General features: G+C 64.1%; 97 protein-coding genes, 1 tRNA gene and 2 pseudogenes (2 of these 100 cut by a window edge). 49 read left to right on the top strand and 51 right to left on the bottom strand.

The genetic code is table 11. The features are described 5' to 3' along the window. Window positions 1-1,324, bottom strand: the 5' portion of a protein-coding gene (gene glgB, locus BSY239_RS17555; protein WP_069047930.1) for a 1,4-alpha-glucan branching protein GlgB. The gene continues 602 nt to the left of window position 1, outside the view; the window shows 1,324 of its 1,926 coding nt (coding positions 1-1,324); its start codon is at window positions 1,322-1,324; its stop codon lies off the left edge, out of view. Between the two features lie 93 nt (window positions 1,325-1,417). On the opposite strand from glgB, the gene BSY239_RS17550 reads away from it, so the two are divergent. Together BSY239_RS17550 and dtd are read left to right on the top strand one after the other, a co-directional pair. Further along, window positions 1,418-2,347, top strand: a complete 930-nt coding sequence (locus BSY239_RS17550; RefSeq protein ID WP_069047929.1) for a cation diffusion facilitator family transporter — start codon at window positions 1,418-1,420, stop codon at window positions 2,345-2,347. Further along, window positions 2,344-2,793, top strand: coding sequence for a D-aminoacyl-tRNA deacylase (gene dtd / locus BSY239_RS17545; protein ID WP_069047928.1), 450 nt, complete (start codon window positions 2,344-2,346; stop codon window positions 2,791-2,793). Before BSY239_RS17550 ends, dtd begins: the two co-directional genes overlap by 4 nt. On the opposite strand, the gene ybeY is transcribed toward dtd, so the two are convergent. The 3 genes from ybeY to BSY239_RS17530 are packed head-to-tail and all read right to left on the bottom strand — an operon-like array spanning window position 2,784 to window position 4,637. Next, window positions 2,784-3,239, bottom strand: coding sequence for an rRNA maturation RNase YbeY (ybeY, locus tag BSY239_RS17540; protein ID WP_069047927.1), 456 nt, complete (start codon window positions 3,237-3,239; stop codon window positions 2,784-2,786). The genes dtd and ybeY overlap by 10 nt on opposite strands. Then, window positions 3,239-3,646 (bottom strand): MliC family protein, encoded by a 408-nt coding sequence (locus tag BSY239_RS17535; protein ID WP_069049070.1) that lies wholly within the window; start codon window positions 3,644-3,646, stop codon window positions 3,239-3,241. Before BSY239_RS17535 ends, ybeY begins: the two co-directional genes overlap by 1 nt. Window positions 3,647-3,656: 10 nt before the next feature. After that, window positions 3,657-4,637, bottom strand: a complete 981-nt coding sequence (locus BSY239_RS17530) for a PhoH family protein (RefSeq protein WP_069047926.1) — start codon at window positions 4,635-4,637, stop codon at window positions 3,657-3,659. Between the two features lie 106 nt (window positions 4,638-4,743). Here BSY239_RS17530 and ruvA point away from each other — a divergent pair, with 106 nt between their 5' ends. The 5 genes from ruvA to BSY239_RS17505 are packed head-to-tail and all read left to right on the top strand — an operon-like array spanning window position 4,744 to window position 9,666. Further along, entirely contained in the window at window positions 4,744-5,322 is a 579-nt protein-coding gene (gene ruvA / locus BSY239_RS17525) for a Holliday junction branch migration protein RuvA (RefSeq protein ID WP_069047925.1), read from the top strand. Between the two features lie 8 nt (window positions 5,323-5,330). Next, window positions 5,331-6,389, top strand: a complete 1,059-nt coding sequence (ruvB, locus tag BSY239_RS17520) for a Holliday junction branch migration DNA helicase RuvB (RefSeq protein WP_069047924.1) — start codon at window positions 5,331-5,333, stop codon at window positions 6,387-6,389. Between the two features lie 13 nt (window positions 6,390-6,402). After that, the gene (locus BSY239_RS17515; protein WP_069047923.1) at window positions 6,403-7,695 is read left to right on the top strand and encodes an efflux RND transporter periplasmic adaptor subunit; all 1,293 of its coding nucleotides are present in this window, start codon (window positions 6,403-6,405) and stop codon (window positions 7,693-7,695) included. 17 nt (window positions 7,696-7,712) lie between these two features. Then, window positions 7,713-8,939, top strand: coding sequence for an ABC transporter permease (locus BSY239_RS17510; RefSeq protein WP_069047922.1), 1,227 nt, complete (start codon window positions 7,713-7,715; stop codon window positions 8,937-8,939). 4 nt (window positions 8,940-8,943) lie between these two features. After that, complete coding sequence (locus tag BSY239_RS17505) at window positions 8,944-9,666, top strand: ABC transporter ATP-binding protein (protein WP_216637486.1); 723 nt, start codon at window positions 8,944-8,946, stop codon at window positions 9,664-9,666. A 15-nt stretch (window positions 9,667-9,681) separates the two neighbouring features. Here BSY239_RS17505 and BSY239_RS17500 read toward each other — a convergent pair whose 3' ends face one another. After that, window positions 9,682-11,409, bottom strand: coding sequence for a lysoplasmalogenase family protein (locus tag BSY239_RS17500; protein ID WP_069047921.1), 1,728 nt, complete (start codon window positions 11,407-11,409; stop codon window positions 9,682-9,684). 97 nt (window positions 11,410-11,506) lie between these two features. Between BSY239_RS17500 and BSY239_RS17495 the strand changes: the two genes are divergently transcribed. The 3 genes from BSY239_RS17495 (at window position 11,507) to BSY239_RS17485 (ending at window position 14,287) form a co-directional block, all read left to right on the top strand. After that, window positions 11,507-12,550 (top strand): SPOR domain-containing protein, encoded by a 1,044-nt coding sequence (locus BSY239_RS17495; protein WP_083240217.1) that lies wholly within the window; start codon window positions 11,507-11,509, stop codon window positions 12,548-12,550. Between the two features lie 209 nt (window positions 12,551-12,759). Further along, entirely contained in the window at window positions 12,760-13,893 is a 1,134-nt protein-coding gene (locus BSY239_RS17490; protein ID WP_069047919.1) for a 3-deoxy-7-phosphoheptulonate synthase, read from the top strand. A gap of 73 nt (window positions 13,894-13,966) precedes the next feature. After that, window positions 13,967-14,287 carry a hypothetical protein gene (locus tag BSY239_RS17485; protein ID WP_069047918.1) on the top strand — a complete coding sequence of 107 codons (321 nt, stop codon included), beginning with the start codon at window positions 13,967-13,969 and terminating at the stop codon, window positions 14,285-14,287. A gap of 71 nt (window positions 14,288-14,358) precedes the next feature. Here BSY239_RS17485 and mpl read toward each other — a convergent pair whose 3' ends face one another. Beyond that, window positions 14,359-15,834, bottom strand: a complete 1,476-nt coding sequence (gene mpl / locus BSY239_RS17480) for a UDP-N-acetylmuramate:L-alanyl-gamma-D-glutamyl-meso-diaminopimelate ligase (protein WP_069047917.1) — start codon at window positions 15,832-15,834, stop codon at window positions 14,359-14,361. A gap of 89 nt (window positions 15,835-15,923) precedes the next feature. On the opposite strand from mpl, the gene BSY239_RS17475 reads away from it, so the two are divergent. From BSY239_RS17475 to BSY239_RS17445, 7 genes and pseudogenes are all read left to right on the top strand, one after another. After that, a complete protein-coding gene (locus tag BSY239_RS17475; RefSeq protein ID WP_069047916.1) occupies window positions 15,924-16,556 on the top strand; it encodes a hypothetical protein in 633 nt (210 codons plus the stop codon). Next, complete coding sequence (locus BSY239_RS17470) at window positions 16,553-17,080, top strand: TlpA family protein disulfide reductase (protein WP_083240051.1); 528 nt, start codon at window positions 16,553-16,555, stop codon at window positions 17,078-17,080. Before BSY239_RS17475 ends, BSY239_RS17470 begins: the two co-directional genes overlap by 4 nt. Window positions 17,081-17,330: 250 nt before the next feature. After that, window positions 17,331-17,789, top strand: coding sequence for an acetyl-CoA carboxylase biotin carboxyl carrier protein (gene accB, locus BSY239_RS17465; RefSeq protein ID WP_069047914.1), 459 nt, complete (start codon window positions 17,331-17,333; stop codon window positions 17,787-17,789). A 16-nt stretch (window positions 17,790-17,805) separates the two neighbouring features. Next, window positions 17,806-19,155 carry an acetyl-CoA carboxylase biotin carboxylase subunit gene (accC, locus tag BSY239_RS17460; RefSeq protein ID WP_069047913.1) on the top strand — a complete coding sequence of 450 codons (1,350 nt, stop codon included), beginning with the start codon at window positions 17,806-17,808 and terminating at the stop codon, window positions 19,153-19,155. A gap of 34 nt (window positions 19,156-19,189) precedes the next feature. Next, on the top strand, window positions 19,190-20,074 hold the full coding sequence (gene prmA, locus BSY239_RS17455; RefSeq protein ID WP_069049068.1) for a 50S ribosomal protein L11 methyltransferase: 885 nt from the start codon (window positions 19,190-19,192) through the stop codon (window positions 20,072-20,074). A 31-nt stretch (window positions 20,075-20,105) separates the two neighbouring features. Then, window positions 20,106-21,092, top strand: a complete 987-nt coding sequence (locus BSY239_RS17450; protein ID WP_083240050.1) for a DUF3426 domain-containing protein — start codon at window positions 20,106-20,108, stop codon at window positions 21,090-21,092. Between the two features lie 30 nt (window positions 21,093-21,122). After that, window positions 21,123-22,002 (top strand): annotated as a pseudogene (locus BSY239_RS17445) (carbohydrate kinase family protein). Between the two features lie 60 nt (window positions 22,003-22,062). Here BSY239_RS17445 and BSY239_RS22230 read toward each other — a convergent pair. From BSY239_RS22230 to BSY239_RS17405, 8 genes are all read right to left on the bottom strand, one after another. Then, the gene (locus BSY239_RS22230; RefSeq protein ID WP_083240216.1) at window positions 22,063-22,617 is read right to left on the bottom strand and encodes a histone H1-like DNA-binding protein; all 555 of its coding nucleotides are present in this window, start codon (window positions 22,615-22,617) and stop codon (window positions 22,063-22,065) included. 225 nt (window positions 22,618-22,842) lie between these two features. After that, the gene (locus BSY239_RS17435) at window positions 22,843-24,042 is read right to left on the bottom strand and encodes a ribonucleotide-diphosphate reductase subunit beta (RefSeq protein ID WP_069047911.1); all 1,200 of its coding nucleotides are present in this window, start codon (window positions 24,040-24,042) and stop codon (window positions 22,843-22,845) included. A gap of 141 nt (window positions 24,043-24,183) precedes the next feature. After that, the gene (locus tag BSY239_RS17430; RefSeq protein ID WP_236944098.1) at window positions 24,184-27,063 is read right to left on the bottom strand and encodes a ribonucleoside-diphosphate reductase subunit alpha; all 2,880 of its coding nucleotides are present in this window, start codon (window positions 27,061-27,063) and stop codon (window positions 24,184-24,186) included. 500 nt (window positions 27,064-27,563) lie between these two features. Then, window positions 27,564-28,172, bottom strand: coding sequence for a 1,6-anhydro-N-acetylmuramyl-L-alanine amidase AmpD (ampD, locus tag BSY239_RS17425; protein WP_069047909.1), 609 nt, complete (start codon window positions 28,170-28,172; stop codon window positions 27,564-27,566). Further along, window positions 28,162-29,664 (bottom strand): sigma-54-dependent transcriptional regulator, encoded by a 1,503-nt coding sequence (locus BSY239_RS17420; RefSeq protein ID WP_069047908.1) that lies wholly within the window; start codon window positions 29,662-29,664, stop codon window positions 28,162-28,164. Before BSY239_RS17420 ends, ampD begins: the two co-directional genes overlap by 11 nt. Before the next feature lie 17 nt (window positions 29,665-29,681). Next, window positions 29,682-31,472 carry a sensor histidine kinase gene (locus BSY239_RS17415; RefSeq protein WP_083240049.1) on the bottom strand — a complete coding sequence of 597 codons (1,791 nt, stop codon included), beginning with the start codon at window positions 31,470-31,472 and terminating at the stop codon, window positions 29,682-29,684. Between the two features lie 48 nt (window positions 31,473-31,520). After that, complete coding sequence (locus tag BSY239_RS17410; RefSeq protein WP_069047907.1) at window positions 31,521-31,763, bottom strand: PP0621 family protein; 243 nt, start codon at window positions 31,761-31,763, stop codon at window positions 31,521-31,523. Window positions 31,764-31,775: 12 nt separating this feature from the next. Continuing rightward, window positions 31,776-32,576 carry a cytochrome C assembly family protein gene (locus tag BSY239_RS17405; RefSeq protein WP_069047906.1) on the bottom strand — a complete coding sequence of 267 codons (801 nt, stop codon included), beginning with the start codon at window positions 32,574-32,576 and terminating at the stop codon, window positions 31,776-31,778. A gap of 173 nt (window positions 32,577-32,749) precedes the next feature. Here BSY239_RS17405 and ffh point away from each other — a divergent pair, with 173 nt between their 5' ends. Continuing rightward, window positions 32,750-34,120 (top strand): signal recognition particle protein, encoded by a 1,371-nt coding sequence (ffh, locus tag BSY239_RS17400; RefSeq protein WP_069047905.1) that lies wholly within the window; start codon window positions 32,750-32,752, stop codon window positions 34,118-34,120. Window positions 34,121-34,282: 162 nt separating this feature from the next. On the opposite strand, the gene mdoH is transcribed toward ffh, so the two are convergent. From mdoH to BSY239_RS17360, 8 genes are all read right to left on the bottom strand, one after another. Continuing rightward, the gene (gene mdoH, locus BSY239_RS17395; protein ID WP_236944097.1) at window positions 34,283-36,265 is read right to left on the bottom strand and encodes a glucans biosynthesis glucosyltransferase MdoH; all 1,983 of its coding nucleotides are present in this window, start codon (window positions 36,263-36,265) and stop codon (window positions 34,283-34,285) included. After that, a complete protein-coding gene (locus BSY239_RS17390; protein ID WP_083240048.1) occupies window positions 36,262-37,833 on the bottom strand; it encodes a glucan biosynthesis protein G in 1,572 nt (523 codons plus the stop codon). Before BSY239_RS17390 ends, mdoH begins: the two co-directional genes overlap by 4 nt. A gap of 190 nt (window positions 37,834-38,023) precedes the next feature. After that, entirely contained in the window at window positions 38,024-39,430 is a 1,407-nt protein-coding gene (locus BSY239_RS17385; RefSeq protein ID WP_069047903.1) for a sigma 54-interacting transcriptional regulator, read from the bottom strand. Window positions 39,431-39,443: 13 nt separating this feature from the next. Next, window positions 39,444-40,082 (bottom strand): hypothetical protein, encoded by a 639-nt coding sequence (locus BSY239_RS17380; RefSeq protein ID WP_069047902.1) that lies wholly within the window; start codon window positions 40,080-40,082, stop codon window positions 39,444-39,446. Beyond that, the gene (locus BSY239_RS17375) at window positions 40,072-41,490 is read right to left on the bottom strand and encodes a sensor histidine kinase (protein ID WP_069047901.1); all 1,419 of its coding nucleotides are present in this window, start codon (window positions 41,488-41,490) and stop codon (window positions 40,072-40,074) included. Before BSY239_RS17375 ends, BSY239_RS17380 begins: the two co-directional genes overlap by 11 nt. 15 nt (window positions 41,491-41,505) lie before the next feature. Next, on the bottom strand, window positions 41,506-42,867 hold the full coding sequence (gene miaB, locus BSY239_RS17370) for a tRNA (N6-isopentenyl adenosine(37)-C2)-methylthiotransferase MiaB (protein WP_069047900.1): 1,362 nt from the start codon (window positions 42,865-42,867) through the stop codon (window positions 41,506-41,508). Between the two features lie 108 nt (window positions 42,868-42,975). Next, on the bottom strand, window positions 42,976-43,374 hold the full coding sequence (locus BSY239_RS17365) for a hypothetical protein (protein ID WP_069047899.1): 399 nt from the start codon (window positions 43,372-43,374) through the stop codon (window positions 42,976-42,978). 100 nt (window positions 43,375-43,474) lie between these two features. Next, the gene (locus tag BSY239_RS17360) at window positions 43,475-43,822 is read right to left on the bottom strand and encodes a hypothetical protein (RefSeq protein ID WP_069047898.1); all 348 of its coding nucleotides are present in this window, start codon (window positions 43,820-43,822) and stop codon (window positions 43,475-43,477) included. A gap of 106 nt (window positions 43,823-43,928) precedes the next feature. On the opposite strand from BSY239_RS17360, the gene BSY239_RS17355 reads away from it, so the two are divergent. Together BSY239_RS17355 and BSY239_RS17350 are read left to right on the top strand one after the other, a co-directional pair. Continuing rightward, window positions 43,929-44,498: a lipocalin family protein gene (locus tag BSY239_RS17355; protein WP_069047897.1), complete on the top strand. Its 570-nt coding sequence runs from the start codon at window positions 43,929-43,931 to the stop codon at window positions 44,496-44,498. After that, window positions 44,488-45,792, top strand: a complete 1,305-nt coding sequence (locus tag BSY239_RS17350; protein WP_069047896.1) for a DASH family cryptochrome — start codon at window positions 44,488-44,490, stop codon at window positions 45,790-45,792. The genes BSY239_RS17355 and BSY239_RS17350 overlap by 11 nt, the downstream gene beginning before the upstream one ends. On the opposite strand, the gene BSY239_RS17345 is transcribed toward BSY239_RS17350, so the two are convergent. From BSY239_RS17345 to BSY239_RS17330, 4 genes are all read right to left on the bottom strand, one after another. Next, complete coding sequence (locus tag BSY239_RS17345; protein WP_069047895.1) at window positions 45,793-46,353, bottom strand: YaeQ family protein; 561 nt, start codon at window positions 46,351-46,353, stop codon at window positions 45,793-45,795. Window positions 46,354-46,518: 165 nt separating this feature from the next. After that, a tRNA-Met gene (locus tag BSY239_RS17340) sits at window positions 46,519-46,595 on the bottom strand. Between the two features lie 66 nt (window positions 46,596-46,661). Next, a complete protein-coding gene (locus tag BSY239_RS22900) occupies window positions 46,662-47,072 on the bottom strand; it encodes a high-potential iron-sulfur protein (RefSeq protein WP_236944096.1) in 411 nt (136 codons plus the stop codon). A 162-nt stretch (window positions 47,073-47,234) separates the two neighbouring features. Next, a complete protein-coding gene (locus BSY239_RS17330; protein WP_069047894.1) occupies window positions 47,235-48,023 on the bottom strand; it encodes an enoyl-CoA hydratase in 789 nt (262 codons plus the stop codon). A gap of 158 nt (window positions 48,024-48,181) precedes the next feature. On the opposite strand from BSY239_RS17330, the gene BSY239_RS17325 reads away from it, so the two are divergent. From BSY239_RS17325 to BSY239_RS17310, 4 genes are all read left to right on the top strand, one after another. Next, complete coding sequence (locus BSY239_RS17325) at window positions 48,182-48,976, top strand: enoyl-CoA hydratase-related protein (RefSeq protein WP_069047893.1); 795 nt, start codon at window positions 48,182-48,184, stop codon at window positions 48,974-48,976. Beyond that, a complete protein-coding gene (paaI, locus tag BSY239_RS17320; protein ID WP_069049065.1) occupies window positions 48,976-49,416 on the top strand; it encodes a hydroxyphenylacetyl-CoA thioesterase PaaI in 441 nt (146 codons plus the stop codon). The genes BSY239_RS17325 and paaI overlap by 1 nt, the downstream gene beginning before the upstream one ends. Next, a complete protein-coding gene (paaK, locus tag BSY239_RS17315) occupies window positions 49,413-50,714 on the top strand; it encodes a phenylacetate--CoA ligase PaaK (RefSeq protein WP_069047892.1) in 1,302 nt (433 codons plus the stop codon). Before paaI ends, paaK begins: the two co-directional genes overlap by 4 nt. A 132-nt stretch (window positions 50,715-50,846) precedes the next feature. Next, a complete protein-coding gene (locus tag BSY239_RS17310) occupies window positions 50,847-51,422 on the top strand; it encodes a hypothetical protein (RefSeq protein ID WP_069047891.1) in 576 nt (191 codons plus the stop codon). Between the two features lie 9 nt (window positions 51,423-51,431). Here BSY239_RS17310 and BSY239_RS17305 read toward each other — a convergent pair whose 3' ends face one another. From BSY239_RS17305 to BSY239_RS17290, 4 genes are read right to left on the bottom strand one after another with little or no spacing between them, the layout of a single operon-like run. Then, the gene (locus BSY239_RS17305; RefSeq protein WP_069047890.1) at window positions 51,432-53,234 is read right to left on the bottom strand and encodes a M61 family metallopeptidase; all 1,803 of its coding nucleotides are present in this window, start codon (window positions 53,232-53,234) and stop codon (window positions 51,432-51,434) included. After that, complete coding sequence (locus tag BSY239_RS17300; RefSeq protein ID WP_236944095.1) at window positions 53,234-53,692, bottom strand: DUF3429 domain-containing protein; 459 nt, start codon at window positions 53,690-53,692, stop codon at window positions 53,234-53,236. Before BSY239_RS17300 ends, BSY239_RS17305 begins: the two co-directional genes overlap by 1 nt. 11 nt (window positions 53,693-53,703) lie before the next feature. Next, window positions 53,704-54,405, bottom strand: a complete 702-nt coding sequence (locus BSY239_RS17295) for a DsbC family protein (RefSeq protein WP_069047889.1) — start codon at window positions 54,403-54,405, stop codon at window positions 53,704-53,706. 42 nt (window positions 54,406-54,447) lie between these two features. Beyond that, window positions 54,448-55,611: an FAD-dependent monooxygenase gene (locus BSY239_RS17290; RefSeq protein WP_069047888.1), complete on the bottom strand. Its 1,164-nt coding sequence runs from the start codon at window positions 55,609-55,611 to the stop codon at window positions 54,448-54,450. A gap of 99 nt (window positions 55,612-55,710) precedes the next feature. Between BSY239_RS17290 and BSY239_RS17285 the strand changes: the two genes are divergently transcribed. The 3 genes from BSY239_RS17285 to BSY239_RS17275 are packed head-to-tail and all read left to right on the top strand — an operon-like array spanning window position 55,711 to window position 58,545. Next, a complete protein-coding gene (locus BSY239_RS17285; RefSeq protein ID WP_069047887.1) occupies window positions 55,711-56,613 on the top strand; it encodes an MOSC domain-containing protein in 903 nt (300 codons plus the stop codon). A 58-nt stretch (window positions 56,614-56,671) separates the two neighbouring features. Then, the gene (gene ychF / locus BSY239_RS17280) at window positions 56,672-57,763 is read left to right on the top strand and encodes a redox-regulated ATPase YchF (protein WP_069047886.1); all 1,092 of its coding nucleotides are present in this window, start codon (window positions 56,672-56,674) and stop codon (window positions 57,761-57,763) included. An 8-nt stretch (window positions 57,764-57,771) separates the two neighbouring features. Continuing rightward, window positions 57,772-58,545, top strand: a complete 774-nt coding sequence (locus BSY239_RS17275; protein WP_069047885.1) for an RNA pseudouridine synthase — start codon at window positions 57,772-57,774, stop codon at window positions 58,543-58,545. Here the strand turns inward: BSY239_RS17275 and BSY239_RS17270 are convergent. Beyond that, window positions 58,530-59,696, bottom strand: a complete 1,167-nt coding sequence (locus BSY239_RS17270; protein ID WP_069047884.1) for an MFS transporter — start codon at window positions 59,694-59,696, stop codon at window positions 58,530-58,532. The two genes, BSY239_RS17275 and BSY239_RS17270, sit on opposite strands and share 16 nt — an antisense overlap. Beyond that, the gene (locus BSY239_RS17265; protein WP_069047883.1) at window positions 59,693-60,175 is read right to left on the bottom strand and encodes a YqaA family protein; all 483 of its coding nucleotides are present in this window, start codon (window positions 60,173-60,175) and stop codon (window positions 59,693-59,695) included. The genes BSY239_RS17270 and BSY239_RS17265 overlap by 4 nt, the downstream gene beginning before the upstream one ends. A 188-nt stretch (window positions 60,176-60,363) precedes the next feature. Between BSY239_RS17265 and dusB the strand changes: the two genes are divergently transcribed. Genes dusB through purH form a run of 3 tightly spaced genes read left to right on the top strand, consistent with a single transcriptional unit; the run spans window position 60,364 to window position 63,250 of the window. Beyond that, complete coding sequence (gene dusB, locus BSY239_RS17260; protein ID WP_069047882.1) at window positions 60,364-61,395, top strand: tRNA dihydrouridine synthase DusB; 1,032 nt, start codon at window positions 60,364-60,366, stop codon at window positions 61,393-61,395. After that, window positions 61,392-61,628 (top strand): helix-turn-helix domain-containing protein, encoded by a 237-nt coding sequence (locus BSY239_RS17255; RefSeq protein ID WP_069047881.1) that lies wholly within the window; start codon window positions 61,392-61,394, stop codon window positions 61,626-61,628. Before dusB ends, BSY239_RS17255 begins: the two co-directional genes overlap by 4 nt. A gap of 29 nt (window positions 61,629-61,657) precedes the next feature. Then, window positions 61,658-63,250, top strand: coding sequence for a bifunctional phosphoribosylaminoimidazolecarboxamide formyltransferase/IMP cyclohydrolase (gene purH / locus BSY239_RS17250; RefSeq protein ID WP_172823170.1), 1,593 nt, complete (start codon window positions 61,658-61,660; stop codon window positions 63,248-63,250). Between the two features lie 67 nt (window positions 63,251-63,317). Here purH and hemL read toward each other — a convergent pair whose 3' ends face one another. Continuing rightward, window positions 63,318-64,625, bottom strand: coding sequence for a glutamate-1-semialdehyde 2,1-aminomutase (gene hemL / locus BSY239_RS17245; protein WP_069047879.1), 1,308 nt, complete (start codon window positions 64,623-64,625; stop codon window positions 63,318-63,320). Window positions 64,626-64,695: 70 nt separating this feature from the next. Further along, complete coding sequence (thiD, locus tag BSY239_RS17240) at window positions 64,696-65,637, bottom strand: bifunctional hydroxymethylpyrimidine kinase/phosphomethylpyrimidine kinase (protein ID WP_069047878.1); 942 nt, start codon at window positions 65,635-65,637, stop codon at window positions 64,696-64,698. 154 nt (window positions 65,638-65,791) lie between these two features. Between thiD and BSY239_RS17235 the strand changes: the two genes are divergently transcribed. From BSY239_RS17235 to BSY239_RS17210, 6 genes are all read left to right on the top strand, one after another. After that, complete coding sequence (locus BSY239_RS17235) at window positions 65,792-65,965, top strand: rubredoxin (protein WP_069047877.1); 174 nt, start codon at window positions 65,792-65,794, stop codon at window positions 65,963-65,965. Between the two features lie 88 nt (window positions 65,966-66,053). After that, window positions 66,054-66,449 carry a response regulator gene (locus BSY239_RS17230; protein ID WP_069047876.1) on the top strand — a complete coding sequence of 132 codons (396 nt, stop codon included), beginning with the start codon at window positions 66,054-66,056 and terminating at the stop codon, window positions 66,447-66,449. Continuing rightward, on the top strand, window positions 66,449-66,814 hold the full coding sequence (locus BSY239_RS17225; protein ID WP_069049063.1) for a response regulator: 366 nt from the start codon (window positions 66,449-66,451) through the stop codon (window positions 66,812-66,814). The genes BSY239_RS17230 and BSY239_RS17225 overlap by 1 nt, the downstream gene beginning before the upstream one ends. A gap of 28 nt (window positions 66,815-66,842) precedes the next feature. Further along, the gene (locus BSY239_RS17220) at window positions 66,843-67,394 is read left to right on the top strand and encodes a chemotaxis protein CheW (RefSeq protein WP_069047875.1); all 552 of its coding nucleotides are present in this window, start codon (window positions 66,843-66,845) and stop codon (window positions 67,392-67,394) included. 65 nt (window positions 67,395-67,459) lie between these two features. Then, window positions 67,460-69,712: a methyl-accepting chemotaxis protein gene (locus tag BSY239_RS17215; protein WP_069047874.1), complete on the top strand. Its 2,253-nt coding sequence runs from the start codon at window positions 67,460-67,462 to the stop codon at window positions 69,710-69,712. Between the two features lie 33 nt (window positions 69,713-69,745). Further along, window positions 69,746-75,754 (top strand): Hpt domain-containing protein, encoded by a 6,009-nt coding sequence (locus tag BSY239_RS17210; protein WP_069047873.1) that lies wholly within the window; start codon window positions 69,746-69,748, stop codon window positions 75,752-75,754. Between the two features lie 35 nt (window positions 75,755-75,789). Here the strand turns inward: BSY239_RS17210 and BSY239_RS17205 are convergent, their stop codons facing one another. Together BSY239_RS17205 and BSY239_RS17200 are read right to left on the bottom strand one after the other, a co-directional pair. Then, entirely contained in the window at window positions 75,790-76,959 is a 1,170-nt protein-coding gene (locus tag BSY239_RS17205) for a DSD1 family PLP-dependent enzyme (RefSeq protein WP_069047872.1), read from the bottom strand. Continuing rightward, complete coding sequence (locus BSY239_RS17200) at window positions 76,952-77,599, bottom strand: histidine phosphatase family protein (RefSeq protein ID WP_069047871.1); 648 nt, start codon at window positions 77,597-77,599, stop codon at window positions 76,952-76,954. The genes BSY239_RS17205 and BSY239_RS17200 overlap by 8 nt, the downstream gene beginning before the upstream one ends. A 103-nt stretch (window positions 77,600-77,702) precedes the next feature. Between BSY239_RS17200 and BSY239_RS17195 the strand changes: the two genes are divergently transcribed. After that, complete coding sequence (locus BSY239_RS17195; RefSeq protein ID WP_069047870.1) at window positions 77,703-80,072, top strand: hybrid sensor histidine kinase/response regulator; 2,370 nt, start codon at window positions 77,703-77,705, stop codon at window positions 80,070-80,072. 15 nt (window positions 80,073-80,087) lie between these two features. Here BSY239_RS17195 and BSY239_RS17190 read toward each other — a convergent pair whose 3' ends face one another. From BSY239_RS17190 to BSY239_RS17180, 3 genes are all read right to left on the bottom strand, one after another. Beyond that, window positions 80,088-80,786, bottom strand: a complete 699-nt coding sequence (locus tag BSY239_RS17190) for a hypothetical protein (RefSeq protein WP_156775526.1) — start codon at window positions 80,784-80,786, stop codon at window positions 80,088-80,090. 41 nt (window positions 80,787-80,827) lie between these two features. Next, window positions 80,828-81,754: a tRNA 2-thiocytidine(32) synthetase TtcA gene (gene ttcA, locus BSY239_RS17185; RefSeq protein WP_069047868.1), complete on the bottom strand. Its 927-nt coding sequence runs from the start codon at window positions 81,752-81,754 to the stop codon at window positions 80,828-80,830. A gap of 1,076 nt (window positions 81,755-82,830) precedes the next feature. After that, on the bottom strand, window positions 82,831-83,133 hold the full coding sequence (locus BSY239_RS17180; protein ID WP_069047867.1) for a putative quinol monooxygenase: 303 nt from the start codon (window positions 83,131-83,133) through the stop codon (window positions 82,831-82,833). 109 nt (window positions 83,134-83,242) lie between these two features. On the opposite strand from BSY239_RS17180, the gene BSY239_RS17175 reads away from it, so the two are divergent. Beyond that, window positions 83,243-84,205 carry a helix-turn-helix domain-containing protein gene (locus tag BSY239_RS17175; protein ID WP_069047866.1) on the top strand — a complete coding sequence of 321 codons (963 nt, stop codon included), beginning with the start codon at window positions 83,243-83,245 and terminating at the stop codon, window positions 84,203-84,205. Window positions 84,206-84,330: 125 nt separating this feature from the next. On the opposite strand, the pseudogene BSY239_RS22895 reads toward BSY239_RS17175, so the two are convergent. Further along, window positions 84,331-84,578: pseudogene (locus tag BSY239_RS22895) on the bottom strand (hypothetical protein); the annotation flags it as partial. A 106-nt stretch (window positions 84,579-84,684) separates the two neighbouring features. Here BSY239_RS22895 and BSY239_RS17170 point away from each other — a divergent pair. The 3 genes from BSY239_RS17170 to BSY239_RS22225 all read left to right on the top strand — a co-directional run bounded on the left by BSY239_RS17170 (window position 84,685) and on the right by BSY239_RS22225 (window position 86,860). Then, entirely contained in the window at window positions 84,685-85,068 is a 384-nt protein-coding gene (locus BSY239_RS17170; protein ID WP_069047865.1) for a hypothetical protein, read from the top strand. A gap of 632 nt (window positions 85,069-85,700) precedes the next feature. After that, window positions 85,701-86,174 (top strand): helix-turn-helix domain-containing protein, encoded by a 474-nt coding sequence (locus BSY239_RS17165; RefSeq protein ID WP_172823123.1) that lies wholly within the window; start codon window positions 85,701-85,703, stop codon window positions 86,172-86,174. Between the two features lie 251 nt (window positions 86,175-86,425). Next, window positions 86,426-86,860 (top strand): hypothetical protein, encoded by a 435-nt coding sequence (locus BSY239_RS22225; protein WP_083240046.1) that lies wholly within the window; start codon window positions 86,426-86,428, stop codon window positions 86,858-86,860. 249 nt (window positions 86,861-87,109) lie between these two features. Here the strand turns inward: BSY239_RS22225 and BSY239_RS22530 are convergent, their stop codons facing one another. The 7 genes from BSY239_RS22530 to BSY239_RS23095 all read right to left on the bottom strand — a co-directional run bounded on the left by BSY239_RS22530 (window position 87,110) and on the right by BSY239_RS23095 (window position 95,037). Continuing rightward, a complete protein-coding gene (locus BSY239_RS22530; protein WP_156775525.1) occupies window positions 87,110-87,361 on the bottom strand; it encodes a BPSL0761 family protein in 252 nt (83 codons plus the stop codon). Between the two features lie 74 nt (window positions 87,362-87,435). Further along, a complete protein-coding gene (locus BSY239_RS22525; protein ID WP_216637485.1) occupies window positions 87,436-88,395 on the bottom strand; it encodes a hypothetical protein in 960 nt (319 codons plus the stop codon). Window positions 88,396-88,861: 466 nt separating this feature from the next. Next, complete coding sequence (locus BSY239_RS23100) at window positions 88,862-90,193, bottom strand: TniQ family protein (RefSeq protein WP_083240045.1); 1,332 nt, start codon at window positions 90,191-90,193, stop codon at window positions 88,862-88,864. Beyond that, window positions 90,193-91,467 carry an AAA family ATPase gene (locus BSY239_RS22215; protein WP_083240044.1) on the bottom strand — a complete coding sequence of 425 codons (1,275 nt, stop codon included), beginning with the start codon at window positions 91,465-91,467 and terminating at the stop codon, window positions 90,193-90,195. The genes BSY239_RS23100 and BSY239_RS22215 overlap by 1 nt, the downstream gene beginning before the upstream one ends. Beyond that, a complete protein-coding gene (locus BSY239_RS17155; RefSeq protein WP_069047862.1) occupies window positions 91,464-93,710 on the bottom strand; it encodes a DDE-type integrase/transposase/recombinase in 2,247 nt (748 codons plus the stop codon). Before BSY239_RS17155 ends, BSY239_RS22215 begins: the two co-directional genes overlap by 4 nt. Continuing rightward, the gene (locus BSY239_RS17150; RefSeq protein WP_083240043.1) at window positions 93,707-94,594 is read right to left on the bottom strand and encodes a TnsA endonuclease N-terminal domain-containing protein; all 888 of its coding nucleotides are present in this window, start codon (window positions 94,592-94,594) and stop codon (window positions 93,707-93,709) included. The genes BSY239_RS17155 and BSY239_RS17150 overlap by 4 nt, the downstream gene beginning before the upstream one ends. 155 nt (window positions 94,595-94,749) lie before the next feature. Next, window positions 94,750-95,037, bottom strand: a complete 288-nt coding sequence (locus tag BSY239_RS23095) for a hypothetical protein (protein ID WP_083240214.1) — start codon at window positions 95,035-95,037, stop codon at window positions 94,750-94,752. A 48-nt stretch (window positions 95,038-95,085) separates the two neighbouring features. On the opposite strand from BSY239_RS23095, the gene BSY239_RS17145 reads away from it, so the two are divergent. Further along, on the top strand, window positions 95,086-95,496 hold the full coding sequence (locus BSY239_RS17145; RefSeq protein ID WP_172823122.1) for a helix-turn-helix domain-containing protein: 411 nt from the start codon (window positions 95,086-95,088) through the stop codon (window positions 95,494-95,496). Between the two features lie 905 nt (window positions 95,497-96,401). Here BSY239_RS17145 and BSY239_RS17140 read toward each other — a convergent pair. The 3 genes from BSY239_RS17140 to BSY239_RS17130 all read right to left on the bottom strand — a co-directional run bounded on the left by BSY239_RS17140 (window position 96,402) and on the right by BSY239_RS17130 (window position 101,721). Next, window positions 96,402-97,433: a PIN domain-containing protein gene (locus tag BSY239_RS17140; protein WP_069047859.1), complete on the bottom strand. Its 1,032-nt coding sequence runs from the start codon at window positions 97,431-97,433 to the stop codon at window positions 96,402-96,404. Window positions 97,434-97,439: 6 nt separating this feature from the next. Further along, a complete protein-coding gene (locus BSY239_RS17135) occupies window positions 97,440-98,204 on the bottom strand; it encodes a DUF4062 domain-containing protein (RefSeq protein ID WP_069047858.1) in 765 nt (254 codons plus the stop codon). 247 nt (window positions 98,205-98,451) lie between these two features. Beyond that, entirely contained in the window at window positions 98,452-101,721 is a 3,270-nt protein-coding gene (locus BSY239_RS17130) for a DEAD/DEAH box helicase (protein ID WP_335583407.1), read from the bottom strand. A gap of 523 nt (window positions 101,722-102,244) precedes the next feature. Here BSY239_RS17130 and BSY239_RS17125 point away from each other — a divergent pair. The 3 genes from BSY239_RS17125 (at window position 102,245) to BSY239_RS17115 (ending at window position 108,094) form a co-directional block, all read left to right on the top strand. Further along, window positions 102,245-106,396 carry a PIN domain-containing protein gene (locus BSY239_RS17125; protein ID WP_069047857.1) on the top strand — a complete coding sequence of 1,384 codons (4,152 nt, stop codon included), beginning with the start codon at window positions 102,245-102,247 and terminating at the stop codon, window positions 106,394-106,396. Window positions 106,397-106,688: 292 nt separating this feature from the next. Beyond that, on the top strand, window positions 106,689-107,120 hold the full coding sequence (locus BSY239_RS17120) for an HU family DNA-binding protein (protein WP_069047856.1): 432 nt from the start codon (window positions 106,689-106,691) through the stop codon (window positions 107,118-107,120). 119 nt (window positions 107,121-107,239) lie between these two features. Next, complete coding sequence (locus BSY239_RS17115) at window positions 107,240-108,094, top strand: restriction endonuclease (protein WP_069047855.1); 855 nt, start codon at window positions 107,240-107,242, stop codon at window positions 108,092-108,094. Between the two features lie 556 nt (window positions 108,095-108,650). Here the strand turns inward: BSY239_RS17115 and BSY239_RS22205 are convergent. Next, window positions 108,651-109,925, bottom strand: a complete 1,275-nt coding sequence (locus BSY239_RS22205) for a citrate synthase (protein ID WP_156775523.1) — start codon at window positions 109,923-109,925, stop codon at window positions 108,651-108,653. Between the two features lie 64 nt (window positions 109,926-109,989). Here BSY239_RS22205 and BSY239_RS17110 point away from each other — a divergent pair, with 64 nt between their 5' ends. The 4 genes from BSY239_RS17110 to BSY239_RS17095 all read left to right on the top strand — a co-directional run. Then, entirely contained in the window at window positions 109,990-110,991 is a 1,002-nt protein-coding gene (locus BSY239_RS17110; protein WP_069047854.1) for a Bug family tripartite tricarboxylate transporter substrate binding protein, read from the top strand. Further along, window positions 110,991-112,820 carry a thiamine pyrophosphate-binding protein gene (locus tag BSY239_RS17105; protein ID WP_069047853.1) on the top strand — a complete coding sequence of 610 codons (1,830 nt, stop codon included), beginning with the start codon at window positions 110,991-110,993 and terminating at the stop codon, window positions 112,818-112,820. The genes BSY239_RS17110 and BSY239_RS17105 overlap by 1 nt, the downstream gene beginning before the upstream one ends. After that, window positions 112,821-114,356 (top strand): aldehyde dehydrogenase family protein, encoded by a 1,536-nt coding sequence (locus tag BSY239_RS17100; RefSeq protein WP_083240040.1) that lies wholly within the window; start codon window positions 112,821-112,823, stop codon window positions 114,354-114,356. A 131-nt stretch (window positions 114,357-114,487) separates the two neighbouring features. After that, window positions 114,488-114,520: the start of a Rieske 2Fe-2S domain-containing protein gene (locus BSY239_RS17095; protein WP_069049060.1), read on the top strand. The gene runs 1,287 nt beyond the window's last position; 33 of the gene's 1,320 nt are visible here — the first part of the coding sequence; it begins with the start codon at window positions 114,488-114,490; the stop codon falls past the right edge of the window.

Raw genomic sequence — 114,520 nt, 5'->3', positions numbered from 1 at the left:
CCTCGTCGTGCGAGAGCGGCAGCACAAAGTCTTCGGTGTGCGCGTACATCATCGCGAAGGTCATCTTGTGGTGGTGCCAGCGCCGGTGGATCGGGTCGAGTGCGAAGTACGACAGGGTGTCGTGCATCCAGCCCATGTTCCATTTGTGGTCGAAGCCCAGGCCGCCCTCGGACACCAGGCCGGTCACACGCGGGAAAGCGGTGGATTCTTCGGCCATGGTGGTGGCGCGTGGGGCCTCCTGGTGCAGCACCTCGTGCACCTCGCGCAGGAAGGCAATGGCTTCCAGGTTCTCGCGCCCGCCGTGCTCGTTGGGCACCCATTCGCCGGCCGGGCGGCTGTAGTCGCGGTACAGCATGGAGGCCACCGCGTCCACGCGCAGTCCGTCGATGCCGTACTGCTCGACCCAGAACAGCGCGTTGCCCACGAGGAAGTTGCGCACCTCGAAGCGGCCGAAGTTGTAGATCAGCGTGTTCCAGTCGCGGTGGAAACCTTCGCGCGGGTCGGCATGCTCATACAGCGCCGTACCGTCGAACCGGGCCAGCGCGTGTTCGTCGGTGGGGAAGTGGGCGGGTACCCAGTCCAGGATGACCTTGAGCCCGGCGGCGTGCGCGGTCTGCACGAATCGGCGGAACGATTCGGGCGAACCGTGGCGCGCGGTGGGTGCGTACAGGCCGGTGGGCTGGTAGCCCCACGAAGCGTAGAACGGGTGCTCGCTCACCGGCATCAGCTCGATATGGGTGAAGCCCATGTCCACCGCGTAGGGCACGAGGTGGGTGGTGAGGTCGTCCCAGGTCGGCACGGTGTGCGGCCCGTCGGGCCGGCGCCACGAGCCTGCATGCACCTCGTAGATGGCCATGGGCAGGTCGGGGCGTTCGTGTGCCGCGCCACCCCGGTCGGCCGGTGCGCGCAGGGGCTCGCACACCCGGGCCGCGTTGCCCGGCGGCAGCTCGGTCTCTCGGGCGTAGGGGTCGGTCTTGAAGACGTGGCGGCCGTCGCTGCCCTGCACTTCAAATTTGTACCAGTCGCCCACCGCCGCGCCGGGCACGAAGAGTTCCCACACGCCGCACTCGGGGCGCAGGCGCATGGGCTGTGCGCGCCACTGGTTGAAATCGCCCACCAGCGCCACGAGGCGGGCGTGCGGCGCCCAGACGGCGAACGCGGTGCCGGCCTGTCCGTCCAGCGTGGTGGCGTGGGCCCCGAGCTTCTGCCAGGGACGCAGGTGCTTGCCTTCGGCCAGCAACCAGACATCGGTCTCGCCGAGCCAGAAACCGGGGGAGGAGGGGGCCGTGGTGGGGGCTGGGTTGGATGTGGTTGTGGTGGTCATGGGCGCGTCGTGTCGGTTCATTCTGGCACCGCTGGCAACCGGGACGTGCTTTGTCCTTGAGGGATGACAAGGCAGGTGCCTGACAATCAGGTCATGACCCCTGCCCACGCCCGACTGCTCACGCCCCGACGACTGCTCATGGCCTCGGTGGCGGTGGCCCTGATGACGATCGCCTTGAAGACCGGCGCCTGGCTCATCACCGACTCGGTGGGTCTGCTGTCGGACGCGATGGAGTCGCTGGTGAACCTGGCCAGCGCGGTCTTCGGCCTGGTGATGGTGACGATCGCAGCGCGCCCGGCCGACGAGGACCACCCCTATGGCCACCACAAGGCCGAGTATTTCTCGTCGGGCTTCGAAGGCATCCTGATCATCGCCGCCGCGCTCGGCATCATCTGGGTCGCCGGGCACCGTTTCTTTGACCCGCAGCCGATCGAGCAGGTGGGCTGGGGCCTGGCGCTCTCGGTGGTGAGTTCCGCGCTCAACGGCCTGCTGGCCTGGGTCATGTTTCGCGCCGCGAAGGAACACCGGTCCATCGCGCTGGAGGCCGATGCCAAGCACCTCGTGACCGACGTGTGGACCTCGGTCGGCGTGGTGGTCGGCATTGCGCTGGTGAGCTTCACCGGCTGGCTCTGGCTCGACCCGCTGGTGGCCATGGGCGTGGCGGCCAACATCCTGAAAGAGGGTTTTCACCTCATGTGGCGCTCGTCGCAGGGCCTGATGGACGAAGCGCTGGAGCCCGAGGTGATGGCCACCATCCAGGAAACGCTGGACGGTTTTGCCTCCGTTGAAGGGGAGGCCAGCATCATCCGGTTCGACCACGTGAGCACACGCAAGGCGGGGCAACGGCGCTTTGTGGACCTGCACATGCACATGCCGGCGAGCTGGTCGCTGGGCCGCGCGGCCGCCGTGCGCGCGAGCGTGGAGCAGGCGCTGATGAGCGCGGTGCCGGGGCTGCGGGCCACCATCCAGCTGCTGCCCAGCGATGTGGAAGCGCACTTTGACGATGAGAGGGATCTGATTTGATTTCCGTACTGCAGCGCGTGAGCGAAGCCCGCGTGGAGATTGCCGGTGAGGTGGTGGGACAGATCGGACCAGGCCTGCTGGTTCTGCTGTGCGCCGAGCCCGACGACACCGAGGCCGTGGGCGAGAAGATGCTGGCCAAGATCCTGAAGCTGCGCATCTTTGGTGATGCCGCCGGCAAGATGAACCTCAGCGTGCAGGACATGGCGGGCGGGTTGCTGGTGGTGAGCCAGTTCACCCTGGCTGCCGACACCAAGAGCGGCAACCGGCCCGGCTTCACCGCAGCAGCGCCGCCAGCGCTGGGCGAGGCGCTTTACGACGCGTTTGTGAAATCCGCACGCGCTTCGCACCCGGTGGTGCAGACCGGCTGTTTCGGCGCCGACATGAAAGTGCACCTGGTCAACGACGGGCCGGTGACCATCCCCTTGCAGATCAAGATTCAAGCGTAAGGATTGGGTTGGCCCAGGCCGGCCAGGATCTCGGTCTCGCGCGCTTCCATCTCGTCGGCATCTGCCTCGCTGGTCTCGTGGTCCCAGCCTTGCGCGTGCAGGGTGCCGTGCACCAGCAGGTGGGCGTAGTGCTCGGCCAGCGGCTTGTTCAGCTCGGCCGCCTCGCGCGCCACCACCGGCGCGCACAGCACCAGATCGGCCATCACCATCGGCTCCGTGGCGTAGTCGAAGGTGAGCACGTTGGTGGCGTAGTCGCGCTGGCGGTAGTCGCGGTTGAGCGCCTGGCCTTCTTCCGCGTCGACGATGCGCACGGTGATTTCGGCGTCGGCATCGAGTGCGTGGCGGATGCAGCGCACCACGCGGTGGCGCGGCAGCGCGGCGCGGTGAACGGCGGCGTCGGGCAGGTCGCCGAACTGCAGCGAGAGGGTGAGCTGGGGCAAGGCCATCAGCGTTTGGCCGGTTGGGCGAAGCAGTCGGCCAGCAGGGTCTGCTCCTGCGCCGTGTGGTCGGCGGCCAGAAAGCGGAGTTCGCCCTTCATGCCCTGGGTGTACCAGCGCAGGCTGTTCTGTTCGTCGAGTGCGATGAAGCGCACGCCGGTGGTGGCGCGGCGGCCTTGCAGCATCACGGTGCGGCCGTTGAAGTGCAGGGCGGCAAAGGCGTTGCCGTTGCTCAGGTTGAGGTAAACCAGCTCGATTTCTGTGCCGCCGTCGCAGCGGTAGTTCACCGCCTGGCTGCTGAAGACCAGCGACGGCGTGGCCGGGGCGGCGGCGGGCGGCATGCCCTGGGCGGCGACGGTGAACGACAGCACGGTCAGCAGGCTGCCGAGCGCGCGGGGGATGAATTTCAACAACATGGCCTTCACCTCAGGCTGCCTTGCGGCGTGTGCGTTTGGCCGGCGCGGCGTCTTCCACGTGCGGCGTGCGCGCGTCGTAGGCGTCCACGATGCGGGCCACCAACGGGTGGCGCACCACGTCGGCACTGGAGAGGCGCGTGATCGCGATGCCCTGCACGCGCTTGAGCACGCGCTCGGCGTCGATCAGGCCGCTGAGCTCCGTGCGCGGCAGGTCGATCTGGCTCACGTCGCCGGTGATCACCGCCTTGGCGCCGAAGCCGATGCGGGTGAGGAACATCTTCATCTGCTCCACGGTGGTGTTCTGCGCCTCGTCCAGGATCACGAAGGCGTGGTTGAGCGTGCGCCCGCGCATGAAGGCCAGCGGCGCGATCTCGATCTGCTGGCGCTCGAAGGCTTTCTGCACCTTCTCGGCCCCCATCAGGTCGTAGAGCGCGTCGTACAGCGGGCGCAGGTAGGGGTCCACCTTCTGGCCCAGGTCGCCGGGCAGGAAGCCGAGCTTCTCTCCAGCCTCCACGGCCGGGCGCGTGAGCACGATGCGCTGCACCGCGCTGCGTTCCAGTGCGTCCACCGCGCAGGCCACAGCCAGATACGTCTTGCCGGTGCCGGCCGGGCCGATGCCGAAGGTGATGTCGTGCGTGGCCATGTTCTCCAGGTAACGCGCCTGGTTGGGCGTGCGTCCGCGCACCTCGCCGCGCCGCGTCTGCATGGCCAGGGCGCCGTCGCCCGGGTCGGGCAGCGCGGTGTCGCCGCTGAGCATGAGTTGCACCTGCTCGGCCGGTATCGGCTTTTTCGCCATTTCGTACATGGCCTGCAGGGTTTCCAGCGCCTGGTTGACCTTGGGCTTTGTGCCCTCGATGCGGAACTGCTCGAAACGGTGCGCCACCTTCACGTTCAAGGCCGCCTCGATGCTGCGGATGTGGGTGTCCATGGGGCCGCAGAGGTGACCCATGCGGACGTTGTCGGGCGGGGAGAAGGTGTGTCTGAGAATCAAGCCGATAATTCCTTGAAATTGAAGCCCCCAAACCTGGCTGTGCCAGGCCCCCCGAGGGGGTGCAGTCGTTCTTGGGACGGCCCGGCGAACGACAAAGGATCCTCCGATGATAGGCAAGTTGACCGGTACGCTGCTGGAGAAAAACCCACCCCAGATCCTGCTGGACTGCCACGGCGTCGGTTATGAAGTCGATGTGCCCATGAGCACGTTCTACAACCTGCCCGGCACCGGCGAAAAAGTGGCCCTGCTCACCCACTTTGTGGTGCGCGAGGACGCCCAGATTCTCTACGGCTTCGCCACGGCACCCGAGCGTGAGGCCTTTCGCCAGCTCATCAAGATCAGTGGCGTCGGGCCCCGCACCGCGCTCTCGGTGCTCTCGGGCATGAGCGTGGGCGACCTGGCCCAGGCCATCAGCACACAGGACAGCGGCCGCATCATCAAGGTGCCCGGTATCGGCAAGAAGACCGCCGAACGGCTGCTGCTCGAACTCAAGGGCAAGCTCGGCGCCGACCTCAACCTCACGGGTGGTGGTCCTGCCCAGAGCGACGTGCAGAGCGACATCCAGCAGGCCCTGATGGCGCTGGGCTACAGCGACAAGGACGCCGCCGCCGCGCTGAAACCCTTGCCTGCCGATGTGGGTGTCAGCGAGGGCATCAAGCTCGCGTTGAAGGCACTGGCGAAATGAAGACATAAATGAGCATCCAGACCGACGACTTCGCCCCCGCGCCGCGCATGGTGTCCGCTGCGCCGGCTTCGCCGAAAGAGGAGGCGATCGAGCGCGCGCTGCGGCCCAAGCTGCTCGACGAGTACGTGGGCCAGGTGAAGGTGCGCGAGCAGCTCGAAATCTTCATCGGCGCAGCCAAGAAGCGCAACGAGGCGCTGGACCACGTGCTGCTGTTCGGCCCGCCGGGTCTGGGCAAGACCACGCTGAGCCACATCATTGCGCAGGAACTCGGCGTGAACCTGCGCCAGACCAGCGGGCCGGTGCTGGAAAAGCCCAAGGACCTGGCCGCGCTGCTGACCAACCTCGAAGCCAACGACGTGCTCTTCATCGACGAGATCCACCGGCTCAGCCCGGTTGTCGAAGAGATCCTGTACCCCGCGCTGGAGGACTACCAGATCGACATCATGATCGGCGAGGGTCCGGCGGCGCGCAGCATCAAGCTCGATTTGCAGCCCTTCACCCTGGTGGGTGCGACCACCCGCGCCGGCATGCTCACCAACCCGCTGCGCGACCGCTTCGGCATCGTCGCGCGGCTGGAGTTCTACACCTCGGAAGAGCTGGGCCGCATTGTCAAGCGCAGCGCCGGCCTGCTGAACGCGCCCATGGACGAAGAAGGTGGCTTCGAGATCGCGCGCCGTTCGCGCGGCACGCCGCGCATCGCCAACCGCCTGCTGCGCCGCGTGCGCGACTTTGCCGAGGTGAAGGGCACGGGCACCATCACCCAGGACATCGCCAACCGCGCGCTGGCCATGCTCGACGTGGACCCGCAGGGCTTCGACCTGATGGACCGCAAGCTGCTGGAGGCTGTGATCCACCGTTTTGACGGTGGTCCGGTGGGGCTGGACAACATCGCGGCCAGCATCGGCGAGGAGCGCGACACCATTGAAGACGTGATCGAGCCCTATTTGATCCAGCAGGGTTTCTTGCAGCGCACGCCGCGCGGTCGCATCGCCACGCTGGCGGCCTACCGGCACCTGGGTGTGGCGCCGCCCACCACCGACAACGGGCTGTTCCAGCCCGGCAATTGACGTCCTCCCACCCATGACCCTGTCTTCCGCTCAACGCCGCTGGGGATGGGGTGCAGCGGGCGTGCTGCTGGTGCTCGCGTTCTGGGCCGGCTGGCTCTGGCGCCACCCCAAGTTGGATGCGGTCGAGCTGCAAGCGGCACCGCTGGTGCGCAGCCTGCAGTTCTCGGCCCGCGTGGCCACGCTGTCGCGGGTGGAGATCGGCAGCACCATCACCGGGCGGGTGCAGGCCGTGCTGGTCGCCGAAGGCGCGCAGGTTCGCCGGGGCGACGTGCTGCTGCGCCTCGAATCCGACGAACTCGCCGCCGCACTCACGCAGGCGGAGGCGGCCGAGCGCCAGGCCGCGGCCCGGCTGGCGGGCTTGCGCAGCACCGGGCGCAGCGCCGCCCAGGCCGCGCTGGCCCAGGCCGAAGCCACCGTGCGCGCCGCCCGGGCCGAACTCACACGCACCGAACAACTGGTGGCGCAGGGCTTTGTGAGCGCCTCGCGCCTGGACGAGGTCCGGCGCGCGCTGGAGGTGGCCCAGGCCCAGCAGGCCAGTGCGCGCGCGCAGACGCGGGCCAACGAAGAAACCGGCTCCGACCTGGTGCAGGCGAAGGCCCAGCTGGCAGTGGCGCAGGCCACCACCGAGGCGGCGCGCGCCCGGCTGGCCCAGACCACGCTGGTGGCACCGGCCGATGCGCAGGTCTTGCTGCGCGAGGTCGAGCCCGGCCAGATCGTGCAGCCCGGCAAAGCCTTGCTGGGCCTGGCGCTGGCCGGCCCCACGCAGATCGTGGCGCCGGTCGACGAGCGTTTCCTCGACCAGCTGCAGACCGGCCAGGTCGCCCGCGTGGTGGCCGACGCGTTTGCCGGGCAGCCGCTGGCCGCGCGCGTGCTGTCGATCGCCCCGTCCGTGGATGCGCAGCGCGGTGCCATCGAAGTCCAGCTCACGCTGGACGCACCCGCACCGGCTTTTCTGCGCGAAGACATGACGGTGTCGGTCGAGGTGGAAACCGCCCGACGCGAGCGGGCGCTGGTGCTGCCGCTGGCCGCCCTGCGCACCGCGCTGCCCGACGGATCGGCCGCCGTGATGGTGAGCGACGCGGGCGTGGCGCGCAGCCGCGCGGTGACGCTTGGCCTGCGCACGCTCGATGCCGCCGAGGTGATCGAGGGTCTGGCCGAGGGGGATGTGGTGCTGATCGGCGGCACGCCGCAGGCCGGCAGCCGCGTGCGTGTGCGCCAGGTGCCCTGGCAGCCGGGTCAGCCGATGGGGCCCGGTGCGAACGCACCCGACGCCGGGGCCGCGCTGACCAACGCCATGGGGCGCTGAGCGGTGAAGGCACGTCCATGAGCGGGTGGCTGGGTTTCGAGCGGCGGGTGGCCATGCGCTTCCTGCGCGAGGGCCGCATGCAGACTGTGCTGATCATCGTGGGCGTGGCGGCCGGGGTGGCCGTGATCGCCTACATCTCGGCGCTCATCAGCGGTCTGCAGACCAACACGCTGAACAAGACGCTGGGCGCGCAGGCCCACATCACGCTGAGCGCACCCGACGACGTGGTGGCGCCGCCCGCCACCCGGGCGGCTGGCACGACCACCCTGACCGAAGCCCAGCCGCGCGCGCAGCGCCTGCGCTCGGTGGCCAACTGGCAGGCGCTGGTGCCGCAGCTCGAACGGCTGCCCGGCATCGCGGCGGTCTCGCCCATGGTGGCCGGCGGTGCGCTGGCGCTGCGCGGCGAGGCCACGCAATCCATTTCGCTCTTCGGGGTGGAACTGGACCGTTACGACCGCATCGTCGGCCTGCGCAGCAAGGTGGTCAGCGGCACCGCGCGCCTGGCGCCGGGCGAGGCCGTCGTGGGCCGCGACCTGGCGGCCGATCTGGGCGTGCGCGTGGGGGATCGCCTCACGGTGCAGACCGCCACCCTGAGCGAACCGGTGCGCGTGACCGCGCTGGCGGACTTCGGGGTGAAAGAACTCAACCGCCGCACCGTGATCCTGCCGCTGCGCGGCGCACAAAGCCTGCTCGGCCTGCCCGGTGGCGCCACCACCATCGACCTCACGGTGGACGACGTGTGGGCCGCGCAGGGACTCACCGAAGACCTGCGTCGCCAGTTGCCCTACCAGCTGGAGAGCTGGCAGGAGAGCAACGCCCAGCTGGTCTCGGCCCTCAACGCGCAGTCGGTGAGCACCAGCCTCATTCGCGGTGTGGTGCTGGTGGTGGTGGTGCTGGGCATCGCCAGTGTGCTGGTGGTGTCGGTGGTGCAGAAGCGCCGCGAGATCGGCATCCTGCGCGCCATGGGCGCCACGCGCGCCCAGGTGCTGCGGGTGTTCCTGGTGCAGGGCGCGGTGGTGGGCGCGGTGGGCTCGGTGCTCGGTATCGCCCTGGCCGTGTTGATGATCTGGCTGTTCACCACCTTCGTGCGCGGCTCCGACGGACAGCCGCTGTTCTCCATTTCCCTGCCACCGCTGCTGGCGCTGCAGGTGGCCGTGCTGGCCACGGTGTGCGGCGTGCTCGCGGCCATTGCACCGGCGCGCCGCGCCGCGGCCATGGACCCGGGCCAGGCCATCCGGATGTGAGCCCATGAGCGCCATGCCCGACCCGGTGCCCCTGATCGAACTCAGCGAGGTGCGCAAGACCTACAACGCCGGCCTGCCCAGCGAAGCCGAGGTGCTGCACGGCCTCAACCTGCGCGTGATGCCGGGCGAATTCATCGCGCTCATCGGCCCCTCGGGCTCGGGCAAGAGCACCTTGCTCAGCATCGTCGGCCTGCTCGAACGCATGAGTTCGGGCACCTACCGTTTTCAAGGGGAAGAAGTGCAGGGGCTGGACGACAACGGCCTGACCATGCGCCGGCGCAACAAGCTCGGCTTCGTGTTCCAGTTCCACCACCTGCTGCCGGCCTTCACCGCGCTGGAAAACGTGACCATGCCCGCGCTCATGGCCGAGGGCCGGGTCGGTGCGGCGCAGCTGGCGAGGGCCCGCGAGTTGCTGGACGCGGTGGGTCTGGCCCAGGCCATGGACAAACGGCCGGGGCAGCTCTCGGGGGGCATGCAGCAACGCGTGGCGATCGCCCGCGCGCTGGTGATGGAGCCGCCGCTGGTGCTGGCGGACGAGCCCACCGGCAACCTGGACACCGCCTCGTCCGACGATGTGTTCGTGTTGTTGCGGCGCATGCACGCCGAGCGCGGTGTGTCCTTCGTCGTGGTCACGCACGACCCGCGCCTGGCGGCGCGCTGCGACCGGCTGGTGGAGCTGGTGGACGGCCGCATCGCGCGCGACGAGGCCACGCCGCTGGCTGGGTGAGCGGGAGCCCGACGGTCAGTGCGGGTCTGGCGCGGGCGCTGACCGAACCATGTTCATCACGATCAAAATCTGCGCCGCATAGTAGGTGCTCAGCACCCACACCTGAGACATGGGCAGCGGCGACACGAACTTGTTGATCGCAAGCAGGGAGTCGCTGAGCATGAAGAAGGCCGCACCCAGCGCCACGCCGATGGCCGTGGCAGTTCGGTGCACCGTGGCGCGGCCGATGGCCTGGGCGGCCATGAGTGCGATCACCAGCACGTAGGCCGCCACCGGAGCACGCAGCGCGGCCGGCAGACCACCTTGCCAGAGAAAGGCATACATCGCAGCACCAATGCCCAGCGTGGCCACGAGCGCGCGTTGGCTCGGAAACCACGGCACACCCTGGCGGAACAGCGCGATGTAGGCCAGGTGGGCGAGCAGGAAGGACACGAGTCCCGGGATGAAGTAACCGGGGAACATCAGGAAGGCATCGCCCGCCAGCGACAGGGCCAGCGCTCCCGGCAACAGGCCGTTGGATCGCTGCAAGCCACCCGACCCACGCACATGGCCCAGCACCACCGCCATCGCGACCAGCATGGTCAGCGGCTTGAACACGCGGTGCAGTTCCACCCAGCCCAGCGCGGCGCTGGCCATGGACAGCGCCGCGCATTCGATCAGCAGTGCCTCGCCCATGCCGATGCGGCCCTGCATCACCGCGCCGATGGCCCACAGCGCCACCACCAGCACCGCGAACACCACCGCGCTGCGCGACAACGGCCACCCATCGGCGAACCACAGGAAACCCGCCACGCCCGCGAGCAGGGCGATGAACTGCAGGCCGGCAAACCACTGCACGCCGCGCTCCATGGGCGGTGCGTAGCGCTGCACCTGCGCGATGTCGAAGGCCGGCGCGGAGAAGCGCGCGGCCACGTCGGCCGGCCGCCAGCCCGGCGGTTTGAACCACACGCGCAGCTTGTCGGCCCAACGGCGTGTGTGCCACGAATCCTTGAGCAGGCTCCAGTACACCTCGCCGTTGGCCCACAGCGGGTCCCAGCTTTGCAGCGGCTTGCGAGTGCCATAGACGCACGGCTCGTCTTCTTCCTTGAAGCTGCCGAAGAGCCGGTCCCACACGATCAGGATGCCGCCGTAGTTGCGGTCCAGATAACGGTCGTTCACCGCGTGGTGCACGCGGTGGTTGGACGGGCTGCAGAACCAGCGGTCGAACCAGCCGAGCTTCTTCACCTGTTCGGTGTGCACCCAGAACTGGTAGAGCAGGTCGATGAGGGCGACGATGCCGAACACCAGCGGTGGCACCCCGGCCACCGCCATGGGCAGGTAGAAGACCCAACCCAGCAGCGCGCCCGAACTGGTCTGGCGCAGCGCGGTGGACAGGTTGTAGTCCTGGCTCTGGTGGTGCACCACATGGGCTGCCCAGAAGACGGCGCTCTCATGCCCCGCGCGGTGCAGCCAGTAGTAGCAGAAGTCGTAGAACACCAGCGCGGTGAGCCAGCCGGCCCAGGTGGTCCAGAACGGGTGGTCGGGCCAGATCGCCACCGCCGAGTAGACCGCGGTGTAGATGCCCACGCGCAGCAGCCGCGTGAACACCGCGCTGATCTGGCTGAGCATGCCCAGGCCGATGCTGCTGATCGCGTCGTCGAGGCGGTAGGTGTTGCGCCGGCGCTTGAGGCCGACGGCGTATTCGACAGCGATCAGTGCGAAGAACACCGGCGTGGCCAACACGATGATCTGACTGGGGCTCATGGGCAGGATGCGTTGGAACAGGAAGCGCCCATTGTGGGCAGAACCCGTCCCCTGCGGCGATGGCAACAACCCGCATGCCGCGTGCCAGAATCGCGCCATGCCAGCCCCCTCGCAGCCCGCCGCGACCGCCCCGGAAAGCGCCACCATCGCGCTCTACCGTGCCGCTCTCGGCACGGTGAACGTCGGTCGGTACCTGCCGGTGTTCGAGCGCTTTGACGAAGAGGGCCGCGCCGGCCCCAGCTGGAACTGGGCGGCGGCGCTGCTCACGCTCAACTGGCTGGTGTTCCGCCAGCTCTGGGGGGTTGCCCTGGTGTACGTGGCCGCGGTGGAGGGCCTGGCCTTGCTGGTGCTGGGGCTGGGCCGCGAATGGCTGGCCAAGCCGTCGCTCGCGGAATGGGGATTCCTGGGCGCGATCCTGGTGTTGAGCTGTCTGATTCCCGGTGTGTATGGCAACGCCTGGCTGCACGCCGACACGCGCCGGAGCATGACGCGCGCCGTGCGCGACGCCAAGACGGTGCGCGAAGCCTGCGGTGCCCTGGCGCAACGCGCGAGCAACCGCAAACGCCTGCTGAGCCTGGTGCTCATCAACGCGGTGCTGGCTGTTGCGGCGGCGGGGGCCTACTGGGGCTTGTCTCGGTGGGTCGACGACCGGCCGGTCCTGCCCACGGAGGCGCTGCCCGAGACGGTGGCGCCTGCGGAGCCACCGCCCGTGCAGCCCGTGCCACCGACCCCTGTCCAGCCCGTTGAGCCACCACCCACGCCGTCACCCAGCGAGCCTGTGGCCGAGCCACCGCCGGTGCCACCGGCCGAACCGGTGGCCCCGCAGCCCACGGCCACATTGACGCCCGCACCCGTGGCGGCTCAAGTGCCGGCGCAACGGCCCACCGCGCCGGCGAGCCGAGCCGACCCGTTGCAGAGCTTCGCCATCAACGTCGGGCTGTTCGCCGACGCCGGCAATGCCGACCGTGTGCTCACGCGGCTGGTCGATGCCGGTCTGCCGGCCTTCATCCAGGTGGTCGACTCGCCCAATGGCCAGCGCACCCGCGTGCGTGTGGGCCCGTTCGGCAGCCGGGCACTCGCCGACGACGCGGCGGCGCGCATCCGCGCGCTCGGGCTGGACGCGGTGGTGTTCCGCCAGTAAGCCAGCCATCAGCAGCCCTGTGCTACATTGCCAACCCATGCAAGCGCGCAACTTCTTTGCCTTTTATTTTTGGTTCTCAGTCCCCGGCGGACGAGAGGCGAGGCTGTAAGCGCATCACCAGATCTCGATCAAACCGCCGGAGCCCTCAGCCCGGCGGTTTTTTTTCGTCCCCGTTCCCCACCCGCAACACCAGCCCCAGGAGCCCCGTGATGACCGCGAAACATGCCCCGACCAGCAGCGATGCCTGGCACACCCGTTCGATCGACAAGACCAGCCAGACCGACGACGAACGCATCAAGGACATCACTGTGTTGCCCCCACCCGAGCACCTGATCCGCTTCTTCCCCATCGGTGGCACACCGGTGGAGGCGCTGATCAGCCAGACCCGCCAGCGCATCCACAACATCCTGCACGGCAAGGACGACCGCCTGCTGGTGATCATCGGCCCCTGCTCGATCCACGACCCGGCGGCGGCGGTGGATTACGCGCGCCGCCTGAAGCCCCTGCGCGACAAGTACGCCGACACACTCGAGATCGTGATGCGTGTGTACTTCGAGAAGCCGCGCACCACCGTGGGCTGGAAGGGGTTGATCAACGACCCCTACCTGGACGAGAGCTACCGCATCGACGAAGGCCTGCGCATCGCGCGCCAGCTGCTGATCGAGATCAACCGCCTGGGCCTGCCGGCGGGCAGCGAGTTTCTCGACGTGATCTCGCCGCAGTACATCGGTGACCTCATCGCCTGGGGCGCCATCGGCGCGCGCACCACCGAAAGCCAGGTGCACCGCGAACTGGCCTCGGGCCTGTCGGCACCGATCGGTTTCAAGAACGGCACCGACGGGAACATCAGAATAGCCACCGACGCCATCCAGGCCGCTTCGCGTGGCCACCACTTCCTGTCCGTGCACAAGAACGGGCAGGTTGCGATCGTGCAGACCAACGGCAACAAGGACTGCCACGTGATCCTGCGCGGCGGCAAGGCGCCCAACTACGACGCTGCCAGCGTGGCCGCGTCGGTGAAAGAGCTCGAAGCCGCCAAGCTGCCACCGCGCCTGATGGTGGACTGCAGCCACGCCAACAGCAGCAAGCAGCACGAGAAGCAGCTCGATGTGGCGCGCGACATCGCGGGTCAGATCACTGGCGGCTCGCGCAGCATCTTCGGCGTGATGATCGAGAGCCACATCGAAGCCGGCGCGCAGAAGTTCACCCCGGGCAAGGACGAGGTGGGCGCGCTCAAGTACGGCCAGAGCATCACCGATGCCTGCCTGGGCTGGAGCGATTCGTTGCAGGCGCTCGAGGTGTTGTCGGGCGCGGTGCAGACCGCGCGCCAGGCCAGGGCCTGAACAGGCTGCGGGCTTTCACGGGGTTGCTCGCCACAGGCGAGGGCCACAATGGAAGCCCATCAGGAGATCCACCATGCGAAGCCAAGTCACCGTGAGCTGGGGCGCCCGCTCCACCTACCACTTCGATCTGGAAGAGGTGCAGCCCATGCCGCACGACCTGGCCCGCAGCTGGCTGGACGAGCAGTTCACCTTCCTGGGTTGTGAGCCCATCCGGCCGACCGGCAAGGTGCTCACGGCCGACAAGATCCTGGGCGTGGCCGAGGCCGTGGGCGAGGAGCGATTTCGGGACGACGCACACCGCGCGTGGGCGATGGCGTTTGCGCGGGCAGCCAGCGCTGCGCTCGCCAAACCCGTCATTTCAATCGATGTTCCCGCGCAATCGCTGAGCTACTAGCAGGGGAGCACCCCCGCGCCGCCTTCGGCCTGGCAAAGCCAGCTCCGCGATGCTCGGGCACGTGCGCTTCTTCAAGCGGCGAGCGCTTTCAGCAAACGCTCGTGCACACCGCCAAAACCACCGTTGCTCATGCAGACGATGTGGTCGCCTGCTTGAGCGGCTGACACCACCTGGGTCACCAGCTCGTCGATGTTCTTGCCCACCTGAGCCCGTGCGCCCATGGAGGCCAGGGCCTCGGTGGCGTCCCAGTCCAGCCCGCCCGAGTGGCAGAACGCGAGATCGGCCGCTTCCAGGCTCCAGGGCAGCTGCGACTTCATCGTTCCCAGCTTCATGGTGTTGCTGCGCGGTTCGAACACGGCCAGGATGCGCCCGCGTGGGCTGCCCAGGCGGCGTTGAAGTCCGTCCAGTGTGGTGCGGATGGCGGTGGGGTGGTGGGCGAAGTCGTCGTAGACGGTGATGGCACCGCCCGCGCGGGCCACGCTGCCACGGACCTCCATGCGCCGGCGCACGTTCTCGAAGCCGGCCAGCGCCCGCGCCGCATCGGCCGGGGCCACGCCCACGTGTTCGGCGGCGGCAATCGCCGCGAGTGCGTTGAGCTGGTTGTGCACGCCGCTGAGTGACCATTCCACCCGGCCCGCTGGTTTGCCCTGGTTCAGCACATCGAAAGCATGGGGTTCGCCCACGGCGGTGAAGTCGCTTACCGCCGCGCCGAAGGTGCGCAGCTCGCTCCACAGTCCCTGGTGCAACACGCGGTCCAGGCTTTCCTCCAGACCGTTGGACACCACACGCCCCGACGGCGGCACGGTGCGGATCAGGTGGTGGAACTGGCGTTCGATGGCGGCGAGGTCGTCAAAGATGTCGGCATGGTCGAACTCGAGGTTGTTCAGGATGGCCGTGCGCGGGCGGTAGTGCACGAACTTGCTGCGCTTGTCGAAGAACGCCGTGTCGTACTCGTCCGCCTCGATAACGAAAGCCCCCACGCTCCCCACTGCGTGTGGTTCGCTGCCCCCCGAGGGGGCTGTTTTGCCTTGGGGCGGCCCGGCGGCAAAACGGTTCTCGCCGGCCGCCGGTGTGCCCAGGCGGGCGGACACACCGAAGTTCAAAGGCACTCCGCCCACCAAAAAACCCGGCTGCAGGCCATTGGCCTCCAGGATCCAGGTCAGCATGGCGGTGGTGGTGGTCTTGCCGTGGGTACCGGCCACCGCCAGCACATGCCGGCCCTGCAGCACGTGTTCGGCCAGCCACTGCGGGCCGCTGGTGTAGGCCGCGCCGCTGTCCATGATGGCTTCCATCAGCGGGAACTTCGGCGTGCCGTCGGGCTTGCGCGAGCGGCTCACCACGTTGCCGATGACGAACATGTCGGGCTTGAGTGCGAGCTGGTCGGCGTCGAAGCCTTCGATCAGGTCGATGCCGAGCGCGCGCAGCTGGTCGCTCATGGGGGGGTAAACGCCGGCGTCGCAGCCGGTGACGCGGTGGCCGGCTTCGCGGGCCAGGGCGGCCAGACCGCCCATGAAGGTGCCGCAAATGCCCAGGATGTGAATGTGCATCGGGCGATTCTAGGTGGCGCCCCACCCGGGGCTTGCGGGTATGGCCGGGCAATGCCGTCCCGCGCGACATGGGCGGGCACAATCGGTGGATGGAAGCGAGCCGGGAAGACATCACCTTTGAAATTGCGGCCGTGGCCGCCCGCCTCGTGGCCGAGGAGGGCCTGGAATACGCGGCTGCGAAACGCCAGGCCGTCAAACAGCTGGGCCTGCCGTCGCGCACGGCCCTGCCCGACAACGCCACGCTGGAAGCCGCGGTGCGTGAACACATCGACATCTTCTGTGCGGACACCCAGCCCGGCGAGCTGCTGGCGCTGCGCGAGCTGGCCCTGTTGTGGATGGAGCGTCTCAAAGCTTTTCGCCCGCACCTGGGTGGATCGGTCTGGCACGGAACCGCCACGCGCCACAGCGATCTCTACATGCAGCTCTTTTGCGACGACCCGAAGGCGCCCGAGTGGGCCTTGCTCGACCACCGGGTGGAATACCACCCTGGCACGGTGAATGGCTGGCGCGGCGAGCCCGTGGACGCGCTGACCTTGCGCACCCGTTGCGACGCCCTGGGCCAGTGGGTGCTGGTTCACCTGATGGTGCACGAGCACGACGACCTGCGGGGCGCCCTCAAGCCCGATGCCCAAGGCCGCAAGCCGCGCGGCGACGCGACAGCGCTGCGGCAACGCATGGCCGAGGCACCTGACACCCCTGGATTGGACGAAACCACCCCATGACACCACAACGAAGAACCTTCCTGATGGCCGGGGTTGCCGCGGCCGCCGCCGCTGCGGGCGCCTGGCTGTCGTGGCGCCGGATCGCGCCGCAGCCCGTGTTGAGTGGCGCCGAAGCCGCGTTCTGGGCCGGTACTTTTGAAGGTCCCAACGGCGAGGCGTTGAATCTGGCGGCCATGCGCGGCCGCCCGTTGCTGGTGAATTTCTGGGCCACTTGGTGCCCGCCGTGTGTCGAAGAGCTGCCCTTGCTCAACGCATTCAACACGGCCAACGCGCCGCAAGGCTGGCAGGTGCTCGGCCTGGCGGTCGACCAGCCCAGCGCGGTGCGCGGCTTTCTGCAAAAGCTGCCGCTGAACTTCCCCGTGGGCATGGCCGGCTTCGCCGGTACCGAGCTCAGCCGCAGCCTGGGCAACCCCAGCGGCAGCTTGCCGTACACGGTGGTTTTTGGAGCAGAGGGAACAGTCTTGCACCGCAAGATCGGCAAAGTGTCCGAGAACGATCTGGCCCAGTGGGCACAGCTGGGCTGATCTTTCGCTGGCTTGGCCGACCGCTGGTCCAGTGCCGGGAATGTCAGCCCATAAAGGACTAAATTCCAGCTTCGTCGCCAAAAATGGCAATGGGCCTTGGCGCGGTGGGCTGGCCAGCCGGGTCGGTCCAAGCGTGTGCTACCGCACATCCCTTCGTGTACACTGCGGCACCCTGGACGGTGGGGGTGGGTCGACAGCCTTGAAGTTGCTCGAACTTAGAACAAATTAGCCGCTTTTCGTTGGAGAAATCATGGATTTGAGAAAACTGAAGACGCTGATCGATCTGGTGTCCGAGTCGAACGTGTCGGAACTGGAGATCACTGAAGCGGAGGGCAAGGTCCGCATCGTCAAGAGCGCGCCGGTGTCCGCCGCGGCACCCGTCACCTACAGCATGGCGCCCGCACCCGTGGCACCTCCGGTGGTGCCCGCCGTCGAAGTGGCGCCCGCAGCGGCGGCCGCGCCCGCCGAGCCGGTGGGCCACACCGTCAAGTCCCCCATGGTCGGTACTTTCTACCGCGCCTCCAGCCCGGGCGCCAAGCCCTTTGTGGAGATCGGCGACACCATCAAGGAAGGCGAGACGATCTGCATCGTCGAGGCCATGAAGATCCTCAACGAGATCGAAGCCGACAAGTCCGGCACCGTGACCAAGATCCTGGTGGACAACGGCCAGGCCGTTGAGTACGGCCAGCCTTTGTACGTGATCGAATAAAGAAGGCCCCGAGCCCATGTTCAAGAAAATCCTGATCGCCAACCGTGGAGAGATCGCACTGCGCGTGCAGCGCGCCTGCCGCGAAATGGGCATCAAGGCGGTGATGGTGTATTCCGAGGCCGACCGCGACGCCAAGTACGTACGGCTGGCCGACGAGGCTGTCTGCATCGGCCCGGCGTCCAGCGCCCACAGTTACCTCAACATGCCGGCCATCATCTCGGCCGCCGAGGTCACCGACGCCGAAGCCATCCACCCCGGCTACGGTTTCCTGTCGGAGAACGCCGACTTCGCCGAGCGTGTGGAAAAGAGCGGCTTCACCTTCATCGGCCCCTCGCCCGATTCCATCCGCCTCATGGGCGACAAGGTGTCGGCCAAGCAGGCCATGATCCGCGCCGGCGTGCCGTGCGTGCCGGGTTCAGAAGGTGCATTGCCCGACGACCCGGTGGTCATCAAGCGCACCGCCAAGGCGGTCGGTTATCCCGTGATCATCAAGGCCGCTGGCGGTGGCGGTGGGCGCGGCATGCGCGTGGTGCACACCGAAGCGGCGCTGCTGCACGCGGTGCAGACCACCAAGGCGGAAGCCGGTGCGGCGTTCGGCAACGCCGAGGTCTACATGGAGAAGTTTCTCCAGAACCCGCGCCACATCGAGATCCAGATCCTGGCCGACACGCACCGCAACGCGGTGTATCTTGGTGAGCGCGACTGCTCCATGCAGCGGCGCCACCAGAAGGTGATCGAAGAAGCACCGGCGCCGGGCATCCCGCGCCGCCTGATCGAAAAGATCGGTGAGCGTTGCGCCACCGCCTGCAAGAAGATCGGCTACCGCGGTGCCGGCACCTTCGAGTTCCTGTTCGAAAACGGCGAGTTCTATTTCATCGAGATGAACACGCGCGTGCAGGTGGAGCACCCGGTGACCGAATGGATTTCGGGCGTGGACATCGTGCGCACGCAGATCGCGGTGGCGGCTGGCGAAAAGCTGCCGTTCACGCAGCGTCAGGTTCAGCTGCGCGGACACGCCATCGAGTGCCGCATCAACGCCGAAGACGCCTACAAGTTCACGCCTTCGCCCGGCCGCATCACGACCTGGCACGCGCCGGGCGGCCCGGGTGTGCGCGTGGATTCGCACGCCTACACCAACTACTTCGTGCCACCGAACTACGACTCCATGATCGGCAAGATCATCGTGCACGGCGACACGCGCGAGCAGGCCCTGGCCCGCATGCGCACGGCGCTGGCCGAGACGGTGATCGAAGGCATCAAGACCAACATCCCGCTGCACCGCGAGTTGATGGTGGACGCCAGCTTCGTGGCCGGCGGCACCAACATCCACTACCTTGAAGAGTGGCTTTCGCAACGTGAACGCTGATCGCGCCAGTCAGACCCAGCCATCGGCCGGGTCTCTGTTTGAACTGGTCTTGATGGTGCCCGAGGCCTCGGTCGAGTCCGTGAGCGAGGCATTGGACGCGCTTGATGCCTTGAGCACCTCGGTGGAAGACGCCGACGCCATGACCGACGCCGAGCAGGCGCTGTTTGGTGAACCCGGCATGCCGCCGCCCAAGGAGGGCTGGCAGCGTTCGCGCGTGGTGGCGCTGTTTGCGTCCGAGACCGCGGCGCGCGAAGGGGCCGGGCTGCTCAAGCTGCAGGACTTCTTTTCCGGTTGCGCGGTGCTGGGTGTGCAGGCGGTGCCCGAGCAGGACTGGGTGCGGCTCACGCAGTCCCAATTCACCCCGGTGGAGATCACGCCCACCTTCTGGATCGTGCCGAGCTGGCACGAACCGCCGGCCGCGGCCGAGCAGGTGATCCGGCTCGACCCGGGCCTGGCCTTCGGCACCGGCACACACCCCACCACCCGCATGTGTCTGCGCTGGACGGCCCAGCACCCGCCGGTGGGCTCGCGTGTGCTCGACTACGGCTGTGGCTCCGGCATCCTCGCCATCGGTGCGGCCAAGTTCGGCGCGCGCGAAATCGTGGCGGTGGACATCGATCCGGCCGCCGTGGAGTCGACCCGGCTCAACGCCTCGGCCAACCACGTCACGCTGAGCGAAGGCCTGCCCGACATCGCCCGGGGTGAACACGATCTTGTGCTGGCCAACATCCTGGCCACGCCGCTGAAGGTGCTGGCACCGCTGTTGTGCTCGCATGTGCGCTCCGGTGGACACCTGGTGCTCGCGGGCATTCTGGCGCGACAGGCCGAGGAGTTGATCGAGGCCTATGCACCCTGGGTGGCGTTGCAGGTCAGCGACGAAGAAGAGGGCTGGATCCTCATGACCGCGGTCAAGGCCTGAGCCGCAGCGCAGCGCCCCCGATAATCGGCGCATGAGTTTCACCACCCGTTGTCCGGCCTGCGGAACGACCTTCAGGATCGTTGCCGATCAACTGAAGATCTCCGAAGGCTGGGTGCGTTGTGGCCACTGCGCCGATGTGTTCGACGCCACGCTCTATCTGGAGCCCTGGACGCCGGACGCGCCAGCTACTGCCGGAGATGCTCCCACTCCCGGGCCGTCAGATCCGTCGCCTCAACTCACCGCCGCCAGCGACCCGGCTGAGGACGAACTGGTCACCCGGCCGCCCATGCCACTGCCCGACGAGCTGCGCGCAGAGACACCCGAGGATGCCGACTTCAGCACCGAACTCCAGCGATTCGCCGCTGCCAAGGCCGCCGCGGATGCATCGGTGGCCACGGCCAAGGCAGAGGCCACCGTTTCCAGAAGTCCATCGCCTGCGGCGCCAGCACCCGTCGACGAGCCCGACGACGAAGTCGCCATGGCACCCGAACCCGAAGCCGTGCCGGGGTTTGTGCGCCAGGCCCGCAAGCGCGCCTTCTGGCAGTCGCCCGGTGTGCGCATCGGCTTGTCCTTGCTGGTCTTGTTGCTCGGTGCTTTGCTCGCCACGCAATGGGCGCTGCACGAGCGAGACCGGCTCGCCGCCTGGCGTCCTGACCTGAAACCGCTGCTGGAGCAGGTCTGTGCGCCGCTGGGCTGCCGTGTGGGACCGGTGCGCAACATCGAAGCCATCGTGATCGACAGCTCAGCGCTGGTTCGCAGGCTCGGCAACTTCCATTCGTTCGATCTCGTGCTCAAGAACACGTCCGACATGGCGCTCGCCTTGCCGGCGCTGGAACTGAGCCTGACCGACACGCGCGATCAGGTCATTTCGCGCCGCGTGTTCCTGCCCGAAGAATGGCCCGATGCTCCCGAGGTGCTGCCGGCACAGGGCTCGCTGACCGTGAGCTTTCGCCTGTCGCTTTCGGTCGGTGAAGCCACGCCCATGGCCGGCTACCGCGCGCTCGTCTTTTATCCCTGACACCTCTCAACCCTCTGGATCCATCCCACCATGCCCATTCTTGTTTGCGGCTCACTCGCCTTCGACACCATCATGACCTTCGAGGGGCGCTTTGCCGAGCAGATACTGCCCAGCCAGTTGCACATCCTCAACGTGTCCTTTCTGGTGCCCGCTCTGCGGCGTGAATACGGTGGCTGCGCCGGCAACATCGCCTACGGCTTGCGCCAGCTGCGTGCCCTTGGCCACGCTGGGCAACGATGGCCAGGAATACCTGGAACGGCTGCGTTCGCTGGGCGTGGACACCGCGCATGTGAACAGCGCGATCGAGAGCTACACCGCGCAGGCCATGATCATGACCGACCGCGACAACAACCAGATCACCGCGTTCCACCCTGGCGCCATGTCGATGGCCCATGAGAACCGGGTGCCCGCGCGCACCGACATCTCGGTGGCCATCATCTCGCCCGATGGTCGCGACGCCATGCTGACCCATGCGCAGCAGTTGCACGCCGCAGGTGTGCCCTTTGTGTTCGATCCGGGGCAGGGCCTGCCCATGTTCAACGGTGACGAGCTCAAACAGTTCATCGAGCTGGCGACCTGGATCACGGTGAATGACTACGAAGGCAAGATGCTGTCCGACCGCACCGGCTGGTCGTTCGAAGACATCGCATCGCGCGTGCGTGGTCTCATCGTCACGCTGGCCGAGCACGGTTGCGAGGTGTGGGAGGGGGGGCAGAAGACCATGGTGCCGGGTGTGAAGGCCACCGAAGTGGTTGACCCCACGGGTTGTGGTGATGCGTTCCGCGCGGCGCTGCTGCATGGACTGGAGCAGGGCTGGTCGCTGGCGCGTTGCGCCGAGCTGGGCAACCGCATGGGTGCGGCCAAGATCTCGACCCGCGGTGGTCAGAACTACACCGCACCTGCGCCCTGAAGCGGACATGAAAAAGCCCGGCGCTTTCGCGCCGGGCTGCAAGTCATCGCAAGGACGACTTCAGGGCTTGCTGGACGTGGGAAACGGCCAGGCAGCCTGAGGGTTGAGCTTCGTCTGAGCCGCAGGAGCAGCAGGGGCCGCCGGCTTCTTGGCCGGCTCAGCTTTTTTTGCTGGGGCTGCCTTCGCGACGGCGGCCTTCTTGGCCGGAGCTGCCTTCTTTGCAGGTGCTGCTTTTTTCGCAGCAGGCTTCGCAGCTTTCTTCGCTGGGGCGGCCTTCTTCGCAGGCGCTGCTTTTTTCGCAGCAGGCTTCTTGGCAGCAGCTTTCTTCGCTGGTGCGGCCTTCTTGGCGACAGGCTTCTTCGCAGCGGCTTTCTTCGCCGGTGCAGCCTTCTTCACCGCTGGCTTTTTGGCAGCAGCTTTTTTCGCTGGTGCAGCCTTCTTGGCGACGGGCTTCTTCGCAGCAGCTTTCTTCGCTGGTGCAGCCTTCTTCGCGACGACTTTCTTAGCCGGTGCGGCTTTCTTCGCAGGAGCTGCTTTCTTCGCAGCGACTTTTTTGGCCGGGGCGGCCTTTTTTGCCACAGCTTTTTTAGCCGGGGCTTTTTTCGCAGTTGCCATTGTTTTCTCCTTGATCAAGTTGCAAAGAGCACTTCATCCGGTCACTGTGCCGGTGAAGTGATTCAACGCGCTGGAGCCGTGTGGATGCATCCACGGCTGGCCCCAAGGTGTTGAATCCTGTGACAAAACCCTGCTCACGGCACCGAGGTGACTGAAGCAAGGTTTTGAAATGTCGAAACGCATGTGAGATGGGTTCAATTGGGCAGTGCGACCCCGGCCGTGGCATCAGTCCCAGGACAGGGCGCCGCCCGTCTGGTATTCGATCACGCGGGTTTCGAAGAAATTGCGTTCCTTCTTGAGGTCGATCATCTCGCTCATCCAGGGGAACGGGTTCTCTTCGTTCGGGAACATGGGCTCCAGGCCGATCTGCGTGGCACGCCGGTTGGCGATGTAGCGCAGGTAGCCTTTGAACATGGAGGCGTTCATGCCGAGCACGCCGCGCGGCATGGTGTCTTCGGCGTAGCGGTACTCGAGCTCGACGGCCTTGAGGAACAGCTGCTTGATCTCTTCCTTGAACTCGGCCGTCCACAGCATCGGGTTCTCCATCTTGATCGCGTTGATCAGGTCGATGCCGAAGTTGCAGTGCATGGACTCGTCGCGCAGGATGTACTGGTACTGCTCGGCGGCACCGGTCATCTTGTTCTGGCGGCCCAGCGCGAGGATCTGTGTGAAGCCGACGTAGAAGAACAGGCCTTCCATGAGGCAGGCGAAAACGATCAGGCTCTTCAGGAGTCGCTGGTCGGTCTCGGGCGTGCCGGTGTGGAAGTTCGGGTCCATGATCGCTTCGATGAAGGGGATCAGGAACTCGTCCTTGTCACGGATCGACTGGACTTCGTTGTAGGCGTTGAAGATCTCGGACTCGTCCAGACCCAGCGACTCCACGATGTATTGGTAAGCGTGCGTGTGGATCGCTTCTTCAAAGGCCTGGCGCAGCAGGAACTGGCGGCACTCGGGCGCGGTGATGTGGCGGTAGGTGCCCAGCACGATGTTGTTGGCGGCGAGCGAATCGGCGGTGACGAAGAAGCCGAGGTTGCGCTTGACGATGCGGCGCTCGTCGTCGGTCAGACCGTTGGGATCCTTCCAGAGCGCGATGTCGCGGCTCATGTTCACTTCCTGCGGCATCCAGTGGTTGGCGCAAGTAGCGAGGTATTTTTCCCAGGCCCACTTGTACTTGAACGGCACCAACTGGTTGACGTCGGTCTGGCCGTTGATGATGCGTTTGTCGGCAGCGTTGACGCGATGGCCTGCAGCGGCTGCCACAGGCGCCTTCGCTGGCGCAACGTTCGAAGAGAAAGAGGGAGCGATGGAAGCGGAGGAGGCGGTGCGCTCACTCGACAGTGAGGCTTGCAGACCCTGCATGCTGGAGGGCATGGGGTTGTTCGCTGGCTTCGTGGAGGGCGTGGTGTGATCGTCCCAGGTCAACATAGGTGTTTCCAATTCCTCGGATTATCAAAGTGTCTGCATGAATTGCAAAGTGATCGTGTGTGCTGCGCCGTGTTTGTGTTGCTGTGTTGCATCGATTGAAGACCGATGTGACTCAGCACACACAACACAGCGACGTGTCTTTCACTGACACGCTTCGCAACCGGGGTCGTCGATTGCGCAGAACTTGATGTCGGTGGCGGGCACGTCAGACGCGGTTGCAGTGGATGCCGCGGCTGCATTCGCCGCGGTGGTCGCGGCCATACCGGCGGTGGTGGCGTCGAGCGACACGGCGTTGAGTTGGCCTGTGCGACCGGTGGATTTTTCGGCTTGTGTGGCCGAGGTCGTGCGCAGGTAATAGGTGGTCTTGAGACCACGCAGCCACGCGAGCTTGTAGGTGTCGTCAAGCTTCTTGCCCGAGGCGCCGGCCATGTAGATGTTCAGGCTCTGCGCCTGGTCGATCCACTTCTGGCGACGCGCCGCAGCTTCCACCAGCCACAGCGGTTCCACTTCAAACGCAGTGGCGTACAGCGCCTTCACTTCTTGTGGCACGCGGTCGATCGGACGCAGCGAACCGTCGAAGTGCTTGAGGTCCATGACCATCACGTCGTCCCACAGGCCCAGGCGCTTGAGGTCCTTCACCAGGTAGCCGTTGATGACGGTGAATTCACCCGAGAGGTTGGACTTCACCGAGAGGTTGCCGAAGCAGGGCTCGATGGAGGCGTCCACGCCGATGATGTTGGAGATGGTCGCGGTCGGTGCGATGGCCACGCAGTTGGAGTTGCGCATGCCGTCAGTGGCGATCTTCTGGCGCAGTGCGTCCCAGTTCATGCTGACCGAGCGGTCCACGTCCACATAACCACCGCGCTCGCGCGACAGCAGGTCGAGCGTGTCGGGCGGGAGGATGCCCTGGTCCCACAGCGAGCCTTTGTAGCTGGCGTAGCGGCCGCGCTCGCGGGCGAGTTCGGTGGAAGCCCAGTAGGCGTAGTAGCAAACGGCTTCCATCGAACGGTCGGCGAACTCCACCGCGTCATTGGAGGCGTAGGGAATGCGCAGTTCGTACAGCGCATCCTGGAAGCCCATGACACCCAGGCCCACCGGGCGGTGGCGCATGTTGGAGTCGCGCGCTTTCTTGACGGCGTAGTAGTTGATGTCGATCACGTTGTCGAGCATGCGCATCGCGGTCTTGATGGTGACCTGCAGCTTGTCGTGGTCGAGCACCTTGACGCCGTCGTCCGTGTGCTTGATGTGGTTGAGCAGGTTGACCGAGCCCAGGTTGCACACGGCGGTTTCGGTGTCGCTGGTGTTGAGCGTGATCTCGGTGCAGAGGTTGGAGCTGTGCACCACGCCGGCGTGTTGCTGCGGGCTGCGCACGTTGCAGGCGTCCTTGAAGGTGATCCAGGGGTGGCCGGTCTCGAACAGCATCGAGAGCATCTTGCGCCACATGTCGGTGGCGGGCACCTTGCGGTAGGGCTTGATCTCGCCGCGTGCGGCCTTTTCTTCGTAGGCCACGTAGGCCTTCTCGAAGTCGGCACCGAACAGGTCGTGCAGGTCGGGCACGCTGTTGGGCGAGAACAGGCTCCACTCGCCTTTTTCCATCACGCGCTTCATGAACAGGTCGGGAATCCAGTTCGCCGTGTTCATGTCGTGGGTGCGGCGGCGGTCGTCGCCGGTGTTCTTGCGCAGCTCCAGGAATTCCTCGATGTCCAGGTGCCAGGTCTCCAGGTAGGTGCAGACCGCGCCCTTGCGCTTGCCGCCCTGGTTCACTGCCACGGCGGTGTCGTTGACGACTTTCAGGAACGGCACGACGCCTTGCGACTCGCCGTTGGTGCCCTTGATGTGGCTGCCCAGGGCGCGCACGCGGGTCCAGTCGTTGCCCAGGCCGCCGGCGAACTTGGAGAGCAGCGCGTTTTCCTTGATCGACTCGTAGATGCCGTCGAGGTCGTCGGGCACGGTGGTCAGGTAGCAGCTGGAGAGCTGCGAGCGCAGGGTGCCACTGTTGAACAGGGTGGGGGTGGACGACATGAAGTCGAACGAGGACAGCACTTCGTAGAACTCGATGGCGCGCGCCTCGCGGTCGATCTCGTTGAGCGACAGGCCCATGGCCACGCGCATGAAGAACGACTGGGGCAACTCGATGCGAGTCTTGCGCACGTGCAGGAAGTAGCGGTCATACAGCGTCTGCAGGCCGAGGTAGTCGAACTGCAGGTCGCGCTCGGGCTTGAGCGCGGCGCCCAGGCGGGCCAGGTCGAACTGCAGCAGGCGTTCGTCGAGCAGGTCGTTGTCCACGCCCTTCTTGATGAACTGCGGGAAGTAGTCGGCGTAGCGCGCACCCATCTCGGTGGAGGGCACTTCTTCGCCCATGACTTCCTTGACGATGGTGTGCAGCAGCAGACGCGCGGTGGCGTAGGTGTAGTCGGGATCTTTTTCGATCAGCGTGCGGGCGGCCAGGATGGAGGCCTTGTAGACCTCTTCGATCGGCACACCGTCGTACAGGTTGCGCTTGGTCTCGGCCACGATCGGGTCGGGCTGGACATCCTTGCCCAGACCTTTGCAGGCGTCGGCGATCAGGGCTTGCAGGCGCTGCAGGTCCAGCGGCACGCGCTGGCCGCCATCGATCACGTGGAGCAGGGCTTCCGCCGGCTTGGCCACTTCGGCCTGGTGGGCGCGCTCTTGCGTGCGACGCTCGCGGTACAGCACATACGCGCGGGCCACTTCGTGGTGGCTGCTGCGCATCAGGCCGAGTTCGACCTGGTCCTGCACGTCTTCAATGTGGAAGGTGCCGCCACCGGGGCGCGAGCGCATCAGCGCCTTGACCACCGCGCCGGTGAGTTCGTCGACCGTTTCGCGCACGCTGGCCGAGGCCGCGCCCTGGGTGCCGTGCACCGCCAGGAAGGCCTTCATCATGGCCACGGCGATCTTGCTGGGTTCGAAGGACACCACCGCGCCGTTGCGGCGGATGATCTGGTACTGGGCGAACACCGAGCTGTTCGTGGCGGCGGGCGCCGAGGTGGATGAACCCATGGGCTGCTTCGGGGAGGCGGACGGTGTGGCGGGAGTGGGGGAAGCGGTCAGCATGGTTCCTCTTTCATTTGTTGTGATGGGCCTGCTCGCAAGGCACGGGGTCGGGGAGCAAGACGTTCGGTTTCAGTTCGGGATCGCGGCGTTGCTCGGGGCGCCAGAAAGTTCTCAGCGGGGGTGAAAACGGGCCGGAACAACGTGGACTGTGTCGAAACTGGAAACGCAGAGCACACACTATATCTGGTGTGTGGATGGTCTTCAAGCCACTACAGGTAGTGTCTCGAGAAAAAACCTTCCCGATGGCGAGTGCCCCGTTTTGGTGATCCCGACGGGCGTTCGATCAGGGTGTGCGCAGCAATGGGCCAGCGTCGCGCCGGAGCGCCCGAAAAAACTGGGCGCCGCGTTTCAGGCGCAGCAACGGCGGGCCTTCCGGCGCGATTTGCGTGTGAATGCCGCTGCCCGCTTGTGCATGCGAGGCGGACGGTCCCGCCTGGATCGTGACGTCAGCCGCCAGGTGGGTTTGCGCCGGTCATCGTCTCGGGAAAATACGCCAGCGACCAACCCAGCTCGTGTTGCAAACGAGCCCAGTCGAATCCTGGTCCCGGGTCCTGTTTGCGACCGGGAGCGATGTGTTCGTGGCCCGCGATGTGGGCCACCGGATATCGCTCCCGCAGGTGGCGGCACAACTGCCCCAGGGTGGCGTACTGCGCGTTCTCGAACGACTCACCTTCCAGGCCTTCGAGTTCGATGCCGATGGAGTCGTCGTTGCAGTTGTCCCGGCCGCGCCAGCAAGATGCGCCCGCGTGCCAGGCGCGCGCATCGGCGTCGACGAACTGCACCAGTTCACCGTCGCGGCGGATGAAAAAATGCGCCGACACTTCCATGCCCCGGATCTGCCCGAAGTAGGGGTGGGCGTCCCAGTCCAGCGTGTTGGTGAAGAGCTGTTCGACCTCGGGTCCGCCATACACACCTGGCGGCAGACTGATGGAGTGCAGCACGATCAGGTCGATCTGCGCACCCTCGGGCCGGGGGCCTTGGTTGGGGGACGGGCAGTGACGCGCTGTGGCCAGCCACCCGCCAGTCCACGACCCGGCGTCTGCTTCAGGCCGCATCGTCGTCGCTGGAGGGCATGGCGATGCCCAGGCGCTGGATGCGGTAGCGCATCTGCCGCAGGTTCAGACCCAGCCGCGCCGCGGCGGCCGTGCGGTTGAAGTCGCATTCGCGCAGGGCCTTGAGCAAGACCTGCTTTTCCTGCTCGTCCAGATAGGACTGCAGGTCGGTCGGAATCTCGTCGGAAGCGCGCGCAGGGGGCGAGTTGGCCAGCGCCGAATCCGGCAGCTGGTCGGGTTGGGTGGGGATCTCGTCCGTGTCGTCGGTGTCGCCGAAGTCTTCGGGCTCCAGTTGGTCGCCGCTGCTCAGCGCCAGCGCGCGCTGCAACAGGTTCTCCAGTTCGCGCACGTTGCCGGGCAGGTCGCGGGCCTTGATCCAGTCCAGCGCCCGGGTCGAGAGTTCGGGCGCGGCCTGGCCGGACTCGACGCAGATGCGTTGCAGCAGGGCGTGCGCGAGTTCGGGCAGGTCGTCGCGCCGCTCGCGCAGCGAGGGTGTGCGCAGCTCGATTACATTGAGTCGGTAGAACAGGTCCTGGCGGAACTGCCCGCCTTGAACCAGCGCGCTCAGGTCGCGGTGCGTGGCGCTCACGAGCCGCACGTCCACCGCTTCTTCCTGCACACCACCGAGCGCGCGCACGCGCCGCTCCTGGATCACACGCAGCAGCTTGGCCTGCATGGCCAGCGGCAGGTCGCCGATTTCGTCGAGGAACAGGGTGCCGCCTTTGGCCGCCTGAAAGTAGCCTTCGCGGTCTTGCGTGGCGCCGGTGTAGGCGCCCTTGCGTGCACCGAAAAATTCGGCCTCGATGAGGTTCTCGGGAATGGCGCCGCAGTTCACCGCCACAAACGGGCCGCCGCTGCGGTGGCTGCAGTCGTGCACCGCGCGCGCCACCAGTTCCTTGCCGGTACCCGACTCGCCCAGGATCAACACGGGCGCCATGCTGGTGGCCACCTTCTCGATGCGGCCCTTGATCTGCACGATGCTGGCCGCGCGGCCGACGATGCGGGAGAGTGCCTTCAGGCCCGAGGGCGGGGGCGGTGCGCTGCGCATGGGTTCACTGGTGGCCACGCCATTGCCTGCACGAGCCAGCTGACCCATGAGCGGGTGACGCTGGCTCTGCACGGCTTGCGTCACGGCGTTGCGCAGCTGCTTGAGATCCACCGGTTTGGTGAGGTAGTCGAAGGCGCCGGCCTTGAGCGACTCCACCGCGTTGTCGGCCGAACCGAACGCGGTGATGACGATGCACTTCTCGGTGCGCTGGGCCTCGGTCAGTTCGCGCAGCAAGTCCAGCCCCAGCCCGTCGGGCAGGCGCATGTCGGAGATCGGCACGTCAAAGCGTTGCTGGGCCAGCCACTCGCGCGCCTGCGCCAGGTCCGCAGCCGCCACCACGGCGTGGCCTTCGCGCAGCAGGGTGAGCTCGTAGAGCGTGCGCAGGTCGGGCTCGTCGTCAACAACGAGCACGGAGGCCGAACTGGAAGAGTTGGGGAGGGAAGCCATGGGGTGACGTGCGCGGCTCAGTTCGGAGCCAGCGGAGGATCGCCCAGCGTCGGGCTGAACCGGGTGCTGAAGGGCCGCGATTCGCCGCCCGCGTACGACAGGTTTTGCTGCATGGGTTGCTGGCCTGGATGTCCGTTGGGCATGGACACAAAGAATTCGTTGCCTTCGAGCTGGTCCAGTCGCACACGCTGGTAGGCGATCTGGGCGCCATAACGCTCGCAGAGTTCGCGGCAGATGTACAGACCCAGGCCGCTGGAGCGGCTCTCGGAGGAGAAGAAGGGCTCGAACAGATGACGCATCACGCTGGCTTCCAGCGGCTGGCCATCGCTCCACACCGAGAGCTTGCTGTGGTCGGACCCGCTGGGTTGCGTGACCACGCGGATGGACGAGGGTTTGCCGCTGGCGTGGCGCAGGGCGTTGTCCAGCAGGTTCACCAGCAGGCGGCGCATGTGTTCGGGGTCGAACTCCACCATCGCAGCGGGCGCGTGCAGGTGCACGCCCAGCACGCCCTTGGCCGGGTTCTGGCGCAACCAGTCCAGCGTGATCTGTCGAACCATGGCGTCCAGCGGCAGGCTGGGTGTGGTGCCGTCGCCGCGCACGGGCTGGGCGCGCGCCACGTTCAGGATGTCGTCCACGATGCGCGAGAGGCGCTGCGCGTTCTGCTCGATCATGTGGGTGAGCCGCTTTTGCGCAGGGTCTTTGACCTCTTCATCCAGCAAGGCGTTGGCCTGCGTGATGGCCGAGAGCGGGTTGCGGATCTCGTGCGCCACGGCGGCCGACATGCGGCCCATCGAAGCGAGTTTCTCGGTGCGCACGCGGGCTTCCACCTCGCGCAGGTCTTCCAGAAAGAGCACGCACAAACCGGTGCTGCGCCCGCCGCGCGAGGTCAGGCGCGTGCGCGCGTGCAGCCGCTGGCTGGGCCGGTCTTCGTTGTCGATGGTGGTCTCGGTCTCCAGGGCCTGGCCCAGCACAAACGTTTCACTCACCAGGTCGGAGAGATGGGTCCAGCTCGGGCGGGCCGACAGCAACAGCTTGGCGGCTTGCGGGTAGGCCTCGCCCATCAGCATGATCTGGGCGGCCGGGTTGGCGTTGCGCACCACGCCGTGCGGATCGACCACCAGCACGCCCACGCTCAGGCTCTCGATCACCAGTTCGTTCACCTGCGCCTGCGTGCGCGCTGCGGCCTGGCTGCTGGAAGCCAGTGCTTCCTCGCGCGCCAGGCGAATCGCCAGCTGGTTGGCCAGCACAGCCACGAGAAAGAAACCGGTGCTGGCCAGTCCCGCCTGGAGCAACTTGGCGGTTGCAGCATCGCTGAACAGGGGCGCGCTCAGCACCGCTTCGCACAGCAGGTACAGCGTGACGGAGGCGGCGGTTGCCAGGGCCAGCATCAGCGGCCCGAGGATGGAGGCCAGCAACACCGGCAGGGCAAAGAGCGGCGTGTAGTTGATCGAGCCGACCTGGAAAAACTGCAGCAGCGCAAACACCACCACATCGACGCCGATGGTCAGCACCCATTGAAGCTGGATCGGCTTGCCCTGCTCCACAGGACGCCAGGCGTACAGCACCACCAGCGAGGCGGTGAGGTGGATGGCGGCCAGCAGCACCAGCCAGTCGGGCCCGCCGGTGCCGGTGACCACCATGAAGATCTGCAGCGACAGCAGCACCATGGCGATGAACACCCGCGCGCGCATGAAGGCCACCCACAGGCGCACAAAAGCGCGCAACCGCTGCTCGCGACCCTGGTTGTTGCCCGTTTCGTAGGCCACGAACCACGAGGGAGCGAATTGCGAGCTGTCTTCCCGGGCCATCTCAGTTCCGCGAATCGGGTGCGGTGGCCAGCGCCAGGCGGGGTGCGTTCATTGCGGTCCGCCTTCCTTGAGCCGGCGGTGGTCGGCGCTGCAATAGGGGCCCAGGGCGCCTTGCACCGTGTCGGCCTGTGGCAAGTGCGTGCCGCATTGCCGGCAGGCCACCATCACCACCGGCAGGCGCGAGCCCTCGGGCGTGGGCAGCGGGCGGGACTTCGATCGATCGCTGACGCGGTTGTTGCGCCACACATAGATGGCCACCATCACCACGGCCAGAACAAGCAGGTATTTCATGTGGGCGGTGGTTCAGCTGCGTTGCAGCAGCACTTCAAGCACGAAGCGCGAGCCGGCATACCCCAGGAGCAGCAGCCCGGCGCCGAAGTAAAGCATGCGCGTGGCAAAGCGGCCGCGCCAGCCCATGCGCCAGCGCCCCCAGAGCAGCACACCCATGGTGATCCACGACAACACCGAGAACACCGACTTGTGGTCCCACACCCAGCGGTGGTTGAGCAGTTCGGAGAAATACCAGCCCGCCAGCAACGTGGCGGTGAGCAGCACAAAGCCGGCGGCCACGAAGCGGAAGGTGAGCCGCTCCAGCGTGAGCAGCGGCATGGCGGTTTCCGTCGAGGTGCCCAGGCGCATGGCCTTTTCGGCGCGCTGCATCAACCATGCGTGGCCGACGGCCACCGCGATCAGCCCGTAGGACGCGATGCCCAGCGCCCAGTGCAGGGGCATCCAGTTCGAGCGCAGGGCAGGGTAGGGCGTGCCGGGAAACACCAGGGCCAGCAGCACCACCGCCGCGCCGAGGAAAGCAAACCGCCAGCGCTCGCGCAGTTGCGGGTACAGGCGGCTCTCGATCATGTACACCGTGAGCACCAGCCACACCGTGACCGACAGCGAGGGCGCGAAGCCGAAGCGCGCGGGTTGTTCGAACAGCCCGAACACCAGCACACCGAGGTGCAGCAGCCAGGCCACGGTGAGCAGGGCCCGGCTCTGCATGGCCGACGCACGCGGATGCACCCAGGCCAGCACGGCGTAGGAAAGCGCCGCCAGACCGGAGAGCACCACCGCGGGCATGTTGGTCGCAAGCGATGGCAGCAGGTTCATAGGGGATGTGGCGCGCGCAGCGGGTGGGGGGTGGGCGCGGCTAAAATCATGGGCGGAGTTTAACGGCCCTGACCGTTGCCAGCCGCCGGATTCCCGGTCAATGGCCCGACACCCACCCCAGCCGGCGCTAACCCAGCAGCCGGCGGGTTCTTCTCCCACCACCCGAGCGCAGCATGGCATCAGCCCTTTCCGACCGACTCTCACGCATCGTCAAGGAAATGCGCGGCCAGGCCCGCATCACCGAGACCAACGTCACCGACATGTTGCGCGAGGTGCGCATGGCCCTGCTGGAGGCCGACGTGGCCCTGGCCGTCGTGCGCGATTTCATCGCACGTGTGAAGGAAAAAGCGCTGGGCCAGGAGGTGGTGGGTTCGCTCACGCCAGGGCAGGCGCTGGTGGGCATCGTCAACCGGGAACTCGCGCTCACCATGGGCGACGGCGTGGCCGACATCAACCTCGCGGCGCAGCCGCCGGCGGTGATCCTAATGGCCGGCTTGCAGGGCGCCGGCAAGACCACCACCACCGCGAAGCTGGCCAAGCACCTGATCGAGAAGCGCAAGAAGAAGGTGCTCACGGTCTCGGGCGACGTGTACCGCCCGGCCGCCATCGAACAGCTCAAGACCGTGACCGCGCAGGCCGGGGCGGAGTGGTTCCCCAGCACGCCCGACCAGAAGCCGGTGGACATCGCGCGCGCGGCGATCGACTACGCACGCCGCCATTACTTCGATGTGCTGCTGGTGGACACCGCAGGCCGCCTGGCGATCGACGAAGCGCTGATGCGCGAGATCCAGGAACTGCACGCGGTGCTCAAGCCGGTTGAGACCCTGTTCGTGGTGGACGCGATGCAGGGTCAGGACGCGATCAACACCGCCAAGGCCTTCAAGGAAGCGCTGCCGCTGACCGGCATCATCCTGACCAAGCTCGACGGCGACTCGCGCGGCGGCGCGGCGCTCTCGGTGCGCCAGGTCACGGGCGCGCCCATCAAGTTCGCCGGTGTGTCGGAAAAGATCGACGGCCTGGAGGTGTTCGACGCCGAGCGCCACGCGCAACGCATCCTGGGCATGGGCGACATCCTGGCGCTGGTGGAGCAGGTCACCGCCGGCGTGGACATGGCGGCGGCCCAGAAGCTCGCGGCCAAGGTCAAGAGCGGCGAGGGTTTTGACCTCAACGACTTCCTCGACCAGCTGCGCCAGATGAAGCAGATGGGCGGCCTCTCCAGCCTCATGGACAAGTTGCCCGCCGCCATGGCGGCCAAGGCCGGTCAGGTCGACATGGGCCGCGCGGAAAAAGACATCCAGCGCAAGGAAGGGATCATCTGCAGCATGACGCTGAAGGAGCGCCGCAAGCCCGAAATCATCAAGGCCACGCGCAAGCGCCGCATCGCAGCGGGTGCGGGCGTGCAGGTGCAGGAAGTGAACCGCCTGCTCAAGGAGTTCGAGCAGATGCAGGACATGATGAAGAAGATGAAGGGTGGCGGGATGATGAAGATGATGAAGCGCATGGGGGGCATGAAGGGCATGCCCAAGCTGCCCGGCATGGGGTGAATCGGTTTTCTTGCCTGCACCTCACGAGCCTGAAGTAGCGTTGGAATGCGTCAGATCGAGGCCGCCGAGAACCGGACCCACCGGAGAAAGCCTCCACGAACACAAACAAAAAAGGCCCGGCAGGTACAAACCTGTCGGGCCTTTTCATTTGAAACACCAGACTCAGGCAGCCTTCAAAGTCAAACGACTCGCGTGGCGCCAGGCGCGGCGCAGCACGGCCGGCGACCAGGACTCCTCGGGGATCAGCAGCACACCGCGTGAACGCATCCAGACACCCAGGTCCACGTGGCTGGTGGCCACCGTCAGCGGCACCGACAACAACAGTGGCAAGGCCACCGGCGCCAGCCAGATCAGCGCTTCGGCGTTGATCGCGGCGACCGCCAGACCCAGCAGGCCGATGATGAGGCTCATCGGTGCCAGGCGGGCGGCGGCGTCGCGCCAGGTCACACCGGCCGCTTCGCGTGGAGGGGATTTCCAGTCCAGCTTCAGGCCGGTGATGGCCACCAGCACGAACAGCGAATGGGCCAGCATGCGGATGGGGGCCTGCAGCAGCGCCATCACGGTTTCCACCGCGGCGCTGCCCAGCAGGCCACCGGTGCCACCGAAGGATCTTTGTTCACCCTTCATGAAGACGGCGGCCAGGCCCAGGATGCGCGGCAGAAACAGCATCGACAAGGTCCAGGCCCACAGACCGCGCAGTTCTTGCGGCACGGCGTGCCCGATCGAGAAGGTGTCGGCATGGGCCACCCACAGCGTGGTGCCGATGGTCAGGAAGGCCAGCCACAGCGGTGCGGAAATGTAGGACATGGCGCCGATGGCGAACATGGTGCGGTGCACACGGTGGATGCCGGGCTCGGCCATCAGGCGCGAGTTCTGCAGGTTGCCCTGGCACCAGCGGCGGTCGCGCTGCAGTTCGCTGAGCAAGTCCGGTGGCTGCTGCTCGTAGCTGCCGGTGAGATCGGACACCAGCCACACCTGGTAACCGGCGCGGCGCATCAGCGCGGCTTCGACGAAGTCGTGCGACATGATGCCGCCGGACATGCCGCCCGTGCCTTTGATGGGGGCCAGCGCGCAGTGCTCCATGAAGGGCTGGACGCGGATGATGGCGTTGTGGCCCCAGTAGTGGCTCTCGCCGAGCTGCCAGAACTGCATGCCCAGGGTGAACAAACGACCCGTGACGCGCGAACCGAACTGCTGCGCGCGGGCGTGCAGCGTGGCGTGGCCGATGGCCTGCGTGGCGGTCTGCACGATGCCGGCCTTGGGGTGGGCTTCCATGAGCTTGACCATGGAGACGATGCAGCTGCCGCTCATGACGCTGTCGGCATCCAGCACCACCATGTAGCGGTAGTCCTTGCCCCAGCGGCGGCAGAAGTCGGCCACGTTGCCGGCCTTGCGGTGGCTGCGGCGTGTGCGCAGGCGGTAATACACCTCGATCTGCGGCAGCTCGGGCTGGGCGGCCAGCGCGGCGCGCAGGTTTTCCCAGGCGGCTTTTTCGGCTGCGGCGATGGCCGGGTCGTAACTGTCGGAGAGCACGAACACATCGAACTGGCGCGCGTGACCGGTGGCCGCGAGCGACTCGCAGGTGGCGCGCAGGCCGGCGAACACGGTGGCCACGTCCTCGTTGCAGATCGGCATGATGATCGCCGTGCGCGCGTCGGGGTTCATGGGGTGGTGTTGCACCGCCGCGGCGGACAGCGTGTGTGCATCACCGCGCAGCGAGACCCAGAAGCCCATGAGCGCGGTGACGAAACCGGTCACGACCCAGGCCGAGAGCACCACGAACAGCGTGAGCTGGCCGTACTGCAGCCACACGTTGTCGTGTTCGGGTTGGGCGCGGGCGAACAGGCTGGCCGCCAGGCCCGTGGTCAACACAGTGAGCAACACGAACACCGCGCGGCGGCGGTTGGCCGCGGTTTCCCAGGCTTCGGGGGCGGGGCGGCTGGCGGCTTGTGTTGCGGCTTCGTACGGCGGCAGGGCCTTGCCGGCCACGCTCAGCAGCGCGGTGCCGATGCTGTTCCAGAATCCGCGCCAGGGCCGCGGCACCATGGAGCCGCGGTTGATCGGCGGTGCGGTCACGGCGTTGGGGTGGCGCTCTTCACGCAGGGTGCTGCGCAAGGCCGGGGTGGGATTGGTGGACGTGGTCATTCGGGTAACAGCAGGTGTGTCCATGTTTCACTCACGGTGTCGTTGTTGTGCTGGAGGAAGGCGCGCAATTCCACGGGCTGAGTGGCATCGACGCGCTCGACGCGCAAGGTCACGCGCCAGGTGCGCGTGGCGGGGTTGGGGTAGGCGAGGGTCTGGAGCACGCGGCCGTTGGCATTGGCGCTCACCACGGCCTTGACCGTGGCGCCGGCGGGCAGCGCGTCCAGCGCGGGGCCGGTGAAGTCAAGGACGTACTGCGGCTGGCGGCCTTGTTCTTCCGCGCTGAGCCGGGTGTAGCCATAGCCACGGCGACTCTGGGTGACCCAGCTCGACGGCGGGCGCTGCTGCGCGTCACCTTGCCACGCGAGTTCGTAGGCCACTTCCAGCGGCTGGCCCGGTGCGGGCAGTGCGGCAGGCACCCAGTACGCCACGATGTTGTCGTGCGTCTCGTCGGGCGCGGACAGCTGCACCAGCTCCACGCGGCCGGGGCCCCAGTCACCCAGCGGCTTGACCCAGGCGCTCGGGCGGCGCTCGTAGCGCGCTTCCACGTCCTCAAAGCTGGCAAAGCTGCGGTCGCGCTGCATCAGGCCGAAGCCGCGCGGGTTCTGCATCGTGAACGAACTGACCGTCACGCTTGTGGGGCGCTGCAGCGGGCGCCACAGCCATTCGCCCTCGCCCGTGACCATCATCAGGCCGTCGGAATCGTGCACCTCGGGGCGGAAATCGCGGGCCGAGGGCTGGTTCTCGCCGGTGAGGAACATGCTGGTGAGCGGCGCGATCCCCAGCGTGTTCACCGGGCCGGCACCGGCGCGCAGGAAGATGCGGGCGTTCACCGTGGTGGTGGTCTGCTGGCCGGGGCGGATCACGAAGCGGTAGGCGCCGGTGGCGCGTGGTGATTCGAGCAGGGCGAACACGGTGACGTCGGTGGCGCCGGCGGCCGGTCGCTGCAGCCAGAACTCGGTGAAGCGCGGAAATTCTTCGCCGCTGCCGCCCACGGTGTCGATGGCGAGGCCGCGGGCCGACAGGCCGTACTGCTGGCCGGCGCCGAGCGCGCGGAAGTAGCTCGCGCCCTGGAACACCACCAGCTCGTCTTTGTAGGCCTGGCCGTTGAGCGGGTAGTGCAGGCGGAAACCGGCGTGGCCCAGGTCGCCCCACGACGCAGGGTTGAAGGTGTTCTTGCCGACATCGAAATCGGCACCCCGGTAAGGCAGGTGGTTCACCCGGCCATCGGGCATGAGCTCGTGGATGCGCACCGGCTCGGTCTGGTACAGGCCGAGGTGGAAGAACTGGGCTTCAAACGGCAGGGCGTCGGCGCGCCAGAGCGACTGCTCGGGCTTGAAGCGGATGTCGCGCAACTGGTCGTAGGTGATGCTGGCCAGCTCGGCAGGGAGCTTGTCGCTGTTTGCTTGATAAGTCCCGGCGGCGCGGCTTTGGGCCAGTTGGGTCAGACCGTCCCAGTCCATGCGCTGGGCCTGGGCTGACGCCCCGCAAAGCACCGCAAACAGGGCGCCCAGCAACACCAGGGTGCGGGTGCACCGGGCGGTTGAAAACGGGCGGATCGTGAGGGTCATGCCTTGTTAAGGGCAAACCCTGTGCCAGGTTGAAAAAACCCAGCCAAATCAAAGGCTTGGAGTGAAAACCTCTTTTACAGGCTCGCAAGATGGGCCAACGCGAGCCTCAAACGCCTGTTTTTGTCGTCAAACAGCGACAGCGCTTGCCACGGCATTGGAAAAATCCAATGAAATCAAGGGAGTGAGGCTGTCACTCATCGGCGACAGCGTCTCCGGGAATACCCGAAGAACCCGGCGTGGCGTCGCTTTTGAACAGGCCGGGGGTGAGCGCGTGTTTCTGCAGCAGCCGGTAGAACTCGGTGCGGTTGCGCTGCGCCAGTCGGGCCGCGTCGGCCACGTTGCCGTCGGTCATCTTGAGCAGGCCCACCAGGTACTCCCGCTCGAAACGCTGCTTGGCGTCGGCAAAGCTCAGCACCTCCACCGAGGGCGTGCGCAACGCGCGCTGCACCAGCGCCAGCGAGACCAGCGGTGTGGTGGACAGGGCGCAGACCTGCTCGACCACGTTGTAGAGCTGGCGCACATTGCCCGGCCAGGCGGACATGGTCAGCGCCTTGAGCGCCTCTGGCGCAAAGCCCGAGCTGCGCTTGCCGTACTTGGCCGCCAGCTTGGCCAGGAAATGGTTGGCCAGCAGCGGGATGTCTTCGCGGCGCTCGGCCAGCGTGGGCAAGGTGAGCGTCACCACGTTGAGCCGGTAGTACAGGTCTTCGCGGAACTGCGCCGTGGCCATGGCTTCTTCCAGGTCGCGGTGGGTGGCCGAGATGATGCGTACATCCACCGGAAGCGACTGGCTCGAACCCAGCGGGCGCACCGCGCGTTCCTGCAGCACGCGCAGCAGCTTGACCTGCAGGGCGGGTGGCATGTCACCGATCTCGTCGAGCAGCAGCGTGCCGCCGTCGGCCGCCTGGAACAGGCCCTTGTGGTTGGCCACCGCGTCGGTGAACGCACCCTTCATGTGGCCGAAGAGTTCGGATTCGAGCAGTGCCTCGGGGATGGCGCCGCAGTTCACCGCAATGAAGGGTTTGCTCGCGCGCGAACTGGCTTTGTGGATGGCGCGTGCCAGCATTTCCTTGCCCGTGCCCGAGTCGCCGCGCAGCAGCACGCTGGCATCACTCTGCGCCACCATGCGCGCCTCGGCCAGCAGGTCGGCCATGCGGTTGGAGCGGCTCACGATCTCGCTGCGCCAGGCTTCGTCCACCCGTGCGTTGTCGCTGGCCGGCGCACCCAGGGCCAGGGCCTGGGCGATCTTCTCCAGCAGCTCCTTGGCGTCGTAGGGTTTGGTGAGGTAGGTGAAGACGCCGCGCGCCGTGGCTTCGACCGCGTCGGGAATGGTGCCGTGCGCGGTGAGCAGGATCACGGGGAGCGAAGGGTGGCGTTTGCGGATCTCGTCGAACAGGGCGAGTCCGTCCTTGCCCGGCAGGCGCACGTCGGAAAGCACCATCTGCGGACGTTCGATGTCGAGCTGGCTGAGCGCCGCTTCGGCCGAGCCGACCGAGGTGATCTGGTAACCCGCCGAGCCCAGGCGCATCGCCAGCAGGCGCAGCATGTCGGCGTCGTCGTCGACGACCAGCAGGCGTGCGCGTGGCGAAGTGGTGTTCATGGAGACAAGGTGTTCAGGGCGGCGCGGTGCGGCTGCCGTTGGGAGCCGCAGGCGGGCGGGTGGTCAGGCTGCGTTCGATGGCACGCATCGCCTCCAGCCGGTCGTTCAACTGATCGATGCGACGCTGGTTCTCGCGCAGTTGCTGGCTCTGCCGCTCCAGGCCGTCTTCGAGCCGGCGCTGCTCCATCAGCTGGTAGCCCAGCAAGCGTGCCAGGGGTTTGAGGGGCGTGGCCTCGGGGGCGGAGCTGCCCACCACCCGCTGCAGCTGCGCCAGCGCGCGCGCCGTGTCCACCGCCTGGGGGCTGTGCATCAGCGCCAGTGCGAGCTGCATCTGCCGCAAGGGCACATTGCCGGGGTCGCCCTGCACCGCGATTTCGGCAGCGAGGTCACTCGGATTGAGCTGGCGAACCCGCTCCGAGTAGGTGAGCAGGGCCGTGACCACGTCGGGCAGTGGAGGCGCCTGTGTGTTCAGGGCTTCGGGCGGCGTGACCGCGGGTGCCTGCACCGGCGTGATCACCAGGATCTGCGGCGCCGGGGCCGGTGCGGGCGTGGTGATCACGGTGGTCACCGTGGGCTCGGTGGGCGGCGTGGGCATGGTGCCGCAGGCGCTCACCAGGAGCGCCGTCGCAGCGGCGGAAAGACTAATTCGCATGGGGAAGTTCGATACGGAAATGGGCGCCCTGGCGCTGGGGCAGCAGCTCGATGCGGCCACCGTGGGCAACAATGTACTCGTGCACGATGGACAGGCCGATGCCGGTGCCGCGCACCGCGCCCTGGGGCTGGCGTTCACCGCGGTAGAAGGGCTCGAAGATGCGGTCGCGGTCGGCCTCGGCCACACCGGGCCCCTGGTCGATGATGTCCAGGCTGGCGCGTCCCGGCAGGTTCAGCAGCACCAGGCGGATCACGCCGCCGTGCGGCGAAAAACGGATCGCGTTGGACAGCAGGTTGCCCACGGCGGACGCAATCTTCTCGCGGTCGATCGGCAGGACCACCGGCGCGCCTTCGGCCCGCACGGTGAGGCCCTGGGCCTGCCATTGCAGGCGCTGCGCATCGATCTGGTCTTCCAGCAGGGCCATCAGGTCGGTCTTCTCGCGCTTGAGCTGACGCGCCTCGAAGGCGGCGGCGTTGAAGCGCAGCAAGGCCTCGATCTGGTGCTGCAGCATCAGGGTGTTGTGCTGCAGGATGTTGACCACCTCGGCCTGGCTGGGGTTGAGCGCGCCGGCCACACCGTCGCCCAGCACCGCCACGCCTTCGTGCAGCGAGGCCAGCGGCGTCTTGAGTTCGTGCGAGATGTGCCGCAGGAAGCGCGCCTTGTCGGCGTCGAGTTCGGTCAGGCGCAGGCGCAGCCAGTCCAGCTGCTGGCTCACACGGCGCACGTCGGCCGGGCCAGCGATGTCGATGGGCACGTCGAGCCGGTTCTCGCCCAGGCCCTGGATGGCTTTTTCGATGCGCTGGAACGGGCGCGCCAGCCACACCCCAAAACCCAGCGCCATCACCGCGGCCACAAAGATCGAACCCAGCACCTGCTGCGTGAGCTCCTGGCGGCTGGTCTCGAAACGCGCCTGCAGCGCCTCGTTGCGCGTGCCGATGATGGACTGCACCTTCTGCGCGATCGAGGCGCTGTGGCCGTCGATCTCACGAAAGGCCCGCGCCACTTCGCGTTCGCGGTCCAGCGCCGTTTCGGGGGGGCCTTCCAGCAACTCGGTGATGACGGTCAGCTGCTGCAGCCAGTTGAAGGAGAACTCGGGCGGGAGTTCGTTGTCTTCCAGCCGTTTGAGAATGTCGCGTGCGTTGCCGGCGGCTTCGGTGAAGCGCTGGCGCAGCTGGTTGTCGCGCAGCACCAGCGACTGGCGCGCGGCGCGCTCCATCGTCAGGCTGCGCTCGGACAGGGACTGCGCCGCGGTCGACAGCGCAATGGCTTGTGCCGCGCTGTCGCGGCTCTGGGCCATCAAGGCTTCCAGCGAAAACAGCGCGCGCAAGGCGGCCGCGCCCAGCAGCAAGCCGATCAGCAGGAACGCGACCAGCAGCAGTTGCGGGAACGAGAAGCGGGGGGACTTCACAGTCGTGGGTGGCCTTCAGGCGTCCAGGGCGGTTTCGTGCGTCAACACCTCGGCCCGCAGCGAATGTGGCCGGGCTTCGGTGATGCGCACGTCGACCATCTGGCCCACCAGGCGCTCGGCCAGCGGGCCACCGGGAAAGTTGACGATGCGGTTGCACTCGGTGCGGCCGGTGAGTTCGGGCACCTCGGCGCTGGAGCGGCGCGACGCACCCTCGACCAGGATGCGCTGCACCGTGCCTTCGCGGCTGGCGCTGATGCGGCGCACGTTCTCCTCGATCGTGGCCTGCAGGTGCTGCAGGCGCTTGAGCTTCACCGCATACGGCGTGTCGTCCACCAGGTTGGCCGCGGGGGTGCCCGGGCGCGGGCTGAAGATGAAGCTGAAGCTGGTGTCGAAACCCACGTCGGTGATGAGCTTCATCATCTTGTCGAAGTCATCGTCGGTTTCGCCGGGGAAACCGACGATGAAGTCGCTGCTCATCACGAGCTCGGGACGGATCGCGCGCAGCTTGCGCACCGTGCTCTTGAACTCCATGGCGGTGTAGCCGCGCTTCATGGCCATGAGGATGCGGTCGCTGCCGTGCTGCACAGGCAGGTGCAGGTGGTTCACGAGTTTGGGGATCTTGGCGTAGGCCTCGATCAGGCGCGGCGTGAACTCGTTGGGGTGGCTGGTGGTGAAGCGCAGGCGCTCGATGCCGGGGATGTCGGCCACGTATTCGAGCAACAGCGCGAAGTCGGCGATCTCGCCGCTGTCACCCATCGCGCCCCGGTAGGCGTTCACGTTCTGGCCCAGCAGCGTCACCTCTTTCACGCCCTGGTCGGCCAGGCCCGCCACCTCCACCAGCACGTCGTCAAACGGGCGGCTCACCTCTTCGCCGCGCGTGTACGGCACCACGCAGTAGCTGCAATATTTGGAGCAGCCTTCCATGATGCTCACGTAAGCCGCACCACCGTCGACCTTGGCCGGTGGCAGGTGGTCGAACTTCTCGATCTCGGGAAAGCTGATGTCGACCTGCGGCACCGCGAGTCTTGCGCGCTGGTTCAGCAGCTCGGGCAGGCGGTGCAGGGTCTGCGGGCCGAACACCACGTCCACATACGGCGCGCGTTTGATGATGTCCGCGCCTTCCTGGCTGGCCACACAACCGCCCACACCGATCAGAACGCCCTTGTCTTTCAGGTGCTTCACGCGACCGAGGTCGCTGAACACCTTCTCTTGAGCCTTCTCGCGCACCGAGCAGGTGTTGAAGAGGATCAGGTCGGCTTCTTCCACGTCCTGCGTGGGCTCGTAGCCTTGCGCGGCGTGCATGACGTCGGCCATCTTGTCCGAGTCGTACTCGTTCATCTGGCAGCCGAAGGTCTTGATGAAAACTTTTTTGCTCATGGAAAAGCTCCTGTGGCACGGGCGGCAAAGGCCGGTGCCTGCGCTGGGCGCGAATGGGGGTGGGTATCGGGTGAACGCCGCGGGCCGCGAAAGGCCCCGTGTTCGACTTCAGTTGGTGCTGGCGGCCGGCTTGGGCTGCAGCGAATCGAACACGTAGTTGCGTTGCACGCCGAAGCCGGCGCGCTTTTCCTTGGCCTCGGCCTCGGTGAGGATCCACACGTTCTGGATCTGGTCGCGCAGGTCCACGGTGTAGTTCACGACCACTTCCTTGTTCAGCAGCGACGACGACATCACCAGCGAGTTGTTGGTGTTGTAGATGCGTGCGCCCGGCGACAGGCGGGTGGCGCGGTCGTCCATGGTCACGTTCGGCGGCTGCACCACCACCAAGGTGCCGCGCAGGGCTTTGGCGGGAAAGTCGCGCGTGCCCGACTGGGCCTGTGCGAAGAAGGGCAGGGCGATCAGCGCTGCGAGCAGGCCGGTGCTGATGGAGGATGGGCAGCGGTTCATGGTGTGTGTCCAGAGGCTGTTGAAAGGGTCGCTGGCCTGGTTGACAGGCCCGCGCGGGCAAGGCCGTGATTGTCTCACGCGCCCTGCTGTGCAAGGCCCTTCAAGGCCGGCGCGGGCCGTCCAGCGGCCGGTCCGACTCCACCAGCGGATACCCGTCGGCCACATAGGCCGGTCCCTTCATCACCATGACGATGAATGCCCCGAGGGCCAGGGTGAGCAGCAGGGTCCACAGCAGCAGCACCACGCCGATCGCCACGAAGTCGACCATCTGGATGCTGGCGGCCGCTGCGGCCTCGCTGCCGCTCCAGTCGAACCAGCGCGCCGACAACGCCGCCAGCGCGGGCAACAGGGCGCTCAGCACAAAGGCCTTGGGCATGCGGCGCAGGATCACGCGCTCCAGCCCGGCGGGCGAGCGCACGAATCCGGGAAGCTGGTTGAACATCGACATGGGGCACGGGCGAACTGAAGCGCGGTGGACGATTGGCCCTTGGGACCGCTGCATTTCACTGTACGGCGCACAATGAAATCTGTCCACGAACCTGCGATAAGCCCTCATGTCATCACTCTCTTGCCGACCTGCGCGCCGCTGGTTGCAGCGCGCGTTTTTGCTGCTGTGTCTGGCGGGCCTGCCGCTGCTCAATGCCTGCACATCGCCACCCGATGGCGTGAGCGTGGTGAGCCCGTTCGATGTGAAACGTTATGCCGGTCAGTGGTTCGAGATCGCTCGCCTGGACCACCGCTTCGAGCGCGGCCTGAGCGACGTGAACGCCACCTACCGGCTGGAGGCCGACGGCAGCGTGGCCGTGGTCAACCGCGGCTTCAACACCGCGAAGGGTGAATGGAAGGAAGCGGTGGGCAAGGCGCTGTTCACCGGCGACACCAACACCGCCTCGCTCAAGGTCTCGTTCTTCGGGCCGTTCTACGGTGGGTACCACGTGATCGCGCTCGACCCGGGCTACCGCTGGGCCATGGTGATCGGGCCCAACACGGACTACCTGTGGATCCTGGCGCGCGACAAACAGCTGCCCCCGGGTGTGCGCGAACAGCTCGTGGCCCAGGCCGCGCGCCTGGGTGTGAGGACGAACGAACTCATCTGGGTCGAGCACAGCCGCAGTGACAGCTGATCGGCCCGCCCCCCGAGCGGGTGCACGCACCCTCTACTGGTTTCGCAACGACTTGCGGCTCGGCGACAACCCGGCGCTGGCCGAGGCCTGTGCCGCCTCCAGCGCCTTGTTGCCGGTGTTTTGCCACGACCCGGCGCAAGACGCGGGCACCCCATGGGGTTTTGTGCGCCGGGGCCCGCACCGCCAGCGCTTCGTGCACGACAGCCTGAGCGACCTCTCCAACCAGCTCCAGGCCCGCGGCAGCCGCCTGCTGCAGTTGTCCGGCCGCGCGCTCGATGTGTTGCCGGCGCTGGTCCGCGAGTTGCAAATGGATGCCGTGGTGACCGAGGACATCGCCGCGCCCGAAGAGCGGGACGAGGTGCAGGCGCTGCGCGCCGCGGGTTTGACCGTGCACACGCGCGACCAGTCGGGTTTGTTCGAGCAGGCCGACCTGCCGTTTGCACCGACAAAGGTGCCCGATGTGTTCACCGCGTTTCGCCAGGCGGTGGAACACGCCATGGTGCGGGTGCCTGACGTGTTGCCCGTGCCTGAACGCTTGCCGCCCGTGCCCGCCGCTCCAGACGATCCCGCGAGGGCGCTGCCGCCAGCGAGCGAGGATGTGCGTTCGTCCTTCCCCTACGCAACACCCGGATTCGCCGGCGGCGAAACGGCCGGGCTGGCCCACCTCCAACGCTACTTTCAGGGCCCGCTCGCGCGCCACTACAAAGCCACGCGCAACCAGCTCAGCGGCACCAACTGTTCGACCAAGTTCTCTCCCTGGCTGGCCTGCGGCGCGCTGTCGGCCCGCCAGATCCACGCTGCGCTGCAGGTGCACGAGGCCTGGGCCGGTGCGAGCGATGGCAGCCGCTGGATCGTGTTCGAGTTGCTCTGGCGCGAACACTTCCGCCTGCTGCACCGGCGCCACGGCCGCGCGCTCTACCGCGCACGCGGGCTGAGCAATCTGCCCGCGCCACCGCACCACGCAGCTGCGTTTGCGCGTTGGCGCCAAGGGAACACCGGCGAGCCGCTGGTGGACGCCGGCATGCGGGAACTCGCCGCCACGGGCTACCTGTCGAACCGGTTGCGGCAGGTGGTGGCCAGCTTCCTGATCCACGATCTGGCCTGCGACTGGCGCGCGGGTGCGGCCTGGTTTGAATCCACGCTGGTGGACTTCGACGTGCACAGCAACCAGGGCAACTGGCTCTACATCGCCGGGCGCGGCACCGACCCGCGCGGCGGGCGGCGTTTCAACGTCGAGAAACAGACGCGGGACCACGACGCCGATGGCGCCTACCGCGCGCTGTGGCTGACCTAGTCACTTCCAGCGGATGGGCTCCACCGCCACGCTGCCGCGGTCGCTGGAAAGTGTCAGCACACCCTCCTGCACCGTGGCCTGCAGCTGCATGCTGCGCTCGGCCATTTGCGCCAGGGCGGGCGCCACCTCGGTGGGCAGGCGCCAGACCTGCAAGCGGTCCAACCGCGTGAGCTTGGTGCTGATGCCACGCCACCAGACATCGGCCGCGCTGCCGAACGCGTAGAGCACCACCGCGTCGGCCTTGCTGCAGGCCTTGGCCAGGGGTTTGTCTTCGGGCTGGCCGACCTCGATCCACAGGCGTTTGCGGCCGGTGAAGTCGGTGAGCGAGACGTCCGGGTCGTCCGGGTCGGACAGGCCGGTGCCGAAGGCCAGCGTGCCGTCGCCCCGGCAGGTGTCCTGCAGCTCGTGGGCGTGGATGGCCAGGGCCACGAGGCGCACCATCATGCGTTCGTCGGTCTCGCTGGGATGGCGGGCCAGGGTGAGCGCGTGGTCGACGTAGTAGCTGTGATCGATGTCGGCGATCTGCAGGTTTGCCTTGAAGATGGTGGACTTGATGGCCATTTCGGGAGCTCCCCCCGCGTCGCCTTCTGCGCCACCCCCGCAAGGGGGGCGACACCTTGGGCCGGCGGAGCCGGACCCTCGGTGTCCTTGGTGGACACGCGTCGCGTTGCGGAAAATTGGAATGAAAAAAGCGGGCCCTGTTGCCAGAGCCCGCTTTTTGAATGTTGGTGGTGATAGGTGGACTTGAACCACCGACATCAGCATTATGAATGCTGCGCTCTAACCAACTGAGCTATATCACCAACGAGGCGGGATTGTAGCTCAAATCCAGGTGCGACCCGGGCGCTCCCCGGTCCGAAACCGGTGGATCAGGTCGTCTTTTTGACCCAGGACGAGCACCAGCCGGCGGCCGCCACCTGCTTGCCCGCGAACAGCGGACACGGGCCGGCTTCAGAGCCTGCGGCGCCTTGGTACAGCGCGCAGTTGGCGCAGTTGCTGCCGTCCACGAAATTGGGGTACTTGGCCTTGTCGGCGTTGGCCGCAACGGCCACATAACCCAGCGCCACAGCGGTCGGGTCGGTGGCTTCGACCATGGGGCCGGCTGCCATGGGGGCTGTGGGCGGAGCTGCCGGGGACGGTGCAGCGGCGGCCGGTGGTTCGGCCGGGGCGGGCGCGGGTGCGGGGGCCGCCGCAGCGGGTTCTTCCTGCTTGGAGCAGGCGGCGGCGAGCACGGCGCCGCTCGCGGGCACCATCATCAAAAAGCGTCGGCGTGTGGTCATGGGGAATCTCCTGATTTATGGGTGGGAAGCAGGCCGGAGGCCTGACCACGCAGCCTCCCGAATTGTTGCCTTTCGGGCTACTGCTGCGTGCAAACGCTTATACGCTTGCCCCATGCGCTGGCGTGTTACAGCCTGTGCATCCCCCACCCCCGCGCTGCGCCATTACTGGTGCTTGAACTCGGCCTTGCGCTTGTTCACGAAGGCGTCCATGCCTTCCTTCTGGTCGTCGGTGGCGAACAGCGCGTGGAAGATGCGGCGCTCGAACATCACGCCGTCGGACAGGGAGCCTTCGAACGAGCGGTTGACCGATTCCTTGGCCGCCATCACGCTGGGCAGCGAGAAGCCGCAGATGATGAGCGCGGCGCCCAGGGCTTCGTCCATCAGCTTGTCCAGTGGCACCACGCGGCTCACCAGCCCGGCGCGCTCCGCCTCCACGGCGTCCATCATGCGGGCGGTGAGCACCATGTCCATGGCTTTGGATTTGCCGATGGCACGGGGCAGGCGCTGCGTGCCGCCGGCACCGGGGATGATGCCCAGCTTGATCTCGGGCTGGCCGAACTTGGCGTTGTCGGCCGCGATGATGAAGTCGCACATCATGGCCAGCTCGCAGCCGCCACCGAGTGCAAAGCCACTCACCGCACCGATCACGGGTTTGCGGATGCTGCGGATGGTTTCCCAGTTGCGGGTGATGTAGTCGCCCTTGTAGACATCGGCGAAGGTGTAGCTGGCCATGGCGCCGATGTCGGCACCGGCGGCGAAGGCCTTCTCGCTGCCGGTCAGGATCATGCAGCCGATGTCTTCATCGGCATCAAAGGCCTTGAGCGCGGCGCCGAGTTCGTCCATCAGCTGGTTGTTCAGGGCGTTGAGTTGTTTGGGGCGGTTGAGCGTGACGATGCCGACCCGGCCTTCGGTTCGGACGGTGATGCATTCGGGCGCGGTGGCGGTGGTCATGGGGTCTCCTCGGGTGTCGGGTGGTGCTGCAAAGCTGTCCACTATAGCGGGGGGGGTACCGAGGGAAAACATTAGCCGACCGATTGGTTGGCTAATGGTAAATTGCAGCGCCGAGCCATCCACCGAACACCCACCGCCAGCCGAGGAGACCCAACGCCATGTCAGATGCCACCGTCGTGTATGAAGAGCGCGGGGCCGTGGCCCTGGTCACGCTCAACCGGCCCGAGGCGCTCAACAGCTTCACCCGCAAGATGCACCACGACCTGTGGGCCGCGCTCGACCAGGCCGAGGCCAACCCGGCGGTGCGCGCCCTCGTGATCACCGGCGCCGGTCGCGGTTTCTGCGCGGGAGCCGATCTCGCCGAGTTCGACTTTGAACCCGGTCCCGATCTGGTGCAGCGCGCCGACCCCGGTCCGGTGATCGATCAGGCCTTCAACCCCACCGCGCGGCGCCTGCAAGGCCTGCGCATGCCCACCATCGCAGCGGTCAACGGCGTGGCGGCGGGGGCGGGCGCGTCGCTGGCCATGTGCTGCGACATCGCGATCGCCGCCACCGGTGCCAGCTTCATACAGGCCTTCAGCAAGATCGGCCTGGTGCCTGACGCCGGTGGCAGCTGGCTGCTGGTGGAGCGTCTGGGCCTGGCGCGCGCCATGGCACTGGCCATGACCGGCGACAAGCTGTCGGCCACGCAAGCGAAGGAGTGGGGGATGATCTGGGACGTGGCCGATGACTGCCTGGGCAACTCGTTGAACATGGCATCGAGACTCGCCGCCATGCCGACCCGCGCGCTGGTCGCCACGCGTGCGCTCCTGCGCGACGCTTGCACGCGCACCCTGAGCCAACACCTGGATGTGGAGCGCGACACGCAGTCGGCGCTGGGCAAGACCCACGACTACATCGAAGGCGTGATGGCGTTCCGCGAAAAACGCCCGGCCCGGTTCAAGGGGGAATGATGAGCCCACACGAACGCGCAAACCGGGTGGGCAAGGCCATGTTTGCGGTCGACACCGCGAGCAAGGACACCATGGGCATGGAACTGCTCAGCTGCGAACCCGGCCTGGCGGTGATGCGCATGCGGGTGAAGCCGCTGCACCTCAACGGCCACCAGATCTGCCACGGCGGTTTCATCTTCACACTGGCCGACTCCACTTTCGCATTCGCCTGCAACAGCCACAACAAGAACACCGTGGCTGCGGGCTGCAGCATTGAATTCCTGCGGCCGGCGCACGAAGGTGATGTGCTCACCTGCGACGGCGTGGAGCAGACGCTCAGTGGTCGACACGGCATCTACGACATGCGGGTGACCAACCAGCGCGGCGAGGTGGTGGCGCTGTTCCGCGGCAAGAGCGCGCAGATTTCCGGCACGGTGTTTCCCGAGGAAGGACAGCCATGAAAGCCTTTGCCCTGGAGCCGATTGAAAAGGCCGGCGTCGACGAGTTGCGCGCCCTGCAGCTCAAGCGCCTGCAGGCCACGCTGCGCCACGCCTACGCCCATTCGCCCGTCTACCGCGCCAAGTTCGACGCGGCGGGCCTGCACCCGGACGACTGCCGCAGCCTGGCCGATCTGGCGAAGTTTCCCTTCACCACCAAGAAGGACCTGCGCGACAGCTACCCCTTCGGCATGTTCGCCGTGCCGCGCGAGCAGTGCGCACGCATTCATGCATCCAGCGGCACCACCGGCAAACCCACGGTGGTGGGCTACACACTGAAAGACATCGACACCTGGGCCACGGTGGTGGCGCGCAGCATCCGCGCCAGTGGTGCCCGGCCGGGTGATCTGGTGCACGTGAGCTACGGCTATGGCCTCTTCACCGGCGGCCTGGGCGCGCACTATGGCGCTGAAAAACTGGGCCTGACCGTGGTGCCCTTTGGCGGTGGCCAGACCGAACGCCAGGTGCAGCTGATCCAGGACTTCAAGCCCGACATCATCATGGTCACACCCAGCTACATGCTGGCGATTGCCGACGAGTTCGAGCGGCAGGGGATCGACCCGCGCGAGAGCAGCATGCGCATCGGCATCTTCGGCGCCGAACCCTGGACCAACGACATGCGTGTGGCGATCGAGGCGCGCATGGGCATCGACGCGGTCGACATCTACGGCCTGTCGGAAGTGATGGGCCCGGGCGTGGCCAACGAGTGCGTGGAAACGAAAGACGGGCCGACCATCTGGGAGGACCACTTCTACCCCGAGATCATCGACCCCGAGACCGGCGAGCCGGTGGCCGACGGCGAGATGGGCGAGCTGGTGTTCACCAGCCTGACCAAGGAAGCGCTGCCCATCATCCGCTACCGCACGCGCGACCTCACGCGCCTGCTGCCCGGCACCGCGCGCACCATGCGCCGCATGGAGAAGATCACCGGCCGCAGCGACGACATGATGATCGTGCGCGGCGTCAATGTGTTTCCCACGCAGATCGAAGAGCTGATCCTGAAGCGCCCCGAGCTCAGCGCGCACTACCAGTGCGTGCTCACCCGCGAAGGACCGATGGACAACCTGACGGTGGTGGTGGAAACACGCCCGGGCCTATCGCCCGAGAGCATCGAGGCGCGCGCCGCGGCCAAACAACTGCAACACGAGGTCAAGGTGTACGTGGGCAGCAGCGTGGCGGTGGAGCTCAAGTCCGAAGGCGGCGTGGAGCGCAGCCAGGGCAAGGCCAAGCGGGTGGTGGATCTGCGCGCGCGTTCGGCCTGATGCAGACGCCAGAATGTTGCGAATGCCCACTGGCGGGTGCCGCCAGCGTGGGAAATCGCACCGCATGGAGTGCAAACCCCTAGGCGGGCAGGGACTTGCTGTCCTACAGTACCCCCCACAGTTGGGAAAGACATGGACAAAAACACATTGTTTGGCAAGACCGCGGCAGGGCGTGAAGCCCTCACCTCCCGACCGGCCGGTCTCGGGCCGCGTTTGCGTTCGCTGCTGATCATGGTGGATGGCAAACGCAACCTGGCCGAGTTCGAAAAACTCGCGGGCTCGCTGGAGCAGGCCGCGAACTCGCTCAACGAGTTGATGGCCGGGGGATGGGTCGAGATCGTGGGAGCCGATGGTTTACCGAAAGCGGTGGCTGCGGTGGCTGCGGTGCCTGCCGTGGCGCCGGTGGAAGTGCCCGCAACGGCCCCCTTTCAGCCCGAGGTGTCGCAGCCCGTGCCGGTCAATCCACCAGCGGCAGCACCCGCCGCCATGCTGCCTTTCAGCGAAGCCCGCCGCCAGGTGGTGCGATTCATCAACGACCAGCTGGGCCCCATGGGCGAGACCCTGGCCATCCGCGCCGAAGGCTGCAAGACCCCGGCCGACCTCCAGGCCGCGTTGCCCCGCATTCGCGACGGGCTGAAAAGCTTCAAGGGCTCCGCGGTGCTGCAGCAGTTCGACGACGAGCTGGCCGACCGCCTGCCCAAGGTCTGAGCCTGTCGGTCACTCCGACAGCCAGGCGCCCAGGCGCGCCGCATCCGCCACACCCAGCTTCACGGCCTGGCTTTCGGTCGGCCAGTCCAGCGGGCACTTCAGCAGACGGTTGTCGCGCGACACCAGCGCCGTGATGCGCGTGCGCTGACCGCGCAGCATCTGCACATCGTCGAGCTTGTGGATGCGCCAGGCCTCGGCCGCACCTCCACGTCGCACCGGCGCCAGTTCCATGCCCAGCCACTCGTCGCCAGCGGCCATGCCGGCGGCTTCGGCCGCGCCGCCGCGCAGCACGGTCTTGATCTGCACGCTGCCGCCGGACTCCGCCACGCGCAGGCCCAGCTGCTGGGCCAGCGGCGCCTTGTCGTGCGTGAGCTTGGCGCCCTGGCCTTGCAGCAGATCGATCAGGGGCAGGTCGGCCGTGCTGTGCACCCAGGCAGCGATTTCACCGTCGAAGCTGCGCTTGCCCAGGCGCTTGAGCGCGCGCAGCAGATCGGCCTCGCGCATCGGGCCGCCCTTGCAGCGTGTCCAGAGTTCTCGCATCACCGCGTCCAGCGTGGTGTGGCCCTCGGCGCGCAGGGTCAGGTCCAGGCAAAGCGCCACGAGCGAGCCCTTGGTGTAGTAACTCACCGTCGCGTTCGGCGTGTTCTCGTGCATGCGGTAGTACTTCACCCACGCATCAAAACTGGCTTGCGCCACGCTCTGCACATGGCGCCCGGGGGTCTGCTGCACCTGGTTGATGGTCTTGGCCACCAGTTGCAGGTAGGCCGTGTCGTCGATGAGGCCGGCGCGGCGCAGCATCAGGTCGTCGTAGTAGCTGGTGAAACCCTCGAAGAACCACAGCAGCTCGGTGTAGTTCTCGGCGGTGTAGTCGTAGCGCTTGAACTCGGCCGGGCGCAGGCGCTTGACGTTCCAGGTGTGGAAGTATTCGTGGCTGATCAGGCCCAGCAGTGTGGTGTAGCCGTCGGTGGCCTTGAGCGCGGCGGGCTTGTCGCTGGCGGACGGGCGCAGCCGCGGCAGGTCGGCGCGCTGGCAGATGAGCGCGGTGGAGTTGCGGTGTTCGAGCCCGCCGTAGCCGTCACCGCTGGCGTGCAGCATGAACACGTAGTTCGAGAACGGCGGCGCTCCGTCGCCATGCCAGAACGCGATCTGTGTCTCGCAGATGCGGCGCGTGTCGTCGATGAGGCGCTCGCCATCGAGCCAGGCACCGGCGCCGCTGATGACGAATCGGTGTTCCACACCACCGGCGGTGAACTGGCCGTTCCAGAAACGACCCATCTCCACCGGGCAGTCGGCGAGTTCGTCGTAGTCGGCCGCGCGGTAGTGGCCAAAGCCTGCGGCGTCCACGCTGTGCGGGGCCAGGCCGGTCACGGCGTTCCAGCCCTGGGTGGCGGCGCTTGCCACGATCTCCAGCGCGTGGGGCTGGTCTTCCTGACCGGCCACCCGCAGGCACAGGCTGGTGGCGTTGAAAAAGCCGCGCGTGCTGTCCAGAAAGGCGGTGCGCACCGAAGCGTCGAACGCGTACACCTCGTATTGCAGCTCCAGCGCCTGGCCCGCCACCGCGTCGGCCTGCCACTGGTGCTTGTCGAGCTGCTGGATGGCGACGGGATGGCCGTCTTGCCAGGCTTGCAGGTTTTGCAGGTGCTGCGAAAACTCGCGCACCAGGTAGCTGCCCGGAATCCACACCGGCAGGCTCAACCGCTGGTTCTTCGCGGCTTGTTCGATCAGCAGCGTGACGGCAAACAGGTGTGCATTGGCGTCCAGCACCGACACAGTGAAGCGCACGCCGGTGGGGGCGGCAGGACGTTTGGGCATCAGAGGGCTCCAGCAGCGATGAAACAACTCAGCGCAGCGACGGCCGAGAGACGAAAACGCAGTTTGAGCCAGACACCCAGCCCGGCCTGTGTGTAGAGCCGGCGGTCAACCGCATAGCAGACGATCAACACCAGACCCAGCCACGCCAGACCGGCGTAGGGCGGCATCACCAGGCCGGGCCAGGCCAGCAGCGAGGGCAACACGCCCCAGATGAAGTGGGTCTTGCTGTCGGGTGCCTGGGCCATCTGGCTCCAGCCAATGCCCCAGTGGATGCCGCCCAGAAAGGACACGATGAGGGCCGCGTAGGCGGCCAGCGCCAGGGCCACCCAGGCCTGCAGGTCGGACGTGACCAGCCAGACCAGCAGCGCCAGACCCACCAGCGGGATCAGGCCCGCATAGCCCAGGTTGTGAATGAGCGGGTGCTCATGGGGCTCGCCGTGGGCATCGGGCATGGGCATGCGCAGCTGCATCAGTTGAGCATGGTCTCGATGCGATCGGCCGTGATGAAGCCCGGCACGCGGGTGTCGTTGGTGAAGATCATGGTGGGCGTGCCCTTGATGCCGTGTTTGCTGGCCAGGCGGCTGTTGCGCTCGATGGCTGCGGTGTCACACGTGGCGGCAGCAGGCGGCTGGCCGTTGACCATCCAGTCGCTGTAGGTTTTGGCCTTGTCCTTGGCGCACCAGATGCGGCGCGACTTCTCCGCCGAATCGGGCCCGAGCACGGGGATGAGGAACACGTGCACCGTCACGTTGTCGAGATCGGCGAACTCCTGGTGCAGCTTTTTGCAGTAGCCGCAGTTCGGGTCTTCGAACACCGCCATCTTGCGTTTGCCGTTGCCCCGCACGAGGGTGAAGGCGTCTTTCAACGGCAGGTCCTTGAAGGCGATCGCGGTGAGCTTCTCCAGGCGTTGTTCGGTCAGGTTCACACGGGCCCGGGTGTCGATCAGCGTGCCCTGGATCAGGTAGTTGCCTTCGGCGTCGGTGTAGAAGATGTCGCTGCCGTTGATGCGGACTTCAAAGACGCCGGGCATGGGCGTCTTGCTGACCTCGTCGATGCCCGGCAGCTTGGGCAGGCGCTCGGCGAGGTTCTTGCGAATGGCGGCTTCCTGCGCCAGCGCGCCCAGGGACAAGGCGGTCAGCGCCAGCAGCAACAGGGACTTGAGACATTTCATCGTGGGGGCGCTCGGTGGCGATCGGGGGGAGAAAGGGTGGGGTCAGGCCGACGGGCCCATGGCCTGGCGCGCGAGCCAGCGCTTGAGCGGGCCGCTGCGGTTGAAATTGCTCAGGCCCCAGTTGCGCAGCGCCTGCACGCGGCTGTCCTCGTGGGAGAACAGACCGAACAAACCGTCGGTGACCCAGCCCATGGCGCCCACCTCGGCGGCACGCGCGCGCTCGTAGCGGCGCAGCAGCTTGAGGTCACCGAGGTCGCGCCAGTACTCGCGCGCGTGCAACACGCGGGCGAGTTCGGCCACATCGGCCAGGCCCACATTGAGGCCCTGACCCGCCAGCGGGTGCATGGCGTGCGCAGCATCACCGGCCAGCGCCACGCCGCCGGTGGCGGTGCGGGTGATCCAGCGCTGTGCGCGAGAGAGTTCAAGAGGCCAGGCCTGGGCGGGGCTTTCCATGTGCAGGGTGCCCAGGGTGTTGGCGCTGCGCGCCTGCACCGCCTGGGCCAGGTTGGAGGGGTCGGATTGCAGCCAGGCGTCGGCCTGTGCTGCAGGAACAGACCACACCAGCGCCACGGAGTTCCCCTGAGCTCCACCCAGCGGCAGCAGGGCCATCACCTCGCCGTTGGCAAACCACTGGCGTGCCACGCCGCCATGGGGCACTTCGCAGCGAAGCCGTGCCGCCACCGCCTTGTGGTCGTAGGGCCGCACGTCAAACGCCAGGCCGAGCTGCTCGCGGGTCTGGCTGCGTTTGCCTTCGCAGACCACGGTGAGAGCCGCGGCCGGGGTCTCGGTCACACGTTCGATGCTGCCCTGGAAACCCACGGCATCGCTCAGGCGCTGCTCCAGTGCCGGCACGTCCACGATCCAGGTGAGCGCTTCGCTGCCCTGGTCGCTGGCGGAAAACTGGAGCTCGCCGCCGTCGTCGCCCCAGACCCGCATGGCGGTCACCGGAGTGATGGCGCCGGGCTGTGGGCCGCCGTCGTCGGTTTCGGGCCAGGCGCGCACCGAGCGCAACAGCTCGCGCGAAGCGCTGTTGAGCGCGTAGGCGCGCACGTCGGGGGTGGTGGTGCCGCGCGGGTGGCCGACCAGCGCCACACGCAGGCGGTCGCGGGCCAGCAGCAGGGCCAAGGTCTGGCCCACCACACCCGCGCCCTGCACGGCGACGTCAAAACGCCGGGAGGTACCGGTTCGCGGGGGTGTTGCATTCATGAAGGGATTTTAGGAGCAGGGCACAATCCGGCCCTTCCACGGGCCAAACCCCTGCGGGCCGCCCCGGCTTTCCCCTCCGACCTTGCTGCACCCACCGCCATGAACCCAGCCGCCACCCCTGTGTCTCTCGCCGCCGACGTGCAGGCCACGATCGAAGAACTCTGGGTCTACCCGGTCAAGTCCTGCGCCGGCATCCCGTTGCGCGAATCCGAGCTGACCGACACCGGCCTGCTCTACGACCGTGCCTGGATGGTGGTGGATGCCGAAGGCGAATTCGTCAGCCAGCGCGAGCTGCCGCGCATGGCGCTGATCCAGCCCTCGTTCAAGATGGGCCAGCTGATGCTGCGTGCACCCGGCATGTTGTCCTTGCACCTGGGACTGGACGTGGCCGAAGGCCCGCTCAAGGTGCGGGTGTGGGACGACGCGGTCGACGCGTACGACATGGGCGATGTGGCGGCGCAGTGGTTCAGCGACTTTCTCGGGCCGGACGCACCGGCGCATCTGAAGAAGTTGCGGCTGGCGCGTTTTGACCCGGAAGTGAAACGTCCCAGCGATCCCGCCTGGACCGGTGGACGCGAGGCCACGACCCAGTTCGCCGACGGCTTTGGCCTGCTGGTGACCAGCCACGCTTCGCTGGCCGACCTCAACGCGCGCCTGGTGGCCGCCGGCCATGAACCCGTGGACATGCGCCGCTTCCGGCCCAACATCGTGCTGGGCGGCGTGGAGGCCCACGACGAGGACCGCGTGGGAGCTCTGACCATCACCACCGGCGACAGCACGGCGCTGATCGAACCCGTGAAGCCCTGCGGCCGCTGCCCCATTCCCAACATCGACCCCAACACCGCCACTGCCAGCCCGGCGGTGGGCGACACGCTGCAAACCTACCGGCAAGACGCGCGCCTGAACGGCGCCATCACCTTCGGCATGAACGCCATCGTGATCGAGGGCGACGGGCAGGTGCTCAAGGTCGGCCAGAGCGTCAGCGCCGATTGGCGTTTCTGACAACAACAACCCCCGCCCGTAAAATCGCGGGTTCCCCCGACCGATCCGAAAGTTTTCCATGAGCCTCCAATGCGGCATCGTGGGCCTGCCCAACGTGGGCAAGTCCACCCTTTTCAACGCGCTGACCAAAGCCGGCATCGCGGCCGAGAACTACCCCTTCTGCACCATCGAGCCCAACACCGGTGTGGTCGAGGTGCCCGATCCTCGGCTGGCGAAGCTGGCCGCCATCGTTGAACCCGAGCGTGTGGTGCCGGCGATCGTGGAGTTTGTGGACATCGCCGGCCTGGTGGCCGGCGCGAGCACCGGCGAAGGCCTGGGCAACAAGTTCCTCGCGCACATCCGCGAGACCGACGCCATCGTCAACGTGGTGCGTTGCTTCGAAGACGATAACGTGATCCACGTGGCCAACAAGGTCGACCCGATCGCCGACATCGAAGTCATCCTCACCGAACTCTGCCTGGCCGATCTGGCCGCCGTGGAAAAGGCGCTGCACCGCGTGAGCAAGACCGCGCGTTCGGGGGACAAGGAGTCGATCAAACAGGTGGCCATTCTGGAGAAATGCCAGGCCGCGCTCAACAACACCCAGCCGGTGCGCACCATCGACTTCAGCAAGGAAGAGCAGGCGCAGCTCAAGCAGTTTTTCCTGATCACCGCCAAGCCCGCGATGTTCGTGGCCAACGTGGCCGAAGACGGATTCGAGAACAACCCCTTCCTGGACCGCCTGCGCGACTTTGCCGCGAAGCAGAACGCGCCCGTGGTCGCCATCTGCGCCAAGATCGAGGCCGAGCTCTCGGAGATGGACGATGCCGACCGGCTCGAATTCCTCAAGGAGCTGGGCCAGGACGAACCGGGTCTGAACCGGTTGATCCGCGCGGCCTACCAGCTGCTCGGTCTGCAGACCTACTTCACCGCCGGTGAAAAAGAGGTGCGCGCCTGGACCATCCACGTGGGCGACACCGGCCCGCAGGCCGCCGGCGTGATCCACACCGATTTCGAGAAGGGCTACATCCGCGCCCAGACCATCGCGTTTGACGACTACATCACCTTCAAGGGCGAGCAGGGCGCGAAAGACGCCGGCAAGATGCGCGCCGAAGGCAAGGAGTACGTCGTCAAGGACGGCGACGTGATGAACTTCCTGTTCAGCAGCTGAAGCCCCGCATGACGCACACTGGCCAGCCCGAACCGCAACGCCTGGCCAAACGCCTGGCGGCACAACTGCCGTGTTCGCGCAGCGACGCCGAGAACTACATCGCCGGCGGTTGGGTGCGGGTGGACGGTGTGGTGGTCGAAGAGCCGATGGAACGCGTGCACGACCACCAGACCGTGCTGCTCGACCCCAAGGCGAAACTTGAGCCGCTGGAGTCGATGACGCTGATCTGGCACAAGCCAGGCAACCGGGTGCTGCCCGACGAGCCGCTGCTGCCCGATGCGCTCGCCGCCAAGTGGTTCACCGGCAGCAACCGGTTCAAGGGCGACCGTTCCGGCGTGCGCCCGCTCAAGGCGCACCTGCACAAGCTGCTGCCGGTGTCGCCGCTGGGCACCAAGGCAAGTGGCCTGATGGTGTTCACACAAAACCCGAGCGTGGCGCGCAAGATGACCGACGACGCGGGCCAGCTGGAACACGAGTGGCTGGCCGAAGTGGCGGCCGATCCCGATCTGGAAGGCGAAGCCCGGCGCGACGCGGTGCTGAAGTCCCTGGGCAAGGCGCTGTTTTTCGACGGCTGGGCTGTGCCTTCGGCGCGGGCCAGCTGGCAAAGCGAGTTGCGCCTGCGCCTGGCGATCAAGGGCAACCGGCCCGGCCAGGTGGCGCACCTGTGCGAGCGCGCCGGCCTGCAACTCACCGCCTTGCGCCGCCTGCGGCTGGGCCGCATCTCGCTCGCCGGCTTGCCCGTGGGCGAGTGGCGCTACCTTTTGCCTTACGAACGTTTCTGAGCCCGCGCGGCCCACACGCTCAGGGCCATGGCGAACACCAGCACCACCAGGCCCACCTGGTTGAGGCTGAGCATGCGGCCCTGCGCAATCATCAGCCCGCCCAGCGCCGCGCCCATGGCCTGACCGCCGTACATGGCCGAGGTGTTGAGCGCCACGGTGGCGGGTGCCAGGGCTGGTGAGATGTGCACCAGCCGCGCCTGCTGCGCCGAGTTCACCGCAAAACAACCCAGCGCCCACGGCACCAGCACCAGCGCCTGTTGCCAGACACCCCCCTGACCCAGCGGCCACAGCAGCAGGCTCAGCACGATCAGGCCCAGCGAGATGAACACGGCGCGCGCCGAACCGATGCGGTCGATCCAGCGCGACATGCCCACGTTGCCCGCCAGACCAAAGGCGCCGAACCACAAAAACATCAGGGACAGTGCACCGCCGCCCAGGCCCAGCGTCTGAAAGAAGTAAGGCGCGAAGTACGAGAACAGCGTGAACTGCCCGAAGGCCGAGAGCAGCGTCACGCCCACGGCCAGCATCAGCGGCGCCGAGCCCACAGTGGCCCCCCAGGCCTGGCGCGACAGGGCGGCTGGTTTGATGCCATTGGGCATCTCGCGCCAGACCCAGGCCGCGCTGGCCACCGACATCAGCGCCACCAATCCGAATGCCCAGCGCCAGCCCAGCGTGCCGCCGATCCAGGCCGACAGCGGCATGCCCATGACCGAGGCCACGGACCAGCCGAGGAACACGAAGGTGATGGCGCGCCCGCGTTGGTGAGGCGGCACGAGCAGGCCCACGCAGGCCGCAGCCTGCGGTGTGAACACCGCCGGTGAAATGACCGCCAGCACCCGCAGCGGCAGCAGGCTGGCGTAGCTCGGCGCGAGCGCGCAGGCGGCGGTGAGCAGGCCGTACCAGAGCAGCGAGATCGTGAGCAGGCGGCGCCGGTCCCAGCCGGCCACCAGGCTGGCAAAAGCCGGCGCTCCCAGGCCCATGAGGATGGCCGCGGCGGTGATGAGCTGGCCCGCCTGAGGGATCGACACACCCAGCGACTGGCTGATGTCGTTGAGCGTGCCCGGCACCACCATCACGCCGGTGCCGATCACGAAGTTGCCGAGCATCAGGGCCCAGAGGGCGCGTGGCAGGGCCGAAGGGCTGGAGCTCATCCTGTGTAGATGCCGGGGAAGAACCAGAGCAGCGCTGCCGTCATGGTGAGGTAACGCGCGAACTTGCCGATGGCCATGTAGAACAGGCAGGGCCAGAACGGAAACTTCAACCAGCCGGCCACCGCGCACAACGGATCACCCACCACCGGCAGCCAGGCCATCAGGCAAGCCTTGGGCCCGAAACGTTCCAGCCACTTCAGTGCGCGCACATCGACATGGTGTCCGCGCGCTTTGTCCACCGCCTTGTGGGTGCCCAGACCCATGGCCCAGCTCACCGCGCCACCCAGCGTGTTGCCCGCCGTGGCCACCAGGATGGCGGGCCAGAAGAGTTCGGGGTTGAGTTTGATGAGGCCGAACACCGCGGGCTCCGAGCCCACAGGCAGCAACGTGGCCGAGACGAAGGCCACCACGAACACGGTGCTCAGCCCGAATTCGGGCAAGGCCAGGAGTTGCAGCAAGTGGGTGAACCAGGCGGGCATGGGCGGAAAAAAAACGCCGTCGGTCGGCGCTGCAAGGTGCGTTGTGGGTGGTGTTCAGTGAAATGCGAAAGCAGGAGTCCGGATATCGCCTGCTGAAAAAACAGGCAGGTAGAATCGCGCTCCTTCGCACCCCGCATTGGTTGGGCCTGCGAAGGCCCTCTCCAAACCATCCGCATTCTCCCACCGCCATGCACATCGGGGCCTTCACCCTGCCCAATGCCCTGTTTGTCGCACCCATGGCGGGGGTGACGGACCGGCCGTTCCGCAAGCTGTGCAAGCGTCTCGGCGCGGGTTACGCGGTCAGCGAAATGGTGACCTCGCGTCCCGATCTGCAAGACAGCTTGAAGACTTCACGCCGTGCCAACCACGAAGGTGAGGCCGCGCCCATTGCGGTGCAGATCGCCGGCACCGACGCGCAGATGATGGCCGACGCTGCGCGCTACAACATCGACCGCGGCGCGCAGATCATCGACATCAACATGGGTTGTCCGGCCAAGAAGGTCTGCAACAAATGGGCTGGCTCCGCGCTCATGCAGGACGAAACCCTCGCCATGGACATCGTGCAGGCCGTGGTGGCCGCTTGTGAACCCCATGGCGTGCCCGTGACGCTCAAGATGCGCACCGGCTGGTGCGCCAGTGTGCGCAACGCACCCACGCTCGCGCTCGCCGCCGAGTCCGCCGGCGTGCAGATGCTCACCGTGCATGGTCGCACGCGCGAGCAGGGTTACAAGGGCCAGGCCGAGCACGACACCGTGGCCCACATCAAGAGCCGCGTGCGCATTCCGGTGGTGGCCAACGGCGACATCAACAGCCCCGAAAAGGCGCGCGAAGTGCTGCGCCGCACGGGTGCCGACGCCATCATGATCGGCCGCGCCGCACAGGGTCGGCCCTGGATCTTTCGCGAGATTGCGCACTTCCTGGCCACCGGCGAGCACCTGCCCCCGCCCGACCTGGCCGACGTGCGCGTGTGGCTGCTGGACCACCTGCACGACCACTACGACCTCTACGGCGAATTCACCGGTGTGCGCAGCGCGCGCAAACACCTGGGCTGGTACGCACAATCCCTGCCGTTGCCGGCCGGTGCCGCCGCCGTGTTCCGCGCCCGTGTGAACACCACCAGCACGGTGGAAGAGCAACTGCGCTGCGTGAGCGAGAGCCTGGACGCCTGGTCCAGCGACACAACAACAACCCCGAGAGACGACTGGAAACTGGCCGCATGAACAAGAACAAACTGCACGACTGTGTGCGTGCCAGCATGGAAGATTTCTTCCACGATCTCAACGGCACCGACCCGGCCAACCTGCACGACATGCTGGTCAAGGCGGTGGAAAAACCCTTGCTCGAAGTGGTGATGGAGCAGGCGCAACACAACCAGTCGCGCGCCGCGCAGTGGTTGGGCCTGAACCGCAACACGCTGCGCAAGAAGCTGCTCGAACACAAGCTGATCGACTGAGACCGCCCCTTTCAAAAACCACCAAGACCCTGTTCATGCGCGCACTCATCTCCGTCTCCGACAAAACCGGCATCGTCGAACTCGCCCAGGCCCTGCACAGCCTTGGCGTGGCCCTCATCTCCACCGGCGGCACCGCCAAACTGCTGGCCGAGCAGGGCCTGCCCGTGACCGAGGTGGCCGAGGTCACCAGCTTCCCCGAGATGCTCGACGGCCGCGTGAAAACGCTGCACCCCAAGGTGCACGGCGGCTTGCTGGCCCGACGCGACCTGCCCGAGCACATGGCAGCGCTCAAGACCCACGGCATCGACACCATCGACCTGCTGATCGTCAACCTCTACCCGTTTGAAGCCACCGTGGCCAAGCCCGGCTGCACGCTCGATGACGCGATCGAGAACATCGACATCGGTGGCCCGGCCATGGTGCGCAGCGCGGCCAAGAACTGGAAGGACGTGGCGGTGCTGACCGACGCATCGCAGTACGCCGGCGTGATCGACGAACTCAAGGCCAGCGGCAGGGTCAGCGATGCCACGCGCTTCGCCCTGTCGGTCGCCGCGTTCAACCGCATCAGCAACTACGACGGCGCCATCAGCGACTACCTCTCCGGCATCGCGTTCGACGCCGCTGCCGCCGTGCCCACGCGCAGTGCGTACCCGGCTCAAGCCAACGGCCGCTTCGTGAAATTGCAGGACCTGCGCTACGGCGAGAACCCGCACCAGACCGCCGCCTTCTACCGCGACCTGCACCCCGCGCCCGGCTCGCTGGTGACCGCGAAGCAGCTGCAGGGCAAGGAGCTCAGCTACAACAACATTGCCGACGCCGACGCGGCCTGGGAATGTGTGAAGAGTTTTGATGTGCCGGCGTGTGTGATCGTCAAGCACGCCAACCCCTGCGGCGTGGCCGTGGGCAAAGACGCGCTTGAGGCCTACAACAAGGCCTTCCAGACCGACCCGACCAGCGCCTTCGGCGGCATCATCGCGCTCAACCGCGTGCTCGACGGCGCCGGTGCAGTGGCCATCAGCAAGCAGTTTGTTGAAGTGCTGATGGCGCCGGGCTACACGCCCGAAGCGCTGGAGGTGTTCAAGGCCAAGGCCAATGTGCGCGTGCTCGAGATTGCGCTGCCGCCCGGCGGCCCGACCGCCTGGGACCAGGGCCTGAACCTCACCGACATCAAGCGCGTCGGTTCGGGCCTGCTCATGCAGTCGGCCGACAACCACGTGCTCACCCGCGCCGACCTCAAGGTCGTGACCAAGCTGCAGCCCACCGAACAGCAGCTTGACGACCTCATGTTCGCCTGGACGGTGGCCAAGTTCGTCAAGTCCAACGCCATCGTGTTCTGCAAGGACGGCATGACCATGGGCGTGGGTGCGGGCCAGATGAGCCGCCTGGACTCGGCGCGCATCGCCAGCATCAAGGCCGGCCACGCCAAGCTCTCGCTGCAGGGCACGGCGGTGGCGAGCGACGCCTTCTTCCCGTTCCGCGACGGCCTGGATGTGGTGGTGGACGCCGGCGCGACTTGCGTGATCCAGCCCGGGGGTTCGATGCGCGATCAGGAAGTGATCGACGCAGCGGACGAGCGTGGCGTGGTGATGGTCACCACCGGCGTCCGCCACTTCCGGCACTGAATGTGACTGCCCAACGAAAAAGGCCGCTGTGCAAACAGCGGCCTTTTTCGTTGGGCGTGTTGGCGCGTCAGCGTGGCAGCCCTTTGAACACCTCACGCGCAGCCGCCACGGTGTCTGCTATGTCCTGTGCGGTGTGCGCCGCGCTCACGAAGCCGGCTTCGTACAGGGCGGGTGCGATGTACACGCCGCGGTCCAGCAGGCCGTGGAAGAGCTGGTTGAAGGTGGGGCCGTCGGTGGTCATGACCTTGGCGTAGTTCTGCGGCAGCTCGTCGAACAGGAAGAAGCCGAACATGCCGCCCTGGCTGTCGCCGCACATCGTCACACCTTCGGCGTGTGCGGCGGCGGTCAGGCCGTCGACCAGAGAACGTGTGGAGGCCGAGAGGTTCTCGTAGAAGCCGGGCTTCTGGATTTCGCGCAGCGTGGCCAGGCCGCAGGCCGTGGCCACCGGGTTGCCCGACAGCGTGCCCGCCTGGTACACGCCGCCCAGCGGGGCGAGTTGTTCCATCACAGCACGCTTGGCGCCAAAGGCCGCGAGCGGCATGCCGCCTCCGATGACCTTGCCCATCACCGTCATGTCGGGCTCAAAGCCGGGAATGAGCTTGGCGTAGACACTTTGGGCGCCGCCCAGCGCCACACGGAAACCGGTCATCACCTCGTCGAAGGCCAGCAGCGCGCCATGTTGGGTGCACAGTTCGCGGCAACGCTTCATGAAGGGCACGCTGGCGCGCACGAAGTTCATGTTGCCTGCGATGGGCTCGATCATCAGGCAGGCCACTTCAGGACCGTGTTCAACGAAGGCCGCTTCGAGCTGCTCGACGTTGTTGTACTCGAGCACGATGGTGTGCTGCACCACCTCGGGCGGCACGCCGGCGCTGGTGGGGTTGCCGAAGGTGGCCAGGCCCGAGCCGGCCTTCACCAGCAGCGCATCGGCATGGCCGTGGTAGCAGCCTTCGAACTTGATGATCTTCTTGCGCCCGGTCGCGCCGCGCGCCAGCCGGATGGCGCTCATGCCAGCCTCGGTGCCCGAGCTGACCAGCCGCACCATGTCGATGCTGGGCACGAGCTTGATGATCTCTTCGGCCAGCTCCACCTCGCGCTCGGTCGGGGCACCGTACGAGAAGCCTTCGAGCACCGCTTTTTGCACCGCTTCCACCACGGCGGGGTGGCCGTGGCCCAGGATCATCGGGCCCCACGAACCGATGTAGTCGATGTAGCGCTGGCCGTTCGCGTCCCAGAAGTAGGCGCCCTGTGCGCGTTGCACGAAACGGGGCGTGCCACCCACCGCGCGGAACGCGCGCACCGGTGAGTTCACGCCGCCGGGAATCAACACCTTGGCGCGGTCAAACAGTTGCTGGTTGCGATCGACAGTGGTCATGGGACAAGGCTGTGTTGGTGGGAGAACTTGCGCAAGCTTGCGCTGCGCGCGGGGAAATCCATGCCGGGAGTCAGTGGCGGGTGGTGTCGAGCGGAAAGTCGTCCGCGTCGAGCGTGCTGTCGGAAGCCGCATCGGCCGCGCCGTCTTCACCCTCTTCATCGTCTTCGTGCGCCCAGAACAGCCGGTCGGGCACGGCGTGGCCCATGCCGGGTTGAAAGCCCGCGTCGAGACATTGGTCGAGATAGGTGAGCGCTTCGGCGCAGGCCGCCTGAAGATCGCTGCCACCCGCAATCAACGCGCAAAGCGCCGCCGACAGCGTGTCGCCCGCGCCGGTGAAGGTGGCCTCGAAGCGTTCGTAGCGTGCCGTGGCCAGCACCGCTTCAGGCGACGCAAGGTGGCTTTCAAGGTATTGATCGGCTGCATTGAAACCTGTGACGAGCGTGTACGGCACACCGTGCACGGCGGCCGCGCGGGCCACGTCGCGCGGGCTCGGCGGGCGATCACCTTCCCACTCGGGCAGCAGCCAGCGGCACAGCGTGCTGTGGTTGCCCACGAGCACGGTGGTCTGCGGCAGCAGCAGTTCGGCACTCGCATCGAGGTAGGTCTCGATCGCGAGTTCGTCCCACCACGACAGGTCGGGCATGTAGGCAATGACGGGCACATCCGAGTAGTCGGCGGTGATCTCGGCCACCACGCTGAGGTTCTCGGGGTTGCCCACAAAGCCCACCTTGAAGGCCTGCACCGGCATGTCTTCCAGCGCGCAGCGCGCCTGGTCGGCCACGGCCTCTTCGTCAAAGGCGAAATGGTCGTGGATGTCGGACGTGTCGCGCACGTAGGCGCCGGTGACCACCGCGAGCACATGCACGGACGCACTGGACATGGCGGTGATGTCGGCGCTCAGGCCGCCGGCGCCGCTGGGGTCGTTGGCGTTGAAGACCATCACGCACGGCAAAGCAGCCTCGCCCGGTTGTGCGAGCGCGGCGGGTGTTGTTTTTTCGGGTGTATCGGGCATGGGTTGAGAGAGGGACCGGATTCGTGTGGAAGATGCCCGCAGAATCATCCTGACGCTTCAAACAAGGCATTGGACAGAGGCCAGAATCGGCTTCCAGCGGGCTGTACCTCGCTCGATACAATGCTTGCATTCTATGACAAGGCCCCCTATAACCATGACCGAAACCAAGACTTGGATGTGCCTGATTTGTGGCTGGATTTACGACGAAGCGCAAGGTGCTCCCGAGCACGGCGTGCCAGCCGGAACCCCTTGGGCGCAGGTGCCAATGAACTGGACCTGCCCCGAATGCGGCGCCCGCAAAGAGGATTTCGAGATGGTGCAAATCTGAGATCCGGTTCGCGCTGAGGCCGGTCGCGGCTCTGGCCTTCAAGTCACTTGCGTCCCACTTTCCGACCCATCCCTGGAGCCTGTGAACCGTGAGCACAACACCCCCCTTGAAAGTCCTTGTCGTTGACGACAGCAACACCATCCGGCGCAGTGCCGAGATCTTCCTCAAGCAGGGTGGGCATGAAGTCCTGTTGGCCGACGACGGATTCGACGCACTGGCCAAGATCAACGACTACCAGCCGGACCTCGTTTTCTGCGACATCCTGATGCCGCGCCTCGACGGCTACCAGACCTGCGCCATCATCAAGCGCAACGTCCGGTTCGCCAACATCCCTGTGGTCATGCTTTCATCCAAAGACGGCGTCTTCGACAAAGCCCGCGGACGCATGGTCGGATCTCAGGACTACCTCACCAAACCTTTCACCAAAGACCAACTGCTGCATGCCGTGCAGCAGTTCGGCGCCAACCTAGCCGGAGCTGCATGATGGCCATCCAGAAAATCCTCGTTGTCGATGATTCAAAAACCGAACTCATGGTGCTGTCCGATCTGCTGAGTAAAAACGGCTACAGCGTGCGGACCGCCGAGAACGCGGACGAGGCCTTCCGTCGCCTGGGCGAGGAAAAGCCCGACCTGATCCTGATGGACGTTGTGATGCCCGGTCAAAATGGATTTCAGTTGACGCGTGCCATCACCCGCGATCCGCAGTTCTCAAACATTCCGATCGTGATGTGCACCAGCAAGAATCTGGAGACGGATCGGGTTTGGGGAATGCGCCAAGGTGCACGCGACTATGTGACCAAGCCAGTGAATGGCGAAGAGTTGCTGTCCAAAATCCGGGCATTGGCCTGAACCTAGCTTGAACTGAATTCCACCCAGCATGGCCAAACGACAATCACTGAGGGATCTGCAGGAACGTTTGGCCCAGCGACTGAGTGTCGCCAAAACTGAAGCCGTGACAGCGGCGTGGCTGGCGGTGGAGTCCCACGGCAACCGGTACCTCTTGCCACTGGTGCAGTCGGGTGAAATCTTTCCCTGGTCTTCGGTGCAACGCGTGCCTTACACCAAGCCCTGGTTTGTGGGTGTGGCCAGCCTGCGGGGCGGCCTTCACGGTGTGATCGACCTGGCGGCATTGGTGGATTCCGCCGCCACCTCATCTTCTGGCGTTCTGGACGGTGTCCAGGGCGACCGCATCACTTCGGAATCGCGTCTGGTCAGCCTGCACACTGCACTGGGTGTGAACGCCGTGATCTGGATTGATCGCCTTCTGGGCCTGCGCAGTGCCGCCATGTTCAGCGGCTTCGGCGCCAAACCGGATGGTGCGCCGGCCTATTTCAATCGATCGTTGGTGGATGCCCAGGGCGCGGTCTGGCAAGAGCTTGATTTGCAGGTGCTGGTGGGTGAGCCCGAGTTCCTCGCCATTGCTGCCTGACGATCCCCGCGTTCGACCGACACGGTCTTTCTTTTCTCCTTAGTTTTCTGTTGGAAGGTGTTTACATGGCCACGCTTGATCGATTCCAGGGACTGTTCAAGAAAAAAGCCGATGATGAACGCGACTTGCCCACCGTGTCCGACGAGGAGGCCGCCGAGTTGGCCGCTGCGCGGCTCGCGCCCGACCCACAGGTGGACGATTTCTCGGGCAACCTGCTCCTGTCCGAAGACGAGGAGGGAGTCGAACAAGCGGGCCTGATCTCGGTTCCCCTGCTGGGGCGCCGGCCTGCAGAACAACACCAGCGAACCCTGGCGGTCCTGTTGGCGTTCGGCCTTGTGGTGTTGGGTGCCGTGACCTTCTTCGTGTTGAGCCAGACCGAAAAGGTCAGTCAGCAGCTGGCCGCCAGCGGTCAGGCCCTCATGCAATCACAGCGTCTGGCGAAAAGTGTTTCGCAGGCCTTGATCGGCAGCCCGGCAGCGTTTCCTGAAGTGCGTGACAGTTCGGACGTGTTGTCCCGAAGCCTGCGTGGCCTCAAGCAGGGCGACACCAGCATGTCCATCGATGCCTTGGGTCCCGAGTACACGACCCAGCTGGATGCACTGCTGCCGCGCATCGACGCTGCTGAAAACAACGCATCCGCCGTGTTGGCGCAGGAAGCCATCCTGACCCAGGTGGGCAACGCTTTGCGCACCATCAACCGCCAGTCGTCGGACCTGCTGGAGATCGCGGAAACCATTTCGTCCTTGAAGCTGCAGCAGAACGCGCCGGCCGCCGAGATTTCGGCTTCGGGTCAGCTCGTGATGCTGACCCAGCGCATCGGCAAGTCGGCCAACGAGTTCCTGACACTCGAAGGCGTGAGCCCCGAAGCCGTGTTCCTGCTAGGCAAGGACTTGAACACGTTCAAGGAAATTTCAGAAGGTTTGTTGGGCGGCAGTGAAGAACTGCGTCTGGCTGCAGCTCGTGACGAGCAGGTGCGCGAACGTCTGAATGCCCTGCTCAAGCTTTACGAGCAAACCCGTGTTGAAGCCGGCGCGATTCTGGGCAACCTGCAAGGTCTGGTGTCGGCCCGTGAAGCCCAGGCCAGCATCATTGCGGACAGCGAGCCGCTTCGCCTGGGTCTGCAAGAACTTCAATCGGCCCTGACCTCGCGTTCGGGCCTGAGCGGTGGCGAATTCGGCGCGCTGTTGTTTTCCGCGCTGTTCGCGCTGCTGTGCGCCGGCGGTCTGGCGTATGTGCAACTGCAGGAAAGCCGCCAACGTCAACTCACCGCCGAGTCGCAGCGTGTGGCTGCCGAGTCCCTGGAGCAAGACGCCAAGCGCGTGAACGACGCGAACCAGGCGGCCATTTTGCGGTTGATGAACGAACTGCAGACGGTTGCTGAAGGTGACCTGACGCAAGAAGCCACGGTGACCGAAGACATCACGGGCGCCATTGCCGACTCGGTGAACTACACGGTGGAAGAGCTGCGATCTCTGGTGGGCAACGTGCAGGCCACGGCCACCCGCGTGGCGCAAACGACGTCGGCGGTGGAAAGCACCTCCACCGAGCTGCTCGCTGCCTCGACCGAGCAGCTGCGCGAGATTCGCGAGACCGGTCAGTCCGTGCTGGACATGGCGCAACGAATCAACCAGGTGTCCGGTCAGGCGCAAGAGTCCGCCACAGTGGCCCGCGCTTCGCTGCAAGCCGCCGAATCGGGTCTGCAGGCCGTGCAGGACGCCATCGGCGGTATGAACTCGATTCGCGACCAGATCCAGGAAACCTCCAAGCGGATCAAGCGGCTGGGTGAGTCGTCGCAAGAGATTGGCGAGATCACCGAGCTGATTTCCGACATTACCGAACAGACCAACGTGCTGGCGTTGAACGCAGCCATTCAGGCGGCCTCGGCAGGTGAGGCGGGTCGCGGCTTCTCGGTGGTTGCCGAAGAGGTGCAGCGACTGGCCGAACGTTCAGCCGATGCCACGCGCCAGATCTCGGCGCTGGTGAAGGCGATTCAGACCGACACGCAAGATGCCGTGGCCGCCATGGAGCGATCCACGCAGGGTGTGGTCGAAGGGGCCAAGCTGTCCGACAACGCCGGTACCGCGCTGTCCGAGATCGATCGCGTGTCGCGCCGACTGGCCGAGCTGATCGAACAGATTTCCAACGCTGCGTCCCGCGAAGCCGATTCGGCCAACGAGGTGGCGGGCAACATCCAGCACATCTTTGCCGTGACCGAGCAGACCGGTGAGGGCACCCGCTCCACGGCGCAGCAGGTGCGCGAACTCTCGGCCATGGCCGAAGAACTTCGCCAGTCGGTGTCGCGATTCAAGATCGCTTGATCGCCCCAGTCGGACCTTTACTTCAAAACCAACATGCTCGACACCGCCACCGACAGTCTGCAGATGGATCCCCCTGTCGCCGACCTCGGCCCGTTGGCGTGGGTGTTTGAAGAACTGCGCAAATCGCTCGATGGCGCCAACAAGGCGATCAAGCGGTTTGTTCGGGAAACCGAACAATCGCGCCTGGACGACTTGCAGGCGGTCGACCCGTCATCGCTGCGCCAGGCACGCCAACAGCTGCACCAGGCTGTGGGCGCACTGGAGATGGTTGGGTTGGGTGCGCCGGCCCACGTGCTCCGTGCCATGGAGGCCGCTGTGCAGCGATTTGTACAGCGCCCTCAAACCTGCAACGAGGCGGCTGCGGCCAAGATCGAGCGCGCCAGCTTTGCGCTCATTGAATACCTTGAAGCGGTCTTGAACAACAAGCCGGTGCAACCGGTGGCCTTGTTTTCCCAGTACCGCGATGTCCAGGAACTGGCCGCCGCCGAGCGCGTGCACCCGGCAGACTTGTGGCCCTTTGACCACCATGGCGTGGAGGTCGGTGCGCCGGCCGACCGCACGCCGTTGGCCTGTGACGCGTCGATCCGTTCGCTGTTTGACCGGCTGGTGCTGCTGATCGTCAAGACCGACAGCCAGGCGGCCGCTCAACAACTGGTCAAGCTCTGCGCCGGCCTCTCGGCAGGAGCGGACAACACCCGCACGCGCACCTTCTGGCGTGTGGCCTCCGGTTTCTTCGAAGCGGTGGCGCAGCGCCTGTTGCCCAGCGACGTTTACGTCAAGCGCGCCTTTTCGCGGATCCTGATGCAGTTCGTGACCTTGTCGCAAGGCAAGTCGCAGGTGTCCGAGACCTTGCTGCACGACCTGCTCTTTTTCTGCGCCCAGCCGCGCGACGTTTCCGAGCAGAAATCGCCTCAACTGGCGGCTGTGCGCAAGGCGTTCGGCCTGGGCATCTCGCCTGCCGTGGACTACCACGTGGCCACCCTGGGTCGCTACGACCCGGCCGTGTTGGCTCAGGCGCGCAAGCGCATCAATTCGGCCAAGGAAGCCTGGTCCCTGTACTCCGGTGGTGATGCCAGCCGCGCGCGCCAGGTGGCCGATCAGTTTGGCCTGATCGGTGATTCGCTGCTCAAACTGCACCCGGCCAGCACGGTACTGGCCCAGGCGCTGGTGAAGGCGGCCGACCATGCGGTGCGTGAGCCGGGTGGCGTGAGCCCGGAGCTGGCCATGGAAGTGGCCACCACCACCCTGTATCTGGAAGCTGCGTTTGAAGATTTTGATCCCAGCGCACCCGAACTGACCGAGCGCACGCAGGCCCTGGCCGACCGCCTGGAGGCCGTGATGGCGGGCCAGCCGGCCCAGCCGCTGGACACCTGGATGGAGCAGCTGTACCGCCGGGTGAGTGATCGCCAGACGATGGGCAGCGTGGTCGGGGAACTCAAAGTATCGCTGGGCGATGTCGAGAAGTCGCTCGATCAGTTTTTCCGCACGCCGCAGGAGAAGGCCGGCCTGCACGTGGCCGTGTCCCAGCTGGCGCAGATGCGCGGCGTGTTGTCGGTGCTGGGCCTGGACCACGCCGTGCAAGCGGTGACCCGCATGCGCACCATGGTCGAGCAGATTCTCGATACCGAAGTGGACGAGGCTCTGGCCCGCGAGGCCGGCACCTTCCAGCAACTGGGCAACAACCTCAGCGCCATGAGCCTGCTGGTGGACATGCTCAACTACCAGCCCACGCTGGCCAAGAAGCTGTTTGTCTTTGACGAAGAAAAAGGCGAACTGCTGCCGCTGATGGGCCGTGCACCGGGTGCCGAACTGCGCCATCCGCCCGTGCACGACGAAGCCCGTGCCATCAGTGACGGCGTGCAGCAGGTCGTGAGTGAAGTCCAGGGCGGCATGAACCTGGTGGACCTGAGCCAGCAGCTCGATTCGCTGGCCGAGCAGGCCACGCTGGCAGAACAATCGGGCGTTGCCCGTGCGGCGCGCGAAGCCGCGGGCGCGGTGGTCGGCAACGATGCAGCCGCCGGCGCCCAGGCCTTGGTCGGCCTCTCCGAGGCGTCCTTGCCCGCCAGCGAGCGGGAGCAGGTCGACACGTCGGGCGAAGACAACGACGAAGACGACTTGCTGGACATTTTTCTGGAGGAAGCCCGCGAGGTGGTCGGCAACGGGCTGGATGCCGTGGGCCACCTGCAGGTGCAGCCCGGCGACCTGGAACACCTCACCACGCTGCGTCGTGCGTTCCACACCCTCAAGGGCAGCTCTCGCATGGTGGGGCTCGAAGAGTTCGGCCAGGCCGCTTGGTCCATGGAGCAGTTGCTCAACACCGTTCTGGCCGAACAGCGTCCTGCCAGTCCGCCGCTGTTGATGCTGACCGGCCAGGCCATGACCGAGTTCGCACGCTGGGTGGAGGACATCTCAGCGCGGCGCGAAAGCACCTGGAAGGCACAACCCTTCAAGGTCAGCGCCGATGCGCTGCGTGACCAGGGCAGGTTCATGCCTTTGGTCCAGCCGAGCGAGACGTTGGCAGAGCCCGATGGTTTGACCGAGCCGGTTGCATCCACCCCGTTGCCAGATTCGTTGCCCTTGGTCGAACCCGTCGCCGAGATGGCCGAGGCTGTTGAACCGGTTGAAGCGATCGAGCTGGATTTGCCCGCCCTGGATGCCGGTCAGGAAATCGCACCTGCAGCCGACGAGCAGACCGCCTTGGCGGTCGACACCCAGGACGTGACGTTCGACACGGCATTCCTTGACCTGGAACCATCACCCGAGCCTGCCGCCAGCGTGCCCGACGCCGGGCAGATGTTCGCCGATATCGACTTTGGCAGCCTGGCTGCGTTCTCCTCCAAAGACGCCTCGCCCGCAGAGGGCACCGAGCCGCAGGCCGAGCCGGAGGTCCTGGAAGCGGCGCCTGATGAGCCAGCTCTGCAGCAGGCCGAGCCGGAGGAGGCCGCACCCGCAGATCCGGTTGCTGAAGAAGTGCCCGACGAGCAGACCCGCGTGATCGGCTCGCTGCGCATCGGCCTCAAGCTGTACAACGTGTACCTCAACGAGGCCGACGAGTGGTCGCGTCGTTTGTGCACCGGTCTGGCCGAATGGGCGCTGGAACGCCACGAGCCGGTGCCCGAGCAGACCGAAGCCCTGGCCCATTCGCTGGCGGGCAGTTCCGCCACGGTGGGCTTCCAGTCGTTGTCGGACATTGCGCGCGCGCTCGAACATGCCCTGGGTTCGGTGAGCCACCACCAACGGGCCGGTGCCCAGGCCACGGCCGAGCAGGCCCAGCTGTTCGTCGATGCCTCCGAAGACATTCGCCGCCTGCTGCACCAGTTTGCGGCCGGCTTCCTCAAGGAACCCGATGCTGCGCTGATGGACGCGTTGTACCGCGTGGTTCACGACCCGGTGCCGGAAGAGACCGCACCGCAACCCGAGGTGGACGACGCATGGCCGGTGGCCGACGAACCGGCAGCCGGCGAAGCGTTGGCCGAGGTTCAGGCGCAGGTGGAGCCCGTGTCCGAAGAAGCGGCTCATGAAGAGGCCGCCTTCGCGCCACCCGAGTCGGCGCCGTCGACATTTGCACCGCTGACGACCTTTGACCTGCCGTCGCTGGCCGAACCGTCGATCGATTTTGTGGCGCCCCATGCGGACACGCACCGGGTGGACCACGGCCACGTGCAGGACATCGACGACGACATCGATGTGCTGGACACGATCGACGTTGACCTGTTCCCGATCTTTGCCGAAGAGGCCCAGGAACTGCTGCCTCAGCTCGAAGGCGCCTTGCGCCAGTGGGTGGCGCGCCCCGACAACGGCAGCGCCCGTTCGGAGGTGCTGCGCAATCTGCACACCCTCAAAGGCAGTGCCCGCCTCGCCGGCGCCTTGCGCCTGGGTGAAATGGTGCACCGCATGGAAACCACGGCTGAACGCCTTGGTTCCGACGTGCAGCGCGGCGCGGATCTGGAGCCGTTGCAGGCGGCGTTTGACGACATCAGCGCCCGCTTTGAGGTCTTGCGCAGGCAAGACCCCGAGTCGACCGATGTGGTGCAGACGGCGCCCGAACAGGTGGTGTTCGAAGCCGTGTCACCCGCCGAGTCGGTGGTCTCCGATGTGCCTGCCGACGCAGCGCCTCAACCCACGGCCACCCGCACCATGGAAGGGCTTGTCTTGCCTGTGGCGCCCACGGTCACGCAAGCGCGTGCCGGTGCCGCCGTGCGCGTGCGCCCCGAACTGCTGGACCGCCTGGTGAACCAGGCCGGCGAGGTGATGACGACCCGCGCGCGCATGGAGTCCGAGCTCGTGACACTGCGCGGTTCCTTGAAAGACCTCACGGGCAACCTGGACCGTTTGCGCGGCCAGCTGCGGGACATCGAGCTGCAGGCCGAGACGCAGATGCAGTCCCGGCTGGCACAGGCCCGCGACGCCGACCAGTCGTTCGACCCGCTCGAGTTCGACCGCTTCACCCGTGTGCAGGAACTCACCCGCATGATGGCCGAGTCGGTGAACGACGTGGCCACGGTGCAGCGCAACCTGCAGCGTGCGGTGGAATCCACCGAAGACAGCCTGGTGGCCCAGGGCCGGCAGACGCGCGAACTCCAGCGCGACCTGTTGCGCACCCGCATGGTGGAATTTGAAGGCATCTCCGAGCGCCTGTACCGCGTGGTGCGCCAGGCGTCCAAGGAAACCGGCAAACAGGTGCGACTGGACATCACCGGCGGCAACATCGAGATGGACCGCGGTGTGCTGGACCGGATGACGGCGGCGTTTGAACATCTGTTGCGCAACAGCGTGGTGCACGGCATCGAATCGCCCGAGAACCGCCTGAGCGCCGGCAAGCCCGCAGAAGGCCAGATCGAGATCACGCTGGCGCAGGAACTCAACGACGTGTCGGTGGTGTTCGCTGACGATGGCAGCGGGCTGGACTTGCCCCGCCTGCGCGAAAAGGCCACGGCCCAGGGATTGATCACACCCGATGCGAACCTCAGCGACGCCGAAGCCGCACAGCTGGTGTTTGAACCCGGCATCAGCACGGCGCGTGAAGTGTCCGAGCTGGCAGGCCGGGGCATCGGCATGGATGTGGTTCGCAACGACGTGGTGGCCCTCGGTGGCCGCATCGAGACCGCGACGCAGGCCGGGCAGGGCACCAACTTCAAACTGGTGTTGCCGCTGACCACGGCCGTGACGCAGGTGGTGATGCTGCGCGCCGGGTCCCTGACCCTGGGCGTGCCGTCCAACCTGGTGGAACTGGTGCGCCGCGTCAGCGCCGATGAGCTGGCCAAGGCCTATGCCAGCGGTTCGCTCACGGTGGCGGGCGAAGCCGTGCCGTTCTTCTGGACCGGCGCATTGCTGCAGTCGTCTGTGCAATCGCTCGAATCCAAAGGCCGCACCTTGCCGGTCATCATCTTCCGAAGCGCCGCGCAACGGGTGGCCATGCACGTGGACGAAGTGCTGGGCAACCAGGAAGTGGTGGTGAAGAACCTCGGTACGCAGCTCTCGCGCTTGCCGGGTCTGGCGGGCATGTCGGTGCTGGCCTCGGGTGCTGTGGCGCTGATCTACAACCCGGTGGCACTGGCGGCGGTGTACGGCGAGCAGGTGCGCGCCTGGGTGGCCTCGCAGCAGAAGCTGGCGCAGGACATGCCCACCGACGCGCCGCTGCCGATGGACCTCGCCGCGAACGCCGTGCCGCTGGTGCTGGTGGTCGACGACTCCATCACCGTGCGCCGTGTGACGCAGCGCCTGCTGCAACGCGAAGGCTACCGGGTCACGCTGGCGGCCGATGGCCTGCAGGCGCTGGAGAAGCTGCAGGCCGAGCGGCCCACGGTGGTGTTGTCCGACATCGAGATGCCGCGCATGGACGGCTTCGACCTCGTGCGCAACATCCGCAGCGACGCGCGCCTGTCCGATCTGCCGGTGATCATGATCACCTCGCGCATCGCGGAGAAACACCGCGAACACGCGCGCGAACTGGGCGTGGACCACTACCTGGGCAAGCCTTACGCCGAAGACGAGTTGCTGGCCCTGATCGGCCACTACGCCAAGGCAACGGTCGAGTCTTGAGTCAGGTGCTCTGACCCCGCCGGGTCAGTGCCGTTTCAGCCCAGGCAAGCGCGCGCGTCCACGCGGATCACGCGCTCCACCACCCCCGCCGCCAGGCCGCCGCGCACGCCGACCATGAAGTCGTGCAGGTTGACGGTGGGGTCGCAATGACCCGGCACCAGCCAGACCACCTCGCCCAGCCCGGGCAGCGGTTGCCCGGCGTTGGCGCGCAGCACGCCGTGTTCGTCGCCACCGCTGGCGTAGTTCAAGCCGGAGGGAAACCACACGCTGGGCATGCCGCTGTCGATGGCGTGGCTCTTGTGACCCGCGTCGCACACCGCATGCGCGGCGTTGCGGCTCATCACCTGGCTTTTCACGAACAGCGCGTGTTCAAACACCGGCGCCAGCGGCGTGGCTTCGTTGCTGGCGTAGTCGGCGTCCATGAACAGATAGGAGCCGGCCTGCAACTCGCCCCACACACCGCTGTTGGCTTCCAGTGAGAAGGTGCCGGTGCCCGCGCCGGTGACCAAGGGCACCTGGAAACCCTCGGCTTGCAAGGCCTCGCAGGTGGTCTGTACCGCGCGGGTGGCAGCCGCCATGGCTTCGGCACGCTCGGCGGCCGTGCGGCGGTGTTGCGCGCCACCGTGGTAGGCCTGCAGGCCGGCAAAGCGCAGCACCGGGTGGGCAGCGATGGCCTGCACCAAAGCCACCGCCGGGGCGCCCGGCGCCACCCCGCAGCGCCCTTGCCCCACGTCGATTTCCACCAGCACATCCAGGCGAGCGGGTGCGTCCACACCCGCCGCGTGCAAGGCCTGGGCGAGCCGTGTCACACCCAGCGTGCTGTCAACCGCGATGGAAAATTTCGTCGGCAGGTCGCGCACGGCTTGCGCCAGGCGCAGCAGCTTGGCTGGCGCGATCACCTCGTTGCTGATGTAGATGTCGTGCACGCCGGCATGCGCCAATGCCAGCGCCTCGTCGGTCTTCTGCACACACACGCCCATAGCGCCGTGGTTCATCTGCAACCGCGCGAGCTCGGCGCTCTTGTGCATCTTGGCGTGCGGGCGCAGGCGAACGCCGTGTTCGCTGGCAAAGGCGGCCATGCGCGCGAGGTTGCGCTCCATGGCGTCGAGGTCGATCACCAGCGAGGGGGTGTCGATGGTGTCCACGCCATGGCCGATGCAGGCTTGCGCCCGTTGCCAACGCGCCGTGGTTGCCGTGTCATGCATGGCGTTCGTCCAGAACCGGGCTTGAGCGGTTTTGCAGGTGGCTGGTGTCGGCCCAGCCCACCAGGCTGAGGCCTTCGGGCGACCACAGAAGCCGGTTGATGGCGGTGTTGGTCAGCTCCCAGCTGCGCGGCGCCTGCAGGCCCAGGTGCGCGGCCGCGCGGTAGAGGATGTCGAGCACACCGCCGTGCGCCACGATCAGGATCTGTTCGCCCGGGTGGCGTGCAGCGAGTTCTTCCACAGTGGGCACCACGCGTGCTTCCAGTTGCAGCAGGGATTCACCCCCGGGCGGTGCGAAGTCGGGCACCCGTTTGCGCCAGGCCATCGACTCGTCGGGAAAGCGCTGCTCCAGCTCGGTCCAGGTGTGGCCTTCAAAACGGCCGAAGCAGCGTTCGCGCAGGCCCAGGTGGCTGGTGACGGCCTGGCCCCGGGTGCGGGCCACGGCCTGGGCGGTCTCGTGGGCCCGCAGCAGATCGCTGGCATAAACCGCTGCGATGGGTTCGTCGCGCAGTGCGTCGGCCAACTGGGCCGCCTGCCAGCGACCGTGGTCGTTGAGCTCGATGTCGGTGTGGCCCTGGATGCGGGTGTCGCGGTTCCAGGCGGTTTCGCCATGGCGAATGGCGAGGATGCGGGTGAGTTGCAAAGCAGATCCTTGGAGCCTGACGGAAAGCAGCCACTGTACCGGCACGCCCGCAGACACGGTGCGAAACGCCGGAAAAACCGGGGATTGCGACACAATCCAGACCATGACGCCGCCGCGTTCTCCGTCCGACGGAGACTTCTCCTCGCTGTTCAACTTCCTTCCCATCGGGGCTTACCGCAGCTCGCCCGACGGTCAGATGTTGCGCGCCAACCGGGCGCTGGTGGAACTCAACGGCTACACGTCGGAAACCGAGATGCTGGCCGCGGTCAAGGACATCGCGCTGGAGTGGTATGTCGACCCGGCGCGCCGCACCGAGTTCCAGCGGCAACTGGAGCGCGACGGTTTCGTGCGCGGCTTCGTCTCGGAGATCCACCGCCACCACACACGCGAGAAGGTCTGGATCAGCGAGAACGCGCACGGTGTGCGCAACGCCGAGGGCGACTTGCTTTACTACGAGGGTACGGTGGAAGACATCACCGAGCGCGTGCGCAACCAGAAGGCGCTGCGGGACAGCGAAGAGCAACTGCGGCTGATCACGGAGCAGATGCCGGGCGCGGTGTTCTCGGTGTACGTGCGAAACAACGGTGCCCGTGAGTACCGTTTTCTGAGCGCCGGCATCCGGGAGCTCTATGGCTTTGACGCCGAGACCCTGATGCGCGACCCGTCGCTGCTGACGCGGTACTTCCACCCCGAAGATCGGGACGTTCTGGAGCGAGGCCGCGAGGCGATTCTGGCGGGCGCGTTGAATCTCGACACCGAGTTTCGCGTGGTGTTGCCCGACGGGCGCGTCAAGTGGGTTTGCAACCGCTCCTGCGCGGTGTCTTCCGACGAGAACGGTTTCCTGCGCGTGGGCGTGCTGTTCGACATCACCGACCGCAAGGACGCCGAGGCCGCGCTGCACGCCAGCGAAACGCTCTGGAAACTGGCGCTGGAGAGCGCCGGTGACGGTGTGTGGGACTGGAACATCCGCACCGGTGAGGAGTTTTTCTCCACCAGCATCAAGGCCATGTTTGGCTATGCCGACGACGATATCGACAATCTCTCGGCCGAACTCGATGATCGCACCCACCCCGACGATGTGCCGCAGATGCAACTGGATCGCCAGGCCCACTTTGACGGGCGTGTGCCGGTCTACCGCAACGAGCACCGTGTCCGGTGCAAGGACGGACGCTGGAAGTGGGTGCTGTCGCGCGGTGTGGTGATCGCGCGCGACGAGAACGGCCAACCCCTGCGCATGGTGGGCACGCACACCGACATCACCGAGCTCAAGGAAGCCGAGGCGCAGCAGCACGCACTCGAAGTTCAGTTGCGTGAATCGCAGAAGATGGAAGCCATTGGCACGCTGGCCGGTGGGGTGGCGCACGATTTCAACAACCTGCTTGCGGCCATCCTGGGCAACCTGGTGCTCGCACGCGAGGACGTGGGCGAGCACCACCCGGCGCAGGAGAGCCTGGCGGAGATCAACCGCGCGGCGATCCGCGCGCGCCAGCTGGTGCAGCAGATCCTGACCTTCAGCCGCCGCCAGACGCAGGCGATGCAGCGCCAGCCGCTCAAGCCTCTGGTGGAAGAAGCCCTGGGCCTCATGCGTTCGTTGTTGCCCGCCGGCCTCAAGCTGGTCACACGCCTGCCCTCAACGGGCCTGCAGGTGCTGGCCGATGCCACCCAGATGCAGCAGGTGCTGATGAACCTCTGCACCAATGCATGGCAGTCGATGGAGGGCGGCTCGGGCGACATCACGGTGGCGCTGCGCGAGGTGCGCCTGGACGCCTCGCAGGCCCTGCAGTTGGGTGGTCTGGCCAGCGGCGCGTACGCCTGCCTGAGCGTGGCCGACAACGGCCCGGGCATGGACACCGAGACGCAGCGGCGCGTCTTCGAGCCCTTTTTCACCACCAAGGCACCTGGCACGGGCACCGGTCTGGGATTGGCGGTGGTGCACGGCATCGTCAAGGCGCACCGCGGCGCCATCGACCTGTTTTCCCGACCCGGCGAAGGCACACGTTTTGATGTCTACCTGCCGCTGGCGGCGGAGGGTTCCTCTGACGATGCATCCGCCGTCGAGCCACCGACCGCAACAGCGACGGCCGCGCCAGCCCTGGCCGGCAAGCACGTGGTCTATATCGACGACTACGAAGCCCTGGTGTTTCTGGTCGGGCGCCTGCTGCGCAAGCAAGGCCACGAGGCCACGACCTTCGAGTCCGGCGAGGCCGCGCTCGACTGGATGCGCGCCCACCCCGAGGTGCCGATTGACCTGGTGGTGAGCGACCACAACATGCCCGGCCTCTCGGGCGTGGAGACCGCGATCGAGATCCGCCGCCTGCGTCCCCGATTGAAGATCGCCATCATCTCCGGCCACGTGAACGACCAGTTGCTCAACGACGCGGCCGCGGCCGGTGTGAGCGAGGTGATGGGCAAGCAGGACAGCATGGACGCGCTGGGCGAGGCCATCCGCGAGCTGCTGGAACGCGCCGCGTGAAAGGTCGGTTTCTGGTCAGCGTGGCACTTCGATGTTGACCTGCCGCAGGCCCGCGGGCGGCGTCGGGAAATTGCTCAAGGCGGCGTCCAGCATGGCGCTCCACAGCGCGTTGGAACTGTTCCAGCGGCCATCGTGCGCCGCACGGGTTTCGTAAACCACCCGCCCGCTGGCGGCGTGCCGGATCACCACCGACACCTCGCGTTTGTAGTACGGCGTTTCCATGCGCAGGAAGAGCGGGGCGTAGATGATCTGGCCGGTGCCGGTCACGATGTAGTCGCGCCCTGGAAAGCCGAAGCCCGGGCCGAATCCTCCCCCCCAGTAACCGTCGTACGGGCTTTCCCATGGGGCGCGCGGCAGGCGCAGCGTGCCGCCGCTGACCTCCACGGTCCATGGCGCGGTCACGCCCGCGGCGGCAGGTGTCCAGCCCACCTTGGCCAGCGCGATGGCGGCCAACCTCTCCAGTTCGTCCTGGCCAGCGCCCGAGCGGCTGTCTTGCTGCGACGGCAAGCGATCGAAGCCGAAGACCTGGGGTGCCTGCGGAATGGTGGGGGCTGCACCGGTTGGCGTGGGCCGATCGGCCCAGCGCGCGTAGCTCTGCACCTGGTTGTCGACCAGGAACACGCTGGCGCAGCCGCTGAGTGCGAACAACGCGCCCGCAGCAACCGCCATCCTGAACAGGCTGGCCCAAGGGCGAAGGGGAGTCGGGTTTGTCATGAAGCCTCCAGGGAGATCAGAGCGCGCCAGGACCGGAGCCTTCAGTGGTGCACGGTCGAAATCGGTATGACCGCTCGCGCGGTGTTTGCGTTCCCCGCATCGACCGGTTCTTCGGACAAGAGGGCTGGCGCCACGGTGGGCAGCGGCTCGTCGTCAAAGGCCTTGTCGCCGTCCTCGCTCGCCTCGCCGGTGGCGCGGATGGTCTGGAACGGGAACAGCGAGCGGTCCATCAAGTGGCTGGGCACGATGTTCTGCAGGGCCGAGAACATGTTCTCCACCCGGCCTGGAAAACGTTTCTCCCAGTCCTTGAGCATCAGGCCCACCTGCTTGCGCTGCAGGTTTTCCTGGCTGCCGCACAGCGTGCACGGGATGATGGGAAATTCACGCACCTCGGCCCAGCGGGTGAGGTCCTTCTCGGCCACATAGGCCATGGGGCGGATCACCACATGCTGCCCGTCGTCGCTCACCAGCTTGGGCGGCATGCCCTTGAGCTTGGCGCCGAAGAACATGTTGAGCAGCAACGTCTGCAGGATGTCGTCGCGGTGGTGGCCCAGGGCGATCTTGGTCGCGCCCAGCTCGCTGGCCACGCGGTACAGAATGCCGCGGCGCAGGCGCGAACACAGGCTGCACATGGTCTTGCCTTCGGGGATCACGCGCTTGACGATGGAGTAGGTGTCCTGGTTCTCGATGTGGAACTTCACGCCCAGTTTCGTGAGGTAGGCCGGCAGGATGTCGGCCGGAAACCCCGGCTGCTTCTGGTCGAGGTTGACCACGATCATCTCGAAGCTGATCGGCGCGCGCGCCTGCAGCTTTTGCAGGATGTCGAGCATGGCGTAGCTGTCCTTGCCACCCGACAGGCAGACCATCACGCGGTCGCCTTCCTCGATCATGTTGAAGTCCACGATCGCACGGCCGACCTCGCGGCACAGGCGCTTTTCAAGTTTGTGGTTTTCGTGTTCGGTGTTCATGGGTGTTGTCGTCAACAATTGAGTCTGTATTTTGCCTCCAGACAAATCAACGACTTACGAGCGTCCACTCTACTGCTCATCGATGGTTGAGTGTGTAGATGAATCTACATGCCGATTGTTTGCGACCCCTTTAAACAAATGGAGCGCTCAGCCCCGAAGTAACGCATGGCCGGCTTGTGCAACTCGGCCCAGATCTGCTGGCTTCACGTCCAGAGCACACACTGGAAACTGGCTTGGGATTACCGCAAGGTGTCCGCGAACAGGCGAGCCATACAGAGGGGAAAACTGAGGCCCACGCAACCGATACATCGATACGCTGTCCAGCGTATTGAGCATTTTCAGCGTATGAACTGGGAGCAAGGTGAGCATCCCACTCCGACCTACCTCTTCGCAGCAGTCGCCGCGGAGGTCTGAATTCAAACGTAGATACCGTGCTCCATGCACGTCAGGTTGCTCGGGACGAGTTGGGTGACAAATGCGTATTTCGGTCGCTGCTGGACACTCAGTTCGGTTTCTCGTGGACAGCGGGAACGGTAGGACCTGGACACCCGGATCGTCTCTCGTGGACACGCGCAATTCGCTACAGCAAGGTATCGATTCGGCGGCTTCCATTTGTCATGTTGGTTGGCCGGGCGGGTGGTAGGACAGCTAGACTTCGGCAATCGGCCAGAAGCGGACGTTTCTTCAAGGTCCTCCATTCATCGCCTACATGCTCCTCTTCTATCGGCAGTGAGGAGAACGGAACTGGAGGGCCGCCACGGGCCCTGAACCGACATCCACGGCCCTGAATCCGGCGTCACGAAGCGGTCGGATCGGTACGCCGGCCGCCCCGTGGAGGGCACACACCGGTAGACGGTGGTCAGGGCGATAGAGGCGCAGCGCGCGGGTTGAGACCGTGCGGGCTAGCCGCCCGCTTCCAGAGGCGGTTTGTGGCTGGGACTACTTCGTCGCGGCCACCGCCGGCAAGCGCGGTTCAATGGGGATCGCTTTGAAGGAGCGGCCCACGAGGACAGGACCTCTTCATCCCTGTCACTCAAGCCATACGGAGCTTCACCTTCGCCGCCGCGGTCAGCTCGTCAGCCAGGCAATTTCGCCGCCAGCAGATCGATCTTCTCGATGTTTGGCGGTGTACTGAGCAAGGCGGCTGCGTTCGCCATCAACGCGGCGGCGATCGGGCCGTGCAGGTGAGCCTCGCGGCCGGCCTCGTCCGCAAAAGCGTCAAAGACGCCGAACGTCGATGGGCCGAACTTCAATGCGAACCAGGCGGTGGTGCCCGATTCGGCGTTGGCGAGCGGCAACGCGCTTCCCAGAAAATCGGCAACGGCGGCTTCCTGGCCAGGCTTGGCTTCGAGGCGGACGAACAGGGCGAACTTGGTCATGTGGTGATCCTCTGGTTGAACGGTTGACAGTGTTGGCGAGTCCGAAGTCTCTGGTACGACGGCAATTTCCGCGAGTGGCAGGAATGCCAACATTGATATCATTTTTGCCATGAATCTACATCTTCTTGTTCTTGATGGCGTGTTCGACCTGGGGTTTGCTGCACTCATGGACACACTGAGCACGGCCAATGAACTGGCGGGCTCGCTCGCACAGGCGCCGCCGCCCATCGACGTCACGGTGGTCGGCGTTCGGCGTCGCGTGCGCACCGCGCACGGTCTGGCGGTACCGGTCGTGCCAGTGCACCGCGTGCAAAACCCTGACGTTGTTCTGGTGCCCGCGCTCGGCGCCAAGATGCCAGACGCGCTCGCCGCGCGTCTCGCGCATGCGGACGTGGCCGATGCGATCGTCGCGTTGCAGCAATGGTCAAGCGCCGGCGCGGCCACTGGCGCCGCCTGCACCGGCACCTTCTTGCTGGCGGAGAGCGCGCTGCTAGATGGCCAGCGCGCCACAACTTCGTGGTGGCTGGCGCCAATGTTTCGGCAGCGCTATCCGCAAGTGGCGCTCGACGAGTCCCGCATGCTTGTGAATTCGGCCGGCTTCACCACGGCCGGCGCCGCCTTGGCCCATCTCGACCTGGCATTGAGCGTCGTGCGCAGCCGTAGCCCGGCGCTGGCGGCTCTGGCGGCGCGATACCTGCTGGTAGAGTCCCGCGGCTCGCAAGCTGAGTTCGTGATCCCCGATCACCTAGCCCATGCCGACCCGGTGGTCGAGCGCTTTGAGGGCTGGGCCAGGCAGCAACTCGCGCACGGGTTCTCTCTCGCCGATGCGGCCATCGCAGCGGGCGCCAGTGAACGCACCTTGGCGCGGCGCGTGCAAAGCGTGTTGGGCAAGACACCCCTCTCGTACTTCCAGGATCTGCGCGTCGAGCGTGCGGTGCATCTGCTGCGAACCGGCAGCGAGAGCGTCGACCAAATCGCCGCACAGATCGGCTACTCCGACGGTGTGACCCTTCGCGCCTTGTTGCGACGCAAGCTGGGCCGCGGCGTGAGGGAGTTGCGCGCACGTGCTTGATCGGCGCCGCGTGGTGCAGGTCGATGAAGTGCCCGAATGCTGCCGGTACTGAACGTCTGCAGATGGCCGATTCCGGCAGTCTAGCCTTGGAGCAGGGCAACAGCTACCCATCAAGATGGGATAGCAGACCGCTTACCGAGCAACCGGCCCTGCTGCTCGACGCTCTTCTGCTGCGCGAAGCGCATGTTGGGACGGGTACCTTCGCCGCAGCGTCAGCCCAATCGTTCTTGCGACGCTTGCCCGAAAGGCGGTGAGGGATGCAGCCTGGCGCGTAGTGCGCTGGGCCCACCAGCACGGTTTTGCCTGTGGCGCCCACGCCATGAACGGCGAACACCTTCTTGGCGAGATCGATTCCGATGGTGACAATGCTCAGATGCACATGCACCCATGGTAGTTCGAGTGGAACGCAGTGCCCACCATCAATAGGGTCGTCCGGTAAGCTGGCCGCCGTCTCTCATGTCAAACGTTAGAGCGCTTTCATGAGCACCTGGTTAAGACTCCTGCTGCTGTCTTTGGTGGCGCCGGCGGTGGCGCATGTTGTCGCAGCACTCACGTACTCGCTTGTTTTCTTGTTCGTCGCAGTTGCAAGCTTCCCCATAACGGTTGTTACTACGCTTATCCTTCTCTCACTGCTGCACCCGTTCTTCGTCCGCTTTCGCGTAGGCAAATGGCATCAGGTGCCGGTAGTAATACTGGTCGGTCTCTCTGGTGGCTTAATGGTTCACCTTCTACTGAGCCCGGCTACAGCGGCAAACACCCGGCTTGCGGTGGAGTACGCCGCCTTTGGATCTCTCAACGCGCTCATTTCGTGGGCTTTGTACAACTGGGGTCCATTGCGGGCCACCCATGCGCATTCGCTCTAACCAGTTGAGCAATCGGACACCCACAAGCGGGCTTCGCGTCATTGCCTTTTTCCACTCATCGCCAACGTTGGAGGTCCGCTTCGGAAATTGCCCAACGGCTGCTCGTGGCCGATTCCCGAAGTCTAGCCTTGGAACTGGGGGTCAACTACCCATCAAGATGGTATCTCCGGCCGCAAACGTATCGCCAGTCTCTTCAAGCAATCGGTGTGCCTCGTGGAGTTCTCGACAGGGTGGCCGGTGAAGTTCGTTGACTGCGGTGCCGAACTCTATGTTAACGGTGTCGAACTTGGTGTCCAGGAAGCCCGAAATACGCAACTGACACTGGCGAGGTGGTCTACCAGGGTCCAGGGCCTGTTGAAGTGTTCGTTTCGCCAGCGCCGTTTTGACATGGAGCAGGGAACGGAGCAGCCAAAGTTCAGTTGCCCATGAGTAGCCACCTCTGGCTCGGCGTTGAGATCCGCCATGTGCCATTCGACCCGAAGCGGCCCACTGTTCAGAACCCTGCACCATGTCTTGCTCAAGTAATATCCGAAGAGTGGTCAAGAAGACCACTCTCTGCAGCGTATGGCCGAAGATGTCAGCCTGCAGATCGCGAGCAAGGGGAGCGGTTGATGCCACACCATGGGTGAATGATGACGTTTGCTGAATCCCTGAAGAAAGAAATCGCGCGTATTGCCCGCAAAGAACTGCGCGACGAAATCGCAGCCTTGCGAAAAAGCTCCCAAAGCTACAGGTCCGAGCTTGCTGTCTTGAAGAAGCAGTCCAAGGCCATGCAATCCCAGGTCAATAAGCTTGGAAGGCTTCTCAATTCAAACGCCTCAGCGAAGCTGAGCTCCAAAGTCAGCTCACTCAGCGCGGACGGTAATGTCAAAGCCAAGCCCGGGCGCAAAGTCGTATTCACCGCGGATCGCCTGAAGACACAGCGAGCAAAGCTGGGCTTTACGCAAGAACAGATGGGGAAGCTGCTGGAGGTGTCTGCCCTGTCCATCTGGAAGTGGGAATCAGGTGGCGCTGCGCCTCGCGCGAGTCGAGTGCTGGAGATCCTTCGCCGGCTGTCTCTGGGCAAGCGTGAGGCACTTGCCCTCTTGGCTGCCAAGGCTGATTGAATGGGCCACAACCAGCACCACAGGGCGTTCATCGTTTCGCTAGCCTTTGGCATATCTATGCTCTCTGGACGATCCTTGAGAGTCCTTGGTGGAGCAGCCTCCCCATAGGTACCAGAGCAAATGCAAACGGACGGGGCGCCAGATTGCTGTGCTGTTAGTGGAACAAACTGGGAACCATCAGGAACAAAGACCGGATGGTGTGACCTGGCCACGTTGAGAGTTTCACATTTCACTCCTCATGGGAGGGCCACATGAAAGCAGATTTACGTCACTCACCTACGTCGGACCCTTACGGCAGTGAGGCACAAACCACGGAGTTGTTGCGCCGTGGTGCCGTCTACAGGCAACAACGCATCAGTGCCACCGACATGGTCACGACCAATGAAGCTGCTGAACTGAGCGGAACATCCCGCCTCCGGGTGATCTCTAGTATCAAGAGCGGCCGGTACATTGGGGTGAGGCATTTGAGTCGCGGCTTCAAGGTCCCGAAATGGCAGTTTGAGCCGTTTGCGCTTCCAGCGATCCATGCAATCTCAAATGCTTTGGGCACTACGGATGGTTGGAGAATGTTGTCGTTTCTGGAAACTCCGCATGAAGCACTTCACGGGCTGACACCGCGCATCGCAATGGAGCAGGGCGTGCCTTACGCGCGCATTGTTGACTTGGCGACAGCAGAAGGGCACTGAGTTGTTGAACCGGCGACCGACCACGCTGTATGCCTGCCGCACTCTCCATACCTGTCATTGATTCCGCCGTGCTACTGGGTAAGCCGATGACGGCTTCGTGCCAGCCAACGTGAGCGCAGCTCTCGGGCGCCACCGGTGGCTCACGCTGCACGCCAGTCTTGGATACTTGCGGGTTGACCGGCTGCAACGGGCCCAGTGGAGCTTCTGACTGAACTTCAGATTTGTACGGCCTGTAGACGGCCGGTCAGCTCAGTATTTGCGAAAGTTCGTTGTCAGTAGTGGGTCGGGTCGTCCCGGCTCCGGCGCAAGTCCGAAGGCCGACTCTCCGAGGCGTTGCCAGTCCTCGACCATCATTCGCAACTGCCACTCCTCGGGATAGTGGCGCAGGACGCCCCTCAACCGAACATGGAGATCGGCAGGTACGTCTTCACGTCGTTCAAAGTCCCGCAGCAGTTCACCGGCCAGGCGCAAAGCACGGGTACGTTCTGCAGGTGTCGTCATGTGTTTCCCTTTTAACGATCAAGATATTCGGGACCCGTCCAGCCTGAAAGAGCAGGAGGAACATCGGGCATTCACTAGAGTTCATGCTCTGACGACTGCAAACATTTATTCGAGAATGTGTTCAGTTGAGCCGCTACTTCAAGAAAGTCCATGTCGACAGTTGCACTCTTTTGTAAGGACTCAGCTAAGTCCATTGACCCGAATGGGGATCCTTTGGCTGGGGACATACTGCGACGGTGCTCTTCTCGCTCGCGTTTCGCTTTTGCCAGTAGATCTGCTGCCCGGTGACGCAAGAAGCGAGCTCGATCAGGGCCTTGTATCTGCTCTGCAATTTTTCTGCGAGACCATGCCAATGCATGGTGAACTATCCACTGATGCGAAAGAGGGAATTGCTTGGAAAGATGCGTCATCACTTCTTGGCCACTCGACTTCAGTTGCTCAAGGAAGATGTTCCGATGAACCGCTGACTGGGCAGCTTCATTCCGCCTATCAAAATCCGATGTGCGGCAAGACGTTGTAGTGCTTTCGGCCCTCACTCGTTCAAAGAAATGACGCTGCTCACCGAACAAAACTTGTATGCATAGAAGTTGATTGATGGGGCGGATGCTGGGGTCGTCGCCAAGAATGGCCAATCTCATGTAGTTCGCGATGTGCCTCACCTCACAGTTGCCCATCATTCGCTTAAAGAAGCTCGACCCAAATGTTTGAAGCAGATGGGCGGCGATGAGTCGGAAGTCGATCCTCGTTCCGCGACCATAGCCAATCCGCGCAGCGCGCTCTTGGTAAATATGTTGACGAACCTTGGGATCGCTCGGCGGGTGGTTGCCAGTCAGAAGCTCATTCGACTGACGTGCAAGCCAGATCGCCGATCTGTCATGGCTGTAAGTAATGGCTTGGTCTTCACACTCATTTGGAAACAATGGCTTGCTGGGGTGGGGCCTCACGCTGACGAGTTTGATACTGTGACGCCAGCAAACATCGACACGATCAAGCTGATGTGGACGAAGCCACATCGATCTGTGAAAGCGTGACATCTGCAGCTGCACGCAACGTGGGCAGTATTTGAGTGGACTAGCGAGGTAGTGCCTCCAGTACAGGTCAGTGTCGCCTCCAATAATGCGTCTATCCCCGTCTACTCGCCTCGGAGCTGAACGAGCAATTTCTGGAGGCATAAAAGGAACCAGGTATGGAAGCAATAGCGTTTTATGCAGCAATGCCCAACCTGTTGCGCGGCACGGATCAAAGTAGGGACAAATACGTCTGTAGTCCCATGACCAACCGCGGCCGTCTGAGACGTGCTTGAAGATCGATTTTGTAAACTGGGGGAAGCTTTGATATGCGGACAGGCGCCAACCCGTAATCAACACGCTGTGAAGAGTCTCTTCCGGTTCCGGTTCAAGTATGACCACATTTGGAAGCATGGTTTCTCCAGAAAGGAAGCTGCTGACTTATGTGCCGATTCTCAATTGGTCATCTTGGATCACGTGACATATCCACTGCTCACGACCAAAGAGGAATCTGTTGATGCGATAGCGATGGGGGTAGCACTCCATCCAGAAATGCGGGCTCGTTCCTTTGAAACCACTGGTACGCTGCACTTGAGCGAGTCTTCAATGCCTGGCGCGTGGAGGCTCCGTTGGACAACACCGCAATGATCGATGCTTCGTGCTTTCCACGCAGATTGCGGCGGCGTGCCAGATGCCATGCTTCGTTTACTGCAGGGTCGCTAAGCCAACGCTGCACCACCGCACGGGAGACTTCCATCCGCGCAGAGATATCTCGGATCGCAGCGCCACATGCCACTGCATCCAAGGCCATCTGCGGCGAAGTGGGGTGCTCTGGCTCTCGAATGCCTGGCAGTGACCTTTGGCAGGCCTCATCCAACGCCAGAAAAGGCGGCTCCGGCGATGCGCCCTCCAGGCGAAGGCAGGCTATGAGCAAAGCCCAGCGAAGGGGATGGTGTGCGAGACGCTTCCCTAGAACGCCCGCTACGGCATCAGCCCACGCCCACGCATCAAACTGCTCGAGGATGGAACCTCCAAAACTGCTGATGTGAGTGGAGAGCCATCGCCGTAACTTCTCTTCATTCAGTGCGCGACACGCGCGCACAACACCTGCCTGCTCCAACTGCAGGCACAAACAACTTCTCAGGGCGACAAGGTTCGCGCGCGATGGCCCACAAAGCCTTTGAACAGTGTCGGCGAGGCACATGAGATGCGCAAGTTGAGTGGAACTGATCGGCATGGATGCCGTGGTTCTTAAACCTCCGGGGAGCAACCATGCATTACGAGAAACTTGCGGTTCATTCGTCTGAAGCGGTTGTGCATGTGCGGCGCAGACAAGCACGCCTGGGAGTTGATGCTCAAGATGCCAGAACGCGAATCCATGATGCTGCTTATCCATCGTTGAGCAAGTAGTGCAAAAACGCAGTGGATGCTGTGCCTCAAATCTTGCACTGGCCCAATCGAACGGGAGTCGTTCGCGTCGATGAGCTGGGAACAGGCATGCAGCGGTGCATCGCGCTTGTTGATCCCGCGTCATGAAGCGGAGATACAACGAACCATGGGTGTATTCCTGGAGTGTCCCTGAAACCGAAGGGAAAATATCTGGAAGTGCCTTTGTGAGGGTGCCCAACCCAGCAGGAACACACCTCTTGCTTGCCGCGCGAGCAGAGTCCAGTAGCAAGATGCCGGTGAGGGTGGCTCTCTTCATTGCACTAAGCCGATGGAAGCGCGCGCACACACTGAAAATGGTTTCTCCGGGGACCGGATCCGGAAAGTGCCTGCACAGGGTCTGCCTGGCCTCCTCCAATTGGTCATTCTGAATAGTCATCAGACGGATACCGTGGCCGCGCGCCTCGACTTGAAAAGACGCGCATCTTCAAGCTCCAGCTGCGTTTTCGCCGGAAGCAAGTCCTCATAGCACTCAAACCGGTTGGGGTCGCGACCACGAAGCGCATGTAGGGCTGGCTTGAGAAGTGCGCAGTTCTTATCGAACGCTCGGTCCAGATGGGAAATGTCGATGGACGTAGCCCCCTCCCGCAATGCGATCTTCTGCGCCTGTGTCACTACTGAAATCAGGATCGCAGGGATTCCCAAGGTGAGATCGAAGAGCTTCTTGCGCCAGTTCTCATCAAAATCGACAGGCGTATCTACGTACTGGTAGGCGGACAAGGCCTTGACCAGCAACTGGAAGTGGGGATCGTTGCTGTTCGCGGGCAAGGGCAGATCCTCAATGCCACCTGAAGAGCAGCGTCTGGCTGCCTCCAGCGACCCGGCGAGGGCGCGAACCATCTGGTGCGTGCCGCTGAACACCAAGGGCACCTTGACCACATTGGCCAGCTGGATGAGCATGTTGATCACCAAGATGCCCTGTTTGCGCACTCCATCTGTCAAACGCTGGAGGTCGTCGATGTGCAGAAGTCCAATGTTGAAAGTCGAGGCGATCTGTGCGAATTCTTCAATTTTCTGGTCAACAGACGTCTTACAGCGGCCGTACTGACTTACATAGCTCATCGCACCTGAAGTGCCGAGGGCGCGGTCGACGGCTGCGAAAGCTCGAAGCAGGAGGCCCCTTGGTGAACCATTGATCGGTGCGTCCAGAGAAAGCCATGTGATCTGTGTCCGTGGTAGCCGCTTTCCCGCATAGTTCCTGTGATGGATGACTTGGGGCGTGAGTGAGAGTATTGATCGAATGCTGCGCGTCTTTCCGCTTCCACTGAGCGCCGTCACCATAAGGCAAGGCGGCAGCGGGGAAAAGAGACCGCCCTGCAGCCTCATTCTTTCTCGAACTGAGTAGAGGTCCCTCATCGTCGAGGAATGCATGGGGTTGCGTCGAAGGTAGCCTGAACGCATCAGCAATGCGATCTCGGATTCGATCGTTGCCAACTCCGGTCGCGGAACAAACAACGTCTCGAGGTCCGCCATGGCATGAAGGCGGATGTGCGCTGGCAATTTTCTGACCGCTGAAACGTCGACTGACGGTCGGCTCAGGAGCAGAGCATCCAGTTCACTTCGCGAACGAATCGAGGGCAACGCTTCGATCAACGGATTCCCAAGGTAGAAATCCGGCAACTCCACCGTTGAGTAAACAGCCTTGGTTTTCATGAATGCTCCCACGAACTCAACTGCGCGGACAGGCGCTCAAAGTAGTCCTGGTCCTGCTTCCCAGAAGACCGCTCGTTCAGGTCTTCCTGCGAAGGGGAAAAATTCTTTGGGCTTCTAGGTGCTCCGGGCAGAGATGCAGTTGCGGTTGCAGTTGCAGTTGCAGTTTGTTCCTGGGTGTCCAGAGGTTCAGTCCCATCAATCTCCTTCTGACGATTTGACCGAACACCTTTGATCCTTGAGTTCTTGCTAACGGGTGCTCCGCGAATTGCTGCCTGCGCCTGGAGCTTGGCGTTTTCGACTTCCAAACGATTCTCCCGCTCAATCGTCAGCCGTTCCGCCGTTGTGTCGTCTTTGAGGTCCTGCCCGAGAAATGTGCGAAGCGCGTCCATTTCCTGGATGTCCTCGGCACAGAAGTGACTGGCTCTCTGAAGTCCTCGCTGAAGCCGGACCTCGCGCATCGTTTGCTCATTGGGGAGCATGCACCACGCAGAGAGTGGATCATCAGGCGACACGATGCACTTGACAGGGCTATTTCCCTCAAACCCCGCTACTTGAACAACTGGATGGTCGAGCATCCAGGATGCTGCGTACTGGGCTTTTCCCATCATCACTACATGGCGGCCGATAGTCGCATCACTTGTGGCGAGCGTCTTTCGCATTGAGGACTGATGATCAAGAAAAACGGCGCTTCCATGCTTGTACCGAATCCCATGAGTGAAGAAGCCCAGGGGATTGGGCCTCACATCGGCCGAAAGAAGTGCTGCACTCATGTGCATACTCATGTCTCGTGTGAGATTCAGAATGGCTACCTTCCTCACCAGCATCCTTGTGAACTCTTGTAGCGTGAGTACCGCGTCCAATCGGTTGTCTGGCGAACCTCTCTCCCGGTATCGTTGAACAACTGCGCCTGGCATCCAGTGAATCATCATGGTGTTGAGAATGCCGAAGAGTCTCTCCACCAAGGACTTCCAGTCTGCGCGGTACGCTGCTGCAATGCTCAAATTGGTACGCAACTCCGTCTGAAGCGTGCGACTGGCTTGACTGTGAAGTTCACCCCGATCGGCCAGCCAAAACGTCGGAACGCAGCCTTGAGGCAACAGATGGCCCAGCTTGCTGAGCCCCAGCCATGCGAGCCATAGACTTTTGTCCGAGATTGCGCGACACATGGCAATCCGGGCTTGAGCAAAATTGGGTCCATCAAGCGCCACGTGTACGGAGACGATCAGTGACGAAAATGCATCTACCACCAGGTAAATGACGGGGCGACCGATGATGCGGCGCCGATCAAAGGCGCTCACCAGATATACGTCGCCGACTGTTGCATCGATGATGTATGTGTGACCAGGGTAGGGAACCCGATCCCTGGCACTACCAATGGCGGGACGATGCGAGAGGTTTATCCTGCGCTCATCGGCCTCGTTCTGAAGAAGTATCAGGTCTCCCTTGATCTTCGAAAGCCAGTAGCGAAACTGCCTATCGGAGAGGAAAGCCTGCGATGTATCTGAAATGAGCTCAAGGTTTCCATCTTGCGAGGTGACAGCTTTTCTTGGACTAAAGTCCTCTTCAAAACGTCGATACATTTCAGCTGCCGACATGGCTTGGTCTTCCAAGCTGTCGTAGAAAACCTCGATGATGCGTTGGTCGTCTTTTGTGACATTTCGGCCCTCAGCAGACGTCCTGTGCCCGCTTTTGAATCTGTTCGATGGTCTTCCTAGCTTGGTCGTGACGTTGCGCTGAGTTCCCTTCACCCAAAGACGATCTTCACATGCCCAATCTAGGTTCATACCCAATACAAAGTACCGGATGAGAAGCCGCTGAACAGTAATTGCATTGACCTTGTGTTTTTCAGCAGCCTCAGTAATGCGTAGACGCCATTGACCATGGTGGATCATTGAGAACAGCATGTCCGGAGTCACAAGTGGCGAGAGGATCTGCCTGTTGCGTTCAAATCGAGTGCTCTTCGCCGCTTCGATGCGGTAGCGGTTCGGTGCGGCGTCTATCGTGACTTCCGGTAGCGCTTGGATGAGACGGTCGTCGATGTACCCTTGCAACTTCGCCAACAAAAAAACTCGAGGCTTCTTGCAATGTGCGCCGGGCTTGAGTGGTCCATCGGTGAGGGCAGCCCCCATCCAGAATAGAGCTACTTGCTTCTCCCTCGGGGCGCTGGTAACAACCCTGTGTACCCCCGGTTTGAAATTCTGGATCCCGGGTGGAACCAAAAGAAGTAGATTCGGCTCGATCATTTCCCAGGCCTCCTGAAAGAGGTCGCGGTGACCGGTGAGCGACCATGGGCTCGTTGGCCGACCCAAGCGCAAGAAAGGTCAAGATCCTGTTGGAGATGCTTGATGAGCCACCGCCTGGTCAAGACGGCGTACTTGAATGCGAGCACGGCGTCGTGGTATTTGAGCCCAACCACTTCACTGCAGATGTAGAGGCGGTCTTCCAAAGTATCGAAAGGTGATGTTTTGTCCAGGCAGGCAAGCAGGTTCGCAAGACAAACCAAATCTTTCGCCCACTTCATTCCGTCGATCGCCCACATCAACTGATCAGCTAGAAGCCAAGTGAACGGCTGTTCGGTCATCACCATGAAACGCACGTTTCGATCTCGCCAATATCTCTGCTCGATCTTTCTCAGATCGCGCTGACGCATGGTGGCCGTCTCCAGATCACTTTGGTACTTTGCGTGGATGGCGAGCTTCGTGCCTCCTTGAAACGTGACCACTAAGTCGGTGGTCATGATCCGAGGTACATGTTTTGAGATTCCAGGATGCTTGATTCCAAGCTTCGCAGCAGTCGCAAGTGACCCTCTGGGTCTCGACACCTGAAGTGGCGCGAACTCTGGGTCAAATTCAAAGAGTTGAAGTGGAAACTGCTCGCGTATGTCGAGCGGATCAGATGACCAGGCCCAGATGAATATCAGAAGTTCAAGGTCGCTAAGCAAGTGGTGGTGCCGGTCGACTTGCTCGTCATAGATCATGTGTGAACGACCGCGTGATTGAAACCCCGCTCGTTCGACCTGGATAAACGATTGGTACTTGTCGCGGTGCCCGGTGCCTCGACCTTCTTCAACGCGCTTGCGCTGGCGGCGAGCCTCCCGCGGCTCCTTTGTCATTGAGCGTTTCTCCATGTCTCATCCTCGATTTGGCGCAGGCTCACGCCAGCACCTGGTTGGCACTTGACGCCACGAGAAAAATGGGTGGATACTTCGCTCAGGGTTCGCCAACCTAAGAGAAGCCTCCCGGCCTCTCGGCAGCGCCGGTCTTTGGATCGGCGTTTTGCTTTCTACGCCGTGCTTCCCTCCTCGACAGCGTGCACTGCGTCAGTCGTAGAGCCGCTTTTCGCAACGGGTTGAAAAAAGTTGATGTGCTTTGGTGGAGGGCGTAAGCCAAGCGCCACGCTGATGAGGAAGCTCTCGCCTCTGCTTGCGCGGTTGCGCCCACTCAAGACTGAGTACACCAGCGGGAGGGAGAAACCTCGGTCTCGGGCCCATCCTGCCACGCTGATGCCGTCGTCCAGAAATCGCTGCCTTACCTCTTGAAGGTTGTTGAGGGCAGTGCATTGATGCGACATAATTCGACCATTCTTTCACTATGTTGTGAATTGTTCAAGAATTTTTTTATGAAACTGAATGGCGTAGGTTCTCGACTCAGATCCGAGCGCGAAAGGCTTGGCCTCAATCAAGAGCAGCTTGGGGTGGTCGCCGGAACAAACCGGATGACGCCCAGCCGATACGAGCAAGGCTCGCACTTGCCGACGCTGGGCTTCTTGGCAGCTGTCGCTTCAGTGGGGGTTGACGTCGACTATGTGATCAACGGGAAACGCAGCGTGGTGTCGCTCGGTCTGGATGACGCTTCTCTACTCGGTGCTGCGGTGGTTATCGTTGACGACTTGGTAAAAAAGCACCAATTCACTCCCTCAGATGAGGTACGAGGGCGGCTCGTGCTCCAAGTGCTAAAGGATGCGACGCAGCGTGGTCGGCGGGTCAAGCCGCCCTCGTTGGATCAGCTTATCGCTGAGATGGCCGCTTGAAGAGTTCCCCAGAGTCCAGCCCATCAGATGCCGCAAAGCTCGCGGCTATCTTGGTGGACTTGCATTCGTTGCAAGCGAGGGCGTCAGACTCAGAGGACCCGGCTGGTGTGGTCCAGGCGATTCTCAAAATGCAACAACGGGAGCTGGATGCCGAGCGCGATCGAATCCTCAGAACTCAATTTGAATGGTGGCACGTGATGTGCAGCCCGCTTTATGTTTGGCGTTTCCGCAGGCAAAGGCGTTCATCGTTGGCGCTCGACAGCAGGGAAGATTTGCGACGACTGTCTGATCTGATCACCCGTATTCAGTTCGGGTACTTTTTGGACCCCGCGACAGTTGCCCACTTGCATCGCTTTGTGCGCGCCGGTGCATTGACGAGACGTGACGTCTGGCGCCTGACCCACTCAACAGGATGTCGCGTCGCCCGGGAGAGTCTCTCACCCGCGCCAATCAACAAGTTCGCCGCGGGATGTGGCTTGGTGATCGGCATTGGTCTGAGCGTGTGCGCAATCGCATTTGGCTATCAATCCGCAGCGTGGTTTATGTCAGCGTCTGCGAATGGCATTTGCGCGGGTGTTGGTTACGCAGTACTGAGTTATTCACTTGCGCACATCGCGCCCATGGTGGTCTGTTGCACCTGGGGTCGTCGCGACGCTGCGCAGGTTCTGTCGTATCTTCTTTCTAATGATCCACCTTTCACGCCAAGGCATAGGCGTTCGATGCTTGCCAGGCTAACCTGGTAAGCATCGTGGGGGTTCTTGGAAAACTGGTGACAGCTACGGAATGTGAAGTGCTCAAAGATCGTGGGGGATTCTTGCTTGGACAGATCTGAGCGCAAAAAGCCACCCGGACCTGGATGCCCGCGATCATGTAGTTCCTCACGATCGAACTGAGCATGAGTTTTCCTAGGTATCCAGCATGTCCCACTCATCGCCGAGCATCCAGCGGATGGCGGATAGCTTCCCGTTGATCATGCCCCACTCAAAGTCATCCCAGGGGCCGAGGTTCTCCTTGCCGTACTCTCGTTCGATCTTCTGCGCGGATTTGATCGCGCCGGCGAGCACCGTGTCAATGATGTACCGCTGATTGTTCCCACCGCGCCTCTCCCATGTCGGGCGATCGACGACCTTGACCTTGCCGTGCTCGATTTCCCAGCGCAGATTCCAGTGCCGGTTGTACCAAACCTGATGGAACAGAAGGTCCTCAGCCTTAAGCAGCTCGTGCAGTCCGCGAGGTTCCATTTCCCATGACTGCTCCCACACGAGTTCACTCAGCATGGACGGATCAATTCGACGAAGCACTTCCGCAAGGTTGATGAAGTACAAGGACTTCACCCGGCTAAACGCCGAGGCGATGTCGGGATGCGGAAGCCGTGCGTTTTGCGCTCCGAAGTCATTCTTGTTGTGAGTCACGAAAGCTAGTCGCTCCCCGGCTGGCGCCGACCGCGCGAGGTCCGCGTACATCTCGAACAGGATCGCGTCGGCCATGCTGTTCTTGTTCTCGTGATGACAGGGCGCCTTTCGGTGCAGTGCTCGGTCTGCCGCTCGGAGCATGGCAGCGTCCGAGGGTTGCAGATGCTGAGCGCCGCTCAGAAGCTTCTCGATCCTCTCTAGTAGGCCTTCTACCTGACCGCCGAATATGGGGGCCTTGTGGTTCGCATCGTCGAGACGCTTGAGAAGGGCCTTCTTGGTCCGGCCGTCACTGGGAAGCCGCGCTAGCGCTTCTCGGACCTGTTGGAAGTGCCCCTTGAGGCTCCGCGAGGCGGCCTGTGCAACTCTGGCTCTGTTCCGCTTGAACTCATCAAGCACGAGCTGAGGGACGACAAGCCGCAGCATGTTCTTGCGGACCATGTTCTCCAACACGAGCACTAGTGGTGTGAGCTTCTTGTCCTGGGCAAGATCGAGCCAGACACAGGTATCGAGTAAGACGTTGAACATGATCTGCTAATTCGAAGGGTCCTTCTTGAATAGTTCGGTGAAGATCTTCTCGATGGCCATGAGCCCGTCGACAGCCTCATCCATGCCCATTGGTGTTCCACGTGTCAGCACGAACGTCGCCGCCATGTTGTCACCGGCCAGGACGAAGCCAAGTGCTTCGCGCAGCACCGCGTCAGGGACATGCTGCTTGTACACACCAATCACCTTGCCTTTTAAGAACTCGAACCTCGGTTGGGTGAGGTGGTGCACCCTGGTCGCGTTTGCTGCTAGTTGAGGCAGCACTTGAGCTAGCGGCTTCGTTGCCATTGCTCCGAGCAAGCGAACGACTTCCTGCGTGACCTTCGCAACCAGATCATCCGGCGACGAGAACGTGTTCACGACGTGCGCGTTCTTGAGTGTGGCCTTGAACGCGATGAGCTTCTCAGCGCCGGCACCCATTTCGACGTGCTTCGGGAGTACAGGGTGGCTCTCTTCGTCGATTAGATACATTAAGGTGGGCAGGCGGACCGTCTGCGCCTCCTCGTATTCGAGCTGTGTCATCGACTTGCCTGTGGCGGGATCGGTGTAGCCGTATCGCATCCCGATGATTCCGACAAACACGTCTGAGGCACGTACGATTCGCAAGCACTCTTCCTTGGGCGTGTTGGGCAGGGCGCCAAAGAACTCCATTGCCTTGGAGTTCACCTCCAGCTTCGTGATCGCATTGCACACGAGCTTCCGGTGCTGCTCAAGGTCCACAAACGTAGAACTGACGAAGATCGAGGAAGTCATTGTGAAATCGTACAAGCAGCAGGCGCTGAAGAACTGAAACCGCTCAAGCCTTACGGTCTGAGAACCTTCTCGCTGAGTTTATTCACAACAAGCTTCACGTCCTTTAACTTGACCCGAAGATCAGTGAACACGGTGTGTCCATCGTTCATCTCCAGACGCATTGCGCCACCTTCGAACTCACAGTCTCAGATAGATTGCAGACGGTCCAACTTGCCCGCGACCTTGCGGGGCAGTGGACGCGGCCGGTCTATCCGCAGTACACCTTGAGAGGGGTCTGGTAGGTTTCCGACAGGAAACGGTCTGTCACGCCAAGCAGGGCGAGTTGATGATCAGCCGCTCCTGTCTTGGAGAGGCCTGGTTGGACGATGTAAACCTTTAACGTGACAGCACAGATGCGGCTGAGATCACGGATCTGGGCCAAGCGGTCTTTGGAACCAACCTCAAAGCGTGTTGGCCGGCCGCCCTCCACACGGGCCGCGTCTCGCTTGAGAAGATGTGCAAAAAGGTCCGTGCGACGCTCCTTGTTGTGAAGCCACATGACGCTGCGCTGAGCTTGCCCGCAGACAACGTACATGTCGTCAATGCGCGCCCCGGGCGTTGCACCGCCTGAGTACTTGCAGTGGTACAGGTCTACAGTGATGATCCGGGGTTGCGTCTCGCTGTCCAGACTGATGCACACGATGTCCGCGGCTTCGCCCGCGCCGTCGTCATCGAACACGATTTCGTGCCTGTTCTCCGCCTTGATGTGTTGGATCGTTCGGTACTGGACAGAGTCCGTCCGGCGCTCCTCTCTCTGCGACTCCTTGGTGATATCGATACCTGTCCAGTCGAGCACCTCCAGACGGTCTCTCGAGTACAGCTGCGCCGCAGTGCGCAGCTCGACGTGTGTGTTGCCCTCCAGCTTTGATCCATCGGCGAACCATATCGTCGGCGGATGGTCGGTAAGGTACACGCAGAGGTCGTGGTCGTCACCGCGATGAATCGTTGCGGTGGCGGGACCTTCATAGACGAACTCAAAATCCGGAGCGTTGCCACGGGCGATAAAGTTGAGCCGGACCTGAACCTCCCTGGACTCACTGAATATGCGCAGGACGATCGGGCCGCTCGAGCTGAAGTCGCGAACCTCGATGCTTACGTTGGTCAGATGCTCCTGGGCCGTGGGGACGAAGGAAATCTTGGTCGCCGATTCCACTAGGTCGAGTAGTTCTACGGGCCAATCTACACCGACTGGGATCGTAGCGGGCCGCGCATCCACCAGTCGCGGTATCAACGTGCCCCTTAGGATCTCCTCGGGATCAATGCTCTCATCGATGAGCTTGGCACCGACGTGCTTGCACCATGTGGCAAACTCGTTCACCTTGAGCCGCAAGGTTGCCCAGATCCGCCCCTTCTTTCCCGCGCCAATCGAGGCAGGACCGCCATTCTCGAAGCCGAATCCGGCGAGAACGGCCTTCGTGGTCGTTCCCAGGGTCGCATCGGTCAAGCGTGCACCGACGTCAGGCCCCATGCGCCCTGTGTACCGAACCTGGCGACCGAACTGCTCGTCGAGGCCCACGTTCATCAGCATCAATCTATTGATGCCCGCCAACGCCCTGAAGACGGCGGGCGATTGGATCAGCTCGACGTCGGCCCCGCACAAGGCACGCGCAAACGGTGCATAGTGGCCCGTGTTTGTGGATCCATGTATGAACAGCAGCGACTGGTCCTTGTCCCAGACGGCGATGCAAAGTTCCCAGACCAATCCTTCGACTGCGGGTACGGCAGTCCAGGCGACGCCTTGCCGTTTGGCCGCGATGATGATGAGCGTGCCTTCCCTCTCGTTGAGAACGGGGTAGATTTCTTCCCCTTCGGCCAGACCGGGAAACGCCTTGCTGTACTCGGCAGGGTTCCATTGGGCACAGTGCGTCCGGTAGACCACCATGCTGGCGGCTGGTCTGATTTCGTTTACCGGGATCTCGTCCAGTTGATTGGCGAACCCGCTCATGAAGCGCTGCGCTTCCAGTTCCTGCCCGATTGCGCTTTCGCTGAGGTTGGGGAGCAGGAGGTTCCAGTCGGGATCCTGGGTGTAGAGGGTCCGAAGTTCTTCGCGCAGGTTGACATCTGCGACATTGGCAATGAACACTGGATCGCCCAAGTCGTCCCTTGAGCGGGTAAAGCGGCCGGCAAGTTGCAGCGTTACCGCCAGACTCTTGCGTAGGTCGTGGAAAGCCGCAATCTTCAACTCCGGCATGTCAAAGCCTTCGCCAAGCATGTCCACGCAGACGACGATGCGCGACTGGCGCTGGTCGAGCTGACTGCGTGCCGCCTGGGCGTCGGCCTTCTTCATGCCGCTGTGAAGCATCACTGGATTGAACTGGCCGAGTGCCTGGTAGATTGCGAGCACCTGTGCAGCCCGGATCTGCGTGGATACGCGCGCCATGGCAACGTGCAGACCGGTGGCATCGGCGTTGAGCTCTTCTATGACTTTGGCGGCGATGTCGCGATCGGCTCTGGCGTCGTTGAAGGAATACACCGAGCTGAATCTGATGGGCCGGAAATAGCCCTCGCGCTGCGCCTGCCTCATGGGATAGACGTAAACGATCTCGCCGTCCAGGGGCACTCCATCTTCCCGGAAAGGTGTGGCGGTGAACTGCAAGACATGCCGCATTTGGGCCTTGAAAACAGACTTGAACGCGTGCCAGGTCGGCGCCGCAGCGTGATGGGCCTCGTCGATGAAGAGGTGCGTGCAGAGTTCGGCCATCCTGACTTGCACCTCGTGGCTGCACTTCCCCGCAAGTGCGCTAGTTGTCACGATGACGTTGCACCGCCTGAACAGTTCATCCACCTCCTCAACGGCTGTGGGTCGCTTCTCAAGCGTGCCGACAACTGGCCTCAGCACGCTCGCTGTGAGCAGCACCGAGCGGGGGTCTTTCAGAATACCCAGCGAGAAAAACTTCAACGCGATCTGAGTCCTCAGCGCATCCGTGGGCACGATCACCATGACCCGCGTGCACATGCCCGAGATCATTGCGGCCAGCATCGTCTCGGTTTTTCCCGTTCCGGTTGGCATAACGACGGTCGCAACGTCGCACTTGGTAGACCAATGGGCGTGAATTGCGTGGAGAGCTCCCAGCTGAGGGCGGCGCAAGCCGACTTGTCCTTCGCGCAGCTGGTCCTCGCCAATAAAGTTGAACGCAGCGAACCAACTTTCCCTAGCCTGCTCGGCCGTAGGGCCAGTACCGAGTCCCGGGTGGGCGAGCCACTTGCATTTGCTCAGATCAACCTCGACCGCGCCATCAGCGATATCGCCCAGGAGAACAGGTCCATCCTTCGGCATCTGACCTTCCAGCGGTGCCTTCGCGAAAACATACAAGACACGGCCGTCAGTGACGCTCAGCTTCCATCCAGTTCGCGAGGGCACCGTGAACTTTGTTAACGTGCCTTCGACAGCAACAGAGGGATGAGAGAGCTGACCAATAAAACCCGACAAAGTCTTGGCATCGACGCCTTTGACGGACGGCACGGTTAGTCGGATCACAGGTTCTCCCAATGGATCAGATGAAAGGCTTTCTAATTGTGACTAATCGTAAACTAGGTTATGACCTGCTAGACAGGTGCGCGACGCGCTATTGGTGGGGGCGTAGCGCCCGGTCCGTGATGCATTGGCGACGGCATCTGGCCGAGCGAGCGGTTTGGGTAGCACCGCAGGCTACCAAGCATTCAAAAACTCGAATGACAGGTTCCGGACCTGACGTTCGTCCGGCTTCGAAAATTGAACGACTGCAGCCAGTCTGCAGCGGTCGTCTAATGGCCAGAGGTCGACTGTGCAGCGAATGCTGCCGTCCGCCACATACACCCCAAAAACATGACTCAGCCAGTAGCGGACGCAGGCGAAAGACCGCATCAGGCAAGTCTGCCAAACCGTCACACACTCGAGGAATGTCCCCGGTGGAAGCCTTCAACAACTCAAGGGGTCCGGGCGACTTGCCTACGTATGATTCCCACTAGCCGTTGGCTGACAGGGCCTGGATGGATCCGTTTTCACACCCGTTGGGAGGAAGATGCACAACGTGCAGTTCGAGATTTCGAAACCCACCGACGATGGGGCCTTCGAAGACATGTGCGCCCGAATCTACGGGACCGTCTTCAATGACCCATTGCCGCAGACGAACGGGCGTCGGGGCCAGAAGCAGGGCGGCATCGATGTGTTCATCGATGCGCCAGAAGGCCGGCTTGGCGTTCAGTGCAAGAGGTACGCAGACGGTGCTCTGAAGCTCAAGCACGTAGAGCATGAGGTCTCCGAAGCCGACAAGGCGAACACCCCAATCGTCCGCCTCATCGTCGCTACCACTGCCGCGAGTGATGCGGTGCTCCTGCGGGTAGTGCAGGACCTGTCCGATGCCAGGGTGGCTAAGGGGCAGTATCCGGTAAAGATTGAGTTCTGGCAGGACCTCTGCCGGCACATTCGCGGCAGCTCGAAGCTCCAGAACGACTACGCTCCAAACGCACCTGGTGCTGTCTTTCACCGCTTGGATGAACAGAACGCAGGGATTGAGGCGAACCTGCTCATCATCAACTCCAAGTTGGAAGTTTTGACGGGTCTGCCCAGCGGCCGCACCGACTCTGTCAACAAGTTCCTTACTTCGCAACTTGACGCCATCAACGACGTACTTCGAGCCGCAAGGTTCAAGGATGCCATTGAAGACTTGCAGCGTATCGGCGCCGACATGTCGCTTTTCGATGCTCACCAGCAGGCACGCTGGTACGTGCAGCGGGGCGTCTGCACGTGGCATCTAGAGAGCGGCGCTGCTGCCGCTCCTGACTTCCTTCGCGCCTCCGAGCTGTATCCCGACGACGAGAAAATCGCAGCGGCGAAAGTCAGAGGCCTACTCTTCACTGACAAGGTCGACGAGGCACTGGCCGCAGGGGATGAGGCACTCGCAAGGTATCCCGCATCAATCCACGTCTGGATTGCCCATGCCAATGCCAGGATGGTCAAGGGACACACCCTGGCGCTCGCTGATGCACCGGCCGCGATGCGCGACGATTGCGATGTGCTGCAGCTCCTTGCGTGGGCGCGGAAGAAGGCAGGAGACCTAGCTGGCGCCGTCGAGCTGAGCGCCAAGGCATTGGCCAAGCCGAACGCTGCGTTCTTTGTCAGGAACACGGCGCTGGTGCTGGCACTCGAGGCAGCTGCCTGCGACCCCGTAAAGGTCGCACATGGTTTGGTGGGCGAAGCAGCAATCGCCGCGCTCAGGCAGGCAGTCGAGGCGCTCACCCCGCGAAAAGACCGCGTTTGGGCGGTGCAATCGCCGGGCTCAGTCGAAGACACGATGGTGCACCTTGGCTACAGCTACCTTGTGCTGGGTGCGCCTGATGAGACTCTGGCCCTTGTCGAGGAAGCCCGACACGCCGGCGTTCTGACCCCTAGTCTGAAACGCGTCGCACTAGAAGCCTATCGTCGACTGGACCGCTCAGACGAGTTGGTCCAACTTGGTCGGGAGTGGCTGGACGACCTCGAGGAAGAGGCGTTGATTCTCGTCGCGGAGTATGCCTCTGGTGTGGGCGACGTTCAGCTGGTCGAGGCCGTGCAGGCGTTGGTGACGCAAAAGGGCTACCAGCAGGCAGAGGTGCCGCACCTGCTGCGCGCTATGCGGTGGGTCGCTCTTTGGCGCTCGGGCATCGGCAAGCAGCAAGCGCTGACGGAGGTCAAGGCAGCGGATGTTGCGAACTCAGACAGCCTCGCCGTCATATCTGGCGGCGCCCGGATACTGCATGCGGGTAAAGACGAAGTCGCAACCGATGCGGCGATTGAGAAGGCCTGCACCCTGGTGTCAAAGGACACTGCTCCGGCAGAGCGACTGTTGCTAGCGGACCTGCTCTTTGCCACGGACAAGCTGGAGTTTGCCGCCCGTCAGTACGAGCTACTCGCCCCACGCGGCAAGCACTCCGAGCTCCACAACCGGCTGCTTCGCTGCTATGTGCGCACGGGCGCACTGCGCAAGGCGAAGGAACTAGTCTTGTCGTTTCCAGTCACCTGGACAAGCGACGAGCGAGCATTGAGTCTCGCGATTGACCTAGGACAGCAGGCATCGGACTGGGAGTTTCTGGTTCCCCTTGCTGAGCTGCATTGCGAGCGGCGGCCGCAGGAGGCCGGCGGCTGGCTGCTGCGTCTCGCGCTCGACCTCAAGATGCGCATGATGGCCCGATTCCACCATGCGCTTGAGTCGGTTCCGGCCGACTTGGCAGGGCCACCAAGACTTCTTGCGCAGGTTGCGTCACTTGAACTCCGTTTCGGCCGCAAAGAGACCGGCATGCTGCGGCTGTTTGGCATGTTTCGTCGCAGCCTAGACGATGTAGATGCAGCCTCAGCCTACTTCATCGCCATCGTTGCCGGACCTCAAGAGCTTCCGTTCATGGAAGAGGAACTGCCGGAAGTTCAGCCTGGGGCAGCCGTGACGCTCAAGAACGAATTTGGCGAGACGGTGACTCTTTCGCTGGACCCGGAGGGTTTGCCGGACCTCCCAGCCCGCGAAGGCATGGTCGCTCCGTCCGGTGACGTAGCCCGCAGCCTACTGGGCGTGGCCGTGGGCCAGCAAGTCTCTCTGGCCGGTCCCTTCGGAACCGAACAGCGCTTCGTTGTCGAAGGGGTGACAAGTACCTTCCGGCGGCTGCTTCGCATCGCGCAGGAACGGGTCAACTCGCCGGTTGCTTCGGACCTGCCGGTGATGTCCGTGCCTGTCCCGAAGACAGACAAAGGCGTCGACTTCAGCCACGTGCACGCCATGCTGAAGCGGCAGTCCGAGCACTCACGGCGAGCGCTTCAAGGCTACGCGGACAGCCCCATCACGCTGGGAATTCTGGGCAAGCTGCTAGGGCGAAGCGTGGTCGACATGGTCTCTGGGTGGCCGGCTGACGCACCTCCCTTGTTCGTGTGTGCTGGCACTAAGGAGCAACGGGAGGCTGCTGTCGAACTGCTCCAACGGCATGACGCCGAGTATGTTGTTGACGCTGCGACCGTTGCCGAGCTGGCGTCACTTGCCTGCCTTGCCGCCCTGGCGGCGCTACCTCGCGTCTACATCTCTACGAAGGCCGTCGAGGCTCTCGAAGCTCGACTCGAAGAAGCGAAGCTCGAGCGCTCCGGCGGGCAGATGTTTGATGACAACGGCACGATGCGGTTTGTCGAGTACACAAACCAGGACAGGGAGCGGCAGACCGCATTCATTCAAAGTATGGTTGACGCAGTCCGACAGCACTGTGTGATGGCTCCTGCTTATGGCCCGGAAGAGCTTCCCGCAGACCTGGAGCGAGCGCAGGACGTTCTCGAAGACGAGGAACTCGCTGCATTGCTACTGACTGCCGAGAAGAACGCGATCCTGTTCACCGTTGACGGGCGACTCGCCCAGTTCGGCCTTGCATCGGCGAAGCTCAAGTCGGTGTGGCCGCAGGAGGTGCTCCGATACGCCGTAGAACGAGGGAAGCTGACGCATCAGCAATACACCTACGCTGTCGTTCGGATGTTTCTTCGGAATCGCAGCTTCGTCTCACTAGGCTCGTACGACTTGGTGTTCATGTGCTTGCAAGGAGGCTACGCGCTAACCGAGGGAATTCAGCGGTTCAAGGACTACCTGGCTGCCAGTTCCACTGAGCTTGTGTCGGCAGTTTCTGTTGCGTTCGAGTTCCTCGAACTGCAAGCGCGGCACCCCACTCAATTCAAGGCGTTTGCGGAGCTCATGGGTCACATCGTCGAAGCGAGCCTTCGCCATCCGCACTGCAATCAGGAGGAACTCTTGAAGGTCGCGCTTGATTTTGCGAGCGATATGGCACTCAAGAGCAATGGTTCCTTCATACCGTACTCTCGTGTCGAGGGCTACAGGCAGGCACGCATGCGTGTCTACGCAAAGGTCCTCGGTGAGGCAGTTGAGGCCGCCGTACGGCTCGCCAGTTCGCCGCCGCGTCGACGAGCAATCAAACTGCGTGCGTTGATGTGCATGCAGCCTCCGCATCTCACGTTCGATGGGGAAGCGAGGGATCCGGTGGAGCCACCTATCCAGCACGTGGAAGCAGCGCGAGGAGAAGACCTTCAAACCGGAGGTGGTTCGACCACGTTGGGCAGCAGTCAGGCAGTGATGTTGCCCCTCGCCGACGAAGCGGATGAACGCGCTGAGGATGCGACAACTAAACTGGAGCCGCCACGAAGCGCAGCGGCCTGACGGTCCGCTTCGAGACTGCGAGAGCTGGCAGTTGGATGTCGCTTCAGTGACGAAAGTTGCCGCTCAGGCCCACCTAGTCGAAAGAGTGCATCCAGTCTGAAGCTGCTTCCTCGCGTGCGAACTTCCGCCTGGGAACTGGGAACTGGGAACTGGGCGCTGGTCGTGCAGGGCGAAGTTAAGAGATCGCCAGAGATCACACTCCGCAGCTCTCGAACTTCGTATGAGCGCGCATGGTTTCTACAATCGCGCGGCGCACTTTGCGCATGTTCAACAATCGAAAGTAGATAAATCTATGGCAACTGCAAAGAAGACCATCGCTGCGAAGAAGGCAGCACCCGCCGCGAAAAAGACAGTCGCGGCACCCAAGTCCGCTGTGGCCAAGAAGCCGGCTGCAAGCGCAGCGACGCTGAAGCCGATCAAGACGGCGTTCAACAAGACCAAGCTCCAGGCTCATCTGGCAGAGGTCGCCGGTGTCGAGCCGAAGGCCGCCAAAGCGGTGCTGGCTGCGCTGGAAGCCACGATCGTGGCTTCCATGAACAAGAAGGGCCTGGGTGAGTTCACGCTGCCTGGTCTGCTCAAGATCACCGCACAGTCCATCCCCGCTAAGAAGAAGCGCCGCGGCATCGACCCCTTCACCAAGGTTGAGCGCGAGTTCGCAGCCAAACCCGCCACCGTGCGCGTGAAGGTTCGCCCCCTGAAGAAGATCAAGGACGCCTCCCTGTAAGGTCTCCCGGGCGCTGGGCGGCTAGCTGAGCGCCCAGATCAGCAGCTCTGTTAGTTACTTCACTCCGGTAGCGTTTGTCCCCCGCCGTAGTGGCCACAATCAATCTTGAGGGAGCCCAAGTGAGTAGACGAAAGAGCACATCTGTCCAGGAAATCATTCAACTTCTTGCTCGCATCCCTTGGTGGGTCTCTGTGTTGGGCGCCGTAATCTCGTATCTGGTACTGCACTCGATTGCGTCGGCGCCCATGCCCAAGACTGTGGCACCTGGCCAAGTTTCCAGTTTGATGTTGGGCTCAATCTTTCGTGGCCTGGCGCTGGTAGGACAGTATTTCGTGCCGCTCGTTTTCGTGCTGGGAGCCCTGTCGGGAATCGTTGGGCGCCGCGAGGCTTCAAGTCTGGTGCAGAGGGTTGCCAAGTCGCCTGGTGCGACCTCACTCAATGCCATGTCTTGGTCCCAGTTTGAGCGCCTGGTGGGTGAGACCTTGCGTCGCATGGGCTACCAGATAGTGGAAAACGGCGGCGGTGGAGCCGATGGAGGCATCGACCTCCATGCAACCAGAAACGGTGCCCGCTACATCGTGCAGTGCAAACAGTGGCGCACTTACCGGGTCGGGGTGTCTGTGGTCAGAGAGCATTTCGGCGTGATGACGGCCGAACGGGCTGCTGGCGGTTTCGTGGTCACCTCGGGCCGGTTCACCCAAGAAGCCTTGGACTTCGCCGTGGGCAAACCGATCCAGCTAATCGATGGCGAGCAGCTGAGCAAGGCCGTTATCGCGGTGAGTTATAGCGAGGAGCCACAGGGCCGCGGAGACTTCACCACGTCACCGGTGTCCTCCACCAAAAATTCGGCTCCATCCTGTCCAGTCTGTCAGAAGGAAATGGTCGTCCGACAGGCCAAACAAGGGAGCAATGCAGGTAAGTCGTTTTGGGGATGCCGCCAGTTTCCCAGCTGCCGGGGCGTTCGAGCAATCTGAGCTCGGCCTATAAGCTGGAGCACGATAGAGGCCAGCATGCACTTCGGTCGACCGCTTGAGACTGAATGCGGTCGCTCGCCTTCCCAGCCTGAGCGTCCGCCAACAGTCTTGAGCTGACATATTGGAATGGGTTGGGTCATGCAGATCGAGTGCTACGACCACGAAAAAGCGGGCCGAAGTACGCGCGCCGGCTTACAGACTTCGTGAGCACTCGCATGGTGCCGCCAAACTACGCCACCGCTTCACTGCAAGGGATCAACGTGGCGCGATCTCCGGGATGTGCACCGAGCAGTTGGCGAAGTACGGCGTCGGCTTCGGTAGCCGCTAGCATCGTCTCCAGACATTCGACCGAGTGATTGGGGTTCTCCACAGGGACCGGTTTCTGCTGATCGCACCGGGGGAGGTGCGCAGGGCATCACGAAGTACGCGGAAACGCATCCTGAGTGACATGCGGCTTGCGTGCAAGAGTTTGCCTTCCAGGCACTACTGTTGCGGGGATTTCTCAGAGAGTTCAGTGGACCGTCTGTATGGTGAGTTCATTTGTGCCCGGTGGGATTCAAATTTTCGACGAATATTTCGCTCTCGGACGGAGCATCGTGTTTGAAAGCCGCTGCTCAAGAATATGTGCCACCCATCCAGCTGTGCGTGCCAGCACGAATAGTGCCGAGGGGGCGCCGTCTGGAAGACCCATAGATTTGCATGCCAGAACGACAGCAAGTTCGTGTCTCGGCTGCATGCCGTATTCCATGCGAAGGTGGTCCACGAGAGCCAATACCTGCTTGACAGGCGATGGACGTGAAGAACGTTGCCTCACCAAGTCCATCAGCACTGTCGCTCTAGGATCACCCGCTGGGTACAGCGGGTGATTAAAGCCGGGTAGCTGTTGGCCCGAGGTGAGAGTTTTCCGGGCCTTGGAAATCAGTGCTGGGGTGCTTTTCGCAGACTTTTGAAATTCGTCCAGCCACTCGTAGCGTTGCGCAATTTCCGTGCCAGAGCTTGCAGCAATGGCTGCTGCTATGCAGCTGTGTACAGAGGTTCCGGCGGAGGCCGCAATTCGCGCCGCAAAGGTTCCGGGGGACAGCTCATGGTCCGCGAGTAGCACCAGAACTGCGTCCAGCAGTCGACGATCTTCTTGGCTGACCGGCTTGCTCATCGCCACGAGCAGACTGTGTGAGACGCTGCGTCCGCCTTTTGCCTCTTCATATCGGCCACCTTCTCCTAAAAACCCAAAGCAGCCAATGAGACCGTGGACAACTCCTCGCGCGGCATCGAGGGGACGGCCAGAGCGCAAACGATCTTTCAGTGGACCTCGGCCGATGGCAAGCTGCATGGCGACCAGCGAAAGAATCTCGATCAGCTGGTGGCGCGCATCCTCTGCGGGAATGGATCGCAACAATGCTTTGTCCCTCGGCGTAATGGGCGACGCCTTCCACAGCAGATCGGTCTCGTGCCAAAGACCTGTCCATAGAAGCTCTGCAACTTGTTCGAACGTCGCGCCTTTCAGGGCGAGATCGGTCGCGAGCTGTCCACGATAACTGGGCCCCTGCGGCGTTATCTCCGTAATGCTCGTCGGAACGATGGGGGGGCCCAGATTCATTGCCGATGCAGCGACCGCCACTTGTCCCGCTTGCGCCATCGTTCGAAGGCGGATCCGCTGGACATCTTCTCGTGAGTACAGCTTGGCTCTGGTGCCTTTGCCCGAAAAACTTCGAACCATTCCTCTGCTGACATACGCATATAGCGTTTGCATTTTTATGCCCAGCAGTTCGGTCGCCTCCTCGGCGCTCAGATAGTCTTTTTCCGGTTGCATAAACATTGATTTCAAAATCAAGATTGATCAATCTAAACATCAAAGATAGCATGCCTTCTTCGTTTTTACTTAGGAGACAAAGCAAATGGATGCTCAATACAAGATAAGTCGCCGAACGGTCCTGCAAGCTGCGGGCGTCACCGCCCTGGCCCCGATCTCCGCGCGGGCTCAAACGGTCTTGGCGGGAGCTTTTCCATCCAGGCAAGTGCGCATCGTCGTGCCCTACACGCCTGGAGGTACGAACGATGTCATGGCGAGGGCCATTGCACAAAAGCTTCAAGAGATTTGGCCTCACCCGGTGATCGTTGAAAACAAGCCAGGCGCAGCGGGGAATATTGGCGCGTCCGATGTGGTGCGTGCCGAAGCAGACGGACACACTCTGTTGTTGACCAATATCAACATCAACTCGATGAACCCAGCCTTGATTGATCGCATGCCATTCGATCCACAAAAGGACTTGGCGCCCATTTCTCTGCTGGGGACGACTGCGCTTGCCCTGGTGGTCCACCCCAGCGTCCCGGCGAACAACACTCAGGAGCTCATCGCATATTTGAAGAAGCGACCTGGTCAGTTGAGCTACGCATCCAGTGGAAATGGGAGCCCTCAGCATTTGTCGGCCGAGATGTTCAAGGCCCTGACAGGCACCAGGGTGTTGCACATTCCTTACCGAGGTGCCGCACCTGGAGTGGCGGATGTCGTCGCAGGTCAGTTGGAGATGACCGTTGGAGTCGTCAACCAACTGATCCCTCACATTCGATCCGGGCGGCTGAAGGCGATCGGAGTGACCAGCAAGAAGCGTCAACCCAGCCTGCCGGATGTGCCAACCCTTGACGAGTCTGGCGTGCCTGGATACGAGAGCGAGATTTGGCTAGGGCTCTGTGCTCCAGCGGCCACGCCAGCACCGGTCATTCGACAGATCAACGCAGCGGTCCACAAGATTCTGACGATGCCCGACGTCGTAACACGTCTGAATGGACAGGGCTTGGAGGTGTTGACGAGTACGCCCGATCAAATGCGCCAGCGTGCCGCCGACGACTTGGTTCGTTGGACCAAGATCATCAAGACTGCTGGCATCAAAGCGGAGTAATGAACGTGAAGCAGGAACATATTGAAGTGAACGACTCCCGACCGCGAAGGGACGAACCTGTGTCTCATAAACCGAATGGTGTAGTCTGGGGCAGCGATGCAATCGCCGACGTTGTGCGCGCTTTGGGAATACCGTATGTGCTGCTGAATCCGGGCGCAAGCTTTCGTGGATTGCATGACAGTCTGGTCAATCATCTTGGCAACGCCGACCCGCAGATGATTCTGGTGCTGCACGAGGAGCACGCCGTGGCCATTGCGCATGGCTATGCCAAAGTGACGGGGCAACCACTGGCCGCCATCTTGCACAGCAACGTCGGCCTGATGCACGGCTCCATGGCTATTTTCAACGCATGGGCGGACAGGACGCCCGTGATCGTGCTGGGTGCGACTGGACCAGTGGATGCAGCGCGCAGGAGGCCTTGGATCGATTGGCTGCACACGGCTGCGGATCAAGGCGCTCTGGTTCGACATTTCGTCAAATGGGATGCGCAACCTGCTTCGGTTCCCGCTGCACAAGAGGCCTTGTTAAGGGCATACCAAATTGCCGACACGGCGCCCCGTGGTCCGGTGTACGTTTGCTTTGACGCCGCATTGCAGGAGTCGCGGTTGAACAGGAAGCCAGACGTGCCGGAAACATCACGCTATGCCCCTCCATCGCCCGTGGTACCCACAGCTCAATCTGTTCAACGGGCGACTCGGCTCCTGTCTGAAGCGAAGCGGGTCGTGATTCTGGCTGGGCGGGTCTCCAGGTCAACGCGGGCATGGCAAGAGCGCGTGCAGCTTGCAGAAGCACTGGGTGCTCGGGTCATCACGGATCTCAAACTGGGTGCGGCGTTTCCAACGGCGCACCCCTTGCACGCTGGGCCTTCTGGAATGTTCCTTTCGCCTGCGAGTGCAGAGGTGCTCCGTTCGGCCGATGTTGTGTTGAGCCTGGATTGGCTTGATCTTGCGGGTACTTTGAAACAGGCGTGGGGCGAAGAGCATGCTGCCTGCCAAGTCATACAGATCTCTGTCGACCATCACATTCACAACGGTTGGAGCATGGACCACCAAGCTCTGCCACCAGCAGACGTGTTTTTTCCTTGTGAACCTGACACCGTTGTACCGCTGTTGCTGGAGGAGTTGGAGGGTGCTGCCACGCTCGGCCAAGACGCAGCGCCAGCGACCGAGGGTGTTCACCCGCCAGCTGCCTCTGCATCCGATGGAGACGGCCCTTTGATGGTCAAGGATGTGGCTGCCATATTGAGGCGTGTCACTCAAGGAGAGAGCGTCTCCTTGCTCCGGCTTCCCCTCAGCTGGTCGGGCGAGATGTGGGACCTTGACAGTCCTCTGGACTTTTTGGGTTACGACGGCGGCGGTGGTATTGGGTCAGGTCCGGGCATGATCGTTGGCAGTGCACTGGCTTTAAAAGGTACCGATCGATTGCCGATAGGCATCATTGGTGATGGCGACTTCCTCATGGGCGTCTCTGCTTTCTGGACAGCAGCGCACGCCAGAATTCCTCTGCTTGCCGTGGTGGTAAACAACCGGTCGTTCTTCAACGACGAGCTTCACCAGGAGCGGGTTGCAAAAGAGCGCGAACGGCCAGTGGAGAACCGGTGGATCGGGCAAAGAATTGACGACCCCGCACCCGACCTCGCCATGATGGCGCGGGCTCAAGGGCTGTCCGCGTTTGGTCCAGTGACGAGCGCGCGCGAACTGGAACAAGTCTTGACGCAGGCTATCCAGGCATTGAAGACCGGAGCATCCGTGGTGGTCGAGGCAATTGTGGCTCCCGGGTACGCACCCGCGATGTCCCAGGGCATGACGCGATCACATGGAGATGAATAAATGACCAAGTTTGATGACGCTTTGAAGCGCCTTGCCCCACAAGAACTGCAGAAGCAGGACTTGACGGGTTTGGTCGATGCCGCTCTGCCGACCAAAACCGGTCATTACTGGGACGGGAAATGGCAGAACGGAAGTGGCTCCACGGTGGCCACGAGCATCAACCCCAGCACCGAAGAGGACCTTCGTACTTACTCGGTCGCGTCAGTTGGCGATGTCGAGCTTGCTATTGCGTCGGCACGGAAGGCTTTTCCCGCTTGGGAAGAGACCCCTCCTTTGACCCGTGGGAAGTTGATGCGCAAAGCTGCAGACATCATTCGATCTCATGCGCTCGAGCTTGCACTAGTGGACGCCGCCGATTGTGGAAACCCCGTGAACGCCATGCAAATGGACGCCGAGATTGCGGCGACCCAGCTGGAATACTTCGCTGGGCTGGTACTTGAAAACAAGGGCGAGACCATCCCCACGGGCAATGAGTCGTTGAACTACACATTGAGAGAGCCGCTTGGGGTCGTTGCTCGCATCTTTCCGTTCAATCACCCATTCATGTTCGCCGCAGGGAAAATGGCAGCACCACTGGCAGCCGGCAATACCGTGCTGCTGAAACCGCCCGAACAAGCACCGCTTTCGACTCTGCGGTTGATGGAACTGCTGGACGGTGTGTTTCCCCCTGGCGTGTTGAACTGTGTGGTGGGTGGAAGGGAGGTGGGAGCGGCGCTCGCTCAGCACGCTGACGTGGATGCCGTTGGACTGATTGGCAGTGTTCAGGCGGGGAAGGCCGTCCTGCGCTCTTCTGCTGACACCATGAAACACTGCCTCTTGGAGTTGGGTGGCAAAAATGCCATGGTGATCTATCCGGACGCGGACCTGGAAGAGGCTGTGTACGGCGCGGTGCGTGGCATGAACTTCACCTGGTGTGGGCAATCCTGCGGCTCCACGAGCAGGCTCCTCATCCATGACAGTGTTTACAAAAAATTTCTGGAGGCGCTGTCGGTCGAACTCACCAAGCGGCACAAGCCTGGGATTGCAACGCACATGAAGACAACAATGGGCGCGCTGGTCGATAAGGCGCAGTACGAGAAAAGCTTGTTCTACATTGCCAAGGGACGCAGCGAAGGGGCGCGCGTTCTGCACGGGGGCGGGCGACCGGTCGATCTGGAGCGTGGATATTTCATTGAGCCCACCGTCCTTTGCGACGTACTGCCCCATCACACCGTGGCGCGCGAAGAGATCTTCGGGCCCGTGCTTTCCGCCATGAAGTGGAGCCGCGAAGACGAGATGATGGCGATCGTCAATGGTGTCGAGTTTGGCCTGACCGCGTCCATCTGGACCCGGGATCTTGTGACGGCTCACCGGGCGGCGAAGAGGATCCAGGCCGGGTATATCTGGATCAATGATGCTTCCATTCATATTCCTGGTGCGCCCTTCGGCGGGTACAAGAGCTCGGGCATCGGCCGTGAGGAATGTCTTCAGGAGCTGCATGAATTTTCACAGACCAAGAATGTGAACGTGTCTTTGCGCAACCCACGCCGCCTGTGAAGCAATGCAATCCAGGTAGAAGTCCACGAAGTGCTTGCAAAACGCGTTGGTCGGCAATATACTTAGACGACTAATCAAATGCGATCCTGGGTAACTTGGCTCTGGTCGCGTATTCCTTAAGAGGCATGCACATGATCACTCCTGAAGAGAACGAACTGCTCTGT

The organism is Hydrogenophaga sp. RAC07, assembly GCF_001713375.1.
Classification (GTDB): domain Bacteria; phylum Pseudomonadota; class Gammaproteobacteria; order Burkholderiales; family Burkholderiaceae_C; genus Hydrogenophaga.
This window is presented reverse-complemented; position numbering and strand designations above follow the sequence as displayed.

Excerpts from the sequence above, each read along its gene's own strand:
- BSY239_RS17515 (WP_069047923.1), top strand. The coding sequence starts at position 6,403 with ATGACCCTGTCTTCCGCTCAACGCCGCTGGGGATGGGGTGCAGCGGGC.
- ffh (WP_069047905.1), top strand. The coding sequence starts at position 32,750 with ATGGCATCAGCCCTTTCCGACCGACTCTCACGCATCGTCAAGGAAATG.
- BSY239_RS17535 (WP_069049070.1), bottom strand. The coding sequence starts at position 3,646 with ATGTTGTTGAAATTCATCCCCCGCGCGCTCGGCAGCCTGCTGACCGTG.
- dusB (WP_069047882.1), top strand. The coding sequence starts at position 60,364 with ATGCACATCGGGGCCTTCACCCTGCCCAATGCCCTGTTTGTCGCACCC.
- BSY239_RS17190 (WP_156775526.1), bottom strand. The coding sequence starts at position 80,786 with ATGACAAACCCGACTCCCCTTCGCCCTTGGGCCAGCCTGTTCAGGATG.
- BSY239_RS17360 (WP_069047898.1), bottom strand. The coding sequence starts at position 43,822 with ATGTCGATGTTCAACCAGCTTCCCGGATTCGTGCGCTCGCCCGCCGGG.
- BSY239_RS17490 (WP_069047919.1), top strand. The coding sequence starts at position 12,760 with ATGACCGCGAAACATGCCCCGACCAGCAGCGATGCCTGGCACACCCGT.
- BSY239_RS17510 (WP_069047922.1), top strand. The coding sequence starts at position 7,713 with ATGAGCGGGTGGCTGGGTTTCGAGCGGCGGGTGGCCATGCGCTTCCTG.
- BSY239_RS17495 (WP_083240217.1), top strand. The coding sequence starts at position 11,507 with ATGCCAGCCCCCTCGCAGCCCGCCGCGACCGCCCCGGAAAGCGCCACC.
- BSY239_RS17235 (WP_069047877.1), top strand. The coding sequence starts at position 65,792 with ATGACCGAAACCAAGACTTGGATGTGCCTGATTTGTGGCTGGATTTAC.
- BSY239_RS17165 (WP_172823123.1), top strand. The coding sequence starts at position 85,701 with ATGACGTTTGCTGAATCCCTGAAGAAAGAAATCGCGCGTATTGCCCGC.
- BSY239_RS17420 (WP_069047908.1), bottom strand. The coding sequence starts at position 29,664 with ATGGCTTCCCTCCCCAACTCTTCCAGTTCGGCCTCCGTGCTCGTTGTT.
- miaB (WP_069047900.1), bottom strand. The coding sequence starts at position 42,867 with ATGAGCAAAAAAGTTTTCATCAAGACCTTCGGCTGCCAGATGAACGAG.
- BSY239_RS17475 (WP_069047916.1), top strand. The coding sequence starts at position 15,924 with ATGGAAGCGAGCCGGGAAGACATCACCTTTGAAATTGCGGCCGTGGCC.
- BSY239_RS17385 (WP_069047903.1), bottom strand. The coding sequence starts at position 39,430 with ATGAACACCACTTCGCCACGCGCACGCCTGCTGGTCGTCGACGACGAC.
- BSY239_RS17175 (WP_069047866.1), top strand. The coding sequence starts at position 83,243 with ATGAATCTACATCTTCTTGTTCTTGATGGCGTGTTCGACCTGGGGTTT.
- BSY239_RS17365 (WP_069047899.1), bottom strand. The coding sequence starts at position 43,374 with ATGAACCGCTGCCCATCCTCCATCAGCACCGGCCTGCTCGCAGCGCTG.
- BSY239_RS17270 (WP_069047884.1), bottom strand. The coding sequence starts at position 59,696 with ATGAGCTCCAGCCCTTCGGCCCTGCCACGCGCCCTCTGGGCCCTGATG.
- BSY239_RS17500 (WP_069047921.1), bottom strand. The coding sequence starts at position 11,409 with ATGAGCCCCAGTCAGATCATCGTGTTGGCCACGCCGGTGTTCTTCGCA.
- BSY239_RS17100 (WP_083240040.1), top strand. The coding sequence starts at position 112,821 with ATGACCAAGTTTGATGACGCTTTGAAGCGCCTTGCCCCACAAGAACTG.
- BSY239_RS17290 (WP_069047888.1), bottom strand. The coding sequence starts at position 55,611 with ATGAATGCAACACCCCCGCGAACCGGTACCTCCCGGCGTTTTGACGTC.
- accB (WP_069047914.1), top strand. The coding sequence starts at position 17,331 with ATGGATTTGAGAAAACTGAAGACGCTGATCGATCTGGTGTCCGAGTCG.
- BSY239_RS17415 (WP_083240049.1), bottom strand. The coding sequence starts at position 31,472 with ATGGCCCGGGAAGACAGCTCGCAATTCGCTCCCTCGTGGTTCGTGGCC.
- BSY239_RS17105 (WP_069047853.1), top strand. The coding sequence starts at position 110,991 with ATGAACGTGAAGCAGGAACATATTGAAGTGAACGACTCCCGACCGCGA.
- BSY239_RS17135 (WP_069047858.1), bottom strand. The coding sequence starts at position 98,204 with ATGACTTCCTCGATCTTCGTCAGTTCTACGTTTGTGGACCTTGAGCAG.
- ybeY (WP_069047927.1), bottom strand. The coding sequence starts at position 3,239 with ATGGCCTTGCCCCAGCTCACCCTCTCGCTGCAGTTCGGCGACCTGCCC.
- BSY239_RS17180 (WP_069047867.1), bottom strand. The coding sequence starts at position 83,133 with ATGACCAAGTTCGCCCTGTTCGTCCGCCTCGAAGCCAAGCCTGGCCAG.
- BSY239_RS17225 (WP_069049063.1), top strand. The coding sequence starts at position 66,449 with ATGGCCATCCAGAAAATCCTCGTTGTCGATGATTCAAAAACCGAACTC.
- BSY239_RS17150 (WP_083240043.1), bottom strand. The coding sequence starts at position 94,594 with ATGGAGAAACGCTCAATGACAAAGGAGCCGCGGGAGGCTCGCCGCCAG.
- BSY239_RS17430 (WP_236944098.1), bottom strand. The coding sequence starts at position 27,063 with ATGGGTTCATCCACCTCGGCGCCCGCCGCCACGAACAGCTCGGTGTTC.
- ychF (WP_069047886.1), top strand. The coding sequence starts at position 56,672 with ATGAGCCTCCAATGCGGCATCGTGGGCCTGCCCAACGTGGGCAAGTCC.
- BSY239_RS17300 (WP_236944095.1), bottom strand. The coding sequence starts at position 53,692 with ATGCCCATGCCCGATGCCCACGGCGAGCCCCATGAGCACCCGCTCATT.
- ruvB (WP_069047924.1), top strand. The coding sequence starts at position 5,331 with ATGAGCATCCAGACCGACGACTTCGCCCCCGCGCCGCGCATGGTGTCC.
- BSY239_RS17195 (WP_069047870.1), top strand. The coding sequence starts at position 77,703 with ATGACGCCGCCGCGTTCTCCGTCCGACGGAGACTTCTCCTCGCTGTTC.
- BSY239_RS17380 (WP_069047902.1), bottom strand. The coding sequence starts at position 40,082 with ATGCGAATTAGTCTTTCCGCCGCTGCGACGGCGCTCCTGGTGAGCGCC.
- BSY239_RS17255 (WP_069047881.1), top strand. The coding sequence starts at position 61,392 with ATGAACAAGAACAAACTGCACGACTGTGTGCGTGCCAGCATGGAAGAT.
- BSY239_RS17140 (WP_069047859.1), bottom strand. The coding sequence starts at position 97,433 with ATGTTCAACGTCTTACTCGATACCTGTGTCTGGCTCGATCTTGCCCAG.
- BSY239_RS17120 (WP_069047856.1), top strand. The coding sequence starts at position 106,689 with ATGGCAACTGCAAAGAAGACCATCGCTGCGAAGAAGGCAGCACCCGCC.
- BSY239_RS17550 (WP_069047929.1), top strand. The coding sequence starts at position 1,418 with ATGACCCCTGCCCACGCCCGACTGCTCACGCCCCGACGACTGCTCATG.
- BSY239_RS17125 (WP_069047857.1), top strand. The coding sequence starts at position 102,245 with ATGCACAACGTGCAGTTCGAGATTTCGAAACCCACCGACGATGGGGCC.
- BSY239_RS17405 (WP_069047906.1), bottom strand. The coding sequence starts at position 32,576 with ATGAACCTGCTGCCATCGCTTGCGACCAACATGCCCGCGGTGGTGCTC.
- BSY239_RS17470 (WP_083240051.1), top strand. The coding sequence starts at position 16,553 with ATGACACCACAACGAAGAACCTTCCTGATGGCCGGGGTTGCCGCGGCC.
- paaI (WP_069049065.1), top strand. The coding sequence starts at position 48,976 with ATGAGCCCACACGAACGCGCAAACCGGGTGGGCAAGGCCATGTTTGCG.
- BSY239_RS17145 (WP_172823122.1), top strand. The coding sequence starts at position 95,086 with ATGAAACTGAATGGCGTAGGTTCTCGACTCAGATCCGAGCGCGAAAGG.
- BSY239_RS22900 (WP_236944096.1), bottom strand. The coding sequence starts at position 47,072 with ATGACCACACGCCGACGCTTTTTGATGATGGTGCCCGCGAGCGGCGCC.
- BSY239_RS22525 (WP_216637485.1), bottom strand. The coding sequence starts at position 88,395 with ATGTCACGCTTTCACAGATCGATGTGGCTTCGTCCACATCAGCTTGAT.
- BSY239_RS17355 (WP_069047897.1), top strand. The coding sequence starts at position 43,929 with ATGTCATCACTCTCTTGCCGACCTGCGCGCCGCTGGTTGCAGCGCGCG.
- BSY239_RS22215 (WP_083240044.1), bottom strand. The coding sequence starts at position 91,467 with ATGAAAACCAAGGCTGTTTACTCAACGGTGGAGTTGCCGGATTTCTAC.
- BSY239_RS23100 (WP_083240045.1), bottom strand. The coding sequence starts at position 90,193 with ATGACTATTCAGAATGACCAATTGGAGGAGGCCAGGCAGACCCTGTGC.
- BSY239_RS17390 (WP_083240048.1), bottom strand. The coding sequence starts at position 37,833 with ATGACCCTCACGATCCGCCCGTTTTCAACCGCCCGGTGCACCCGCACC.
- BSY239_RS17450 (WP_083240050.1), top strand. The coding sequence starts at position 20,106 with ATGAGTTTCACCACCCGTTGTCCGGCCTGCGGAACGACCTTCAGGATC.
- BSY239_RS17485 (WP_069047918.1), top strand. The coding sequence starts at position 13,967 with ATGCGAAGCCAAGTCACCGTGAGCTGGGGCGCCCGCTCCACCTACCAC.
- BSY239_RS17310 (WP_069047891.1), top strand. The coding sequence starts at position 50,847 with ATGGACAAAAACACATTGTTTGGCAAGACCGCGGCAGGGCGTGAAGCC.
- BSY239_RS17330 (WP_069047894.1), bottom strand. The coding sequence starts at position 48,023 with ATGACCACCGCCACCGCGCCCGAATGCATCACCGTCCGAACCGAAGGC.
- accC (WP_069047913.1), top strand. The coding sequence starts at position 17,806 with ATGTTCAAGAAAATCCTGATCGCCAACCGTGGAGAGATCGCACTGCGC.
- ttcA (WP_069047868.1), bottom strand. The coding sequence starts at position 81,754 with ATGAACACCGAACACGAAAACCACAAACTTGAAAAGCGCCTGTGCCGC.
- mpl (WP_069047917.1), bottom strand. The coding sequence starts at position 15,834 with ATGCACATTCACATCCTGGGCATTTGCGGCACCTTCATGGGCGGTCTG.
- BSY239_RS23095 (WP_083240214.1), bottom strand. The coding sequence starts at position 95,037 with ATGTCGCATCAATGCACTGCCCTCAACAACCTTCAAGAGGTAAGGCAG.
- ampD (WP_069047909.1), bottom strand. The coding sequence starts at position 28,172 with ATGCGGCCTGAAGCAGACGCCGGGTCGTGGACTGGCGGGTGGCTGGCC.
- BSY239_RS17275 (WP_069047885.1), top strand. The coding sequence starts at position 57,772 with ATGACGCACACTGGCCAGCCCGAACCGCAACGCCTGGCCAAACGCCTG.
- BSY239_RS17265 (WP_069047883.1), bottom strand. The coding sequence starts at position 60,175 with ATGCCCGCCTGGTTCACCCACTTGCTGCAACTCCTGGCCTTGCCCGAA.
- BSY239_RS17345 (WP_069047895.1), bottom strand. The coding sequence starts at position 46,353 with ATGGCCATCAAGTCCACCATCTTCAAGGCAAACCTGCAGATCGCCGAC.
- BSY239_RS17435 (WP_069047911.1), bottom strand. The coding sequence starts at position 24,042 with ATGTTGACCTGGGACGATCACACCACGCCCTCCACGAAGCCAGCGAAC.
- BSY239_RS17110 (WP_069047854.1), top strand. The coding sequence starts at position 109,990 with ATGGATGCTCAATACAAGATAAGTCGCCGAACGGTCCTGCAAGCTGCG.
- BSY239_RS17205 (WP_069047872.1), bottom strand. The coding sequence starts at position 76,959 with ATGCATGACACGGCAACCACGGCGCGTTGGCAACGGGCGCAAGCCTGC.
- BSY239_RS17155 (WP_069047862.1), bottom strand. The coding sequence starts at position 93,710 with ATGATCGAGCCGAATCTACTTCTTTTGGTTCCACCCGGGATCCAGAAT.
- BSY239_RS22230 (WP_083240216.1), bottom strand. The coding sequence starts at position 22,617 with ATGGCAACTGCGAAAAAAGCCCCGGCTAAAAAAGCTGTGGCAAAAAAG.
- BSY239_RS17325 (WP_069047893.1), top strand. The coding sequence starts at position 48,182 with ATGTCAGATGCCACCGTCGTGTATGAAGAGCGCGGGGCCGTGGCCCTG.
- BSY239_RS17505 (WP_216637486.1), top strand. The coding sequence starts at position 8,944 with ATGAGCGCCATGCCCGACCCGGTGCCCCTGATCGAACTCAGCGAGGTG.
- BSY239_RS17220 (WP_069047875.1), top strand. The coding sequence starts at position 66,843 with ATGGCCAAACGACAATCACTGAGGGATCTGCAGGAACGTTTGGCCCAG.
- hemL (WP_069047879.1), bottom strand. The coding sequence starts at position 64,625 with ATGACCACTGTCGATCGCAACCAGCAACTGTTTGACCGCGCCAAGGTG.
- BSY239_RS17305 (WP_069047890.1), bottom strand. The coding sequence starts at position 53,234 with ATGCCCAAACGTCCTGCCGCCCCCACCGGCGTGCGCTTCACTGTGTCG.
- ruvA (WP_069047925.1), top strand. The coding sequence starts at position 4,744 with ATGATAGGCAAGTTGACCGGTACGCTGCTGGAGAAAAACCCACCCCAG.
- paaK (WP_069047892.1), top strand. The coding sequence starts at position 49,413 with ATGAAAGCCTTTGCCCTGGAGCCGATTGAAAAGGCCGGCGTCGACGAG.
- mdoH (WP_236944097.1), bottom strand. The coding sequence starts at position 36,265 with ATGACCACGTCCACCAATCCCACCCCGGCCTTGCGCAGCACCCTGCGT.
- thiD (WP_069047878.1), bottom strand. The coding sequence starts at position 65,637 with ATGCCCGATACACCCGAAAAAACAACACCCGCCGCGCTCGCACAACCG.
- BSY239_RS22530 (WP_156775525.1), bottom strand. The coding sequence starts at position 87,361 with ATGACGACACCTGCAGAACGTACCCGTGCTTTGCGCCTGGCCGGTGAA.
- BSY239_RS17295 (WP_069047889.1), bottom strand. The coding sequence starts at position 54,405 with ATGAAATGTCTCAAGTCCCTGTTGCTGCTGGCGCTGACCGCCTTGTCC.
- BSY239_RS17170 (WP_069047865.1), top strand. The coding sequence starts at position 84,685 with ATGAGCACCTGGTTAAGACTCCTGCTGCTGTCTTTGGTGGCGCCGGCG.
- BSY239_RS17215 (WP_069047874.1), top strand. The coding sequence starts at position 67,460 with ATGGCCACGCTTGATCGATTCCAGGGACTGTTCAAGAAAAAAGCCGAT.
- BSY239_RS17210 (WP_069047873.1), top strand. The coding sequence starts at position 69,746 with ATGCTCGACACCGCCACCGACAGTCTGCAGATGGATCCCCCTGTCGCC.
- BSY239_RS22225 (WP_083240046.1), top strand. The coding sequence starts at position 86,426 with ATGAAAGCAGATTTACGTCACTCACCTACGTCGGACCCTTACGGCAGT.
- BSY239_RS17410 (WP_069047907.1), bottom strand. The coding sequence starts at position 31,763 with ATGAAATACCTGCTTGTTCTGGCCGTGGTGATGGTGGCCATCTATGTG.
- BSY239_RS17285 (WP_069047887.1), top strand. The coding sequence starts at position 55,711 with ATGAACCCAGCCGCCACCCCTGTGTCTCTCGCCGCCGACGTGCAGGCC.